Origin of the sequence: Paraburkholderia sp. SIMBA_027, assembly GCF_046535315.1 — a bacterium.
Classification (GTDB): domain Bacteria; phylum Pseudomonadota; class Gammaproteobacteria; order Burkholderiales; family Burkholderiaceae; genus Paraburkholderia; species Paraburkholderia tropica.
Genome location: NZ_JAWRWY010000016.1, coordinates 115,344 through 214,361, shown reverse-complemented (window position 1 = coordinate 214,361; position 99,018 = coordinate 115,344). Strand labels below are relative to the sequence as shown.

General features: G+C 65.3%; 86 protein-coding genes and 4 tRNA genes (1 of these 90 cut by a window edge). 22 read left to right on the top strand and 68 right to left on the bottom strand.

The annotated features are described in order from the left end of the window. Positions 1–2: 2 nt before the first annotated feature. The 4 genes from SB764_RS28570 to gltX all read right to left on the bottom strand — a co-directional run bounded on the left by SB764_RS28570 (position 3) and on the right by gltX (position 2,108). Positions 3–76 (bottom strand) — tRNA-Asp (locus tag SB764_RS28570). Between the two features lie 75 nt (positions 77–151). Next, a tRNA-Glu gene (locus tag SB764_RS28565) sits at positions 152–227 on the bottom strand. Positions 228–316: 89 nt separating this feature from the next. Continuing rightward, positions 317–392: transfer RNA gene (locus SB764_RS28560), tRNA-Ala, on the bottom strand. A 294-nt stretch (positions 393–686) separates the two neighbouring features. Then, positions 687–2,108 carry a glutamate--tRNA ligase gene (gltX, locus tag SB764_RS28555; protein ID WP_074984473.1) on the bottom strand — a complete coding sequence of 474 codons (1,422 nt, stop codon included), beginning with the start codon at positions 2,106–2,108 and terminating at the stop codon, positions 687–689. A 338-nt stretch (positions 2,109–2,446) separates the two neighbouring features. Between gltX and SB764_RS28550 the strand changes: the two genes are divergently transcribed. Further along, complete coding sequence (locus SB764_RS28550; RefSeq protein ID WP_375790413.1) at positions 2,447–3,577, top strand: patatin-like phospholipase family protein; 1,131 nt, start codon at positions 2,447–2,449, stop codon at positions 3,575–3,577. A 115-nt stretch (positions 3,578–3,692) separates the two neighbouring features. On the opposite strand, the gene SB764_RS28545 is transcribed toward SB764_RS28550, so the two are convergent. The 5 genes from SB764_RS28545 to SB764_RS28525 form a co-directional block, all read right to left on the bottom strand. Then, positions 3,693–4,391, bottom strand: a complete 699-nt coding sequence (locus SB764_RS28545) for a C40 family peptidase (RefSeq protein WP_074984471.1) — start codon at positions 4,389–4,391, stop codon at positions 3,693–3,695. Between the two features lie 160 nt (positions 4,392–4,551). Further along, positions 4,552–6,162, bottom strand: a complete 1,611-nt coding sequence (locus SB764_RS28540) for an ABC transporter ATP-binding protein (RefSeq protein WP_410865805.1) — start codon at positions 6,160–6,162, stop codon at positions 4,552–4,554. A 5-nt stretch (positions 6,163–6,167) separates the two neighbouring features. Continuing rightward, entirely contained in the window at positions 6,168–7,274 is a 1,107-nt protein-coding gene (locus SB764_RS28535; RefSeq protein ID WP_065060201.1) for an ABC transporter permease, read from the bottom strand. A 1-nt stretch (position 7,275) separates the two neighbouring features. Next, entirely contained in the window at positions 7,276–8,313 is a 1,038-nt protein-coding gene (locus SB764_RS28530; protein WP_065060202.1) for a microcin C ABC transporter permease YejB, read from the bottom strand. A gap of 25 nt (positions 8,314–8,338) precedes the next feature. Next, on the bottom strand, positions 8,339–10,282 hold the full coding sequence (locus tag SB764_RS28525; protein WP_410865803.1) for an extracellular solute-binding protein: 1,944 nt from the start codon (positions 10,280–10,282) through the stop codon (positions 8,339–8,341). 109 nt (positions 10,283–10,391) lie between these two features. Here SB764_RS28525 and fabI point away from each other — a divergent pair, with 109 nt between their 5' ends. Beyond that, positions 10,392–11,183, top strand: a complete 792-nt coding sequence (gene fabI, locus SB764_RS28520) for an enoyl-ACP reductase FabI (protein WP_176079187.1) — start codon at positions 10,392–10,394, stop codon at positions 11,181–11,183. 174 nt (positions 11,184–11,357) lie between these two features. Here the strand turns inward: fabI and SB764_RS28515 are convergent, their stop codons facing one another. The 7 genes from SB764_RS28515 to cysS all read right to left on the bottom strand — a co-directional run bounded on the left by SB764_RS28515 (position 11,358) and on the right by cysS (position 19,310). Continuing rightward, the gene (locus SB764_RS28515; RefSeq protein WP_074984466.1) at positions 11,358–11,705 is read right to left on the bottom strand and encodes a hypothetical protein; all 348 of its coding nucleotides are present in this window, start codon (positions 11,703–11,705) and stop codon (positions 11,358–11,360) included. A gap of 558 nt (positions 11,706–12,263) precedes the next feature. Next, a tRNA-Ser gene (locus SB764_RS28510) sits at positions 12,264–12,357 on the bottom strand. 194 nt (positions 12,358–12,551) lie between these two features. Continuing rightward, positions 12,552–13,802: an aspartate kinase gene (locus SB764_RS28505; RefSeq protein WP_065060205.1), complete on the bottom strand. Its 1,251-nt coding sequence runs from the start codon at positions 13,800–13,802 to the stop codon at positions 12,552–12,554. A gap of 471 nt (positions 13,803–14,273) precedes the next feature. Beyond that, positions 14,274–15,758: a tRNA lysidine(34) synthetase TilS gene (tilS, locus tag SB764_RS28500; RefSeq protein ID WP_410865801.1), complete on the bottom strand. Its 1,485-nt coding sequence runs from the start codon at positions 15,756–15,758 to the stop codon at positions 14,274–14,276. 44 nt (positions 15,759–15,802) lie between these two features. Then, entirely contained in the window at positions 15,803–16,774 is a 972-nt protein-coding gene (locus SB764_RS28495; protein WP_065060207.1) for an acetyl-CoA carboxylase carboxyltransferase subunit alpha, read from the bottom strand. Positions 16,775–16,956: 182 nt separating this feature from the next. Then, positions 16,957–17,865: a DNA-3-methyladenine glycosylase family protein gene (locus SB764_RS28490; protein WP_065060208.1), complete on the bottom strand. Its 909-nt coding sequence runs from the start codon at positions 17,863–17,865 to the stop codon at positions 16,957–16,959. 47 nt (positions 17,866–17,912) lie between these two features. Then, complete coding sequence (cysS, locus tag SB764_RS28485; RefSeq protein ID WP_065060209.1) at positions 17,913–19,310, bottom strand: cysteine--tRNA ligase; 1,398 nt, start codon at positions 19,308–19,310, stop codon at positions 17,913–17,915. 375 nt (positions 19,311–19,685) lie between these two features. On the opposite strand from cysS, the gene SB764_RS28480 reads away from it, so the two are divergent. The 4 genes from SB764_RS28480 (at position 19,686) to SB764_RS28465 (ending at position 22,519) form a co-directional block, all read left to right on the top strand. After that, entirely contained in the window at positions 19,686–20,393 is a 708-nt protein-coding gene (locus SB764_RS28480) for a tetratricopeptide repeat protein (RefSeq protein ID WP_410865799.1), read from the top strand. Positions 20,394–20,456: 63 nt separating this feature from the next. After that, entirely contained in the window at positions 20,457–21,038 is a 582-nt protein-coding gene (locus SB764_RS28475; RefSeq protein ID WP_065060211.1) for a peptidylprolyl isomerase, read from the top strand. Between the two features lie 164 nt (positions 21,039–21,202). Then, positions 21,203–21,697, top strand: coding sequence for a peptidylprolyl isomerase (locus SB764_RS28470; protein WP_065060212.1), 495 nt, complete (start codon positions 21,203–21,205; stop codon positions 21,695–21,697). Positions 21,698–21,721: 24 nt separating this feature from the next. Then, on the top strand, positions 21,722–22,519 hold the full coding sequence (locus SB764_RS28465; RefSeq protein WP_065060213.1) for a UDP-2,3-diacylglucosamine diphosphatase: 798 nt from the start codon (positions 21,722–21,724) through the stop codon (positions 22,517–22,519). 100 nt (positions 22,520–22,619) lie between these two features. On the opposite strand, the gene cysE is transcribed toward SB764_RS28465, so the two are convergent. Both cysE and SB764_RS28455 read right to left on the bottom strand, forming a co-directional pair. After that, positions 22,620–23,492, bottom strand: a complete 873-nt coding sequence (cysE, locus tag SB764_RS28460; protein WP_065060214.1) for a serine O-acetyltransferase — start codon at positions 23,490–23,492, stop codon at positions 22,620–22,622. A gap of 238 nt (positions 23,493–23,730) precedes the next feature. After that, entirely contained in the window at positions 23,731–24,546 is an 816-nt protein-coding gene (locus tag SB764_RS28455) for an RNA methyltransferase (protein ID WP_065060215.1), read from the bottom strand. Between the two features lie 407 nt (positions 24,547–24,953). Here SB764_RS28455 and SB764_RS28450 point away from each other — a divergent pair, with 407 nt between their 5' ends. The 4 genes from SB764_RS28450 (at position 24,954) to SB764_RS28435 (ending at position 31,684) form a co-directional block, all read left to right on the top strand. Continuing rightward, positions 24,954–25,754, top strand: a complete 801-nt coding sequence (locus SB764_RS28450; RefSeq protein ID WP_074984457.1) for an inositol monophosphatase family protein — start codon at positions 24,954–24,956, stop codon at positions 25,752–25,754. Positions 25,755–26,058: 304 nt separating this feature from the next. Further along, positions 26,059–27,396 carry a lysophospholipid transporter LplT gene (gene lplT, locus SB764_RS28445; RefSeq protein WP_260178284.1) on the top strand — a complete coding sequence of 446 codons (1,338 nt, stop codon included), beginning with the start codon at positions 26,059–26,061 and terminating at the stop codon, positions 27,394–27,396. 111 nt (positions 27,397–27,507) lie between these two features. After that, the gene (mutS, locus tag SB764_RS28440; protein ID WP_065060218.1) at positions 27,508–30,216 is read left to right on the top strand and encodes a DNA mismatch repair protein MutS; all 2,709 of its coding nucleotides are present in this window, start codon (positions 27,508–27,510) and stop codon (positions 30,214–30,216) included. A 73-nt stretch (positions 30,217–30,289) separates the two neighbouring features. After that, the gene (locus tag SB764_RS28435; RefSeq protein ID WP_321904583.1) at positions 30,290–31,684 is read left to right on the top strand and encodes a hypothetical protein; all 1,395 of its coding nucleotides are present in this window, start codon (positions 30,290–30,292) and stop codon (positions 31,682–31,684) included. An 83-nt stretch (positions 31,685–31,767) separates the two neighbouring features. On the opposite strand, the gene SB764_RS28430 is transcribed toward SB764_RS28435, so the two are convergent. Next, complete coding sequence (locus SB764_RS28430; protein ID WP_065060220.1) at positions 31,768–32,313, bottom strand: peptidylprolyl isomerase; 546 nt, start codon at positions 32,311–32,313, stop codon at positions 31,768–31,770. A gap of 32 nt (positions 32,314–32,345) precedes the next feature. Between SB764_RS28430 and SB764_RS28425 the strand changes: the two genes are divergently transcribed. Together SB764_RS28425 and SB764_RS28420 are read left to right on the top strand one after the other, a co-directional pair. Beyond that, positions 32,346–33,596 carry a JmjC domain-containing protein gene (locus SB764_RS28425; RefSeq protein ID WP_410865795.1) on the top strand — a complete coding sequence of 417 codons (1,251 nt, stop codon included), beginning with the start codon at positions 32,346–32,348 and terminating at the stop codon, positions 33,594–33,596. Between the two features lie 231 nt (positions 33,597–33,827). Further along, entirely contained in the window at positions 33,828–34,103 is a 276-nt protein-coding gene (locus SB764_RS28420) for a hypothetical protein (protein WP_074984450.1), read from the top strand. A 228-nt stretch (positions 34,104–34,331) separates the two neighbouring features. On the opposite strand, the gene SB764_RS28415 is transcribed toward SB764_RS28420, so the two are convergent. From SB764_RS28415 to SB764_RS28405, 3 genes are all read right to left on the bottom strand, one after another. Next, the gene (locus SB764_RS28415; protein ID WP_074984449.1) at positions 34,332–36,572 is read right to left on the bottom strand and encodes an ATP-dependent DNA helicase; all 2,241 of its coding nucleotides are present in this window, start codon (positions 36,570–36,572) and stop codon (positions 34,332–34,334) included. 75 nt (positions 36,573–36,647) lie between these two features. Further along, on the bottom strand, positions 36,648–36,881 hold the full coding sequence (locus SB764_RS28410) for a DUF465 domain-containing protein (protein ID WP_074984447.1): 234 nt from the start codon (positions 36,879–36,881) through the stop codon (positions 36,648–36,650). Between the two features lie 82 nt (positions 36,882–36,963). Continuing rightward, positions 36,964–37,878 carry a hypothetical protein gene (locus SB764_RS28405; RefSeq protein WP_410865792.1) on the bottom strand — a complete coding sequence of 305 codons (915 nt, stop codon included), beginning with the start codon at positions 37,876–37,878 and terminating at the stop codon, positions 36,964–36,966. A 285-nt stretch (positions 37,879–38,163) separates the two neighbouring features. Here SB764_RS28405 and SB764_RS28400 point away from each other — a divergent pair, with 285 nt between their 5' ends. Then, on the top strand, positions 38,164–40,509 hold the full coding sequence (locus SB764_RS28400) for a Tex family protein (protein ID WP_176079176.1): 2,346 nt from the start codon (positions 38,164–38,166) through the stop codon (positions 40,507–40,509). Positions 40,510–40,663: 154 nt separating this feature from the next. Here SB764_RS28400 and SB764_RS28395 read toward each other — a convergent pair whose 3' ends face one another. The 17 genes from SB764_RS28395 to ndk form a co-directional block, all read right to left on the bottom strand. Beyond that, a complete protein-coding gene (locus SB764_RS28395; RefSeq protein WP_065060226.1) occupies positions 40,664–42,550 on the bottom strand; it encodes a potassium transporter Kup in 1,887 nt (628 codons plus the stop codon). A gap of 315 nt (positions 42,551–42,865) precedes the next feature. After that, positions 42,866–43,441 carry a phosphoribosyltransferase gene (locus tag SB764_RS28390; protein WP_065060227.1) on the bottom strand — a complete coding sequence of 192 codons (576 nt, stop codon included), beginning with the start codon at positions 43,439–43,441 and terminating at the stop codon, positions 42,866–42,868. A 23-nt stretch (positions 43,442–43,464) separates the two neighbouring features. Next, positions 43,465–44,811, bottom strand: a complete 1,347-nt coding sequence (locus SB764_RS28385) for an adenylosuccinate synthase (RefSeq protein WP_065060228.1) — start codon at positions 44,809–44,811, stop codon at positions 43,465–43,467. A 189-nt stretch (positions 44,812–45,000) separates the two neighbouring features. After that, on the bottom strand, positions 45,001–46,152 hold the full coding sequence (locus SB764_RS28380; RefSeq protein WP_065060229.1) for an ATP phosphoribosyltransferase regulatory subunit: 1,152 nt from the start codon (positions 46,150–46,152) through the stop codon (positions 45,001–45,003). 123 nt (positions 46,153–46,275) lie between these two features. After that, complete coding sequence (locus SB764_RS28375) at positions 46,276–46,467, bottom strand: DUF2065 domain-containing protein (protein WP_065060230.1); 192 nt, start codon at positions 46,465–46,467, stop codon at positions 46,276–46,278. 44 nt (positions 46,468–46,511) lie between these two features. After that, positions 46,512–47,411, bottom strand: coding sequence for a protease modulator HflC (gene hflC, locus SB764_RS28370; protein WP_074984442.1), 900 nt, complete (start codon positions 47,409–47,411; stop codon positions 46,512–46,514). Positions 47,412–47,423: 12 nt separating this feature from the next. After that, a complete protein-coding gene (gene hflK, locus SB764_RS28365) occupies positions 47,424–48,896 on the bottom strand; it encodes an FtsH protease activity modulator HflK (RefSeq protein WP_065060232.1) in 1,473 nt (490 codons plus the stop codon). Positions 48,897–48,979: 83 nt separating this feature from the next. Continuing rightward, on the bottom strand, positions 48,980–50,152 hold the full coding sequence (hflX, locus tag SB764_RS28360; RefSeq protein ID WP_173816756.1) for a GTPase HflX: 1,173 nt from the start codon (positions 50,150–50,152) through the stop codon (positions 48,980–48,982). 73 nt (positions 50,153–50,225) lie between these two features. After that, the gene (hfq, locus tag SB764_RS28355) at positions 50,226–50,462 is read right to left on the bottom strand and encodes an RNA chaperone Hfq (RefSeq protein WP_027814901.1); all 237 of its coding nucleotides are present in this window, start codon (positions 50,460–50,462) and stop codon (positions 50,226–50,228) included. Positions 50,463–50,626: 164 nt separating this feature from the next. Then, a complete protein-coding gene (der, locus tag SB764_RS28350) occupies positions 50,627–51,964 on the bottom strand; it encodes a ribosome biogenesis GTPase Der (protein WP_065060365.1) in 1,338 nt (445 codons plus the stop codon). A gap of 499 nt (positions 51,965–52,463) precedes the next feature. After that, a complete protein-coding gene (gene bamB, locus SB764_RS28345) occupies positions 52,464–53,609 on the bottom strand; it encodes an outer membrane protein assembly factor BamB (RefSeq protein ID WP_065060234.1) in 1,146 nt (381 codons plus the stop codon). An 87-nt stretch (positions 53,610–53,696) separates the two neighbouring features. Beyond that, positions 53,697–54,326 (bottom strand): tetratricopeptide repeat protein, encoded by a 630-nt coding sequence (locus SB764_RS28340; RefSeq protein ID WP_321856548.1) that lies wholly within the window; start codon positions 54,324–54,326, stop codon positions 53,697–53,699. 133 nt (positions 54,327–54,459) lie between these two features. Next, a complete protein-coding gene (gene hisS, locus SB764_RS28335; RefSeq protein ID WP_065060236.1) occupies positions 54,460–55,797 on the bottom strand; it encodes a histidine--tRNA ligase in 1,338 nt (445 codons plus the stop codon). A gap of 131 nt (positions 55,798–55,928) precedes the next feature. After that, positions 55,929–57,251, bottom strand: coding sequence for a flavodoxin-dependent (E)-4-hydroxy-3-methylbut-2-enyl-diphosphate synthase (gene ispG / locus SB764_RS28330; protein ID WP_065060237.1), 1,323 nt, complete (start codon positions 57,249–57,251; stop codon positions 55,929–55,931). Positions 57,252–57,365: 114 nt separating this feature from the next. Continuing rightward, entirely contained in the window at positions 57,366–58,517 is a 1,152-nt protein-coding gene (locus tag SB764_RS28325; protein WP_410865787.1) for a helix-turn-helix domain-containing protein, read from the bottom strand. Between the two features lie 220 nt (positions 58,518–58,737). Continuing rightward, the gene (rlmN, locus tag SB764_RS28320; RefSeq protein ID WP_065060239.1) at positions 58,738–59,901 is read right to left on the bottom strand and encodes a 23S rRNA (adenine(2503)-C(2))-methyltransferase RlmN; all 1,164 of its coding nucleotides are present in this window, start codon (positions 59,899–59,901) and stop codon (positions 58,738–58,740) included. 122 nt (positions 59,902–60,023) lie between these two features. Beyond that, positions 60,024–60,449: a nucleoside-diphosphate kinase gene (gene ndk, locus SB764_RS28315; protein WP_027814909.1), complete on the bottom strand. Its 426-nt coding sequence runs from the start codon at positions 60,447–60,449 to the stop codon at positions 60,024–60,026. 325 nt (positions 60,450–60,774) lie between these two features. Here ndk and SB764_RS28310 point away from each other — a divergent pair, with 325 nt between their 5' ends. After that, the gene (locus tag SB764_RS28310; protein WP_065060240.1) at positions 60,775–61,470 is read left to right on the top strand and encodes a Bax inhibitor-1/YccA family protein; all 696 of its coding nucleotides are present in this window, start codon (positions 60,775–60,777) and stop codon (positions 61,468–61,470) included. Positions 61,471–61,593: 123 nt separating this feature from the next. Here the strand turns inward: SB764_RS28310 and SB764_RS28305 are convergent, their stop codons facing one another. The 10 genes from SB764_RS28305 to SB764_RS28260 all read right to left on the bottom strand — a co-directional run bounded on the left by SB764_RS28305 (position 61,594) and on the right by SB764_RS28260 (position 70,870). Beyond that, positions 61,594–62,367: an MBL fold metallo-hydrolase gene (locus SB764_RS28305; RefSeq protein ID WP_410865785.1), complete on the bottom strand. Its 774-nt coding sequence runs from the start codon at positions 62,365–62,367 to the stop codon at positions 61,594–61,596. 7 nt (positions 62,368–62,374) lie between these two features. Further along, the gene (gene bamC / locus SB764_RS28300) at positions 62,375–63,514 is read right to left on the bottom strand and encodes an outer membrane protein assembly factor BamC (protein ID WP_065060242.1); all 1,140 of its coding nucleotides are present in this window, start codon (positions 63,512–63,514) and stop codon (positions 62,375–62,377) included. Positions 63,515–63,619: 105 nt separating this feature from the next. Continuing rightward, positions 63,620–64,525: a 4-hydroxy-tetrahydrodipicolinate synthase gene (gene dapA / locus SB764_RS28295; protein ID WP_074984436.1), complete on the bottom strand. Its 906-nt coding sequence runs from the start codon at positions 64,523–64,525 to the stop codon at positions 63,620–63,622. Between the two features lie 45 nt (positions 64,526–64,570). Next, the gene (locus SB764_RS28290) at positions 64,571–65,242 is read right to left on the bottom strand and encodes a class I SAM-dependent methyltransferase (RefSeq protein ID WP_410865782.1); all 672 of its coding nucleotides are present in this window, start codon (positions 65,240–65,242) and stop codon (positions 64,571–64,573) included. Between the two features lie 8 nt (positions 65,243–65,250). Then, positions 65,251–66,453 carry a tryptophan--tRNA ligase gene (locus SB764_RS28285; RefSeq protein ID WP_065060244.1) on the bottom strand — a complete coding sequence of 401 codons (1,203 nt, stop codon included), beginning with the start codon at positions 66,451–66,453 and terminating at the stop codon, positions 65,251–65,253. A 4-nt stretch (positions 66,454–66,457) separates the two neighbouring features. Then, a complete protein-coding gene (locus SB764_RS28280) occupies positions 66,458–67,123 on the bottom strand; it encodes a site-2 protease family protein (RefSeq protein WP_065060245.1) in 666 nt (221 codons plus the stop codon). A gap of 126 nt (positions 67,124–67,249) precedes the next feature. Further along, positions 67,250–67,885 (bottom strand): L-threonylcarbamoyladenylate synthase, encoded by a 636-nt coding sequence (locus SB764_RS28275; protein ID WP_074984434.1) that lies wholly within the window; start codon positions 67,883–67,885, stop codon positions 67,250–67,252. 182 nt (positions 67,886–68,067) lie between these two features. After that, positions 68,068–68,898: a 3',5'-nucleoside bisphosphate phosphatase gene (locus SB764_RS28270; RefSeq protein WP_074984432.1), complete on the bottom strand. Its 831-nt coding sequence runs from the start codon at positions 68,896–68,898 to the stop codon at positions 68,068–68,070. 106 nt (positions 68,899–69,004) lie between these two features. Beyond that, positions 69,005–69,901, bottom strand: coding sequence for an alpha/beta fold hydrolase (locus SB764_RS28265; protein ID WP_183714042.1), 897 nt, complete (start codon positions 69,899–69,901; stop codon positions 69,005–69,007). Between the two features lie 69 nt (positions 69,902–69,970). Further along, a complete protein-coding gene (locus SB764_RS28260; protein WP_410865779.1) occupies positions 69,971–70,870 on the bottom strand; it encodes a ferritin-like domain-containing protein in 900 nt (299 codons plus the stop codon). Between the two features lie 237 nt (positions 70,871–71,107). Here SB764_RS28260 and SB764_RS28255 point away from each other — a divergent pair, with 237 nt between their 5' ends. From SB764_RS28255 to SB764_RS28245, 3 genes are all read left to right on the top strand, one after another. Next, positions 71,108–71,632: a gamma carbonic anhydrase family protein gene (locus SB764_RS28255; protein WP_065060248.1), complete on the top strand. Its 525-nt coding sequence runs from the start codon at positions 71,108–71,110 to the stop codon at positions 71,630–71,632. A 63-nt stretch (positions 71,633–71,695) separates the two neighbouring features. Next, the gene (gene hslO, locus SB764_RS28250) at positions 71,696–72,643 is read left to right on the top strand and encodes an Hsp33 family molecular chaperone HslO (RefSeq protein WP_410865777.1); all 948 of its coding nucleotides are present in this window, start codon (positions 71,696–71,698) and stop codon (positions 72,641–72,643) included. 165 nt (positions 72,644–72,808) lie between these two features. Next, entirely contained in the window at positions 72,809–73,252 is a 444-nt protein-coding gene (locus SB764_RS28245) for a hypothetical protein (RefSeq protein WP_408583289.1), read from the top strand. A gap of 143 nt (positions 73,253–73,395) precedes the next feature. Here SB764_RS28245 and ftsB read toward each other — a convergent pair whose 3' ends face one another. From ftsB to SB764_RS28200, 9 genes are all read right to left on the bottom strand, one after another. Continuing rightward, on the bottom strand, positions 73,396–73,821 hold the full coding sequence (ftsB, locus tag SB764_RS28240; protein WP_065060250.1) for a cell division protein FtsB: 426 nt from the start codon (positions 73,819–73,821) through the stop codon (positions 73,396–73,398). Positions 73,822–73,922: 101 nt separating this feature from the next. After that, positions 73,923–75,206, bottom strand: coding sequence for a phosphopyruvate hydratase (gene eno / locus SB764_RS28235; protein WP_065060251.1), 1,284 nt, complete (start codon positions 75,204–75,206; stop codon positions 73,923–73,925). Between the two features lie 413 nt (positions 75,207–75,619). Continuing rightward, positions 75,620–76,474 (bottom strand): 3-deoxy-8-phosphooctulonate synthase, encoded by an 855-nt coding sequence (gene kdsA / locus SB764_RS28230; RefSeq protein ID WP_027814924.1) that lies wholly within the window; start codon positions 76,472–76,474, stop codon positions 75,620–75,622. After that, positions 76,471–78,132, bottom strand: coding sequence for a CTP synthase (locus SB764_RS28225; protein ID WP_065060252.1), 1,662 nt, complete (start codon positions 78,130–78,132; stop codon positions 76,471–76,473). The genes kdsA and SB764_RS28225 overlap by 4 nt, the downstream gene beginning before the upstream one ends. 139 nt (positions 78,133–78,271) lie before the next feature. Further along, positions 78,272–79,087: an alpha/beta fold hydrolase gene (locus SB764_RS28220; protein WP_065060253.1), complete on the bottom strand. Its 816-nt coding sequence runs from the start codon at positions 79,085–79,087 to the stop codon at positions 78,272–78,274. After that, positions 79,084–81,801, bottom strand: a complete 2,718-nt coding sequence (locus tag SB764_RS28215) for a ComEC/Rec2 family competence protein (protein ID WP_410865774.1) — start codon at positions 81,799–81,801, stop codon at positions 79,084–79,086. The genes SB764_RS28220 and SB764_RS28215 overlap by 4 nt, the downstream gene beginning before the upstream one ends. 67 nt (positions 81,802–81,868) lie before the next feature. Then, on the bottom strand, positions 81,869–82,657 hold the full coding sequence (locus SB764_RS28210; RefSeq protein ID WP_065060255.1) for a TatD family hydrolase: 789 nt from the start codon (positions 82,655–82,657) through the stop codon (positions 81,869–81,871). Between the two features lie 135 nt (positions 82,658–82,792). Beyond that, positions 82,793–83,536, bottom strand: coding sequence for a lipoprotein-releasing ABC transporter ATP-binding protein LolD (gene lolD / locus SB764_RS28205; RefSeq protein WP_065060256.1), 744 nt, complete (start codon positions 83,534–83,536; stop codon positions 82,793–82,795). Beyond that, positions 83,529–84,782 (bottom strand): lipoprotein-releasing ABC transporter permease subunit, encoded by a 1,254-nt coding sequence (locus SB764_RS28200; protein WP_065060257.1) that lies wholly within the window; start codon positions 84,780–84,782, stop codon positions 83,529–83,531. Before SB764_RS28200 ends, lolD begins: the two co-directional genes overlap by 8 nt. 413 nt (positions 84,783–85,195) lie before the next feature. On the opposite strand from SB764_RS28200, the gene SB764_RS28195 reads away from it, so the two are divergent. The 5 genes from SB764_RS28195 to SB764_RS28175 all read left to right on the top strand — a co-directional run bounded on the left by SB764_RS28195 (position 85,196) and on the right by SB764_RS28175 (position 91,986). Beyond that, positions 85,196–86,308, top strand: coding sequence for a regulator (locus tag SB764_RS28195; RefSeq protein WP_410865771.1), 1,113 nt, complete (start codon positions 85,196–85,198; stop codon positions 86,306–86,308). 17 nt (positions 86,309–86,325) lie between these two features. After that, the gene (gene recJ, locus SB764_RS28190) at positions 86,326–88,032 is read left to right on the top strand and encodes a single-stranded-DNA-specific exonuclease RecJ (protein ID WP_110328272.1); all 1,707 of its coding nucleotides are present in this window, start codon (positions 86,326–86,328) and stop codon (positions 88,030–88,032) included. Between the two features lie 97 nt (positions 88,033–88,129). Further along, a protein-coding gene (prfB, locus tag SB764_RS28185; RefSeq protein ID WP_110328271.1) for a peptide chain release factor 2 occupies positions 88,130–89,234 on the top strand; the annotation gives its coding sequence in 2 pieces (ribosomal slippage) (positions 88,130–88,210 and positions 88,212–89,234; 1,104 coding nt in all). A 103-nt stretch (positions 89,235–89,337) separates the two neighbouring features. Further along, a complete protein-coding gene (gene lysS, locus SB764_RS28180) occupies positions 89,338–90,885 on the top strand; it encodes a lysine--tRNA ligase (protein WP_110328270.1) in 1,548 nt (515 codons plus the stop codon). Between the two features lie 348 nt (positions 90,886–91,233). After that, positions 91,234–91,986: a glycine zipper 2TM domain-containing protein gene (locus SB764_RS28175; RefSeq protein WP_321904576.1), complete on the top strand. Its 753-nt coding sequence runs from the start codon at positions 91,234–91,236 to the stop codon at positions 91,984–91,986. Positions 91,987–92,108: 122 nt separating this feature from the next. Here SB764_RS28175 and iscX read toward each other — a convergent pair whose 3' ends face one another. From iscX to SB764_RS28125, 10 genes are all read right to left on the bottom strand, one after another. Beyond that, a complete protein-coding gene (gene iscX / locus SB764_RS28170) occupies positions 92,109–92,306 on the bottom strand; it encodes a Fe-S cluster assembly protein IscX (protein ID WP_065060262.1) in 198 nt (65 codons plus the stop codon). 25 nt (positions 92,307–92,331) lie between these two features. Further along, positions 92,332–92,673, bottom strand: coding sequence for an ISC system 2Fe-2S type ferredoxin (fdx, locus tag SB764_RS28165; protein ID WP_065060263.1), 342 nt, complete (start codon positions 92,671–92,673; stop codon positions 92,332–92,334). Positions 92,674–92,828: 155 nt separating this feature from the next. Beyond that, complete coding sequence (hscA, locus tag SB764_RS28160; protein WP_110328269.1) at positions 92,829–94,700, bottom strand: Fe-S protein assembly chaperone HscA; 1,872 nt, start codon at positions 94,698–94,700, stop codon at positions 92,829–92,831. Between the two features lie 93 nt (positions 94,701–94,793). Next, a complete protein-coding gene (gene hscB, locus SB764_RS28155; RefSeq protein ID WP_065060265.1) occupies positions 94,794–95,330 on the bottom strand; it encodes a Fe-S protein assembly co-chaperone HscB in 537 nt (178 codons plus the stop codon). A 75-nt stretch (positions 95,331–95,405) separates the two neighbouring features. Then, positions 95,406–95,729 carry an iron-sulfur cluster assembly protein IscA gene (gene iscA, locus SB764_RS28150; RefSeq protein ID WP_065060266.1) on the bottom strand — a complete coding sequence of 108 codons (324 nt, stop codon included), beginning with the start codon at positions 95,727–95,729 and terminating at the stop codon, positions 95,406–95,408. Between the two features lie 171 nt (positions 95,730–95,900). Continuing rightward, positions 95,901–96,305: a Fe-S cluster assembly scaffold IscU gene (gene iscU / locus SB764_RS28145; protein ID WP_065060267.1), complete on the bottom strand. Its 405-nt coding sequence runs from the start codon at positions 96,303–96,305 to the stop codon at positions 95,901–95,903. An 85-nt stretch (positions 96,306–96,390) separates the two neighbouring features. Next, on the bottom strand, positions 96,391–97,614 hold the full coding sequence (locus SB764_RS28140; RefSeq protein ID WP_065060268.1) for an IscS subfamily cysteine desulfurase: 1,224 nt from the start codon (positions 97,612–97,614) through the stop codon (positions 96,391–96,393). Between the two features lie 67 nt (positions 97,615–97,681). After that, positions 97,682–98,215, bottom strand: a complete 534-nt coding sequence (gene iscR, locus SB764_RS28135; protein ID WP_110328268.1) for a Fe-S cluster assembly transcriptional regulator IscR — start codon at positions 98,213–98,215, stop codon at positions 97,682–97,684. A gap of 154 nt (positions 98,216–98,369) precedes the next feature. After that, positions 98,370–98,852 carry a low molecular weight protein-tyrosine-phosphatase gene (locus SB764_RS28130; protein WP_321856520.1) on the bottom strand — a complete coding sequence of 161 codons (483 nt, stop codon included), beginning with the start codon at positions 98,850–98,852 and terminating at the stop codon, positions 98,370–98,372. Positions 98,853–99,009: 157 nt separating this feature from the next. Beyond that, a protein-coding gene (locus SB764_RS28125) for a hypothetical protein (protein ID WP_065060271.1) crosses the window boundary here: on the bottom strand, positions 99,010–99,018 show its 3' portion. The gene runs 228 nt beyond the window's last position; the window shows 9 of its 237 coding nt (coding positions 229–237); its start codon lies beyond the right edge, outside the window — the gene reads right to left on this strand; it ends in the stop codon at positions 99,010–99,012.

Below are 99,018 nucleotides of genomic sequence, written 5' to 3'. Positions count from 1 at the left end.
GGCGGAGCGGACGGGACTCGAACCCGCGACCCCCGGCGTGACAGGCCGGTATTCTAACCAACTGAACTACCGCTCCAACGCGACAATCACAGATGGGCGTTGGTTGACTCCCACCTGCTGCCTCGCCAACCTCGTTGACGACGCTCATGCCTGGCGTCCCCTAGGGGATTCGAACCCCTGTACTCACCGTGAAAGGGTGATGTCCTAGGCCTCTAGACGAAGGGGACATGATCTTTTCAGATAATGCCTGACTACACTTTACAGCTATTCCTGCGAATCACCAGCTTTACTGCGACTGGGAAACTACCTGTTCTGATGGTGGAGGTAAGCGGGATCGAACCGCTGACCTCTTGCATGCCATGCAAGCGCTCTCCCAGCTGAGCTATACCCCCTTGCAGAACAGAAGCGAGATTTTAAACATCAATTTCGCTTTCGTCAAGAGCTTTTTGAATCTTTTTTTCATCGCTTCGGTGTTTCGGAGAAACATCGTTGCTCGATTCAAGCACTCTTTGCGTGAAACTTGCTGCTGTTTCGCGCTCCGTATTCAACGGAGCCCGAATACTACAAGAACTCTCGGCGTCGCGCTAGTGCCAGAGCGAAAATTCTTCAAAAAAAGTTCACGCCCCTGCTTTTTGCACGCCGCCGAGTGCATGCGCAATGCTCACAACAAGCCACGACAAGCCACTTCAGGCGCCCTTCGCAAGCCCTTGTTCGATACGGCTCACCACGACGTCACGGCCAAACTGCGTGAGTACGGCGTCGATTGCAGGCGTGTGCGTGGTGCCCGCAACGAACAGACGCACCGGCATCGCGAGTTGCGGCATCTTGAGCTTGTGCGTGGCGAGCGTGGCCTTGAACGCGGCCGAGATCGCTTCCTTGGTCCACTCGGCAGCCTTCAGCGCGACAGCGAGATCGGCGAGCGCCGGACGCACGGCGTCGGTCACGTGCTGCGCGAGCGCGTCCGCTTCCGGCTGCGGTTCGCGATAGAACATCATCGCGCTTTCAGCGATCTCCTTGATCGTGTTCGCGCGATCCTTGAAGAGCGCGACCACGCCGTCGAGCGCCGGGCCCTTCGCGAGCGCCGCTTCGTCGACACCGAGCGCCGCGAAGAACGGCTTCGACAGCTCCGCGAGGCGCGCGTTGTCGACTTCCTTCAGGTAGTGGTTGTTGAGCCAGTTGAGCTTGTTGTGGTCGTACTGCGCCGGCGACTTGCCCAGATGCTCCAGATCGAACCACTCGACGAACTGCTCGCGCGTGAACACTTCCGCGTCGCCGTGCGACCAGCCGAGGCGCGCGAGATAGTTGAGCACCGCTTCCGGCAGATAACCGGCGTCGCGATATCCCATCACGCTCATCGCGCCATGGCGCTTGCTCATCTTCTCGCCCTGCTCGTTCAGCACGGTCGGCAGATGCGCGTAGACCGGCGGCTCGGCGCCGAGTGCACGCAGGATGTTGATCTGGCGCGGCGTGTTGTTCACGTGGTCGTCGCCGCGAATCACGTGCGTGATCTTCATGTCGAGGTCGTCGACGACCACGCAGAAGTTGTAGGTCGGCGTGCCGTCCGGACGCGCGATCACGAGGTCGTCGAGTTCCTCGTTCGAGATTTCCACGCGGCCCTTCACGGCGTCGTCCCAGGCGACCACGCCCGTGAGCGGATTACGGAAGCGCAGCACGGGCTGCACGCCTTCGGGGGGCACCGGCAGGACCTTGCCCGGCTCCGGACGCCACGTGCCGTCGTAGCGCGGCTTCTCGCCTGCGGCACGTTGACGTTCGCGCAGCGCGTCGAGTTCTTCCGTCGACATGTAGCACGGGTACACGAGACCCTGCTGCTGCATTTGCGCGAGCACGTCGCGATAACGGTCCATGCGCTGCATCTGGTAGAACGGGCCTTCGTCGAAATCGAGGCCGAGCCACTGCATGCCTTCGAGGATCGCGTCGACCGATTCGGACGTCGAACGCTCGACGTCGGTGTCCTCGATCCGCAGCACGAAAACGCCCTCGTTGCGGCGCGCGAACGCCCACGGATAGAGCGCGGAGCGGATGTTGCCGAGGTGGATGAAGCCGGTCGGGCTCGGCGCGAAGCGGGTACGGACGGGAGTCGTGGTCATGGGCGAATACTCGAGGACGATGCCGGCCGGCGAGCGGAAGGCGCGGCGGCGTTGCGCGAAAGGCGGACAACGTCGCGCACGCGTTCTGTCGGCGGCGCTCGGCGAAGGTTCGCGGCGCGGGCCGTGGCGGCGCGGCGGGCTCGTGGAAAAGCCCGACGGCGCACGGCGCTCACGCGAACGAAAACCGGGAAAATTAGAGACGGGATTATACCCGCCGCCAGCGGCTTCGGCCTTGCCGGGAGTGGGCGCGGCCCGCAGCCGGCAAGAACCTGACGCGATGGCGCGCCACGTCACGCCGCGTTACACGTACGAAGCGTGATCGCGTATTGCTTTGCCTTATCATGTCGGCGCGCTGGCTTCCTCGCCAGTTTCGCCCGGTCCGCAGCCGCGGTCCGCGAGAAAAAATGCGGCGCGCCCGCCACACGCTCGACGTTCCTGCCCGCGCCGCCTGGAGAAATTGCTTGAAGTCCCGTTCGAAGCCTGACCAGCACAACGATCTCGATCAGCCGCAGTCTGCGGCGCCCGCCGCCTCGCTGTCACTGAGCCGCCGCCATTTCTCGCTCGCGTCGCTCACCTCGCTCGCGGCCGCCTCCTCGGTCCTCGCCGCCTGCACGACCACGGGCACGGAGACGCCGCAGAACAAGCCGCAGGTCGCTCCACCGCCCGTCGCGCGCAATCCGCGCCCGATCCGCGTGGGTCTCGCGCTCGGCGGCGGCGCTGCGCGCGGTTTCGCGCACATTGGCGTAATCAAGGCACTCGAGGCGCGCAACATCCAGGTCGATCTGATCACCGGCACGAGCGCGGGCTCAGTGGTCGCGGCGCTCTACGCGTCGGGCCTGAACGGTTTCGCGATCAACAAGCTCGCGCTGACGATGGACGAAGCCTCGATCAGCGACTGGGCCATGCCGTTCCGCACGCGCGGCATTCTGCAAGGCATTGCACTACAGAACTTCCTGAACACGACACTGCACGACCGCCCGATCGAGAAAATGGCCAAACCGCTCGGCGTGGTCTCCACCGATTTGCAAACCGGCCAGCCGATCCTGTTCCAGCGCGGCAACACCGGCATTGCGGTGCGCGCGTCGTGCAGCATTCCGTCGATTTTCGAGCCGGTGAAGATCGGCGGCCACGAATACGTCGACGGCGGCCTTGTGAGCCCCGTGCCGGCCTCGTTCGCGAAAAAGATGGGCGCGGACTTCGTGATCGCCGTGGACATCTCGTCGCGCCCGGAAACGGCCTCGACGCTGAGCCAGTTCGACGTGCTGATGCAGACCTTCACGATCATGGGTCAGTCGATCAAGACCTACGAGCTCGAAAAGTACGCCGACGTAGTGATTCGTCCGAGCCTCAACGCGATGTCGAGCAGCGACTTCACGCAGCGCAACGCCGCGATACTCGCGGGCGAGGAAGCCGGCGCGCGCGCGGCGGCGGAAATCGAGCGCAAGCTCGCGGCGGCACGCGCGGCCTGAGCGCCCAAACCGGGCGCCACATCAGCGCCCGAACGCAAAAAAGCCTGCTTCGTATGAAGCAGGCTTTTTTGCGCCGATGCCGCAGTAGCGGACCGGCAGACCCCAACGCAATACTTTAGTTGCCGCTGCCGTCGAACTGCGCGCTCACGCGCTGCTTGAGGCTTTGCGCCTGATCCGGCGTGAACGACGTTTCAACGCGGCGTGCGCCCGTGAAACGCTTTTCCCAATAGCCGTCGTCCAGATCGTCGACACGGATCGTGCTGCCGGTGGACGGCGAGTGCACGAACTTGTTGTCGCCGATATAGATGCCGACGTGCGAGAACGTGCGGCGCATCGTGTTGAAGAACACGAGGTCGCCCGGTTTGAGGTTGCTCATGCTCACCTTCTCGCCGACGCGGCTCATTTCCTCGGCGCGGCGCGGCAGGTTCAGGCCCAGCGTGTCCTGGAACACGTAGCGCACGAAACCGCTGCAATCGAGCCCCGAATCCGGCGTGTTGCCGCCCCAGCGGTAACGCACGCCGATCATGTTCAGCGCGCCCACCACGACGTCGCCCGCTTTGCCGGCCATGCCGGAAAGGAACGACTTCGCGCCGCCTTCGGACGGAGCCGGGGCAGCCGGCGATGCGGTCTGGGTAGCGTTTTGAACGGCGGGGAGCGACTGCGCATTCGCCGAATTGCTCGGCGAAAATGAGACATTCTGGTTGAAGCTGCTAGCTTCGTCGGCGAACGCGCCGGGAGCTGCTGCCATCAGGACGCCGATGAACATCCCGGCGACGACGCGCGTGCAAGCCTGGGTCAAGTATCGGTGCTGCATGGGTCGGTAGAAATTGCCCGTAAATCAGGGAGTTAGAAGAAAAGTTTGGACGATACTAGCCAGTAAGTATTTGTGTGTCAAAACTTATAGAAAAATACAATCGCGATGCGCACCTCATTGGTGAATTTCACCAAAATTCCCCCTAAAGTTCTTCGAACGTTCATCGATCGAAGGCAGCTTTCAGCAACTTTCGCGTGTAAGGATGAATGGGGTCGTCAAAGATTTTTGTTACATCTCCCGTCTCGACAATGGCCCCGTTTTGCATCACGGCGACGCGATGCGCCATCGCCCCGATCACTTCGAGGTCGTGGCTGATGAACACGTAGCCCAGGTTGTACTTGCGTTGCAGATCGGTCAACAAACGCAGCACCTGCTGCTGGATCGAGACGTCGAGCGCGCTGGTCGGTTCGTCGAGCACGATCACGCGCGGCTCCAGCACCAGCGTGCGCGCGATGGCGATTCGCTGGCGCTGGCCGCCGGAAAATTCGTGCGGATAGCGTTGCAGCGCCGTGCGGTCGAGCCCCACTTCGCGCAGTACGCCCACGATGCGCTTGCGGCGCTCCTCGGCGGAGAGATCGGCGCGATGCAGCGCGAGCCCCTCCCCCACGATGCGCTCCACGGTCTGGCGCGGCGAAAGCGAACTGAACGGGTCCTGAAAGACCACCTGCAGATGCGAGCGCAAACCGAGCTTGTCGCGGCCCTGATAACTCGCGAGCGCGCGCCCCTGGAACTCGACCGCGCCCGCCGCCGTGCGCTGCAATCCCAGCATCGCCAGCGCGAGCGTCGATTTACCGGACCCCGACTCGCCGACAATGCCCAGCGTCTCGCCCTGGCGCACCGACACGCTCGCATCGTTTACCGCGCGAAACCGCCCGCGCTCGAACCAGCCCTTGAACCCCGGCAATTTCGTGGCGAAATCGACGCTCACCTGCTTCGCTTCAAGCAGCACCGGCGCGATCGGCAAAACGGGCAGCACGTTGCGCTCGGGCCGGCTCGCGATCAGGCGCTGCGTGTACGGATGCTTCGGCGCCTCGAAAATCTGCTCGACCGCGCCCGTCTCCACAAGCTTGCCCTTCTCCATCACCGCCACGCGCTGCGCGAAGCGGCGCACGAGGTTCAGGTCGTGCGTGATCAGCAGCACCGACATGCCGCGCCGCGCCGCCTCCTCGCGCTGCAATTCGAGCAGCAACTCGACGATCTGACCGCGAATGGTCACGTCGAGCGCCGTGGTCGGTTCGTCGGCGAGCAGCAGACGCGGACGGCACGCGAGCGCCATCGCGATCATCACGCGCTGACGCTGACCGCCCGACAGTTGATGCGGATAGTTGAACAGGCGCCGGCGCGGCTCGGGAATGCCCGTGCGCTCCAGCAGCCCCACGGCCTGCTCGTAGGCTTCCTTCTTCGTCACGCCGTCGTGCAGCACGATGGTTTCCGCAATCTGCTCGCCGATCGTATAGAGCGGATTGAGCGCGGTCATCGGCTCCTGGAAGATCATCGCGATGTCGTTGCCGCGCAGGCCGCGCATCTCGCGTTCGCTCTTCGCAACGAGGTCTTCGCCGTCGAAGCGGATCGTGCCGTCGATCCGCGCGTCGCTCAGCAGACGCAGGATCGCGAGCGCCGTCACCGTCTTGCCCGAGCCCGATTCGCCGACGAGCGCCACACGCTCGCCGCGCCCGATCGCCAGCGCGATGTCGTCGACCGCCAGCGTGTCGCCGAAGCGCACGCTCAGATGCTCGATCGAGAGCAGCGGCGCGGGGATGTCTTGAGGCATGGCGCTCACTGATTGCCTCCGGCTTTCATCGCGTCGGCGATGCGCGTGTCGAGCGCGTTGCGCAGCGCGTCGCCCATGAAGGTGAGCAGCAGCAGCGTGACGACGAGCACGCCGAACGTCGACATCGAAATCCACCAGGCGTCGAGATTGCCCTTGCCCTGCGCGAGCAGCTCGCCGAGGCTCGGCGTGGGCGGCGGCACGCCGAGGCCCAGAAAGTCGAGACTGGTGAGCGCGAGAATCGAGCCGCTCATGCGAAACGGCAGGAACGTGATGACGGGCGTGAGACTGTTGGGCAGCACGTGACGCCAGATGATCTGCCAGTTCGACAAACCCATCGCACGCGCGGCGAGGACGTAGTCCTGATTGCGGTTGCGCAGGAATTCCGCGCGCACGTAATCGGACAAGCCGATCCAGCCGAACAGGGAGAGCAGCACGATCAGCAGGATGAAGCCCGGCTCGAAGATCGACGCGAAGATGATCAGCAGATACAGCTCGGGCATCGCGCTCCATATCTCGATCAGGCGCTGCCCGACGATATCCACGCGCCCGCCGAAATAGCCCTGTATCGCCCCCGCCAGCACACCGAGCACCGTGCCGATGGCCGTGAGCACGAGCCCGAATTCCACCGACACCTGGAAGCCGTACAGGAGCCGCGCGAACAGGTCGCGTCCGCTTGCGTCGGTGCCGAGCCAGTTCTGCCGCGACGGCGGCGCGGGGTTCGGCACCTTCGAGAAATAATTGAGCGTGTCGTAGTAGTACGGGTTCGGCGGATAGATCGCGAAGTTGCCCGGCGCATCGAAGCGATGACGCACGTACGGATCGAGATAGTCGGCGGGCGTCGGGAAGTCGCCGCCGAACGCGGTCTCCGGATAGTCCTTGAAAAGCGGGAAATACAGATGCCCTTCGTAGCGCACGACGATCGGCTTGTCGTTGCACCACAGCGGGCCCGCGAGGCTCGCCGCGAACGCCACGACGAAGATAATCAGGCTCCAGTAGCCGAGGCGCTGCTGCTTGAAGCGCAGCCATACGCGGCGTGCGGGCGTGGGCGACTTGAAGGCGCGCACGCTCTCGGTGCGCAGGTCGGATTCGGCGCCGGTGCGGACTCGGTTCAACTCAGCGCTCCAGTTGTTCGAATTGAATGCGGGGATCGACCCACACGTAGCAAAGATCGGAAATCAGCTTGGTGAGCAGACCGATCAGCGTGAAGAGGTACAGCGTGCCGAGCACGACCGGATAGTCGCGCCGCACCACCGACTCATACGACAGCAGGCCGAGGCCGTCGAGCGAAAACAGCGTTTCGATCAGCAGACTGCCCGTGAAGAACGCGCCGATGAACGCCGCCGGAAAGCCCACCACGAGCGGCAGCAATGCATTGCGGAACACGTGTTTCCAGAGCACCGTGCGCTCGGACAGCCCCTTGGCGCGCGCGGTCAGCACGTACTGGCGGCGAATCTCTTCGAGGAACGCATTCTTCGTGAGCATGGTGGTCACGGCGAAACTGCCGACCACCGAAGCCGTCACCGGCAGCGCGATATGCCAGAGGTAATCGAGAATCTTGCCGCCGAGCGAGAGCGTGTCCCAGTCGTCGGAGGTGAGATTGCGCAGCGGAAACAGTTGCAGGAAGGTGCCGCCGCCGAACAGCACGAGCAGCAGCACGCCCAGCACGAAACCTGGAATCGCATAACCGATCAGCACGACGAGGCTCGTGATCAGATCGAAACGCGAGCCGTTGCGCACCGCCTTCGCGATGCCCAGCGGCACCGATATCAGATAGGTCAGAAAGAAGGTCCACAAACCGATGCTGATCGACACCGGCAGCTTCGAAATGATCAGCTTCCACACGCTCTGATGATGGAAGTAGCTCTGCCCCAGATCGAAACGCGCGAAGCGCCCGAGCATCAGGAAATAGCGTTGCAGCGGCGGCTTGTCGAAACCGTAGAGCTGCTTGAGTTGCGCGATCTGTTGCGCGTCGACGCCCGAGTGCGCGCGCATGCCGAACGGCATGCCCTGCTCCGCGCCGCGGCGCAGATCGCGCACGGCCTGTTCGACGGGCCCGCCCGGCACGAACTGGATCACGGCGAAGGTCAGCGTGAGCACGCCGAGCAACGTCGGGATCATCAGCAGCAGGCGTTTGACGATGTAGCTCCACATGATTCTGTGCTCGCTTCGAAGAGGATCAGTGCTGCGGCTGCGGCGGCGTTGACGATGGCTGTGACGATGGCGCCGACGACTTGAGCCACCACGTCGAGATGATCCAGTCGGTCGCGCCATAGTACAGCGGCAGCTTCGACGGATACGCGAGCGTGTTCTTGTAGGCCACGCGATGCGTCGCGCTATACCACTGCGGGACCACATAGTAGCCGTGCATCAGCACCCGGTCGAGCGCGTGCGTGGCGTCGAGCAGTTGCTCGCGTGTCTGCGCCTGCATCATCGCCTTCAGGATCGCGTCGACGGCCGGCGACTTCAGGCCGATCAGATTGCCCGAACCCGGTTCGCCCGCTGCCTTGCTGCCGAAGCGGTCGAGCTGCTCCACGCCCGGCACCTGCACGTCGGGAAAGCGGATCGTCGTGATGTCGAAATCGAAATCGTCGAGACGCTTCTGATACAGCGCGAAATCCACCGAGCGATAGTTGATGCGAATGCCGAGCCGCGCGAGCGCCTGCGTGTACTGCGCCATGATCGGCGCCCATTGCGCGGAGGCGGCCGTATCGTCGATCACCTCGAACACGAAAGGCTGACCTTGCGCGTTGCGCAGCGCGCCGTTGCGATAGGTCCAGCCGGCCTGCGCGAGCAGTTCGCGCGCCTTGAGCAGATTCGCGCGCAGCGAGCCCGGCGGATCGGTATTCGGCTGCGCGGGCGGCGGCCCGAACACGGCCGGATCGAGCTGCTTGCGCCACGGTTCGAGCAACGCGAGTTCGCCCGGCGACGGCGCGCCCTTCGCCTGCAGATCGGTGTTCACGAACCAGCTGTCGATGCGCTTGTACTGGCTGTAGAACAGCATGCGGTTGAGCCACTGAAAATCGAGCGCGAGATCGAGCGCCTGGCGCACGCGCACGTCCTGGAACATCGGCTTGCGCAGGTTGATCACGTAGCCCTGCATGCCGGTGCCGTTATGCTGCGGAAACTCGCGCTTGATGAGTTCGCCGCTGTCGAACTTCTTGCCGACGTCGCGCCGCACCCAGTTGCGCGCGACGTATTCGACGAGCGCATCGTATTCGCCGGCCTTGAAGGCTTCGAGGCGCGCGACGTCGTCGGAATAAAGCTTGTAGACGATCTGATCGAAGTTGTTTTGCCCGATACGCACGGGCAGATCCTTGCCCCAGTAGTTCGGGTCGCGCCGATAGGTGATGGTGCGGCCGTTCGAATAGCGCTCGATCACGTACGGTCCGCTGCCGATCGGCTGCTCGAACGCAAGCTGGTCGAAGGCGATGCGGCTGCCGTCCGGGCGCAGCCCCCACTTGTGCGAGAACACCGGCAAGCCGCCCGCGATGAACGGCAGCTCGCGGTTGTTGCTGCGGAACTCGAAGCGGATGGTCGCCGGATCGACCACCACGGCGCGCGTGACGTCGCTGTAATACGCCTGCATCGACGGCGCGGCCTGGCGGCTTTTGAGCGTGTCGAGCGAGAACTTCACGTCGTCGGCGGTGACGGGGTCGCCGTTCGAGAAACGCGCGCGCGGATTCAGATGAAACGTGACCGAGAGACGATCGGGCGCGATGCGGATGTCGTCGGCGAGCAGACCGTACGCGGAGGCGACTTCGTCCATGCTGCCCGTCGTGAGGCTCTCGAACAGCATGCCGAGACCCGGCGCCGAATTACCGCGCAGCGTGAACGGATTGAATTTGTCGAAGCTCGTCAGTCGGTCGGGATTCGCGAGCACGAGCGTGCCGCCTCGCGGCGCGTCCGGGTTCACGTAATCGAAGTGCTTGAAGTCGGCCGGATACTTCGGCTCGCCATACTGCGCGATCGCATAGACCGCGTGCGCCTGCGGCATGGCCGCGAAGCACACGGTCAGCATCGCGGCGACGCCCGCCAGCGTGGATCGCCAGCCGTGCCGCCAGGCAGGATGATTTGCCCCACGCGCCACGCGCGTTTGCCTGCCTCGCGTACCTGTCGTCATAGAAAGGGATTTGTCCGGGGTGCCAAGTCAATTGTGAGAGAATTCTACCCAAACCGCGCGGCGCCGCCTCGTCCGGCGCCCGGCGCATTGACCTGATTTAGGAGAATTCATGGGCTTCCTCGCTGGCAAACGCATCCTGTTGACCGGCTTGCTGTCGAACCGATCGATCGCTTACGGCATCGCGCAGGCGTGCAAGCGCGAAGGCGCAGAACTCGCGTTCACGTATGTCGGCGATCGCTTCAAGGACCGCATCACGGAATTCGCTCAGGAATTCGGCAGCAACCTGGTGTTCCCCTGCGATGTCGCCGACGACGCGCAGATCGAGGCGCTGTTCACCGACCTCAAGCAGCACTGGGACACGCTCGACGGTCTCGTGCACTCGATCGGTTTCGCGCCGCGAGAAGCCATCGCGGGCAACTTCCTCGACGGCATGACGCGCGAGAACTTCCGCATCGCGCACGACATCTCGGCGTACAGCTTCCCCGCGCTCGCCAAAGCCGCGCAGCCGATGCTCGCCGACAACGCGTCGCTGCTCACCCTCACCTACCTGGGCGCCGAACGCGCGATCCCGAACTACAACACAATGGGTCTCGCGAAAGCGTCGCTCGAAGCGAGCGTGCGTTACCTCGCGGTGTCGCTGGGTGCAAAGGGCGTGCGCGTGAACGGCATCTCGGCCGGCCCGATCAAGACGCTCGCCGCTGCGGGCATCAAGAGCTTCGGCAAGATTCTCGACTTCGTCGAGCACAATGCGCCGCTGCAACGCAACGTGACGATCGAACAAGTCGGCAATACAGCCGCGTTCCTGCTCTCCGATCTGGCGGGCGGCGTGACGGCGGAAATCGTCCACGTCGATGCGGGCTTCAACGCCGTCGTTGGCGGAATGGCGAATCTCGGCGAGTAAGTCCGAGCTGCGTTGCTTCGTTGAGGACGCAACGGCGAAACGCTAGCAGCGTCACGCGTTACCGCATGAAAAAAGCCGCCCGAGGGCGGCTTTTTCTTTGGCCTGCGCGATGCGCATCTTCAGGCGCGAACGCCAGAGGCCACCGCGCGTGTCACGCACGCGCGCCTGAGTGGCTTAGTGCCAGTGTCCCGGAGGACCGCCACGATCGCCATGACCACGGCCCGGGCCACCAGGACCGTAACCGCCATGATGGCGATACCAGTCGTCGCGGCCCCAGTAGCGGCGACCATCCCAATAACGATCGCCGTGCCAGCCGATCACGATGGCCGGCGCGGCATAGACCGGCGCAGGCTGATAGACGACCGGCGGAGGCGGAGGCGGTGCATAGACCGGTGCGGGCGCGACATAAACCGGGGCCGGAATACCGATGTTGACACCGACGCTCACGCCAGCCATCGCCACGCTCGACGCACCGATAGCCAAGCCCCCGAGCAGCATTGCAACAACACGAGCGAACTTCATGGACTCACCTTTTGGGGTTGATGTTTTGTTGAAGCCAATATAGCGCAGGCTCCCCGGCCCGCGTATTTCAACTTTGTAATAACTGATGCACAAAAGCACGGCGCGTTCACCGGGGTAACGTCTGGTTACACAGCGACGATTTAAAGCAACAGCGAACGCGGCAACCGACACGACAGACGCAACAGCGACGCGAGAATAGCACCGACTGGCGCAGCGTATCGGCTCCACCTGCAGGCGGCCTGTCATCGCCGTGCCACCCGCATGCATCGACGTCACGCAGTGTCTAGAACGCACGAACGCAATAACGGCTGACAAGGAAAAAACTTTTGCGCCATTTACTTCGCCATCCTGATTATCTCGATTGTTGGGAAAAATCCGTTGAATCGAAACGTCGATCGAATTGAAAAAAGAATGGAAGCAGAAAGGCAGGAAGCCGCGAAATGTCTTTCAGAAAAATACGATCACGCAAACACCGCAAATTCGCGTATGACGATTTTCCGCGCGGAAAAAGAAAAACCCCGCAAGCCGAGACTTGCGGGGTTTCCACCGCCATTTTACTGGCGGAGACGGAGGGATTCGAACCCTCGATCCAGGTTTTGGCCCAGATGCTCCCTTAGCAGGGGAGTGCCTTCGACCTCTCGGCCACGTCTCCCGAAAACTTCGTTCGCGCCAGGGAGGCAGCGCAACGAAGCCAAGATCATAGCGGGTTAAAACGCTTCGGTCAATTCATAAGACGCTTTTTTCGCAAACTTTTTTCTGCTGCCCTGCAGACGAGGTGGAGGCGAAGGTTTGCAGTGGCATCTCAAAACAAACTGACCGTCACATTCGCGTCACGCCATGCGCGATTTACGCGTGCTCGAGCTCGAAAGCCTTGTGCAGCGCGCGAACCGCCAGCTCCATGTACTTCTCGTCGATCAGCACCGAGATCTTGATTTCCGACGTCGAAATCATCTGGATGTTGATGCCCTCTTCCGACAGCGTGCGGAACATCTTGCTCGCGACGCCAACGTGCGAACGCATGCCCACGCCAACCACGGAAACCTTCGAGACCTTCGCGTCGCCCAGCACCTGCTCCGCGCTCACGTGGCCCTTCACCTGGTTGTTGAGGACGTCGATGGCGCGCTGATAGTCGCCGCGCGGCACCGTGAACGTGAAGTCGGTTTTGCCGTCCACGCTCTGGTTCTGGATGATCATGTCGACGTCGATGTTCGCGTCGGCGACCGGGCCGAGAATCTGATACGCGATGCCCGGCTTGTCGGGCACGCCCATCACGATGATGCGGGCCTCGTCGCGCTGGAACGCGATACCCGAGATGACTGCTTTTTCCATGGTCTCGTCTTCTTCAAAGGTAATCAGGGTGCCCGACTTCATTTCCTCGTCGAGGTTCATCATCGGGTCGGTCAGGCTGGAGAGCACACGCGTCTTCACCTGATACTTACCCGCGAATTCCACCGAGCGGATCTGCAGCACCTTCGAGCCGAGGCTGGCCATTTCCAGCATCTCTTCGAACGTGATGCGGTCGAGGCGGCGCGCGTCGTCGACCACGCGCGGGTCCGTCGTGTAGACGCCGTCCACGTCCGTGTAGATGAGGCATTCGTCTGCCTTCAGCGCGGCGGCGACCGCCACAGCCGAGGTGTCCGAACCGCCGCGGCCGAGCGTGGTGATGTGGCCTTCCGGATCGATGCCCTGGAAGCCCGTGATCACGACCACCTTGCCGGCGTCGAGATCGGCCAGCACGCGTTCGCCGTCGATGTCGTTGATACGCGCCTTCGTGAAGGCGCTATCCGTTTTGACCGGCACTTGCCAGCCCGTGTAGCTGATGGCGTCCACGCCCGCTTCCTGCAGCGCGATCGAGAGCAGACCGACGCTCACCTGTTCGCCGGTCGACGCAATCATGTCGAGCTCGCGCGGATTCGGCTGCGGCGAAATTTCTTTCGCGAGACCGAGCAGACGATTGGTTTCGCCGGACATCGCCGAGGGCACCACGACCATCTTGTGGCCAGCCTTGTGCCATTTGGCGACGCGCTTGGCGACGTTCTTGATGCGCTCGACCGAGCCCATCGAGGTGCCGCCGTATTTGTGTACGATGAGTGCCATTGTCGTTCTGAACTGGAGATGTTACCGCGCTGGCGCGCCGGGATTCGGCACCGCCGGGGGAAGCCCGGGGGTGTCCCGGGATAGAGGCCGCGGCGGCGCTCCGGCGCGTGCAGCACACGCGGAGTTTGCCCTCGGAACCGCGTGGCCGTGCTGACCCGCGCGCTCCGCCCGCATACCGCTACGACGTCCTTGCAACCGTCGGATGGAAACCGCTCGAAGGAAAAATCGCGCCTTCACGGCGAGCGCCGCTTTTGACGGCGTCCGTGAACGCGAAAAAGCGGGCTGGACAAACGAGTTACCCTACCCGATCGAGGTCAAAATTACAAGACGAAAATGGTCTGCGGGAGGCAAAAAAGGCTTGTGCGGCAAGGATTTGCGGCGTTCGGTCCAGGGACTCGCGCACGAACTCCGGCGAAACGGCAAATTTGACCGCGACGCGCGGGCGCGTCACGCACGACGCGTTACACCTGATCACGCGATCGTCAGATCCTCGCGCCATTCGATGCGACGCCAACGCTGGCCTACCGCCGCAGCATCGCCCTCACCGCCTTCGCTTGCGCCGAACGCCGAGCGATTCACGCCGATGCGGGGCACGAACAACAGCGTCTCACCCGCGTAAAGCAGCGGCACGTCGCGCTCCCAGGCGGGCACGCCGTGCGATTGAAAAAGATTCTTGAGCGTGCGGCTCACGTTGGCCGCTTCGTCGCGCAGACGCTCGCCACCGGAACGCGCACGCGCAATCAGCGGCGTGCGCTGAAGCACGGTTTCGGGGACGGCGTCGGGATCGTCGGCGTGGGCGGGCGCGAATACGAAACTGCCGCGCCACGTCGGCAAACGCCACACTTCCTCGCCGCGCCAGTCCAGTTGCACGGGTGCGCGTACATTACCGTCGTCCATCGATTCCTCGCTGTCTGATGCGTTGCGTGATGAGCCAATTGATGAGATCGCGCCGCGCGCATCGCCCCAACTGACGAGTCCGCGATAACAGCGCAACGTGAAGCCCGCATGATCGACGCGCAACGCGTGATCGCCACCTTCGCCCTTGAGCGCGACCTCGCGCAGCTGACGCAAGGCATCGGCAATACGCGCTGTCGACGCCGCGGGCATGCCGCGCGTGCGCATCCAGTAGCGCAGCAGGTTGAGCGCGCGCGCGTCGTCGAGCGCGACGAGCGCTGCGTGCGACAGCGCGTCGCCGTCCGCCTGCGAGGCGTCGCGCAGATCGATGCGCGCGAGGTCGTCGAGTAGACGCTGCGCCGACGCCGCATGTGCCGCCGTGCGCGCGAGCGCCTCGCGAAAGCCGGGGAAATGCGCCGAGAGCGCGGGCGTTACGTCGTGACGCAGCGCGTTGCGCGCGTAACGCGTGTCTTCGTTTGATTCGTCCTCGATCCAGCGCAGATCGCAGGCGTGCGCGTAGCGCTCAAGTTGCGCGCGCAACAAATGCAGCAGCGGCCGCACGCGCGGCACCGCGCCCGACACGGCGCGCTCGGGCGCCATCGCGGCGAGGCCCGCCAGCCCGGCACCGCGCAGCAATTGCAGCAAAACGGTTTCGGCCTGATCGTCGGCGTGCTGGGCGAGCCAGAGCGACTGCGCGCCGTGCGCGGCGCACATCGCGTCCAGCGCACGATAACGCGCCTCGCGCGCGGCCGCTTCCACACCGGACGGATCGTCGTGCGCCACCTCCACGCGGCGCGCCTCGAACGCCACGCCATACGCGCGCGCCGTCGCCTCGCCGTGCGCGAGCCAGTGATCGGCATTCGGACTCAGGCCGTGGTGGACATGCAGCGCCACGAGACGCGCCGGCCCGACCGCGCGCACCGCCGCATCGAGCAGCACGGACGAGTCGAGCCCGCCGCTGTACGCAATCGCGATACGCGCGTCGTCGGGGAGCGTGGAAAGCACAACGCCGAGCGCATCGAGAACGATGCGCCCGGCGTCGGATGCGGGATGGTCGGTCAAGGCGTGACGGCGCGCGAGCGCCGGACGTTGATGACGGCGTGCGCTTACGCGCCCGGCGTCGTTTCCTTGAACTTGCCGTAGGCCATCAGGCGCTCGAAACGGCGGTCCTTCAGCTCGGCGATGCTCATGCCCTGGAACTGGCGCAGCGAGTCGGACAGCGCACGGCGCAGCAGCGCGGCCATGCCCTTCGGATCGCGATGCGCGCCGCCGAGCGGCTCGTTCACGATCTTGTCGATCAGACCGAGCGCCTTCAGGCGGTGCGCCGTGAGGCCCAGCGCTTCAGCCGCTTCGGGCGCCTTGGCGGCGCTCTTCCACAGGATCGACGCGCAGCCTTCCGGCGAGATCACCGAGTACGTCGAGAACTGCAGCATCATGACCGTGTCGGCGACTGCGATCGCGAGCGCACCGCCCGAACCGCCTTCGCCGATGATCGTCGTGATGATCGGCGTCTTGAGCTCGGCCATCACGTACAGATTGTGGCCGATGGCTTCCGACTGGCCGCGCTCTTCCGCGCCGATGCCCGGGTACGCGCCCGGCGTGTCGACGAACGTGAAGATGGGCAGGCCGAACTTCTCGGCCAGACGCATCAGGCGCTCGGCCTTGCGATAGCCTTCCGGACGCGGCATGCCGAAGTTGCGCGCAGCGCGCTCCTTCGTGTCGCGGCCTTTCTGGTGACCGATGATCATGCAGGCCTGGCCGTTGAAGCGCGCGAGGCCGCCGACCACCGAGAGATCGTCCGCGAACGAACGGTCGCCATGCAGTTCGTGGAAATCGGTGAACAGCTCATGCACGTAGTCGAGCGTGTACGGACGCTGCGGATGACGCGCGATCTGCGAAACCTGCCACGGACTCAGGTTCGCGTAGAGGTCCTTCGTGAGTTGCTGGCTCTTCTTCGACAGCCGGTCGATCTCTTCCGAAATATCGACAGCCGAGTCGTCCTGAACGAAGCGCAGTTCTTCGATCTTCGCTTCGAGTTCAGCGATCGGCTGCTCGAAATCCAGAAACGTGGTTTTCATGTGTTGGAATCCTTGCACTTTGCGGCAGCGCGTATTCTAACCGCGCCGGCCCGTGTCGAAATCGGCGCAGAACTATCGAATTGAGATAACGATAGGAAAATTCTGAAGGAACCAGGACAAATCAATCGGGGACGGAACTGCCACGCACCCCGCGCGCGGCGCTCCGCCCGATCGTCCCGGGCTTACGAAGGCTCGAGACTGCGCCACATATACCAGGTTGCGACGGTACGCCACGGCTCCCAGTTCGCGGCCACTTCACGCGCTTCGCTACGCGTAACGGGCTCGCCGCTGAAGTAATTGACGCTGATCGCCTGAATCAGGCCGAGGTCGTCGAGCGGCAGCACGTTCGGGCGCGCGAGATTGAAGATCAGGAACATCTCGGCGGTCCAGCGGCCAATGCCGCGGATAGCCGTGAGTTCGGCGATCACGTCCTCGTCGTCCATCGTGGTCCATTTGCCCACGTGCAGCGCGCCGGACACGAAATGCTGCGCGAGATCGAGGATGTACTCTGTCTTGCGCTTCGAGAGCCCGCAGGCCGCGAGCTTTTCGTGGCCGAGCTTGATGAACTGCTGCGGGACGAGCTTCGGACACGCGGCCTCGACCTTCTGCCACAACGCCTGCGCCGCGGCCGTCGAAATCTGCTGGCCGACCACCGAGCGCGCGAGCGTGACGAACGGATCGTCACTGCTCATCAGATGCACGGGGCCGAACTTCGGAATGAGCTTCTTGAGGATGCGGTCGCGCTTGACGAGGTCCGCGCAGGCCTTGTCCCAATAGTCGGGGCGCACCACCTCGGACTCGATGCCGCGCGCGGGCGCCGCCGCTGCATCCGCAGCGTCGCCATGCGCGCCTTCAGGCGACGCGGCCGGCATCGCGCCGACACCGTCGACGGCGCCATTGGCCTTCGCGCGCGTCTTGCCCGCGCCTTCCGGCGCCGTGCCGTTGAGCGCGCGCTTCTTGACGCCGTCCGTCTTCGCGACGTCGGCTTCCTGCTGTTTCTGAGCGCCGCGCGCGGCGCGTTTCGCCGCCTCGCCTGCCGCGCCAGTGAGCGACGCAGACCGCCTGGCCTGCGTCTTCGTGGCCGTTGCCATCCTGCCTCCTGCCTCGCGAATCGATCAGTGGAAACTGGACAGCCCGCTCATACGCGGCGCCACTCGGTCAATCCGCCCGGTTTGTCTTCGAGCGCGACACCGGCATCGAGCAGTTCGGCCCGGATCCGGTCCGCCTCCGCATACTGTTTCGCCTGCTTCGCGGCGACGCGTGCGGCAATCTTCGCTTCGATCGCGGCCACGTCGAGCGCGCCCGCGTCCTGCGCACCCGCGGCCTGCTGCAGGAACGCGCGCGGTTCGCGCACGAGCACGCCGAGCACGCGGCCCAGACGCTGCAGCTGACGCGCCAGCACCGTGTCGCGCGTGCGGTTCACTTCGCTTGCGAGTTCGAACAGCACCGCGATGGCGACCGGCGTATTGAAATCGTCGTTCATCGCGGTACGGAAACGCTGCGCGTACGCTTCGTTCCAGTCGAGCTCGCCGGCATCCGGCGTCACATCCTTGAGCGCCGTATACAGGCGCGTGAGCGCGTTGCGTGCGTCGTCGAGATGCACGTCGCTGTAATTCAGCGGCGAGCGGTAATGCGCGCGCGCCATGAAAAAGCGCACTACTTCGGCGTCGTACTTCGCCAGCACTTCGCGGATCGTGAAGAAGTTGCCGAGCGACTTCGACATCTTCTCGTTGTCGATCTGCACGAAGCCATTGTGCATCCAGTAATTGACGAACTTCTCGCCCGTCGCGCCTTCGCTTTGCGCGATCTCGTTTTCGTGGTGCGGAAACTGCAGATCCTGCCCGCCGCCATGAATGTCGAAATGATCGCCCAGCAGCGTGCAGCCCATCGCCGAACATTCGATGTGCCAGCCCGGGCGGCCACGACCGTATTTCGAGTCCCAGCTCGTGTCCGCCGGCTCTTCCGGTTTTGCCTGTTTCCACAGCACGAAGTCAAGCGGATCCTGCTTGGCATCGTTCGCCGCCACACGCTCGCCCGCGCGCAGGTCCTCGATGGACTTGCCCGAGAGCGCGCCGTAATGCGCGAACTTGCGCACCGCGTAGTTCACGTCACCGTCCGAACCTTGATACGCGTAGCCGTTCTTTTCCAGCATGCCGATCATGTCGAGCATCTGCGGAATGTACTGGGTCGCGCGCGGCTCGTGATCGGGACGCGCGACGCCGAGCGCGTCCGCGTCTTCGTGCAGCGCGTCGATGAAACGGTCGGTGAGCTGCTTGATGGTTTCGCCGTTTTCCACCGCACGGCGAATGATCTTGTCGTCGATGTCGGTGATGTTGCGCACATAGGTCACGTTGTAACCGAGCGTGCGCAGCCAGCGCTGCACGACGTCGAACACCACCATCACACGCGCGTGGCCAACGTGACAATAGTCGTACACCGTCATGCCGCAGACGTACATGCGTACGACGCCGGGCTCGAGTGGCACGAAATTTTGCTTGTCACGCGCGAGCGTGTTGTAGATGCGCAGTGATTCCATAAAGACGATGGATACGTGGGTCGAAAGAAATCCGCGGCGGCGCCGACAGCAGCCAGCGGGTGCGTGCGAAGCACCGCGCTCCTGGAGGCTGCGTACAGTCGCGCTCAATCAGTCATCAGGGCGGAGACGACCACGAGTGGCGAAAGAAAGCCTGGCGTTCAGCACAGCATCGCGCGCAATCTTGCGGGGCGACGACGCCTGCATGACGTTTGCGCGAAGTTTGCAATGTCGCTCGCGAAGCTGGCGCGCAACCGTTCCGGAACTTCCCGTAACCAGCCGGAACTGGCACCGAACCGGGCGCTGCGATTTCACGCGACGAAAACGCACAGACCTTTTGTTAGAATGGCTCGGAGTATAACACCGCGACCTCACCCTATGAAATCTTCCAGCGGCCGCGCGACACGCGCTGCGACCTTTGCGGCGGCGGCTCTCGCGAGCGTCGGTTTCGTTCTCGGCGGCCTGTCCGCTGCGCATGCGGCACCGCCCGCCACGGCCGACGGCACGCCCGGCGCGGACTCCGCCATCGCCCAGCACAACTGGGCTTCGGCGCTGAACGAACTCGACGCGCGCATCAAGACGAACCCGCGCGACGTGCAGGCGAAGTTCAAGCGCGCGACCATCCTCGCGCGTCTCGGCCGCGACGACGACGCGATCGAAGCCTTCACCGAACTCACGCAGAGCTACCCGGAACTGCCCGAGCCCTATAACAATCTCGCGGCGCTCTACGCGAAGCACGGCCGTTACGACGAAGCCCGCATCGCGCTGGAAACGGCCACGAAGGCGAACCCGTCGTACACGCTCGCGTGGGAAAATCTCGGCGACCTGTACCTGCGTCTGGCCGACGCGTCGTACCGCCGCGCCACCGCGCTCGGCCACACGAGCGGACCCACGCAGCAGCGTCTCACCGACATCGAGAAGATCGTCAATCCGCCGGCGGCGTCGAAGAAGGCGCGCGGCGAATCGGCGGCATCGGACGCAAGCACGACCAAACGCGTGGGGCCGATGCTCGACAATCCGGTGATCCAGTTCGGCGGCCCGACCGGGTCGCTCGCGATGCCGCCCTTCGTGGCGCCATCGAACTAAGCCGCAGCACGCCGCGCGCGGCGTGACTGCGACACGTTTTTCCCCGCACTTCCGAGGATACTCATGAAATGGTTGATGTTGGCGCTCGGTAGCGCCGCCCTGATCGCGAACGCACCCGCCTTTGCGCAGAACGGCCCGCAAGCCGCGCATCCGCAGGTGCTCTTCAAGACCAGTGATGGCGACATTCGCGTCGAACTCTATCCCGAGAAGGCGCCCAAGACCGTCGACAACTTCCTCCAGTACGTGAAGTCCGGCCAGTACAACGGCACGATCTTCCATCGCGTGATCCGCGGCTTCATGATCCAGGGCGGCGGCTACACCACGAGCTTCGTCGAGAAGCCCACGCGCGCGCCCATTCCGCTCGAAAGCAAGAACGGCCTGAAGAACACCACCGGCATGCTCGCGATGGCGCGCACGAGCGACCCGAATTCGGCGACGGCGCAGTTCTTCATCAACACCGTGGACAACGCCAACCTCGACTATCCGAATCCGGACGGCAACGGCTATGCCGTGTTCGGCAAGGTCACGCAGGGTCTCGACGTCGTGAAGAAGATCGAAGCCACGCCGACGACCTCGCGCGGCCCGATGTCCGACGTGCCGCAAACGAACGTCGTGATCCAGTCGGCCACCGTGATCGGCAAGTAAGCGCGCCAGCAGCGAGCAGGCAGCAAGCACCGCACACCCCACCATTCGTCGCGCGGCGCGGCGCCGGCACACGCGAAGGCAAACGCCCCGCCTCGTGCCGAAACCGCACCGCCCTCTCACCCCCGCCTCAGACACTCAGGCACCCACTGGCAAAGGATTCCATCATGGTCGAACTGCATACGAACCACGGCGTCATCAAGCTCGAACTGAACGCCGAAAAGGCGCCGAAGACGGTCGCTAACTTCCTCAACTACGTGAACAGCGGCCACTACAACGGCACGGTGTTCCACCGCGTCATCGACGGCTTCATGATCCAGGGCGGCGGTTTCGAAGCCGGCATGAAGCAGAAGCCGACCGAAGCGCCGATCGAAAACGAAGCCAACAACGGCCTGAAGAACGTGCGCGGCTCGATCGCGATGGCGCGCACCAACGACCCGCACTCGGCGTCGGCGCAGTTCTTCATCAACGTGGCCGACAACGACTTCCTGAACCACTCGTCGCCGACGCCGCAAGGCTGGGGCTACGCCGTGTTCGGCAAGGTCGTCGACGGCCTCGACGTGGTCGAGAAGATCAAGTCGGTCAAGACGGGCTCGAAGGGCTTCCATCAGGACGTGCCGGTCGACGACGTCGTGATCGAGAAGGCTGTCGTCGTCGAATAACGCAACAGGGCGCTCGCTTCATCGATGCTGCAGGACAAGGCACTCAGACACGCCGCCGCGGGCGTGCCCGGCGAGGGCAAGCGCCCTCACGCGGCGCGCCCGTTTCTCTTCATCTCGGACCTGCATCTGAATGAAGCGATTCCGCACACGGTCGCCGCGTTCGAACACTTCATCCATGTGACGGCCGATCAGGCCGACTCGGTGTTCATACTCGGCGACCTCTTCGAATACTGGATCGGCGACGACATGCTCGCCAATCCGTTTTTCGCGCGCATGGCCGCGTTGATGCACACGCTCTCCGAGCGCGGCATCGCGCTGTACATCATGCACGGCAATCGCGATTTCCTGATGGGCAAACGCTTCATGAAAGCGGCGGGCGCAATCTGGCTGCCCGACCCCATCGCGATCACCGCGTTCGGCACGCGCATCGCGCTCGCGCACGGCGACGCCCTGTGCACCGACGATCGTGGCTATCAGTTTTTCCGTAAATTCGCGCGCAACCGGCTGCCGCAACTGCTGTTTCTCGCGTGGCCGTATCGTTGGCGCATCGCGCTCGCGGAACGCGCGCGACGCGCGAGCGAGGAACGGCGCGACGGGCCGTCGCTGCCGAAATACGACGTGACGGCGAAAGGCGTCGCGGCGCTGTTCAAGCGCGCGCGCACGAACACGATGATTCACGGTCATACGCATCGGCCCGCGCGCCATCAGGAACCCGGCGGCACACGCTGGGTGCTGCCCGACTGGGATCTCGATCACGGCAAACCGCGTGGCGGTTTTCTGCGCGTGGACGCGGAAGGGTTCAGGATGTTGCCGCTCGATTGAGGGCGCGAGGCGCGAGAGATCGCACCGGATACGAAAACAGCCGCTTCAAGCGGCTGTTTTATTTGGTGACGCGAGCGATGATGGCGTCGATCGGAAACGCTCAAACGCGCGCGGTCGACTCGTCGCGCGACCGCGCCTGCTCCGCTTCGCGAGGCGCAGCGCCGCCCTCGAAACCCGCCGAAAGACGACGCAATTCGGCAAGCGCGGCATCGGCGCCATGCAGCGCTTCGAGGCGCGCGCCCAGACGTTCGAGCGCGACGACGATCGAATCGACGCGCTGCGTTTGCGTCGCCGCGTGATCGATCAAACCGTGAATAGCCAGCGACACCGGATCGTCGGCGTTCGGCGAAATGCCGTACGCGCAAAAGCCCTCGCGCGCGGCGGCCTTCGACGGCTGCGGCGACGCCTTCTCGTGCGCGGCCGCGGACCCGACTGCCGGCGCAACCGCGGGCACAACCGCCGGTACAACGATACGCGCCGGATTGCCCACCGCCGTCGCGCCTTCGGGCACCGGCTTCACGACCACGGCGTTCGAGCCGATCTTGGCCTGCGCGCCGACCGTGAATCCGCCGAGCACTTTCGCGCCCGCCCCCACGATCACGCCCGCGCCGAGCGTCGGATGGCGCTTCGCGCCGCGCGTGAGCGAGGTGCCGCCGAGCGTCACGCCCTGATAGATCGTGCAGTCGTCGCCGACTTCCGCCGTTTCGCCGATCACGACGCCCATGCCATGATCGATGAATACGCGTCGGCCGATGGTCGCGCCCGGATGAATTTCGATGCCGGTAAGAAAGCGCGCGAGTTGCGAGACATAACGCGCGAGCCAGCGGCGTTTCGCGCGCCAGCAGGCATGCGCGAAGCGATGCAGCACGAGCGCGTGCAGACCCGGGTAACAGGTGAGGACTTCCCAGGCGCTGCGAGCGGCGGGATCGCGCTCGCGGATCGTGGCGATATCTTCGCGAAGTCTCTTGAACATGGCTTTCACACGCTTCGAACGTGAGGAACAGGGGAACCGGCCGCGCGTCATCAGTGCGACGTCGCTGCGTGGCGCGCGCGGCTCGTGCGTGGTTTTAGGGAAAGTCGAATCCCTTAGCAGCCACGCTGATTTGCTTGTGATGTGCAGTCGATTGTAGGCGAAAGGCGCGCGCGGCCCCGGAAGTCCACGCGGCCATCAAGGTTGGACCCGCCAGCGCGCCGAAACCCGCCGCAGACGCCTACTTCGCGCCGTCCTTGCTCTTCAGGAGAATGTGCTTGGCGATGCCGCGCACGATGTTGACTTCCTCACGCTCGAGCCCCGAACGCGCAAACAGACGCCGCAAGCGCGACATCAGTTTCTTCGGATTGGCGGGATCGAGAAAATCGAGCGCGATCAGCGCGTTTTCCAGATGCACGTACATGCGCTCGATATCGTCGCTGGTGGCAAGCGGCGTCGCCGTTTCCTGCGCGCCGGCGGTCGGCAGCGCGACGCCCGGCGTCTCCGCGGACAGATACGCGAGCCGCAGTTCGTAGGCCAGCACCTGCACGGCCTGCGCGAGATTGAGCGAGCTATAGGCCGGATTGGCCGGAATGTGCGCGAGCGCGGTGCAGCGCTCGACGTCTTCATTCGACAGGCCGGTGCGCTCGTTGCCGAACACCAGCGCGATGTCGCCGTGCGCGACCTGGCGGCAGGCATCCTGCACCGCGAGACGCGGCGCGGCCGGCGGGGGTCCGTATTCGCGGGTGCGCGCGGTCAGCGCGAGCGACCAGGAGGAGCCGACGAGCGCGTCGGCGAGCGTCGGCACGATGTGGGCGGCGGCCAGCACGTCGTCGGCGCCGCTTGCCATGGCGACGGCCTCGGGATCGCAGTGCACCTGTGGTACGCGCGGCGCGACCAGCACGAGCCGCGAGAAGCCCATTGTCTTCAGCGCGCGCGCCGCGGCGCCGACGTTGCCCGGATGGCTGGGCTCGACCAGCACGAAGCGCGTGGACGTGAAACCGCCGCGCAGCGGCTCGTGAGCCGCTTCGGCGGCATGTGAATCGGGGTGCTCCAAGATGAATCTCGTACGGCGTGGTCAGTGAAGCGTGTATGTTAGCGCGGCTCGCGCGCCCGGCCTATTGGGGACGGCGCGGGGACGACGCAGCGACGACGCAGCGACGACGGCCGCGCGAGCCCCTGAGCCATTGCACCACCGCCCGCGCCGCGCCCATCCGAAGTCTCCCCGAAGCGGACCGGAAATCGGGTAAAATGCCAGATTCGCGCGCGTTTTCCGGTCAGTCGTGTGGCCGTAAAACCGGGTCCGCAAGACCGCCGCGCCCCGTTCTTATTCAATTCGTCTCCGTTGGCGGGACAGGTTCCGCGGCCGCTCGGCCCGCGCCCTGTCCAATCGTTAGACGCTTTATCTTTCGCACCACCGGTGCGCGTGCCGATGCGCGCGCCGGACAACAAGGATCCAGGCTCATGCATCCCATGCTCAACATCGCTGTCAAGGCCGCGCGCCGCGCCGGACAGATCATCAACCGCGCGTCGCTCGATCTCGACCTCGTGCAGGTCGCGAAGAAGCAGCACAACGATTTCGTCACGGAAGTCGACAAGGCGGCCGAAGCCGCCATCATCGAAACGCTCTCCACCGCCTACCCCGACCACGCGATCCTCGCCGAAGAATCGGGCGAATCGGCCCACGAGTCGGAATACCAGTGGATCATCGATCCGCTCGACGGCACCACGAACTTCATCCACGGTTTCCAGTACTACTGCGTCTCGATCGCGCTCGCACACAAGGGCATCGTCACGCAGGCCGTGGTCTATGACCCGACGCGCAACGACCTCTTCACCGCTTCGCGCGGCCGCGGCGCGTTCCTGAACGACCGCCGTATCCGCGTCGGCCGCCGCGACCGTCTCGCCGACGGCCTGATCGGCACGGGCTTCCCGTTCCGCGAAAAGGACGGCCTCGACAGCTACTGCGATCTGTTCGCCGCGATGACCAACGCCTGCGCCGGCCTGCGCCGCCCGGGCGCCGCCGCGCTCGATCTGGCGAACGTCGCCGCGGGCCGCATGGACGGCTTCTTCGAACAGGGCCTCAATCCGTGGGACGTCGCTGCGGGCGCGCTGCTCGTGACGGAAGCCGGCGGCCTGATCGGCAACTACACGGGCGACTCGGACTTCCTGCACGTCGGCGAAATCGTCGCGGGCAACCCGAAGATCTACGCGCAAATGGTGCCGATCCTCTCGAAGTACACGCGCATCAAGAAGGAAGCCTGAGCGCGCTGACGCCGTATCCGCGCTGCCGCCGCCTCGCATGAAGCCGTCAGGCGATTGCGAGGAACACTGCGGCGCGCAGCGGCCCGTGTCACAATCGGGCAAACTGGAAAAAGCAGGATCACGGCGACACAACCCGCGGGGAAAGCGGCGACACGGCAGCGCGAACACGCGCCGCACGACGCCCACCCGCCACATCAAGCGGCTTCGGCCGCTTTTTTCGTCGTGAATCCGAGGTTTTGGCGCGCCGGGTTCGCTCCTGTTGCGTCCCGGTTTCTTTCCATTGCGTTTCCCGCGCCGTGGTCGCCTGGGCCATCGAGCCGCCGTTCAACCGCTCCAACCCGCGATGAAAAAAGGCTTCTTCACGATCATCGCCGCGCAGTTCGTTTCGTCGCTCGCCGACAACGCACTGCTGATCGCGGCAATCGCGTTGCTCACGGTGATTTCGTCGCCGGCCTGGGTCACGCCGCTCCTCCAGATATTCTTCACGGTCTCGTACGTGCTGCTCGCGCCCTTCGTTGGCGCGTTCGCCGACGCGCTGCAAAAGCGCCACGTGATGTTCGTCTCGAACGCGCTCAAGGCCGCCGGCTGCATGCTGATGATCGCGGGCGTGCACCCGATGATCGCGTACGGCGTGGTCGGTTTCGGCGCGGCGGCCTACTCGCCCGCAAAGTACGGAATCCTCACTGAATTGCTGCCCGCCGAGAAACTCGTCGCGGCCAACGCGTGGCTCGAATCGGCGACCGTGCTCTCGACCATCGTCGGCACCATGCTCGGCGGCGCGCTAGTGTCGACCTACGCGCAGCGTTTCGTCCAGCACCATCCGATGCCGCTGATCCACTCGGCCGCCGATCTCGCGATGCTCGCAGTCATGATCACTTATGCGATCGCGGCGCTCATCAACGTCGGCATTCCCGATACGGGCGCGCGCTACGAGAACCGCCTCAAGGAACCGGCGCGGCTGGTGGGCGACTTCGTGCACTGCTTCAACGTGCTCTGGGCCGACAAGCTCGCGCAGATCGCGCTGTGGGTCACGACCCTGATGTGGGGCGCGGCCGTCACGCTGCAACTGCTGGTGCTCAAATGGGCCGACGCGAACCTCGGCCTCACGCTCTCGAAGGCCGCCGTGATGCAGGGCGTGACGGGCCTCGGGATCGCGCTCGGCGCGGGCGCGGCGGCGGCCTGGGTGTCGTTGCGCGCGTCGCTGCGCGTGCTGCCCGTGGGCGTGCTCTGCGGCGTCGTGGCCATGGCGATGGCGTTCTACAGCAAGAATCTGTTTCCGGCCGGCGAAGGCCTGCGCTTCGGCACCTTCGTGCTGCCCTTTTATCTGCTGTTCGCGTATCCGCTGATGATCGCGCTCGGCGCGCTCGCGGGCTTTTTCATCGTGCCGATGAACGCCCTGCTCCAGCATCGCGGCGCGACGCTGCTGTCGGCGGGCCACTCGATCGCCGTGCAGAATTTCAACCAGAACCTCGCCGTGCTGATGATGCTCGGCGCCTATGCGCTGCTGCTCACGGCGAAAATGCCGGTGCAATGGATCATCGTCGTATTCGGCGTGTTCGTGTCCGGCATGATCTGGCTCGCCATGCGACGCAGTGCCGCGAACGCCCGCACCGTGGACCTGCAGGCGCTCGTCGACGAATGAGCGCGCACCGCCTGACGGGATGACGCGCGCATGCGCTGGCCATCCGGCCAGGTTCACGCGCCTCCCGCGCGGGTTACACTCACGCCCTGAACCTTAAGCAAGACACCGAGGATGGCTACACACACCGCAGGCGCAGCCGACATCGCGCAACACACTCCCATGATGCAGCAATATCTGCGCATCAAGGCCGATCATCCGGGCACGCTGGTGTTCTACCGGATGGGCGACTTCTACGAGCTGTTCTTCGAAGACGCGGAGAAGGCCGCGCGCCTGCTCGACCTCACGCTCACGCAGCGCGGCGCATCGGCGGGCAATCCCATCAAGATGGCGGGCGTGCCGCATCACGCCTGCGAGCAATATCTCGCCAAGCTCGTGAAGCTCGGCGAGTCGGTGGCGATCTGCGAACAGATCGGCGACCCGGCCACGTCCAAAGGGCCGGTCGAGCGCAAGGTCGTTCGCGTGGTCACGCCCGGCACGCTGACTGACGCCGCCCTGCTTTCCGACAAGAACGACGTCTATCTGATGGCGGTCTGCCCCGGTCACAACCGGCGCGGCGCGACCGTCAACGTCGGTCTCGCGTGGCTCAATCTGGCAAGCGGCGCGCTGCGCCTCGCGGAAGTCGCCCCCGAACAGGTCGCGGCGGCCTTCGAGCGCATCCGTCCCGCGGAAATTCTGGTCGCGGAAATGCCGGCGGAGTCGTCGGGCTGGGCGCCGCCTTCCGCAGGATCGGGCACCACGCCGGGCGCGCTGACGCGCGTGCCCGCCTGGCACTTCGACGTCGCGTCGGGCCGCCAGCGTCTGTGCGATCAACTCGACGTCGCGAGCCTCGACGGCTTCGGCGCGCAGACGCTCACGAGCGCCTGCGGCGCGGCCGGCGCGCTGCTGCTTTATGCAGCGGCCACGCAAGGCCAGCAGTTGCGTCACGTGCGCAGCCTGAAAGTCGAAGCGGAGTCGGAATATATCGGCCTCGATCCGGCCACGCGGCGCAATCTCGAACTCACCGAAACATTGCGCGGCACCGAGTCGCCCACGCTGTGTTCGCTGCTCGATACCTGCAGCACGACCATGGGCAGCCGTTTGCTGCGCCACTGGCTGCATCATCCGCCGCGCGACGCGGGCATCGCGCAAACTCGCCAGCAAGCCATCGGCGCGCTGCTCGACGCCCCGCCGCCCGCCAGCGTGGATGCGCTGCGCAGCGCACTGCGCCAGATCGCCGACGTCGAACGCATCACCGGTCGCCTCGCGCTGCTGTCGGCGCGTCCGCGCGACCTGTCGAGCCTGCGCGACACCTTCGCCGCCCTGCCCGCGCTGCGCGAGCAAGTCGCGGCGGCCGGCGGCGCATCGTCGTCGCTCGCCCGCATCGTCGATCTGCTCGATCCGCCGCCCGAATGCGCCGAACTGCTGCATCGCGCGGTCGCGCCGGAACCGGCGGCCATGATCCGCGACGGCGGCGTGATCGCGCGCGGCTACGATGCGGAACTCGACGAACTGCGCGACATGTCCGAGAACTGCGGCCAGTTCCTGATCGATCTCGAAGCACGCGAACGCACGCGCACGGGCATCGGCAATCTGCGCGTCGAATACAACAAGGTACACGGCTTCTATATCGAAGTCACGCGCGGCCAGACCGACAAAGTCCCCGACGACTATCGCCGCCGCCAGACGCTGAAGAACGCCGAGCGCTACATCACGCCCGAACTGAAAACGTTCGAGGACAAGGCGCTCTCCGCGCAGGAACGCGCGCTCGCACGCGAGAAGGCGCTCTACGACGCGCTGCTGCAATCGCTGCTGCCGTATCTGCTCGATTGCCAGCGCGTGGCCGCCGCGCTCGCCGAACTCGACCTGCTGGCCGCGTTCGCGGAACGCGCGCGCGCGCTCGACTGGGCCGCGCCGTCGTTTTCCGACGCGCCCGGTATCGAGATCGAGCAAGGCCGGCATCCGGTGGTCGAGGCGCAGGTCGAGCAGTTCATCGCGAACGACTGCGTGCTCAACGCGGACCGCAAGCTGCTGCTGATCACCGGCCCGAACATGGGCGGTAAGTCGACGTTCATGCGCCAGACCGCGCTGATCGCGCTGCTCGCCTACGTCGGCAGTTACGTGCCCGCGAAGCGCGCGCGCTTCGGTCCGATCGACCGCATCTTCACGCGGATCGGCGCGGCGGACGACCTCGCGGGCGGCCGCTCGACCTTCATGGTCGAAATGACCGAAGCCGCGGCGATCCTCAACGACGCCACGCCGCAAAGCCTCGTGCTGATGGACGAAATCGGCCGCGGCACCTCGACGTTCGACGGCCTCGCGCTCGCATGGGCGATCGCGCGCCATCTGCTGTCGGGCAACGGCTGCCACACGCTGTTCGCCACGCACTACTTCGAACTCACGCAACTGCCCGCTGAATTCGCGCAGGCGGCGAACGTGCATCTCTCGGCGGTCGAGCACGGTCACGGCATCGTGTTCCTGCACGCCGTCAGCGAAGGTCCGGCGAACCAGAGTTACGGCTTGCAGGTCGCCCAACTCGCGGGCGTGCCCAATTCGGTGATACGCGCGGCGCGCAAGCATCTCGTGCATCTCGAGCAGATGTCGGCGGGCCAGCCCACGCCGCAACTCGATCTGTTCGCCGCGCCCGCCGCCGCGAGCGACGACGAATTCGACGCCCCGAAACACTATGTCGAAGATGCGCCGCAAGCCGAGGAAGATCCGGCGGCGGCGCGCGTGGCGGAGCGGTTGCGTGCCATCGATCCCAACGAGCTGCGTCCGCGCGACGCACTCGATCTGCTGTACGAACTGCATGAGCTGGCCACAGCGCCGGACGCCAAACGCTGAGCGTCGCCCTGCGACGCCGCCGCGGCCTGCCCTACGAGGCCGCGGGCGGCTGCATTCGCGCTATCTGAAAAATATGCACGGCAGGTGGCGCGCTTCGGTGCGGGCGTGGCGTCTGAGCGCACTGCGGTTCGCGGTCGGTGCGGTCGGCGCATTCACTGCACTCGCCGCGCTCATCGCGCTCGCGCTGCCGGGCCTGGCCTGGGCGCAGCCGCAATCGGCCGCGTCCTCGCAGCGCTATTCGTTCGCCGTGCTCGCGAACGTCGTGACCGAGCCCGGCGACGAAGGCACGCTGCAACGTCTCGTCGATGCCATCGGGCGCGATCCGCAAATTGCCTTCGTGGTCTACGACGGCAATCTCAAAGGCCCGCGCGAATCGTGCGCGGACAACCTGTACGAGCGCCGCCACGCCTTGCTCTCGGCATCGCGGCCGCCGCTCGTGTTCGTGCCCGGCCAGCGCGACTGGGCGAACTGCGGCATGAACGGCAGCGGCGCCTGGGACCCGGTCGAGCGTCTCGATTTTCTGCGTCAGAATTTTTTCGGCGACAGCAATTCGCTCGGCGAAAATCCACTGACGCTCACGCGCGAAAGCGAAGTGTCGCGCTTCCGGCCGTATCGGGAAAATGCGCGCTGGCAAACCGGCGACACCGTGTTCATCGCGCTGAACGTGCCCGGCGACAACAACCATTATCTGAACGCAGGCGGGCGCAACGGCGAATTCGAAGACCGCGTCATCGCCAACGGGTTCTGGCTCGAACACGCGGCCGAATACGCACGGCGGCGCAACGCGCGGGCCATCGTCATCTTCATGCAGGGCAACGCGATGCCGGAGCACTACGAGCGACCCGAGCGCTTCGCGTGGCTGCGTTTCCGCCGCGCGCAACGCGACGGCTATACCGAATTGCGGCGCAGCCTCATCAAGGCCGCCGAGACCTTCCGTGGGCCGATCGTGATCGTCAACCCGGACGAAACGCGCCTCGCGCGCGGCTTCGCGATCGATCAACCCTTGCGCACCGAAAAGGGCGTCAGGATTGCAAACGTGACGCGCATCAGCCTCGCGCTGCGCGATCCGCTCACGCAATGGCTACAGATCGACGCAGACATGACGCGCCGCACGCCGCTACGCATCAGCGTGCGCGACGTACCGAAACATCTGCCGCTCCTGCCGCCGCAGGAACCGCCGCCGATGCCGGGCAGCAACGCGTCGCCTGCCGTGCCGGACATGCCCGAGGTGTCGTCGATGCCCGACGTCACCGAAATCCCCGGTATGCAGCAAGCGCCGGACGTCAACAACGCCTACGGTGTGAATGGCATGCCCGCCACCCCGGCCAGCGGCGCATCGATGCCGCCGGACTGGCAAGGCGCGCCGTCCACGAACGCGCCGGGCGCCCACACCGCGCCGCTCCAGCTTGCACCGCCGTGGGTCGGTCACGGCGCCTCACCTGCCAGCAGCGCGGCGCCCGGGTATTGAACGAGCGAACCGCCGCGTCGCCGAATCCGCGCGTAAACGAAAAACGCCGGCCCTGAGGCCGGCGCGTCGACTGATCGGCGAGATCAGTGCAGGGTAGGTTTCGACTCGGCTTCGTCGCCGTCGTCTTCCTCGTCTTCGTCGATGACTTCGAGACCATCGGCGCCGTGCGCGTGCTCGTGCTCGATTTCGTCTTCCGTCGCCTGACGCACTTCCTTCACGCTCAGCGAAAAACGCAGGGCCATGCCGGCCAGCGGATGATTGCCGTCGAGCACGACCTTGTCTTCTGCGACGTCGGTGACCGTGTAGATGAGCGCGTCGAGATCCTCATCGCCTTCTTCCGGCGTGCCTTCGAACTGCATGCCGACTTCGAGCGGTTCAGGGAAACGGGTGCGCGGCTCGATCTTCACGAGTTCCGGATCGTACTCGCCAAACGCATCCTGCGGCTCAAGCTGGATCTGGGTCTCGAAGCCCGGCTCCTTGCCGTCCAGCACTTCCTCGATCTTGGGGAACGTGCCATCATAGCCGCCGTGCAGATAGACCATCGGCTCGTCGCTTTCCTCAATCAGATTGCCCTGCGCATCCGATAGCTTGTAAGCGACCGACACGACGGTGTCCTTTGCAATTTTCATTCGATCCTCCAGATTACAGACCACATTATACGATGCCCAAGCGGTCCCCTGACCACGTGGAGGACGCGCGCAAGCAGCGCGCCCCCTCCTCCGCGGCACGCCCCGCGCCCGACGCACCCACATCGTTGCTGGGCGGCCTGAGTCCGGCGCAGTTCATGAAGCAATACTGGCAGAAAAAGCCGCTCTTGATCCGCCAGGCGATACCCGGCATCGAGGCGCCGCTTTCGCGCGACGAGTTGTTCGCGCTTGCCGACAGCGACGACGTCGAATCGCGCCTCATCACGCATTTCCGCAAGCGCTGGTCGCTCGAACACGGCCCGTTCGGCGCCGACGAACTGCCCACGCCGAAAACGCGTCAATGGACGCTGCTCGTGCAAGGCGCCGATCTTCACGACGATCGCGCCCGCGCGCTGCTCGAACGCTTCCGTTTCGCGCCCGACGCCCGTCTCGACGATCTGATGATCTCGTATGCGACCGATGGCGGCGGTGTCGGCCCGCATTTCGATTCCTACGATGTGTTTCTCCTGCAGGTGCACGGCAAGCGCCGCTGGCGTATCGGCGCGCAGCGCGACCTGTCGCTGCAGGAAGGCATGCCCCTGAAAATTCTCGCGAATTTCGAACCCGAGGAAGAATGGGTGCTGGAGCCTGGCGACATGCTCTATCTGCCGCCGCACATCGCGCACGACGGCGTGGCCGAAGGCGAGTGCATGACCTGCTCGATCGGCTTTCGCTCGCCTTCCACGTCGGAGCTCACGAATCAGTTTCTTTACTGGCTCGCCGAACGTGGCGCCGACGACGCCGCGCAGCCCGGAGCGAAGGGCGGCAAAAGCGCGCTTTACCGCGACCCGGATCAGCCCGCCGTGGCGCATCCCGCGCAATTGCCCCCGGCACTTGTGGAGCGCGTTGCGGCCGTGCTTGCTAAAGTGCGTTGGAGCGATGGCGATGTGTCGTCGTTCGTGGGCTCGTACCTTTCGGAACCGAAGGCCAATGTGGTCTTCGAAGCCCCCGAAAAACCCCTCGACGAGGCCCGTTTTGTTGCGCGCGCCGCGAAAAGCGGGATAAGACTCGACCGCAGGACGATCCTGCTTTACGATGCGCGGTCGTACTACCTGAACGGGGAACAGTACTTGCTCAGAGAAGCCCGAAAGTGGCTGCCGGCCTTGGCCGACAACCGCTTTCTGGATGGGAAACGCTTTGTAACACTCTCACACGATTCGTGTGTGACAGCGTTACTACACGAATGGTATTGTGCGGGCTGGATACGGACCGGGGAGCTTGCGTAAGCGCTTCGGACTGTTATACCGTACTAATATAGTGCTTGTATGAGAAAGACAACGTATTGTCCCCGGATTTGTCGACGGTCGATACGAAAGTGCCTATAATTTCCGCCCAGGCCGTAGGGAAGATTCACGCTCTTGCAGTGCATCTCCACCAGCGGCTCAGGTCGGTGTTGGGGCACATTACCGGTATTATTTTGCGCTGTTGCTTACCTTTAACCATAAAAGGACGTGATCATGAAGAAATCCCTCCTCGTAGCATCCCTGCTGGCAGCTGTTGCACTCGCTGCGTGCAACAAGAGCAGCGACCAAGCCGCTGCGCCGGCTAGCGACGCAACGGCTGCTTCGGCACCGGCTGCTGCCGCTTCGGACGCTGCTGCTGCTGCTTCGGGCGCTGCTGCTGCTGCGAGCGACGCTGCTGCTTCGGCTACGGCTGCTGCTTCGGACGCTGGCGCTGCTGCTTCGGACGCAGGCGCTTCGGCTGCTGCTCCGGCATCGGGCGCAAGCCAGTAAGCTGCATTCGCACGAGGCCCGTGCCGAGCTTCGGCTCCAGCGGGCATCGCTGCGAACCGCGGTGCAGCCTGACGACATCGCCAGTCGCACAGCGGGCAAGCAAAAAAGCCACGAACGCAAGTTCGTGGCTTTTTTGTTTCCCCTATCGAGATATCGAGACTTTCTTCATGCGCCGCGCATGTAACAAGCGCGACGCATCTGCAAGCGCGTATTACGCGCACAGCCTGTTCAGCTCGCTTGCGCGCCCTCTTCTTCGCCATCGAAGAACGCCTTGACGACTTCGATTTCGCGCGTGCGCTTGAACGGCGGCAGACTTTGCCAGATGCGACGCCCATAGGGCTTATCGACAAGACGCGTATCGCAGATCATCAGCACGCCGCGATCGGTCTCCGCGCGAATCAGGCGGCCCGCGCCCTGCTTGAGCGTGATCACCGCTTGCGGAAGTTGATGTACCGCAAAAGGACTCAAGCCTTTCTTGGTCAGCGCATCGAGTCGCGCGGCCAGCACGGGATCGTCGGGCGGCGCGAACGGCAGCTTGTCGATGACGACGAGCGAGAGCGCATCGCCGCGCACGTCCACACCTTCCCAGAAGCTCTGGCTACCCACCAGAATCGCGTTACCGTAAGCGCGGAAGCGTTCGAGCAATTCGGTGCGGCTCGCGTCGCCCTGCACGAGCAAGGGCGTGTTCCAGCCGCGCGCCTCGATCGTGTCGCGCAGCTTCGCGGCGATGCGATCGACCGCGCGCAGCGTCGTGCACAGCATGAACACACCGCCACCCGATGCCTCGATCGCCGGCAAGGCCGCATCGAACACGGCGTCGGTGAATTGCGGCGACGACGGCTGCGGCATATTGCGCGGCACGTACAGCAAGCCCTGCTCGGGATAATCGAACGGACTCGGCAAGGTCATCGAACGGCGCGAGCTCAAGCCCATTTGCGCCGCGTAGTGCGTGAAGTCGCCGCGCACCGACAAGGTCGCCGACGTGAAAATCCATGTGCGCGGCACGCCCGCGCGCTGCTTCGCGAAGATCGGCGCAACCGAGAGCGGCGTCTCGTGCAACTGCACCGTGTGCGAGAACACTTCGACCCAGCGGACCTTTTCGTCGTCGCTCGGGTATTCTTTGGCGGCTTCGCCCTCGCCTTCGGGCTTGCGCGCCGGCTCGGCCACTGCGGCGCCGGTCCAGCCCGCGAGAATGCCCTGCAACTCGCGTGCGCGACGCAGGCACGTACCCAGCGATTCCGCACGCTCAGCCTGACCGGCAAGCGCCGTCGCGAGCGTGCCCAGTTCGGTCTGCAACGCGTCGAGTGCGTCGAAAAGCGGATGGTCTTCCGGCAACTGCGTGATCGACAGCCGCAGCGAATCTTCCTTGAACGCGAGCCGAACGTCGCGCGCGGCGCGTTCGACACCGGCGGCCAGTTTCACCCACTCCACCGCATCGCGCGCATGCGCCAGGCCTTCGGCGACGCAATCGCGCGCAAGTTCGAGGAACTGCGCCGTCGAGAGCGTCTCGCCGAAGAACAGCGTGGCGGTTTCAGGCAGTTGATGCGCTTCGTCGAAGATGATCGTGTTCGCGCTCGGCAGCAATTCGGCCATGCCGGTGTCGCGCAGCATGATGTCGGCGAAGAACAGATGGTGATTCACCACCACGATGTCGGCCTGCTGCGCTTCGCGGCGCGCGTGCATCACGAAGCAATCCTTGTAATGCGGACACTCCTGGCCGAGGCAGTTGTCGCGCGTCGAAGTGACCATCGACCACACGGCCGCCGTCTCCGGCACGCTCGCGAGTTCGGCCTTGTCGCCCGATCGCGTGATCTTCGCGAAGCGGATGATCTCTTGCAGATACGAGGTTTCCTGGCGCGACGGCAAACGGCCGTTGTCGGCCGTGCGTTGCAGGTAGTAGTGGCACAGGTAGTTCGAGCGGCCCTTGAGCATCGCGACGCTCACGGGCACCGCGAGCGCGTCGCGCACGGTGGGAATGTCGCGGGCGAAGAGCTGATCCTGCAAGTGCTTCGTGCCCGTGGAGACGATCACCTTGCCGCCCCACAACATGGCCGGCACGAGATACGCGTAGGTCTTGCCCGTGCCCGTACCCGCTTCGACGATCAGCGTGTTGTCGCCCGAATCGGCACGCGACGCTTCGTCGCCATTCGCGGCAGCCGGCGCGGGTGCGCCGCGTTCCAGACGGCGCGCCGGACGCGATTGCAACTCGAACGCGGCGGGATCGGGCTGCGCCTGAGCGGCGGCTTCCATCGCCGCGGCCACGGCACTCGCCATCTCGATCTGCGCGGCACGCGGACGATAGCCGTCGATCTCGCGCGCGAGCAAGCCGTCGGCGGCAAAGAGTTCCTGGAGTTCGGCGGCGCGACGCGTGCTCAGCGCGGGCGATGCGGCTTGCGCGGCGCGAGCGTCACCAGCCTGCGCGCCGCCATCGCGTGCAGGCTGGGTTCGGGAAACGGTCGTTGAATTCAAGGCAAGCGGTTCCTGCTCGGTCCTCGAGGCACAGCCCGACTGCGGCCGCGCCCCGGCGCCTGCCGGGACCCGGAATCAGGCGTGCCCGTTCGAGGTCTTCGTTGAATCGGGGTCCAGCTGCAGTTGCAGCAGGATGATGTTGTCCTTGAGCTTGAGCTTGCGCCTCTTCAGCTTCTGCAATTCGAGATCGTCGAAGTCCGACGTCTCGCAGAGCCTCTCGATCTGACGATTGAGATCGCCGTGTTCCGATTCCAGTTGCAGAATGCGGTCACGAAGGACCTCGCCTTTGACTTCACGATGCTCGCGCATGCTCGCCTCCTCGTCATGATCGGCGCGCGCCGTGCGAAGGGTCGCGCGCCTGAGGTTGCTGACCGGCTGAAAAAGCGTGGTGCTACTGGCCCTGCGATTGCTGTTTTTGTTGCTGTTGCTGCTTTTGATCCTGTTGCTGCTTCTGTTGCGCCTGCTGCTGCGCCTTCTCGGCCGCCTGTTTCTGACGCGCTTCGACGTCGGCCTTGTGCTTCGCCGCTTCGTCCTGCTTCTGCTGGAAGCGTTCAGCCTTCTGGTTGCGCTCCTGCGCCTTCTGCTGACCTTCGGCGCGCGCCTGGTCGAGCTGCTTCTGGAAATCCGATTGCTTCTTGTCGTACGCAGCCTGGTTGGCCGCGCGTTGCGACTGGGCCTGTTCGCCCTGACGCTGCGCCTGATCCAGCGCGTGCTGGCGCAGCTTGTCCTGATACGCCTGCTCGTTCGCGGCGCGCTGCGGCGCTTCGGCCTGGCGCTGCGCCTGATCGAGCTCGTGCTGACGCTGCTTGTCCTCGAACGCCTGCGCGCTCTTCGCCTCGTTCGCGGCGCGCTGCGGTGCGTCCGCCTCGTCGCGCGCGCGTTGCAGGGCGGTCTGCTCATCGCGGCGGCGCGCGTTGTCGGCGCGCTGCTCTTCGTCGAGCTGCAACTGTTTCTGGCGGATGTCCGCCTGCACCACGCGCATCGCGTCGCGCGCCTTGCCCAGACAGTGATTCACGAAGAACGTGTCGTAGCAGTCGTGCTGCGCCACGCCATAGCGATAGTTGTTCTCCGCCGTGCGCCGGTCGAGCACCTTCTGACGCGCGGCAAAATCGTTCTGCACATCGGCGTTCGTTGCACCCGATGCCGCGATCGCAGCCGAAGCCGGCAAGCCCGCAGCCGCCGCGCCCGAACCGATCGGACCGCCCACTTCCACCGGGCTCGCGATTTGCGCGCCGCTAGCCGCGGGAGCGCCCGACACCGCCTGCTGGGCGCCCTCGTCTTCCGCGAGGGCCGGAACGTTCGCCATCGCCAGCAACGCGACGGCACAAACCGCCGCGCGGGCGGAGGTCCGCCATGCAGCGCCTTCGCGCGCAACGGACCGGACAGGTGACAAACGGGATGGGATCAACGTCTTCTGAGGGCAGCGGAACATGGGGGAAATTCTAACACCCCCCGACTCGAGCGCTCCGCCATTTATGGCAAAATGCCCCGCTCCACCGGCCAGCGGGCGTTCCCTCGCGGGTGCGCTCCGCCCGGTCGTCGGACCGAAAACCGGACTGCAAACCGATCCTCGCAGGAATATCCAGACCCTATGACGGAAACCGTAGCACTCAAGATCGTCCAGCGTATCGCCACCGAATTGAACGTTCAACCGCGTCAGGTGGCGGCCGCCGTCCAGCTTCTCGACGAAGGAGCGACCGTTCCGTTCATCGCCCGCTACCGCAAGGAAGTCACGGACAATCTCGACGATACCCAGTTGCGCACGCTCGAAGAGCGTCTGCTGTATCTGCGTGAACTCGAAGAGCGCCGTGCCGCGATCCTCGCGAGCATCGAAGAGCAAGGCAAGCTCACCGACGAACTGCGCACCGCCATCGAGACCGCCGACAGCAAGCAGGTTCTCGAAGACCTCTATCTGCCGTACAAGCCCAAGCGCCGCACGCGCGCGCAGATCGCACGCGAAGCCGGTCTGCAGCCGCTCGCCGACGCACTGCTCGCCAATCCGCTGCTCGATCCGCAGACGGAAGCCGCGCAATACGTGGACGCGGAGAAAGGCGTCGCCGACGTGAAGGCCGCGCTCGACGGCGCGCGCGACATCCTCTCCGAACAATTCGGCGAAACGGCCGAACTGCTCGGCAAGCTGCGCGACTGGCTGCAAAACCAGGGCGTGGTGACGTCGACCGTGATCGAAGGCAAGGAGAAAGAGGAAGGCGAGAAGTTCCGCGACTACTACGACTACTCCGAGACCATCAAGACCGTGCCGTCGCACCGCGCGCTCGCGCTGTTCCGCGGCCGTAACGCGGGCGTGCTGATGGTCAAGCTGGGCCTCGGCGGCGAGCTCGACACGCAGACGCCGCATCCGGGCGAAGGTCATATCGCGCGCCACTTCAACATTTCGAATCTGGGCCGCCCCGCCGACAAGTGGCTCTCCGACGTGTGCCGCTGGTGCTGGCGCGTGAAGGTGCAGCCGCACCTCGAAAACGAACTGCTGACGAACCTGCGCGAACTGGCCGAGACCGAGGCGATCCGCGTGTTCGCGCGCAACCTCAAGGATCTGCTGCTGGCCGCGCCGGCCGGCCCGAAGGCCGTGATCGGCCTCGATCCGGGTCTGCGCACGGGCGTCAAGGTGGCCGTGGTCGATCGCACCGGCAAGCTGCTCGCGACCGACACGATCTACCCGCACGAGCCGCGCCGCGACTGGGACGGCTCGCTCGCGAAGCTCGCGCGCATCGCCGCGCAGACGCAGGCCGAACTCGTCAGCATCGGCAACGGCACCGCTTCGCGCGAGACCGACAAGCTCGCGAGCGAACTGATCGCGAAGCATCCCGAGTTGAAGCTGCAGAAGATCGTCGTGTCCGAAGCCGGCGCGTCGGTTTATTCGGCGTCCGAACTGGCGGCGAAGGAATTCCCCGAGCTGGACGTGTCGCTGCGCGGCGCCGTGTCGATCGCGCGTCGTCTGCAAGACCCGCTCGCCGAACTCGTGAAGATCGAGCCGAAGGCGATCGGCGTCGGCCAGTATCAGCACGACGTGAACCAGCGCGAACTCGCGCGCTCGCTCGACGCCGTGGTCGAAGACTGTGTGAATGCCGTGGGCGTCGATGCGAATACGGCTTCGGTCGCACTGCTCGCCCGCGTGTCGGGCCTGAACTCGACGCTCGCGCGCAATATCGTCGATTACCGCGATGCGAACGGTCCGTTCCCGTCGCGCGAACATCTGAAGAAGGTGCCGCGCCTCGGCGACAAGACCTTCGAACAGGCCGCGGGCTTCCTGCGCATCAACAGCGGCGAGAATCCGCTCGATCGCTCGTCGGTGCACCCGGAAGCGTATCCGGTCGTCGAGCGCATGCTCGCGAAGATCCAGCGCACGATCGGCGACGTGCTCGGTAGCCGCGAGGCGCTCTCGGGCCTCTCGCCCGCTGAATTCGTCGATGAGCGTTTTGGTTTGCCGACCGTGCGCGACATCCTCTCCGAACTCGAAAAGCCGGGTCGCGATCCGCGTCCCGAATTCAAGACGGCCACGTTCCGCGACGGCGTCGAGAAAGTCTCCGATCTCGTGCCGGGCATGGTGCTCGAAGGCGTCGTGACCAACGTGGCGGCGTTCGGCGCGTTCATCGACATCGGCGTGCATCAGGACGGTCTCGTGCACGTCTCGGCGATGTCGACGAAGTTCATCAAGGACCCGCACGAAGTCGTGAAGGCCGGTCAGGTCGTGAAGGTGAAGGTGCTCGACGTCGACGTGAAGCGTCAGCGCATCGCGCTCACGATGCGTATGGACGACGATCCCGCGAGCGCGGCGCAGCGCGCCGGTGGCGGCGCGGCGAATGGCGGCGGCCGTGATCGCAACGACCGTGGCGGCAACGCCAATCGCGGTGGTCAACGTTCGCGCGGCGAAGAGCCGGTGAACGCGATGGCGGCGGCGTTCGCGAAGCTCAAGCGCTGAGATCGGCCACACGCGGCGCGGGCCGCGGGGCGCGCGAAATGCAAGCCCGCGCCGTGCCTGAAGCGCTTGAAGTCCATGAAGCGCTGAGCCGCGCGAAAATCGCGCAATAAAAAAGCCGCCCGCGGGCGGCTTTTTTGCGTCATCGAGCAGACGATCAGATCTCGATCTTCGTCCCCAGCTCGACCACGCGATTCGCGGGAATGCTGAAGAAGTCGGTCGGCTTGGCGGCGTTCTGATGCATCCACGCGAACACGCGCTCGCGGAAGATCGACATGCCCGGCAATTGCGTCGGCACCACCGTTTCGCGCGCGAGGAAGAACGACGTGTCCATCATCTCGAACGACATGCCTTCGATGCGGCCGATCTCCTCCAGCACCGCCTTCACGTCCGGCGTTTCGTTGAAGCCGTAGTCGGCCTTCACGAGATAGAGACCGCCGCCGATATCCTTCACGCTCACGCGCTCCGCGTTCGACACGTACGGAATATCGCGAATCTTGAACGTGAGAAAAATCGTGCGCTCGTGCAGCACCTTGTTGTGCTTGAGGTTGTGCAGCAGGCTCACCGGCACGAGCGTGTCGCTGCCCGTGAGATAGATGGCGGTGCCCGACACGCGATGCGGCGGATGCGCGAGCAGACCTTGCAGGAAGGGCATCAGCGGAATGCCGTCGGCAGCCGTGCGTTCCTTCACGATCATGCGGCCTTTGAACCACGTCATCAGCAGGAAGAACAGCAGCGCGCCGATACCGAGCGGCAGCCAGCCGCCTTCCTCGACCTTGAGCAGATTCGCGCCGAAGAAGCCGAGGTCGATGATCAGCAGGCCCGCGATGATGAGCCCGACCAGCCACTTGTTCCACTTCCACAGCTTCGTCATCACGACGCTCACGAGGATCGTGGTCATCACCATGGTCGCGGTCACGGCGATACCGTACGCGGCGGCCAGATTATCGGAACTCTTGAAGCCGACCACGATGCACAGGATGATGAACAGCAGCATCCAGTTCACGACCGGCACATAGATCTGGCCGATCGCGAGATCGGACGTGTGCAGCACCTTCATGCGCGGCACGTAGCCGAGCAGGATCGCCTGGCTCGTCAGCGAGTACGCGCCTGAAATGACGGCTTGCGACGCGATCACCGTGGCGACCGTCGACAGCACGACGAGTGGCAGGAGCGCCCAGTCCGGCGCGAGCAGGAAGAACGGATTTTCGATCGCGCGATGGTCCTGCATCAGCAGCGCGCCCTGACCGAAGTAGTTGAGGACCAGCGAGGGCATCACGAGGCCGTACCACGCGCAGCGGATGGGCTTCGCGCCGAAGTGCCCCATGTCGGCGTAGAGCGCCTCCGCGCCGGTCAGCACCAGCACGACCGAGCCGAGCACCACATAGGCCTGCAGCAGATGCGCGCTCATGAACGAGAAGGCGTAGTACGGATTGAGCGCCGCGATCACGCCCGGCTGCTGCACGATGCGCGAGACGCCGAGCACGGCGATGGTGATGAACCAGATCACCATGATCGGCCCGAACAGGCGGCCGACGAGCGCGGTGCCGTGACGCTGGATCCAGAACAACGCGATCAGGATCACCATCGTGAGCGGCAGCACCAGATGCGTGAGCTTGGGCGCGGCGATCTCCAGACCTTCGACGGCCGACATCACCGAGATGGCCGGCGTGATCACCGCATCGCCGTAGAACATGCAGGCGCCGAAGATGCCCAGCGCGGTGAGCACGACGACCGAGCGGCTCTTGCGGTCGAGCGAGCGCAGCGCGAGCGCCATGAGCGCGAGCACGCCGCCTTCGCCGTTGTTGTCGGCGCGCATCACGATGAGCACGTATTTGACGCTGACGACGATCATGATCGCCCAGAACAGCAGCGAGATGACGCCAAGGATGGACGTATTGGTAAGCGGAATGCCGTGAGAAGGGCTGAACGCCTCTTTCAGGGAGTACAGCGGGCTCGTGCCGATATCGCCGAACACCACGCCGATGGCCGCTACGGCCAGGGAAGGTAGCGGCTGTTTTGCCACGTGCGTGCTAGTTGTCATATACGCAGAGATCCGTTTGAGGCGGAAAAATTCGAGCGCTATTCTAAACCGGCTACGGGCGGAACCAGAGTGGCCGTTGTGACCCCGCGACGTACCCTTGTCCCCGCGCAGTTTAGCATTGGCGCTTTACCGCGGTCAGCCGTCTGTGCCCCGAGCGGCGACCTTGCGCGTAAAAACGCGCCGAAACCCGCCGAAATGCACCGAAATGCACCGACGCGCGCCTCGGCGGCAAAAAAAACGGAGCCTCGAAAGGCTCCGTTCATCGACTGGCCGCGCCGCGCAGGCCCGAAGGCCGCGGCGGCACGCCAGCGTGCATCAACCCTGCGAATTCTGCTGCTGGGCTTGTTGCAGACCGCGCTTGATCCACGCGCCGAGATTATGCGGACGCACCGTGTCCCACTCCTCGAACGGCTGATGAATCCAGGGGTTCGTCGGCAGATGCTGGACGAAATAGTCCGGCTTCACCTTCGAGCAGCCCTTGTACCAGAGCACGGCCGAGCGCACGCCGGTCACGGCCGGGTAACGCTCTTTCAGGTGATCCTGCACGCGCGCGAGCGTGACGCCCGAATCGACGAGATCGTCGACGAGCAGCACGTTGCCTTCGAGGTGACCGCGCGTCATCGTGATGTACTGCGCGATGTCGAGATCGCCCTGCTCCGTGCCCGCCGCTTCGCGGTACGAGCTGGTCGCAAGAATCGCCAGCGGCAGATCATAGATGCGCGAGAGCTGGTCGCCCACGCGCAGGCCGCCGCGCGCGAGACACAGGATCTGATCGAATTTCCAGCGCGACTCGTGCACCTGAAGCGCGAGCATTTCGATCAGCCGGTGGTATTCGTCCCAGCCGACCCACAGGTTCTTATCGTCGTTGCGCGGGTCCATCATTTGAATCATCTTTGCTTCTACCTTCTTGCTACTTAGACCTTGAACGGATGACGCAGCAGGATCGTTTCGTCGCGATCCGGGCCGGTCGAAACCATGTCGATCGGCACGCCGGCGACTTCCTGCACGCGCTTCAGGTATGCCTGCGCGCTCTGCGGCAGCGCGTCGAACTGCGTGATGCCGATGGTGCTTTCCTTCCAGCCCGCAAAGGTCTCGTAGACCGGCTCGCAGGCCGCAACTTGCGAGGCGCCGCGCGGCAGGATATCCACGTCCTGGCCGTCGACCTTGTAGCCGACGCAGAGCTTCACTTCTTCGAGGCCGTCGAGCACGTCGAGCTTGGTGATGCACAGGCCCGTCACGCCGTTGATCTGGATCGAGCGGCGCAGCGCGGCGGCGTCGAGCCAGCCGGTGCGGCGCGGACGGCCCGTGACCGAACCGAATTCCTTGCCGACCTTCGCGAGCGTGAGGCCCACTTCTTCCTGGCGATCAGCGTTGTCGGCGTCGTACAGTTCGCTCGGGAACGGGCCCGAACCGACGCGCGTGCAGTACGCCTTGGTGATGCCGAGCACGTAGTTGAGCTTTTGCGGACCGACGCCCGCGCCCGCCGACGCCGCACCTGCGACGCAGTTGCTCGACGTGACGAACGGATAGGTGCCGTGGTCGATGTCGAGCAGCGTGCCTTGCGCGCCTTCGAACAGCAGGTTGCCGCCTTCGTGATTCACGTCGTACAGGCGACGCGACACGTCCGTGACCATCGGCTTCAGGCGTTCGGCGTACGACAGCATCGTGTCGAGCGTCTGCTGATAGTCCACGGCCGGCGCGCCCAGGTACTGGGTCAGCACGAAGTTGTGGTAGTCGAGGTTCTCGCGCAGACGCGCGGCGAACGTTTCCGGCTCGAACAGATCCTGCACGCGCAGACCGCGACGCGCGACCTTGTCCTCGTACGCCGGGCCGATGCCACGGCCGGTCGTGCCGATCTTCGCGGCGCCGCGCTTGGCTTCGCGCGCCTGGTCGATGGCGATGTGGTACGGGAGGATGAGCGTGGTGGCTTCGGAGATGAAGAGGCGTTTCTGAACGTCGATGCCCGCTTCTTCCAGCTCGCCGATTTCCTTGAACAGGGCTTCAGGCGAGAGCACCACGCCGTTGCCGATGTAGCAGGCGACGCCGGCGCGCATGATGCCCGACGGGATCAGTCGGAGAATGGTCTTCTTGCCGCCGATGATGAGTGTGTGGCCGGCGTTATGACCGCCCTGGAAACGCACCACGCCTTGCGCGTGGTCCGTCAGCCAGTCGACGATCTTGCCCTTGCCTTCATCGCCCCATTGGGTGCCCACGACGACGACGTTGCGTCCCGGGGTTACATTCACTGCGCTGGCAGACATGGTGTTTCGTTAGCTGGTTAAAAACGTATTCTACCTGGGTTCGGCGACAAGACCGCCTTTTTTTCCCGAATTTCCAGGAATTTCCTTTTGCGCTCAACAGCCTGCGCAGCGAGACGCCCTACCCGGCAAGTACGCCGGGCGTCGCATTATGTCCGCTTTGTGGCTGCTTTGTGACGGCTTTGCGGTCGTTTAAGCGCGCGCTTCGACGACCCAGACGCCATTGCGCTCGACCAGCGTGCGGTCGCAGGCAAACTCGTCCATGTCGTGATCGTGACCCGGCAGCGCCTGGATGACGACTTCACCCGAATCGCGCAGGGCCGCAACGGCCGCGCGCAGCGCCTCGTCGTGCTTCCACGGCGCGAGAATCGCGCTGCTGCGCGCTTCGACCGGCGAAATACGCGCCACTTCGCGCAGATCGAGCGAGAAACCGGTTGCCGCGCGCGCGCGGCCGTAGGCCTCGCCCACCTTGTCGTAACGGCCGCCGCGCGCGACGGCGTTCGGCACGCCGTCCACGTAAGCCGAGAACATCACGCCGCTGTGATACGCGTAGCCGCCCAGATCGGCGAGATCGAGCGCCAGTTCCGCGCCTTCGATTTCGCCGACGAGGAACGCCAGGTCGTCGAGCGCGCGCGCGATGCCGGGCAGCGCCGGCAGACGCTTGCGGGCTTCGTCGATCACGCTCGCGTCGCCGTACAGCGTCGGCAGCGCGCGCAGCGCGTCGCGCGTGACCGGCGCGAGCTTCGCAGTAAGTTCTGCCAGGCGCGGCACGTCCTTTCCGGCGAGCGCTTCATACAATGCGTCGCCGAGCGCGGCAGCCGCCGGATCGGCTTCGAAGATCGCCGCGAGCACGCCCGCGTGCGACAGATCGAGGCGCACCTGCGTGAGGCCCGCGAGACGCAGCGCGTCGAGCATCAGCTGCTGGATTTCGAGGTCGGCTTCGAGGCCGGCATGGCCATAGATTTCCGCCCCGATCTGGATCTGCTCGCGCGTGGCGTGCAGGCCGCGCGGCAGCGTATGCAGCACGTTGCCCGCGTAGCACAGGCGCGTCACGCCTTGACGGTTCAGCAGATGCGCGTCGATGCGCGCGACCTGCGGCGTCATGTCGGCGCGCAGCCCGAGCGTGCGGCCCGAGAGTTGATCGACGAGCTTGAAGGTGCGCAGGTTCAGATCGCGCCCGCTGCCCACCAGCAGCGACTCGAGGTACTCGAGCAGCGGCGGCATGACCATTTCGTAGCCATAGGCGCGGAAGCGGTCCAGCAGGCGGCGGCGCAGTTCTTCGATCTTGCGCGCCTCGGAAGGCAGCACGTCGGCGATATTCTCGGGAAGTAACCAGGTCGACATCGGTGAGTCCTACGACAAAAAGGGCCACGCAGGCCGGCGGCGCGCGCGAAGGCGCGCCTCACTCGGGCCATGAACGGACCGGACGATAGAAACGGCGCGCCCCTCGCGGCGCGCGCCTTGAATTCAGGTGGCGAGCATGAGCAGCACGAGGCCGAGCGCCATCACGATCAACCCGCCAATCCGGATGTGATGCGGCGGCCGTTCCGCAATTCTACGGAAAGTGTCGCGCCACGCCGTCGGAAAGACGAACGGGAACATGCCCTCGATAATCAGCATCAGTGCGATCGCGAGCAACAGGGAGCCGGCTATGTCCATGCGAAGAAATGCGCCGCGCACACGCGCGGCGCCTGTGTCTCAATTTAGTGTTTGCGCGACGCGGCGGGAGCCTGCGGCGCGTCTCCGTTCGGACTGCGCATGAAGCGGAAGAAGTCGCTCGACGAATCGACCACGACGACGTCGCCCGGCTTGAAGCTCTCGCGATACGCCTGCATGCTCTGATAGAAGCGATAGAAGTCCGGATCGCGGCCGAATGCCTGCGCGGCGATTGCAGCGGCCTTGCCGTCGCCTTCGCCCTTGATGGCCTGCGCCTGGCTGTATGCGTCGGCGACCACGTCCTGCTGCTTGCGCTCCGCGTCGTCCTTGATCTGCTGCGCTTCGGCGGCGCCCTTCGCACGCTCGTCGGCGGCGGCCTGCTCGCGCGCCGCGCTCATGCGCTTGTAGACCACGTTGGCGACTTCCGCCGGGTAGTCGATGCGAGTGAGTTCGATGGCGATCACGTCGATGCCGAGCGGCGCGGCGGCCGTCTTGAGCGCGTCGCGCGCGGCATTGGCGATGGCTTCCTGCTGTTGAAGCGCGTCGGACAGCGTGACCTTCGAGAAGGCATCGGCGAGTGCGTCGCGCGACAGCGACGCGAGCCGGTCGGCGAGCGTCTGCGTATCGCCCTTGGTCGCGCCAAAGAGCTTGAGCGGATCGGCAACGCGATAGCGCACCACTGGATTCACGAGCAGTTCCGACTTGTCCGAGGTCGTGTAACGATCGGCGTCGGGCGCGTCGAATGCCTGAATGCGCGTGTCGATAAACGTCGCGACCTGGAACGGCGGCGGCAGCTTCACGTGCAGGCCGGGCTCCGCGAGCGAAGCCTTCGAGCCGCCCGAGGACGACACGACCGCCACATGACGCGGATCGACGACGAAGACCGACGACGAAGCCAGCAACACCACCACCACGAAGGCGACGACGAACGCAATGATCTTGTTCATATCGGCGCTCCGTTATTGCACGTCGTCTTCGCGACCGCGCGAACGCAGTGCGTCGCGCGAACGGAAAGCGTCGCTGGCCGCCTGCGCGGCGTCGCTAGCCGAGGGCGCGGGCGCCGCGCCTTGCTGCTGGGCGCCCTGCTGCGTATTTTGCGGCTGGGCGCTCTGCGGCTGCGTGTCGCTGTTCGCGGACGGCGCGGCAGCATTCGCGTCGGGCGCCGACGCAGCGTTGGCGGCTGCGTTGGGCGCGACATTCTGCGCCGCGGCTCCGGTCGCGGCCGCGGCTCCCGCCGCTGCTGCGGCGCGTTGACGCGTTGCCTCGACGAGCTTGTCGAGCGGCAGATAGATCACGTTATTGCCGGACTTGCTGTCGACGAACACCTTCGTCGTATTCGAGTAGATGTGTTGCATCGTGTCCAGATACATGCGCTCGCGAATCACGGCCGGCGCCTTCGCGTATTGCTCGTAGACGCTGTTGAAACGCTGGGCGTCGCCCTGCGCCTGCGCGACCACGCGGTCGCTGTACGCCTTGGCGTCGTCGATCAGACGCGCGCCGTCGGCTTGCGCGCGCGGCAGCAGCTGGTCGGCGTACGCCTGCGCGTCGCGCTTCGCACGCTCGCGGTCCTGATGCGCCTTCGCTTCGTCGTCGAACGCGGCCTGCACCTGGTCGGGCGCGGTGACGCTCTGGATCGTCACGCCCGTCACGCCGAGGCCGGTCCTGTATTCGTCGAGCGCGTGCTGAATGGTGTCAGCCAGTTGCGCGCGGATCGGTTCGCGGTCGGCGTATAGCAGATCGTTGGTGCTGTGCGCACCCACGACCGTGCGCACCGCCGCCTGCGCGGCCTGGCTCACGGTGAGATCGGGATCGACGCTGCGGAACAGATAGTCGGTCGGCTGCTTGACCTGGTATTGGACGGTGAAGCGCACGTCGAGAATGTCGCCGTCGTGCGTGAGCACCGAGGCGTCCTTCACGTTGGACGGACGCACGAGATTGTTGCGGCCGATCTCGACGCTGCGGATCTGGCCGATGTTGACGATTTCATGCGTCTGGAACGGGAACGGCAGGCGCCAGTGCACGCCCTGACCGACCGTATGGCGATACTGGCCGAATTGCAGCACCACGCCAGCCTGGCCGTCCTGCACCACGAACACGCCGCTGCCCACGTAGATGGCGATCAGCACGCCGAGCACGAGGCCCACGCCGATGCGCGCGCCGTGACCGTTGTCCTGGCGCGGGCCGATGCCGCCGGGGCCCTTGCCTTTCTTGCCGAACAACGACGACAGACGGCGATTGAAGTCGCGCCACATTTCGTCGAGGTCGGGCGGGCCGTCGCCCTTGCCGCCGCCGTTGTTGCCGTTATTGCCCGACGGGCGACGGGTGTCTTCCGTGCGCTGGCCATTGCCCTCGCCACGGCCCCAACGCGGGTCGTTCAACGAGAAAATGGCGCGGGGGCGCTGCCAGCCAGTCCGCTTGTTGTAATCGTTCACCTGAGTTCGTTCACCAGAGTAGACAGCGGGTCATGTGCGTGGGAGAAACCGCCGGGACGCCGCATGGGCGCCCCACGGACCGCTCAGCGGCCGTGCTCGGCTTCCCTGCTGGGTTCGTGCGGCACCGCATTCCAGTCGGTTGCGGCCTGGGGCTGCGACGCCCCGGCAAGCGGTTCGGCGGTCGCGATTTCGGCGATGGCGGCGCGCAGCGCATCCAGTCCGACGCCCGTGCGCGCGCTCAAAAAGACGCGCGAAATATTACCATATTCGTCCCGCTCGACCGTCCCGCCTCGCGCCGCCAGTTCGGGCACGGCGTCGATCTTGTTGAACACCAGCACCTGGCGGATCGTGTCGGCGCCGATCTCGTGCAGCACGTCGTTGACCTGATCGATCTGATCGAGTCGCACGGCGCTCGAGGCGTCCACCACGTGCAGCAGCAGGTCGGCCTGCACGGTTTCCTGCAACGTTGCGCGGAACGCGGCCACCAGTTGGTGAGGCAGTTCGCGGATGAAACCCACGGTGTCGGACAGCACGATCTGGCCCACTTCGTCGCCGAGCCAGACGCGCCGCGACGTCGTATCGAGCGTCGCGAACAGCTGGTCGGCCGCGTAGGCCTGCGCTTTCGTGAGCGCGTTGAAGAGCGTGGACTTGCCCGCGTTCGTATAGCCGACGAGCGACACGCTCATCGTGCGCGTACGTTCGCGCTGACGACGCTGCGTGCCGTGCTGACGGCGCAGCTTGGCGAGCTTGCCCTGCAGCATCTTGATGCGCTCGCCGATCAGCCGGCGGTCGGTTTCGAGCTGCGTTTCGCCCGGCCCGCGCAGACCGATACCGCCCTTCTGACGCTCCAGGTGAGTCCAGGCGCGCACGAGGCGCGTGGCGAGGTACTGGAGCTGGGCGAGTTCGACCTGCAGCTTGCCTTCGTGGCTGCGGGCGCGCTGGGCGAAGATGTCGAGAATGAGGCTCGTGCGATCCACCACGCGGCGGCCGAGTGCGCGCTCCAGATTACGTTGCTGGGCGGGCGACAGCGCGTGATTGAAGATGACGATTTCGATGTCGTTCGCTTCACAGGCGAGACGGAGTTCCTCGGCCTTGCCGCTGCCGATGAACATGGCGGCGTCGGGGCTGGAACGACGCCCGGTGAGCGTGACAGCAGGATGGGCGCCCGCGCTTTTGGCGAGCAGGCTGAGTTCTTCGAGGCTGGCTTCGAAGTCGGTCTTGCCGAAGTCGATGCCGACAAGTGCGGCGTTGATCAAATTAGCTGATGTCAAAATGGAAACGGCCGGCCCGGATCGCCAGCGAGGCGCCCCGGACCGGCCGCGTCATGGGTCAGGACGCTTCCGAATCCGGGTGGAAGTTCACCGGACGGGCCGGGACCACCGTGGAAATGGCGTGCTTGTAAACCATTTGCGTAACCGTATTACGGAGCAACACGACGTACTGGTCGAACGATTCAATGTTCCCTTGAAGCTTGATGCCGTTGACCAGATAGATCGAAACAGGCACGTGCTCCTTGCGCAGCGCGTTCAGAAACGGGTCTTGTAACAGTTGCCCTTTGTTGCTCATAGCAAACTCCGTATTTTTTTGCAGGTTTAACTTAAATTGGCGACGAAGAAAAAGAAATCCGCCGCCAATCGCTACACTATAGCTGATTCTCGCTCCCCCGCGCCTGTACTGGCCGTCCGGCCAGGGCGGTGAACGACCAGGTTAAGCGCGGTAGCGAACGAAGCTCAACTCTTGTCAGTGTAGGGATTCGTCGAGGAACGAAACTCTATGCGCAATGGAGTCCCCGTCAGCGAGAAAGTTTCCCGGAAACGGTTCTCCAGATAGCGTTTGTAAGTATCGGTAATCGCATCGAGCGCATTGCCGTGGATCACGATGATCGGCGGGTTCTGTCCCCCCTGGTGCGCGTAGCGCAGTTTCGGGCGAACCGGACCGCGGCGGCGCGGCTGCTGGAATTCCACCGCTTCGATCAGCGCGCGCGTGAGACGCGGCGTCGGCAGCTTGGCCATGGCGGCGGCGTAGGCGTCGTCCACCGAGCGCATGAGCGCGCCGATGCCGAACTTTTCCGTCGCCGAAATGAAGTGCATCTTGGCGAAATCGAGGAATTTCAGCTTGCGTTGCAGGTGGTGCTTGGTGCGGTCGCGTGCGTGGTCGTCCATGCCGTCCCACTTGTTCACGCCCACCACCAGCGCACGGCCCTGCTCGACCACGAAGCCCGCGATATGCGCGTCCTGGTCGGAGATTTCCTGGTGCGCATCGAGCAGCAGAATCACCACGTTAGCGTCGGCGATCGACTGCAGCGTCTTCACGACCGAGAACTTCTCGATGGCTTCGAACACCTTGCCGCGACGGCGCAGGCCGGCCGTGTCGATCAGCGTGTACTTCTTGCCGTTGCGCTCGAAATCCACATAGATCGAATCGCGCGTCGTGCCGGGCATGTCGAACGCGATCACGCGATCTTCGCCGATCAGCGTGTTCACGAGCGTCGACTTGCCGACGTTCGGGCGACCGACGATCGCGATTTTCACGCCGTGCTTGCTGGCGTCGTCTTCGTCCTCTTCCGGACGATCGGTGTAGGCCTGGTCGAGCGCCTCGTTGATCATTTCGGTCACGCCGTCGCCGTGCGCAGCCGAAATCGCGCGCGGGTCGCCGAGGCCGAGTTCGTAAAAGTCGGCGGCCACGGCACTGTATTTCATGCCTTCGGCCTTGTTGACCACGAGGAAGATCGGACGGCCGGTCTTGCGCAGGTAATCGGCGATGTGCTTGTCCTGCGGCGCGAGGCCATTGCGGCCGTCGCAGATGAAGACGACGATATCGGCTTCTTCCACGGCCTGACGCGTCTGGCGCGCCATTTCATGCAGGATGCCGTCCTTCGCGACGGGTTCGAAACCGCCCGTGTCGACGACCAGATACGCGCGATCGCCCACGCGCCCTTCGCCGTAGTGGCGGTCGCGCGTGAGACCGGGCAAATCGGCCACCAGCGCATCGCGCGAACGCGTGAGCCGGTTGAAGAGCGTGGATTTCCCCACATTGGGGCGCCCGACGAGGGCGATAACGGGTTTCATCTGATCTTTTCTACAGTAAGGCGCGGCGCCGGAACGTCCGGCGCGATGCGCGGCAAGCGCCTGCATGGTAGCCCGCAGGGCTGCATCAGTTGCAAATTATCACGAAATGGACACCGGACCCGACGCTCGCGGCCATTGAGCAGCCATTGAACGGTGATCGGGACCCGGCAGGTGCCGGATAAAGCCTCGGGCGGACCAGATCGACTTTCTTCTTCGGCCTCGCAGTCCGGCCCGGCGCACTGGCCCGGCAGTCAGAAGCATTCGCCTGGTACAGTGGCCGGTCCCGGAATGCGCGCGACGCGCGTGGCGTCATGCGGGGCCGTGCCGACATGTGCGCGGCCGGCGTGCGCCGGCCCGCTCGACGGCGCGCCGCATCATGCCCGGACGCCGTCCTGATTTCCGCATGTGGCGCTATGACGCACCAAATGCAAGAGGCCGCACCCCGCAGGGGCGGCCCCTTCAGTGCGACCGGCAAGGTGCGCCGGACGCCTTGATTTACTTAACGCGGACGCAGACCGTACAGGTCGCCGTCCTTCGTCTGCACGACGAGCGTGTTGCCCGCGAGCACCGGAGCGGCAACGATCGGGCTGCCGTCGGTCTTCACGCGCGAGACGAAGCTGCCGTCGTCGAGCGAGAGGAAGTGCACGTAGCCTTGATAGTCGCCCACCACGACTGCGTGACCCAGCAGGGCCGGCACGCTGACGTCGCGATTCTTGAGCTTGTCGGTGGTCCACGTTGGCGCGCCGGTCGACACGCTGTAGGCCTTCACGACCGACCAGTCGTCGCCGCCGACCACGGTGGCATCGTCCTGAGCGATACCGCTCGTGCTCGAGAACGCTTTCTCCCACATCGCACGGCCCGAGTTGGCGTCGAAGCAACCAATCTGGCCCTGGAACGTCACCGCGCAGGTCGTGGCGCCGACGAGCGTGGGCGGACCGCTCACGTCGTTGATACGCTCGACTTCGGTCACGCCCTTCGGATACGACACCGGCGTTTCCCAGAATGCGTCGCCGCTTTGCAGGTTGATCGCCGCGAACGCGCCGCCCGGGAAGCCCGCGAGCACCGCCTGATCACCCGCGAAGGTCATGCCGGCCGAGACGCGCAGGTTCAGCGGCACGGCGCGATTGCGATAGAGCCACTTCTGCTCGCCCGTCTGCGCATTGAACGCGACGATCTGGCCGTCGATCGTACGCACGATCACGAGACCGTTGCCGACCAGCGGCGGCGAAATGATTTCGCCGGGCGCCTTGGCTTGCCACGAGAGCTTGCCGTTCGCGTCGAGCACGTAGACTTCGCCCTTCAGGCCGCCGACGGCCGTCAGGTTGCCGTCGCTGCCGACGCCTGCCGAAATGTCGTCCTTGAGCTTCGTGCTCCAGACTTCCTTGCCGGAAGCGGCGTCGATCTTCTTGACCGAACCGTTCGCGCCGGCGGCATAGACCGAGTCGCCGACGGCGACCGGCGAGAACAGGTAGCGGCCGGCCTTGCCGACGCTCGCCTTCCACACCTGCTGGACGTCCAGCACCGGCTTGAACTCGGTCAGCGGCACCGGCACGCGGCGCTCGTCCTTCGTCGATGAGCAGGCCGCCAGAGCAAGGACGGTCATCGCGCAGGCGACGGGCACAACGGTTCGTTTCAGCAGATTCATCGGTGAACGAAGCATCAAAGGAGTTGAGTTGAATTGTTTGATTCGATTCGCGGACGACGCGCGCACGGCGCCACGCCCGCCGCTTGCTTAGCCGCCCAGCGCGTCGAGCTTGAACTGGATCAGTTGACGCTCGGAGGCGTCGGTCTTCGGCAGGCTGTCGAGCGCGAGCTTGTACGAAGCGCGCGCGTCGTCGCGCTTGCCGGCCGCTGCCAGCAGGTCGCCACGGCCGTCGGCAACGACGCCCTTGAACGAACCGGCGTCCGGCTGCGGAATCAGGGCGAGGCCCTGATCGTAGGCTTTTTCGTCGAGCAGCAGCGAAGCGAGACGCAGCTTCGCGACCTGGCGGAATTCTTCATCCTTCGCGTGATCGGCGGCCCACTGCAACTGCGCCTTCGCGCCAGCCGTGTCGCCCGCCATGTAGAGCGCCTTCGCGACCGCGAGCGCCGACATCTGCGCGTACGCGGTACCGCCGAAGCGGTCTTCCATATCGCTCGCGACGCGCGTGATGAGCGCCTTGTCGCTGCCGTTCACGGCTTGCTGGACCTGGTCGTACAGCACGGCGGCCTCGGCCGCCTGGCGGCGCTGCCAGAAGTTCCAGCCGTTCCACGCGGCGAGCGCGAGCAGTACGATCAGCACGAGCCACGTAGTGGCATTACCCCACTGCGTCCACCATGCCTTGAAACTCTCGATCGATTCCTGTTCGTCGTGGTAACTCATCGCGTCGCGATTCCTCGTTTATTCTGAAGCCTGTGATGAGGCGCGCCGCCGCACTTCATGCCGATATTTCAGGCGATTCGTGCCGTCCGGGCGCGCCGCAAATCTTGATCCAATCTTGATTCGAGCGTCGCGATCAGTCGTCGCCGTCTTCGGCGGATGCAACCATCGCATTGATCAGATATTCGGTCAAGTCCTCAAGCGCTACCGTTTGTTGCTCGTTGCGGGCGTCGGCGGCCACACCGCGCAGCGGTTTCACACCCGCCACGCCCTTCGCCACTTCATCCTCGCCGAGCACCACGGCGAACGCTGCGCCGCTCGCGTCGGCACGCTTCATCTGCGACTTGAAGCTCGCCGCCTGACCGTCCGCGCTGCAATGCAGGATCACATCGAGGCCGGTGTCGCGCAGTCGTTCCGCGACGATGAAAGCCTGATCGCGCGCGGCTTCGCCCTGATGTACGACGTAGACGTCGCAACCTTCGGCTTCCGGCACGAGGTCCTCTTCCTTGAGCAGTTCGAGAATGCGCTCGATGCCCATCGCCCAGCCGCAGGCCGCCGTGGGCTTGCCGCCAAGTTGCTCGATCAGCGGGTCGTAACGACCGCCGGCAGCGACCGTGCCCTGCGCGCCGAGCTTGTCGGTGATCCACTCGAACACGGTCAGATTGTAATAATCGAGACCGCGCACGAGACGCGGATTGATCGTGAACGGAATGTTGTTCGACTTGAGGATGCGTTGCAGCCCCTCGAAGTGCGCACGCGAATGCTCGCCGAGGAAGTCGATCAGCTTCGGCGCGTTGTTCGCCACTTCCTGCAGCGCGGGATTCTTCGTGTCGAGCACGCGCAGCGGGTTCGTATACAGGCGGCGCTTGCCGTCTTCGTCGAGCAGGTCGACGTGCTGTTCCAGATACTTGATGAGTTCGACGCGATGCGCCGCGCGCTCTTCCGCGAGACCCAGCGAGTTGATTTCAAGCTTGATACCGGTCAAGCCGAGATCGTCCCAGAGACGCTGGCACATCAGGATGATTTCCGCGTCCGCGTCCGGGCCCGAGAAGCCGAGCGCTTCCACGCCGACCTGGTGGAACTGACGATAACGGCCGCGCTGCGGACGCTCGTGACGGAACATGGGACCGACGTACCAGAGACGCTTCGGGCCGTCGTAGAGCATGTTGTGCTCGATCGACGCACGCACGACCGCCGCCGTATTTTCGGGGCGCAGCGTGAGATGTTCGCCGTTCAGCGAGTCGGTGAAGCTGTACATCTCTTTTTCGACGATGTCGGTCACTTCACCGATACCGCGCGTGAAGAGCTGCGTGTGCTCGACGATCGGCGTACGGATATTTTGATAGCCGTACGAACGAAGCATGGACTTCACGGTGGTTTCGAAGAAGTCCCACAGCGCGGCGTCCTGCGGCAGGATGTCGTTCATGCCCTTCACGCCGGTCAGCTTTTCAGGCTTTCTTTTCTGTTCGCTCATGGTGTTGCGATTGACGATGTTCGGTTGTGCGTGGCGGTCGATCTGCCCGATGGCGCGGCTATGTCAGAAGTCAGAAGCGAGGCCCCCGGGCGCGTGGTCGCAAGCGCGCCGATCAGGCGCGCCGCAACCCCTTAATGAGCCGCGACTTCGGCCTTGCCGTACTTGCGCGCGACGTAGTCGCTGACGATCTGCTGGAACTCTTCGGCGATGCGCTCGCCGCGCAGCGTCTTGACCTTTTCGCCGTCGATGAAAACCGGCGCGGCCGGGTTTTCGCCCGAGCCCGGCAGGCTGATGCCGATGTTCGCGTGCTTCGACTCGCCCGGACCGTTGACGATACAACCCATGACCGCAACGTTCATGGTTTCGACGCCCGGGAACTCGTCGCGCCAGAGCGGCATCTGCGCGCGCAGATAACCCTGGATCTGCGACGCCAGTTCCTGGAACAGCGTGCTGGTCGTGCGGCCGCAACCCGGGCACGCGATGACCATCGGCGTGAACGAGCGCAGACCCATCGTCTGCAGGATTTCCTGGCCGACCACGACTTCGCCCGTGCGCGATGCGCCCGGTTCCGGCGTGAGCGAGATACGGATAGTGTCGCCGATACCCTGTTGCAGCAGCACCGAGAGCGCTGCCGTCGACGCGACGATGCCCTTCGAGCCCATGCCCGCTTCCGTGAGGCCCAGGTGCAGCGCGAAGTCGCATCGTTTCGCGAGTTGCTGGTACACGGCGATCAGATCCTGCACGCCGCTGACCTTGCACGACAGGATGATCTTGTCGCGGCCGAGGCCGAGTTCGACCGCGCGTTCCGCCGAACCGATCGCCGACTGGATGAGCGCTTCGTACATCACGCTCTGCGATTCCCACGGCACCGAACGCGCTGCGTTTTCGTCCATCATGCGCGCGAGCAGGTCCTGATCCAGGCTGCCCCAGTTCACGCCGATACGCACCGGCTTGTCGTACTTGATGGCCGCTTCGATCATCTGCGCGTACTGCGTGTCGCGCTTGGCGCCCTGACCCACATTGCCCGGGTTGATCCGGTACTTCGAGAGCGCTTCCGCGCAGGCCGGATGGTCGCGCAGCAGCAGGTGGCCGTTGTAGTGGAAGTCGCCGACGAGCGGCACCATCACGCCCATGCGGTCGAGCTGGTCGCGCACGTGCGGCACGGCAGCCGCCGCTTCCGGCGTGTTGACCGTGATGCGCACGAGTTCCGAACCGGCTTGCGCCAGTTCCTTGATCTGGATTGCCGTACCGATCGCGTCAGCGGTGTCGGTATTGGTCATCGATTGCACGCGCACAGGCGCGTCGCCACCGATCGTCACCAGCTGGCCGCCCCAGCGCACGTGCACGGCGTGCGACTTGCGGCGCAGCGCGTGGCCGCCGAGGATCGGTTCGTTCGACACGATCTGACTGTTGCTGGACGGGGATTGCGTTTCGCTCTGCATCGAAAAACCCATTTACACCTCGCGCGCACCGCCGCTGCTCATGCAGCTGCTGCGCCGCGCGAATTGAAAAAGCGTCGCGGCCGGCTTTTGAATACTTCGCCGGCCGCGACGCATGCCATGTCTCTATCAGGGCAGCACGAAGCGCGCGACATTGCCGCGCGACGACGCGTACTTCGCCGCGTCGACCGGCTGACCGTCGATGGTCATCGACTCGATACCGGCCTTGTTGCCCACTGTAATCTTCATCGGCGCGGCGGCGCTGATCTCACGCGAGTCGGCGCCGTGGACGAGGCCGGAGAAAACCTCCTTGCCATCCTTGCCGCGCACGCTGACCCAGGTGTCCTGCGTCACGCGAATCGCGAACGTCGAGGTGTCGCCGGCCGCAGCAGCAGCCGATGCGCCCTGCGCGGTCGTTGCGACTGCCGGTGTACTGGCCGCCGCGGCTTGCGCTGCGCTCGCCGCCGCAACCGTTGCCACGGTGGCATTCGTCGCCTTCGCCGCGGGTGCGGCGCTTGCCGCTTGCGGCGCGCTGGCAGTCGCTTGCGCCGCGGCCTGCGCCGGTGCCTGGTCGCCTGCCTGCGCACCTGCCGGAGCACCGAGCTGATCGCCGCTCTGCGCCGCCTGATCGGCCTGCGCACCCGACGCCGCGTCGTCGCCGTTCGCCGTCGCGCCTTCGGCCACCGTTGCCGACGATGCACCCGACTCCGCCGTCGCGCCGTTGGCCATCGACTTGATCCGCGCGAACCATGCCGACGACTCACCACTATTCGTATGCAGCATCGAGAGCGCGATCACCGCGATCACGATGATGCCGAGACCCCACAGCCACGACGCACGCCGACGCGGCGCACGCGCCCCGCCGCCGCCGAGCGACAGCGACACGCGCCCGCGCGGCAGGTCGGCGCCCGCCGAAGCCGGCATCGACAGATCCTGCTCCGGCACGCCGCGCTCGCGGCGCAGCGCCTGGGTGAGCGGCGCGGGGTCCGCGCCGAGCAGCTTCGCGTAGGCACGCACGACGCCCACCGCGAACGTGGTGTCCGGCAGATGGCTGATGTCGCCCGCTTCCAGCTCGCGCAGCTTCGACACCGCCACCTTCAGGCGCGCCGAGACGTCCTCGACCGACCAGCCCTTCGCCTCGCGCAGTTGCGCGAGACGCGCACCCACTGCGCCCAGCGTGTCCGGCACGGCCTGCACCGGCGACGGCGCGCCCTCCTGCGCCGTACGGCCTGCGTGGGTCTCTGTCCCGTCTGTCCCGAAGGGGTGCTGCGGCTCGCTCATCCCAAAGTCCTTGCGTCGATTCTTTTCAATCCCGGAACCGGCGGGCGCAGCGCGCCCGGCCCCGATTCGCAGACCGTTTTATAACAAAATGCGCGGCCTCTGTGCCGCTTCCGATCGCTTCTGCAACGTTTCTTGTCAAACTCGCCGATGCCGCCGCGTACCCCCGCGCGCCCGCACCCGCGTTGCATCCGGCCCGGGCCCCTCGCCCGCGCCGCCGCCCTCAATGCTGCACGGGACGGACTTCGATGACCTTCTGCCCGGCGCGCTGGGTGCGCTCGGCAAGACGCGTGCGGTCCTTCACCTCGCCGGCGAGCTGACCGCAGGCCGCGTCGATGTCGTCGCCGCGCGTCTTGCGCACGGTGGTGACGACGCCCGCATCCATCAGAATCTGCGCGAAACGTTTGATCTGCTCGTTCTTCGAGCGCAGCAGACCCGACTCCGGGAACGGGTTGAACGGGATCAGATTGAACTTGCACGGCACGTCGCGCGTCACGGCGAGCAACTGGCGTGCGTGCTCCTCCGTATCGTTCACGCCGTCGAGCATGCAGTACTCGAACGTGATGAAGTCGCGCGGCGCCACCTTCAGATAGCGCTGGCACGCAGCCATCAGCTCGCGCAGCGGATACTTGCGATTGAGCGGCACGAGTTCGTCGCGCAGCGCGTCGTTCGGAGCGTGCAGCGACACCGCGAGCGCCACCGGCAGGTCGGCGCCCAGGCGGTCCATCATCGGCACGACGCCGGACGTGGAGAGCGTGACGCGACGGCGCGACAGGCCGTAGGCGTTGTCGTCGAGCATCAGGCGCATGGCCGGCACGACCGCGTCGTAATTGAGCAGCGGCTCGCCCATCCCCATCATCACCACGTTCGTGATGACGCGTTCGCCCTTGCCTTCACCGCCGTTGGCACGGCCGCCGGCCTCGCCGAGCAGCGACGCGCGCAGGGCGAACTCCGCCATGCGCAGCTGACCGATGATCTCTGCGGTGCTCAGATTGCGTGAAAAACCTTGCTTGCCGGTCGAACAAAACCGGCAATTGACCGCACACCCCGCCTGCGAAGACACACACAGCGTGCCGCGCGTTTCTTCGGGGATGAACACGGTTTCGACCGCGTTGCCATTGCCGACGTCCACGAGCCACTTGCGCGTGCCGTCGGAGGAAACGTTGTCGGAAATGATGTCGGGCATGCCGATACATGCGCGCCCTTTCAGCTTCTCGCGCAGCGATTTGGCCAGATCCGTCATGCCGTCGAAGTCGGCGGCATTGTATTGATGGATCCAGCGCTGAAGCTGTTTGGCGCGAAACGGCTTCTCGCCCAGGCTTTCGCAATAAGCGACAAGCCCTTGGGCGTCGAGATCGAGAAGGTTGACGGTGGAACTGCTCGTCATGTCGAATCCTGCCATTTCAGTGCGAGAGCGCGTGCACCGCCGGTTTCGAGAGAACCCGGCACCGGACGGTGGACGTCATCGCCGTTCGCGACCCTATGCTACTTTGAACTGCCGCTTACCGCTTAGCGCGAGTAAACGTTGACTTCCGGGAAGAAGAACGCGATTTCAACGCGTGCCGTTTCCGCTGCGTCCGAACCGTGGACTGCGTTTGCGTCGATGCTGTCTGCGAAGTCGGCGCGGATCGTGCCCTTTTCCGCCTTCTTCGGGTCCGTCGCGCCCATCAGGTCGCGGTGCTTCAGGATTGCGTTTTCGCCTTCCAGCGCCTGGATGACGACCGGACCCGAGATCATGAACTCGACCAGGTCCTTGAAGAACGGACGCTCAGCGTGAACAGCATAGAACTTCTCTGCGTCGGCGCGCGAGAGTTGGACCATGCGCGATGCCACGATCTTCAGGCCAGCGTTTTCGAAGCGGCTGTAGATCTGGCCGATCACGTTCTTTGCCACTGCGTCCGGCTTGATAATCGACAGGGTGCGTTCGATCGCCATAAAAACTCCAGAAAATTAAGAGGTTACAAGTTCAAATGAATCCGCAATTGTAGCATGTTCCCATGTATGATTGCGATTGAACCCTGATTGGCGTGCAAACCGCGCCAATCAGGTGAGCGCAAGGTACAAACACCGTACAAACGCCGCATGGTCGGGCCTTTCAGCGAGGCTTAAGAATGGCGGCTTACGCTGGTGAAACATAACGGAAACTGTGTGGCATCCCGTTGAAACTCTGGGCGGTCGCACCTATCTTACGGGGGAGCGCGCCACGCATTTGCGCGTGCCCTCAATTACGTGAACCACGCGTCTCACGCAAGGAGAAAGCATGAACGAGTCCTACAACTTCGGCCGTGGTGGCAGCGTCACCAGCGCCGAGACCCGCAACCGCGTACTGCGCAACACCTACTGGCTGCTCGCGCTCTCGATGGTCCCGACCGTCATCGGTGCGTGGGTGGGCGTGGCCACGGGCTTCTCGCTTTTCGCCGCCACCAGCCCGGCCATGAGCCTGCTGGCGTTCTTCGCCATCGCTTTCGGCTTCATGTTCGCTATCGAGCGCACCAAGAACAGCTCGGCCGGCGTCTTCGTCCTGCTCGGCTTCACGTTCTTCATGGGCCTGATGCTCTCGCGCCTGCTGTCGTTCATCCTCGGTTTCTCGAACGGCCCGTCGCTCATCATGCTCGCTTTTGGTGGCACCGGCGTGATTTTCGCGGCCATGGCCACGATCGCCACGGTCAGCAAGCGTGATTTTTCGGGCCTCGGCAAGTGGCTGTTCATGGGCGTGGTCGTGATCCTGCTCGCCAGCGTCGCGAACATCTTCCTGCACCTGCCCGCGCTGATGCTCACCGTGTCCGTGCTGGCCATCGTGATCTTCTCGGCGTACATGCTGTTCGACGTGCAGCGCGTCGTGAACGGCGGCGAGACCAACTACATCTCGGCCACGCTCGCGATCTACCTGGACCTGTACAACGTGTTCACGAACCTGCTCGCAATCCTCGGCATCTTCGGCGGCAACCGCAACTAAGCGGCGCCAAGCGGGCCGGACCTGATCCGGCCCCGGTCGCCGCCCGCGCAACGAAAGCGGCGGCCAACAAAAAAAGCCCATGACCTTCGTCATGGGCTTTTTTTCGTCCGTAACCCGGCTCGCTCAGAGCGCCAGCCAGTCGAATCCTTCGTCTTGCGATGCCACCCCGATTTCAGTGGCCGCATTCCCGAGCACGGCGGCCATCGCCGCGCGCGCCAGTTCCGGCGTGTTGTTCTGCTGGCTCAGGTGCGCCGCGATCAGATGGCGCAGCTTCGAACGGTCGAGCGCGGCGAGAATGTCGTTTGCCGCCTCGTTGTTCAAATGCCCGTGCGACCCGCTGATGCGCGCTTTGAGCGACGCCGGATAGCGGCTGCCCGCGAGCATGTCGAGGTCGTGGTTGTATTCGAGCACGAGCGCGTCGCAGCCGCTCAGCACGGTGTTGATATGCGACGTCGATTCGCCGACGTCGGTCAGCACGCCGAGACGGCTCGCGCCGTCGTTGAAGACAAATTGCAGCGGCTCGCGGGCATCGTGCGGCACCGTGTAAGGCAGCACACCCAGCTCGCCGATTTCGACCGTCTCGTCGCCCCAGAGAATGTTGAGCTCGACATTGGCGTCGTCGGCACCGACGGCTTGCGCCGTCCCCCAGCTCATATAGAGCGGGATCGACCAGCGGCGCGCCAGCGTGAGCGCGCTGCCGATGTGGTCGCTGTGTTCGTGCGTGATGAGAATGCCGCTGAGCGTATCGGCGGCGAGGCCCGCGCGTGCGAGCCGCCGCTCGACTTCTTTCGCCGAAAATCCGCAGTCCAGCAGCACGCGCGTGGGCGTCGCGCCGCTGCCTGCTTCTACGACGAGCGCGTTGCCCTCGCTGCCGCTGCCGAGGCTTGCAAAGCGCACGGCGGGATCAGTTCAGCTGGGCGTGCAGCGCGGACACGATGCGCTGGGCGTCCGACGAGGTATCGACCTGACCGCTTTCGTTGAGCACCGCCACCTGGGTGGAGCTGCCGTTCGGGCGCACCGCGATCTGGAACTCCGGACCCTGGTTCTTGTTCGCTTTCTTCGGGTTGTAGAAGAGCTTGCCGAACAGGCCGTCGCCCTTCAGTTCCTGCATCGAATCGGCGTAACGCACGTAGTAGATGCCCTTTTCGCGGTCGCGATTGTCGACCGTGAAGTTGGTGCGATCGAGTGCGAGGCCCACACGCAGCCAGGCCGTGTCGAACGCTTCAGGCAGGTTCAGCGTGGTGCCGTCCGGACCCGCCGCGACCTTGACCGCGGCCACCGACGGACGCGCGTCGGTCAGCAGCTGCTTCGACTGCGCGTCGGTCAAGCCGAACTTCTGCATGATCTTGGCGAGGAATTCGGCTTCGAGCGCCGGATCGCGCGGACGCTCGACCCACTTCGAACCCGTCTTGTCCTGGCCCGTGAGCATTTCTTCCATCGCGCTATGCGTGACCGAAATGTCGGTCTGGCCATCCGGACCGCGCGACACCAGCGTGCGGAAGCGGTCGCGCGTGCCCGACGAGTACGCGAAATCGATCACGCGGCCAATCGTGCGACGGAACCAGTCGTCCGGAATGTTGGCGCGGTTTTCCGCCCAGTCCGTGGTCATGATGCCGGTGTTGGGCGAATCGGTCGTCAGCGTGAAACCGTTATCGCTCCAGAATTCCTGCAGTTGCGGCCAGACGTCGTCGGGCGTGCGGCCGTCGACCACCAGCCAGCGGCGGTCGCCGTCGCGTTCGACGTGCATGCCGAGCGGGTCTTGCGCGCTGGGCACGCCGAGCACGGCGTTGCCCTGCTGCGTGACGGTGCGCTGCGCGGCGCCGCCGAGCGCCACCGTCGCGGGCGGCGCGACATATTTCTGATCGCCCGGCGCCGAGGACAGATCCTTCGGCACGGCCAGCGGCGGCGCGCTCGACGTGTCCTTGTAGTTGACGCGATCGGACGCGAACATGTCGTTCAGCGACTCGCAGCCTGCGAGCGAGCCGAGTGCGAGCGCCAGCACCGCCATGCGGGTTGCGTGGAGGGAAAAAGCGGAACGTTTCATGTGGACCTTCGTGATACCAGGAACGCTAAGCCTCGGTCTGCCAGAAAACTGTCAGCGCTTGGGCGATGGCGACGTCGATTGAAAATTCGGCGGCTTGGCTGACGATCAGCCCAGCAAACCGGCTTCGCGCAATGCCGTGCGCACCACGTCGTGGTAGCGCGCGTCGAGCGGCGTGAGCGGCAGTCGGATGCCGCTTTCGATGCGGCCGAGTTCCTGCAGCGCCCACTTCACCGGAATCGGATTCGATTCGATGAACAGGTTCTTGTGCAGCGACAACAGCTTCAGATGGATCTCGCGCGCGGTCTTCACGTCGCCGGCGATGGCGGCCTTGCACAGGTCGCTCATCTGACGCGGCGCGACATTGGCCGTCACCGAGATATTGCCGTGACCGCCCAGCAGCATCAGGGCGATCGCGGTGGGATCGTCGCCGCTGAAAATCTTGAAGCCGTCCGGCGCGTGCTTGATCAGGTGCGCCGCGCGGTCGATGTTGCCCGTGGCTTCCTTCACGCCGACGATGCCCGGCACCTGCGCGAGGCGCAGGATGGTCTCGTTCGTCATGTCGGCGACGGTGCGGCCCGGCACGTTGTACAGGACGACCGGCAGATCGACCGTCTCCGCGATCTTCGCGAAGTGGCGATACATGCCTTCCTGGGTCGGCTTGTTGTAGTACGGCACGACCTGGAGCGTCGCCTGCGCGCCCACGTCCTTCGCGTGCTTCGAGAGTTCGATGGCTTCGGCGGTCGAATTGCCGCCCGCGCCGGCGATGATCGGCATGCGGCCCGCGGCATGTTCGACGGCCGTCTTGACCATCAGGATGTGCTCTTCGACGTCCAGCGTGGCGGACTCGCCGCTCGTGCCGACCACGACGAGACCATCGGTCCCCTCTTCCACGTGCCAGTCGACCAGTTTGCGGAATGCCGGCAGGTCGAGACTGCCGTCTTCGTGCATGGGAGTGACGATCGCGGGAATGCTGCCGCCGAGCGTAATGCCGTCCTGAGTGCCGTTAGCCATTGAAACGTCAGAAAAATGAGTACGTTAAACCGCGATTGTAGCGGATTAGCCGGTCAGATCGTAACGCGGTACGGGTAGTACCTGAGTCACAGGCCCGTTACCGGAATTTTCGGCCTGATTTGCGTCCGACCCCGAGCGCGGTGCAGCGGAAAATTTTTCCGCCTCGCGCACCGCGCAGATCCGCTGAACGAACGCCTCACGCGGTTGTGAGAGGAATCCGTCTTCGTAGGCGACGACGCGCAGCGTCGGCGCGCAGATCGCCAACAGCTCTCCCGCCGCCAGCAGGAACGCGGGATTCGACGGTTTTCCGACCGTCTCGTTCCCTTGCGCGAAAGTTTCGTAAATAAGTACGCCGCCCGGCGCGAGCGCGTCGATAAGGCGCGCCATCAGCGGACGATGCAGGTAATTCGTGACGACGATGCCGGCGAAACGCACATCGGCGGGCAGCGGCCAGGGCGCGCCTTCGAGGTCGCACTCTAATGTGCCGATGCCGGGAATCTCGCGCATCGTGGCGAGCGCCGCGCCGTCGCGATCGAGCGCGGCCACCGGATGGCCGCGCTGCGCGAACCAGCGCGCGTGCCGCCCCGCGCCGCAGGCCAGATCGAGCACCGTGCCGCCGGGCGAGACCAGATGCGCCCAGCGGCACACCCAGGGCGACGGCTCGCCGAGCCCGTGCATGCCCGCGGCAACGGGCGTGGACCCCGAGATGAGCGTCATCGCGCGCCTTAGCTGTACGAGAGGCCCATCGCCTCGCGCACGTCGCGCATCGTTTCCGTGGCGTACTTGCGCGCGCGGTCGCAGCCGTCGGCGACGATGGCGCGCAGCAGTGACGGATCGTCCATGTACTTCTGCGCGCGTTCGAGCATCGGCTGCTGCTCGCGCAGGATGCCTTCGATCACCGGCTGCTTGCACTCCAGACAGCCGATGCCCGCCGAACGGCAACCCTTCTCCACCCACGCGTGCGTCGCCTCGTCCGTGTAGACCTGATGCAACTGCCACACCGGGCACTTGTCCGGATCGCCCGGATCGGTACGGCGCACGCGCGCCGGATCGGTCGGCATGGTGCGCACTTTCTTTTCGATCGACTGGGCGTCTTCGCGCAGCGCGATGGTGTTGCCGTACGACTTCGACATTTTCTGACCATCGAGGCCCGGCATGCGCGACGCCTCGGTCAACAGCACCTGCGGCTCCGGCAGGATGATCTTGCGCGAGCCTTCGAGATAGCCGAACAGACGCTCGCGGTCGTTCATCGACAGGCTCTGCGACTCGGACAACATCGCGCGCGCCTGTTCGAGCGCCTCTTCGTTGCCTTCCTGCTGATAGGCGTTGCGCAGTTCGTGATAGAGCTTCGAGCGCTTGCCGCCGAGCTTCTTCGCGGCCTCGTTGGCCTTCTCCTCGAAGCCCGGCTCGCGGCCGTACATGTAGTTGAAGCGACGCGCCATTTCGCGCGCCATCTCGACGTGCGGCACCTGATCTTCGCCGACCGGCACGAGCGAGGCGCGGTACAGCAGGATGTCGGCGGCCATCAGCACCGGATAGCCGAGGAAGCCGTAGGTGCCGAGATCCTTGTCGCGCAGCTTCTCGATCTGTTCCTTGTAGGTCGGCACGCGTTCGAGCCAGCTCAGCGGCGTGCTCATGCCGAGCAGCAGCGCCAGTTCGGCGTGCTCGGGCACACGGCTCTGGATGAACAGCGTGGCCTGATTCGGATCGATGCCCGACGCGAGCCAGTCGATCAGCACGTCCCAAACGTTTTTCTCGATGACATCCGGCGTCTCGTAGTGCGTGGTGAGCGCGTGCCAGTCGACCACACAGAAGAAGCACGGGTACTCGGACTGAAGCCGGACCCAGTTTTTCAGCACGCCGTGGTAGTGGCCGAGGTGCAGCGACCCGGTCGGCCGCATGCCGGAGAAAATACGGTCTGGGAACATGATGTTATGAGAATAGCGATACGAGGGGACTGAGGATGACGTTCAGGGCCAGTTGACCGACTTGAACCAACGGATACATCCAGAAACGCGAAAAGATGCCGGTCACCAGCAGCGCCATGACGATGAAGAAACCATACGGTTCAATCCGCATGAGCGCAATGCTCGCGCGCGGCGGCAGCAGCGCGGCCAGCACGCGCCCGCCGTCGAACGGCGGCAAGGGGAAGAAGTTGAGCACGCAGAGCACGATGTTCACGGTCATGCCCGCTCGCGCCATCAGCAGGAAAAACGGCTCGTCGACGCCCGCCGCGCTCAGCGCGATGAGGAAGACGCCCCACAGGATCGCCTGCACGAAATTGCAGAGCGGCCCCGCCGCCGACACCCACAGGCTGCCCCAGCGCGGATTGCGCAGATTGCCGAACGCGATCGGCACCGGCTTGGCGTAACCGAACACGAAGGCGCCGCTCGTCAGCACATACAGAATGAGCGGCATCGCGATCGTGCCGACCGGGTCGATGTGGCGCATCGGGTTGAGCGAGACGCGCCCGAGGACGTAGGCCGTGTTGTCGCCGAGCAGGCGCGCGACGTAGCCGTGAGCGGCTTCGTGCAGCGTGATCGCGAAAATAACGGGCAAGGCGTAGACGGCGAGCGTCTGAATGATCGTGGATTCCATGGCGGCGTATTGTAACAACGCGCTAGCGGCGCGCCGCGGTGCGCGCGGCCACACGCGCAGCGAATGGCCGGATTGCGCGGTTCGTCGACATCATCGGCGCCGTCGGGATCGCCGCCCGCGCCGCCATCACGCCTCCTCTTCCAGCCCGAATGGCGCGAGCGAACCGCGCCCTGCACGCACGAGCACCGGCTCCGCGCCGGTCAGATCGATGATGCTCGACGGCTCCCACGGACACGCCCCGCCGTCGATCACCAGATCGAGCTGCTTTTCCAGCCGTTCGCGGATCTCGTCGGGGTCGTTGAGCGGTTCCGTGTCGGGCGGCAGGATCAGCGTGGACGCCAACAGCGGCTCGCCCAGTTCTTCGAGGATCGCGAGCGGAATCGGATGCCCCGGCACGCGCAGACCAATTGTCTTGCGCGACGGATGCGAAAGCCGCCGCGGCACCTCTTTGGTCGCTTCGAGCACGAACACGTACGGCCCCGGCGTCACCGATTTGATCAGCCGGTACTGGCGGTTGTCCACCATTGCAAAATTCGCCAGCTCGGACAGATCGCGCACCATCAGCGAGAGCAGCGCCTTTTCGTCGAGATGACGGATGCGGCGCAGGCGCTCGGCCGCGTGTTTGTCGTCGATGCGGGCGGCCAGCGCGTAGCTCGAATCGGTGGGCAGCGCGATCACGCCGCCATCGCGGATGATCTGCACGGCCTGTTTGACGAGGCGCGGCTGCGGATTCTCAGGGTGAAGCCGAAAAAACTGTGACATGGCAGTAATCAGCTGACGAATTCGGAACGGACGGAACAGTCGATACGGCAGTCGCGCGGCACGAAGGCGACGCGCGACGCGCACGCGCTATCGTAAAGCGTAGCGAACGGATAAAGCGGACGTCGCGCAGCGGTGCAAGGCGCAGGCCGCGCGGCGGGAACGGAAGCGTTGGGCCACGCGGCTTACAGCCATCGCTCCCAGACGGGCTTGAGGTCGGAGGGAAGCGGCGGCAGCGTGCCGGGCTCGATGGCGTCCGGACCTTTGGCGTGGAAATCGGAGCCGCGCGAGGCCTCGAAGCCGAAACGGCGCGCGACGGCGGCATATTCGCCGTACTGGTCGGGCGTGTGGCTGCCCGTGACGACTTCGATCGCTTTGCCGCCCAGATCGATGAATTCGCCGAAGAACGTGTCGAATTCGAGCTGCGTGTAGTTGTAGCGCCCCGGGTGCGCAACGACGGCCTCGCCGCCCGCAGCCTTGATCCACGAAACGGCATCGGCCAGCTTCGCCCAGCGATGCGCCACATAGCCCGGTTTGCCGTCGCCGAGCCAGCGCGAGAACGCGTCCTGGGTGTTCTGCGCGCGGCCGGATTCGACGAGAAAGCGCGCGAAGTGCGTGCGCGAGATCAGGTCGGGATTGGAGACGTACTGGAGCGCGCCCGCATAGGCGTCGGGAATGCCGAGTTCCTCAAGCCGTTCACCGATGGCTTCGGCGCGCGCCGCGCGGCCGTCGCGCGTGCGGGCCAGCCCTTCGACGAGCGCCGGAGCGGTCGGATCGACATGCAGACCGACGATATGCACCGTGCGCGACGCCCACGTGACCGAAATCTCGACGCCCGAGAGATAACGCATGCCGAGCGATTCGGCGGCTTCGCGCGCCTCGCGCTGGCCGCCCAGCTCGTCGTGATCGGTGAGCGCCCACAGCGTCACGCCGCCCGCCTTCGCCAGCTGCGCGACGGCAGCCGGGGCCATCTGGCCGTCGGAAACAGTGGAGTGACAGTGGAGATCGGCGTTCATTGCGGGCGTCTGGAAAATGAAGCCTTATTTTACTGCAACGCGGCGAAGCCGTCCGGGGCCGCTCCGACCGCGTTTAGCAGGCATTCGGCCCACATTCGGCGGGCATTCAGGCCGTGCAGAATGCCTCGATGAGACGCGCAATGGCCTCCGGCTGATCGTGATGAACCATATGGCCCGCGTCGTCGATAAAGCGCTCGCGCCAGTCGGGAAACGCCTCGAATCGGCGCTTGAATTCGCCGATCGGCACCTTGCCCGCGATGCGCGCGAGCGTTTCCGAATCGGTGGCCTCGACGTGCAGCACCTTGGCGCGCACCTGCGCCCAGATCGCCATGATTTCCTCGAGCCGGTAGAGCACGGGATTGACCATTTTGTGCGCCGGATCGCCGAGCAGCATGTGGCCCTCGCCCTGCTCGCCGCTGACCGGCTTCGACCAGTGCTGCGCGAGAAAACGCGCCCGCGCGGGCAGCAGGCGCGGATTCGTCTTCGTGAGGCGCGCCGCCACGTCGTCGAGCGTCTTGTAGGGACGCAGTTGCGGCGGCGAGCGCATTTCGTCGAGCCAGTCGCGCAAACGGCCGGGCGCCTGTGCCGGCGTCGTGGCGGGCATGCCGAAGCCTTCGAGATCGACCACGCGCCGCACGCGTTCGGGCCGCACGCCCGCATACAGACAGACGACATTCGCGCCGAGGCTGTGCCCGACGAGGTTCACTTCTCCTTCGGGCGCGTAGTGATCGAGCAGCGCGTCGAGATCGGCGACATAGTCGTGGAACCAGTAGTTGCCGGCACCGCGTTGCGCCACGGGCCAGTCCGAGAGGCCGAAGCCGCGCATGTCCGGCGCGATCACCTGCCAGTCGCCGCCCAGCGCGTCGACGACGAACTGGAACGACGCGGCCACATCCATCCAGCCGTGCAGCATGAACAGCGTGGGCGCGTCCTCGGCGCCCCAGCGGCGCACATGCAGACGGATGCCGTTCACGTCGATGAATTCGGATCGGGAAAGATTCATTGCGCTCGCGCAAAAAACGAATGGTCGTTCTATTATATCGACAGGTTCTGACAGATGGGCGGCGCGCGTTTATTTTTCGGCGTCGCCGTCGCCACCCTGGGCTTTCAGCGTTTCGAGTTCGGCATCGTCGAAACCCGCCGAACGGCGCGCCTCGAAGTTGAACGGCCCACGCATTTTCGGCGCATGGTATTGCGCGGCGAGTTCGAGCCACGCCGCATGCGGATCGAGTCCGCGCTGCGCGCACAGATGGCGAAACCAGTGATTGCCGATGCGCACGTGCCCCACTTCGTCATGCAGGATGATGTCGAGGATCGCGGCGGATTCGTCGTCGCCGGCCTGTTTCAGACGCGCGCGGATCGGCGGCGAGGCGTCGAGCCCGCGCGCTTCCAGCACGCGCGGCACCAGCGCCATGCGCGCGAGCACGTCGCCGCTGGTGCGCTCGCACATTTCCCAGAGGCCGTTGTGCGCCGGGAAGTCGCCGTAGGCGTGGCCGTAGTCCGCCAGCCGCTTGACCAGCAGCGAGAAGTGATACGCCTCCTCCGCCGCCACCTTCAGCCAGTCGGCGTAGAAGTCAGCGGGCATGTCCGGAAAGCGCCAGACCGCGTCGAGCGCGAGATTGATCGCGTTGAACTCGATGTGCGTGAGCGCATGCAGCAGCACCACGCGCCCTTGCGGCGTGCTCATGCTGCGGCGCTGGAGGCTGCGCGGCTCGACCAGATCCGGGCGCGCGGGACGGCCCGGCAGGTCCCCGGGCGCGCTGAGCGTCTGTTCGGCGTGCCAGTGCGTGTCGCCGCGCGCCGCGCCGCCCTGGGCGAGCGCGTAGAGCGCGCTCACCGCGCCGGACTTGGCGAGCGGATCGGCTTCGTACAGCGCCGCAAGCGCGGCGGCGCGCCAGCCTGGCTGCGACGTGGCGGCATCGACGGATAATTCGGCGCCGGTGCGCGCGGAGTCGGGAAATACGGAATTCATCGTCAAGCAGGCAGAAAAGCGGGAAGAAAACAGGCGGTCGAACGGCGTAGTACGAACGCACGGCACGGCGGCGCGGCGGCCCGCGTGAGACCTGCCGCACGCGGCACGCAAGCCGGGCCAGGCGGACTCGGGGCGCAACCGTTTACAATACGCGATTCACCCGCTCTGCGCCGCCCGCGCCCGCTCTCACCCGCCCGCGCGCCGCAGCCTCGCAAGACAAAAAGGAGACGCAACACCGTGGCCATCTACAAGCTTGGCGAAGCCGCACCCACCATTCACGAAAGCGTGTTTGTCGCGGACAACGCGACCATCGTCGGCAAGGTCGAACTCGCCGAAGACTCGAGCGTCTGGTTTGGCGCGACGCTGCGCGGCGACAACGAGCTGATTTCGGTCGGCGCGCGCAGCAACGTGCAGGAAGGCGCTGTGCTGCATACCGACCCCGGTTTCCCGCTCACGCTCGAAGCCAACGTGACGATCGGCCATCAGGCCATGCTGCACGGCTGCACGGTGAAGGAAGGCGCGCTCATCGGGATTCAGGCGGTGGTCTTGAATGGCGCGGTAATCGGCCGCAACTGTCTGGTTGGCGCGGGCGCGGTGGTCACCGAAGGCAAGGTGTTCCCCGACAACTCGCTCATTCTCGGCGCGCCGGCCAAGGTCGTGCGCGAGCTGACCGAGGCCGACATCGCCGGCCTCAAGCGTAACGCGGACGGTTACGCGCAACGCCGCGAGTATTTCAAGGCGCAACTCGTACGCATTGGCTGACGGCTGCTCGCCGCCGTCATGCCGCGCGAGCGCGCCGCACGCATCGAAACGAAGGAAAAGATTGTGAACGACCAGTTGCAAAAATTCATGTTCAGCGCCGCTCCGGTGCGGGGCGAGATCGTCTCGCTGCGCAACACGTGGCAAGAGGTGCTGACGCGCCGGCAGTACCCGGCGCCGGTGCGCACCGTGCTCGGCGAAATGATGGCCGCCTGCGCGCTGCTCTCCGCGAACCTCAAGTTCGACGGCACGCTGATCATGCAGATCCTCGGCGAAGGCCCGGTCCGCATGCTGGTCGTGCAGTGCAGCTCCGACCTCTCCATGCGCGCCACGGCGCGTCTGGCCGAAGGCGTGGAAACCGTCGCCGACGACCTCTCGCTCGCCGAACTCGTCAACGTGAACGGCCGCGGCCGTTGCGTGATCACGCTCGATCCGGCCAACAAGCAGCCCGGCCAGCAGCCCTACCAGGGCATCGTGCCGCTGAACGGCGAAGACGGCGCGCTGAAGTCGATCTCGGAAGTGCTCGAGCATTACATGCACCACTCCGAGCAGCTCGACACGCGCCTGTGGCTCGGCGCGAACGAAAATCGCGCGGTCGGCATGCTGCTCCAGAAGCTGCCCGGCGATGGTGGCATCGTGCCGCACCCGCACGAACTCGACGCCGACACGTGGGAACGCGTCTGCACGCTCGGCGGCACGCTCACGCGCGAAGAACTGCTCGAACAGGAGCCGGAAACGCTGTTCCGCCGCCTCTTCTGGCAAGAGAACGTGCAGCACTTCGAGCCCGCCACCACGCGCTTCCTGTGCAGCTGCTCGCGTGAAAAAGTCGGCTCGATGCTGAAGATGCTGGGCCGCGAGGAAGTGGACAGCGTGATCGAAGAACGCGGCCACGTCGAAGTTCACTGCGACTATTGCAACCAGCGCTACGAGTTCGATCCCGTCGATGTGGCGCAACTTTTCGCCACGCCGGGGCTCTCAGAAGGAGTCTCTCCCGCAGCGGACCAGCGCCACTAAGCCAGCAAAGCAGTGATTGCTTCCCCGGCTCATGGCACGCCGTCTTCCGCCACGCGGACGGCGCCGCCGCGCGGCACCATGAGCCGATTCACGGAACCGGCTGTCCAGGCGGCCGCGCGCGTGGCCCAGAGATCCGGAATCCGACCGATAAAGGGAAGCAAGAACATGAAGACGAACCTCGGGGCTGCATCACCTCACCTGCCCGCGCGCACCGTGCGCCGCGCCAGAACGCTCATCTACCTGACCGCGCTGACGGCCGCCGCAGCAGGCGTCGTGCTGATGAGCGGCTGCACGCTCGATCCGCCTGGTCCTTCGCCGATCTACAGCCGCCTGCCCGCCGATCACGCTGGCGCGACCGCCACGGTCGCGCCGCAGCAGCAGGCCGCCCCTGCCCTCACGCCCGAGCAGCTTCAGCGCTACGACGCGATCGACCAGCAGGCGCTGGCCGAATCCAATCGCGCCGCGAACGCCGAAGCGGCCGCGCAGGCGTGGTCGCGCGCGTACACGCCGCCCGTGAACGTCTACGGCAGCTACTACAGCGGCGGTTGGGGCGGCGGCTGGGGCACCGGGATCGGCTACGGCTATCCGGGTTGGGGTTGGGGCTGGTGAAATCGTAGCGTGCGCAACGATCGGGGCGACGATCGTATAAGGCTCGCCCCGCAAAATCACGCGGCAATAAAAAAGCGCGGCATCCGCTGGATGGCCGCGCTTTTTATTTCGACGCTATCGAACCGCATCGTTGGCTGTGACGCTCAGCCCGCCTTCTTCTTCGTTTCCTTGCCGTGTCCGTGATGTTTCTCGGGCACGCGCGACACCGGATTCGGCACCACCTTGACGGGCGCCGCCGACATCTCGCCACGCGTCGACGTATTCGACGACCCCGCGGGCGTAGCCGGCAACGGCTGATTCGGCGAGACGAACTGCACGAACACCTCGCCGTCCTTCACCATACCCATCTCGTAGCGCGCACGCTCCTCGACGGCCGCGGTGCCGTTTTGCAAATCCTGCACTTCGCCCGCGATGCGTTCGTTGCGCAGTTTTTCGTCGTCGTTCAGCTTTTGCTGCTGTGCGAGCTGCCCTTGCAGTTCGTGCACGCGCAGCCACCCGCCGTGGCCCCACCAGAGCGGATACTGGATCAGCGCGAGCAGGATGATCAGGACGACAGTGACAAGCCGCATGGATGGTGCCGGATAAACATACGCCGCCCTGCGCTGAACGCAGGGCGGCGAAGAGGGATGACGAAGAGTGACAGCAAGGCGGCTGTCGCGTTCAGGTCCGCTTAGCGGAGGTTATAGAACGCCGACTTGCCCGGGTAGCTGGCGATATCACCGAGATCTTCCTCGATGCGCAGCAGCTGGTTGTACTTCGAGATGCGGTCGCTGCGCGAGAGCGAACCGGTCTTGATCTGACCGGCGTTCAGGCCGACGGCGATGTCCGCGATGGTCGAATCTTCGGTTTCGCCCGAACGGTGCGAGATCACGGCCGTGTAGCCCGCGCGCTTCGCCATTTCGATCGCTGCGAAGGTTTCCGTCAGCGTGCCGATCTGGTTGATCTTGATCAGGATCGAGTTGGCGATGCCCTTCTCGATGCCTTCCTTCAGGATGCGCGTGTTGGTGACGAACAGGTCGTCGCCCACCAGCTGAACCTTCTTGCCGAGCTTTTCGGTCAGGAGCTTCCAGCCGGCCCAGTCGCTTTCATGCATGCCGTCTTCGATCGAGACGATCGGGAACTTGTCGGCGAGCGTCGCGAGGTAGTCGGCGAATTCCGACGACGACAGTTGCAGGCCTTCGCCCGCGAGCTGGTACTTGCCGTCGTGGTAGAACTCGCTGGCTGCGCAGTCGAGCGCGAGCAGCACGTCTTCACCGGCGCGGTAGCCTGCCTTCTCGATGGCTTGCAGGATGGTCGACAGGCATTCGTCGTTGCTGCCGAAGTTCGGTGCGAAACCGCCTTCGTCGCCGACTGCCGTGCTCATGCCGCGATCCGAAAGGATCTTCTTGAGTGCGTGGAAGATTTCCGCGCCGCAACGCAGCGCTTCGCGGAAGGTCGGCTGGCTCACCGGCACGATCATGAATTCCTGGATGTCCAGGCTGTTGTTCGCGTGCGCGCCGCCGTTGACGATGTTCATCATCGGGACCGGCAGTTGCATCGCGCCCGAACCGCCGAAGTAGCGGTACAGCGGCAGGCCGGCTTCTTCGGCAGCGGCCTTCGCGACGGCCATCGAAACGGCCAGCATCGCGTTCGCGCCCAGACGCGACTTGTTGTCGGTGCCGTCGAGCTCGAGCAGGGTCTTGTCGAGGAAGGCTTGTTCCGACGCGTCGAGGCCCATGATCGCCTCGGAGATTTCGGTGTTGATGTGCTCGACGGCCTTCAGCACGCCCTTGCCGTTGTAGCGGCCGGCTTCGCCGTCGCGCAGTTCGATCGCTTCACGCGAGCCGGTCGACGCGCCCGACGGCACAGCCGCGCGGCCCATCGTGCCCGATTCGAGCAGCACGTCGCATTCGACGGTGGGATTGCCGCGCGAATCCAGAATCTCGCGACCGATGATATCTACGATTGCACTCATGGTTTCCTCAGGAAATGACAGTAATTCTTGCGAGACACGCACCATCTGCGAGTCCGGCGAAGCGCGGTCTACGCGCTCGCGCGGGACACACCGTCACATGGGACAGGCGGCGCGGTCGTCGGGTTCAACTTGTTGCGTCGCGAGGATTACACACTGCGTAATCGCTGCGCCGCCACGCTGCCTTGTACATCTGGCGCGGCGCGGCTGCCGTCTGGCACAGCATGGCATCGCTTCATGACACCTGCTGCGCCGGCGGGCCGCTCGCCGCGGCTCCTCCATCGCGCCGCTCATGCAATCGAAGCGGCGCGCGATGCTTCAGCACTGCGGTAGAACTCCGCGATCCAATCTTGCGGTGAAGCCATACGACAAAGCACACGACGCGCATGAAGCGCGCCGGTGCCTGACTACGTGAATCAGTTGAAGTCGTTCTCGAGGAACGGCGTGCGCTTGACCGCCTGGTCGAGCGTGACGAGCGTTTCGAGCAGGTCGGCCATGCGGTTCAGCGGCACGGCGTTGGGACCGTCGGACTTCGCTTGCGCCGGGTTCGGGTGCGTCTCCATGAAGAGACCCGCCACGCCCGTTGCGACGGCCGCGCGCGCGAGCACCGGCACGAATTCGCGCTGACCGCCCGAGCTGGTGCCCTGGCCGCCCGGCAGTTGCACCGAGTGCGTGACGTCCATCACGACCGGCGCCGCCGTCTCGCGCATGATCGCGAGCGAGCGCATGTCCGACACGAGGTTGTTGTAACCGAACGAGACACCGCGTTCGCAAGCCATGAAGCGGTCTTCGGAAAGACCCGCTTCACGCGCCGCGTCGCGCGCCTTGTCGATCACGTTCTTCATGTCGTGCGGCGCGAGGAACTGGCCTTTCTTGATGTTGACCGGCTTGCCCGAACGCGCGCACGCGTGGATGAAGTCGGTCTGGCGGCACAGGAACGCCGGCGTCTGCAGCACGTCGACGACCGAAGCCACCGGGCCCACTTCCTCTTCCGTGTGCACGTCGGTCAGCACGGGCAGGCCGAGCTGGCGCTTCACTTCGGAGAGGATGCGCAGGCCTTCGTCCATGCCCAGGCCGCGGAACGACTTGCCGCTCGAGCGATTGGCCTTGTCGAACGACGACTTGTAGATGAACGGAATGCCGAGCTTCGCCGTGATTTCCTTCAGGCGGCCCGCCGTGTCGATCGTCATCTGTTCGGATTCGACGACACAGGTGCCTGCAATCAGAAAGAACGGCTTGTCGAGGCCGACCTCGAAACCGCACAGATTCATGCTTTCTCCTGAGCGCGCGACTGCTGGTGCGCGAGCGACGCTTCGACAAACGCCTTGAAGAGCGGATGGCCGTCACGCGGCGTGGACGTGAATTCCGGGTGGAACTGAACGCCGACGAACCACGGGTGCATGTCGCGCGGCAGTTCCATCATTTCCGGCAGGTCTTCAGTCGGCGTACGGGCGCTGATGATAAGGCCGCCGGCTTCGAGCTTGGGCACGTAGCCGTTATTGACTTCATAACGGTGGCGGTGACGTTCGTTCACGTCCTTGCCATAGATTTCCGAAGCGAGCGTGCCGGGCTTGATCGGGCAGCGCTGCGAGCCGAGGCGCATGGTGCCGCCCAGGTCCGAATCTTCCGTGCGCTTCTCGACCTTGCCTTCGCGGTCGGCCCATTCGGTGATGAGCGCGACGACGCGGTCCGGCGTGTCGGCGTCGAATTCCGTGCTGTTCGCGTGCTTCAGGCCCACCACGTCGCGCGCGAATTCGATCACGGCGAGCTGCATGCCGAGGCAGATGCCGAGGTACGGCACCTTCGATTCACGAGCGTACTGAATGGCCTTGATCTTGCCTTCGGTGCCGCGACGGCCGAAACCACCCGGCACGAGAATCGCGTCGAGATGCTTGAGGCTGTCCACGCCCTGTTCGTCGATCTCTTCCGAGTCGATGTACTCGATGTTGACCTTGGTCGAGGTCTTGATCGATGCGTGACGCAGCGCTTCGATGAGCGACTTGTACGACTCGGTCAGGTCGACGTACTTGCCGACCATGCCGATCGTGACTTCGTGCTGCGGATGCTCGAGCTTCTCGACCATTTCGGCCCACATCGACAGGTCGGCGGGCTTGGCGGACAGCTTGAGTTCGTCGCAGACGATCGAGTCGAGACCCTGGTCGTGCAGCATCTGCGGAATCTTGTAGATGCTGTCGGCGTCCCACACCGAAATGACGGCGTCTTCGGGCACGTTCGAGAACATCGAGATCTTCGAGCGCTCGTCGTCGGGAATGCGGCGGTCTGCACGGCACAGCAGCACGTTCGGATAGATACCGATTTCGCGCAGCTTCTGCACGCTGTGCTGCGTGGGCTTGGTCTTGAGTTCGCCGGCCGTGGCGATGAACGGCACCAGCGTGAGGTGCACGAAGCACGCGCTGTTGCGGCCAAGGCGCAGGCTCATCTGACGCGCGGCTTCGAGGAACGGCAGCGACTCGATGTCGCCGACCGTGCCGCCCACTTCAACGATCGCCACGTCGGGCTCACCGCACGTCGCGGATGCCGCGCCGCGCTCGATGAACGCCTGGATTTCGTTGGTGATGTGCGGAATGACCTGCACCGTCTTGCCGAGATAGTCGCCGCGGCGTTCCTTGCGGATCACCGATTCGTAAATCTGGCCCGTGGTGAAGTTGTTGGCCTTGCGCATCTTCGTGCTGATGAAGCGCTCATAGTGGCCGAGGTCGAGGTCGGTCTCCGCTCCGTCTTCCGTCACGAACACTTCGCCGTGTTGAAACGGGCTCATCGTGCCGGGGTCGACGTTGATGTAGGGATCAAGCTTGAGGAGGGTGACTTTCAGACCGCGCGATTCGAGGATCGCGGCGAGGGAGGCGGCGGCAATACCCTTGCCAAGGGAAGAAACTACGCCGCCGGTGACGAAAACATATTTGGTCATCGCTGGATGCTCGCGGGAAAAACGGATTATACCGTAAAGCAAGGGCTAACCCTGAATTTTGAAAGAGCATCTTGCGTGACGGGGCGCGGCGCGAATGAAGCATGTGCCGAATTGATCGTGCCCCGCCAGACGGCGGCCATCAGGCGCGCGTCCAGCCGCCGTTACCCATCGCGTAGAGCATGCGCTGCACCGCGCGCGCGGTCTCGATGGGCCGCTCCATCGGATACAGATGACTGCCTTCGATCCACTCGAAGCGCTCGCCCGCGATGCGCCGCGTCGCGCCGAGACCGACCTGCCGCACCTCCTTCGAATGCGTGCCGCCGACGAAGCTCACCGGCACCGGCGAGCCATGCGCGAGCCGCGTGCCGAAGGTGTGCGGCAGTGTGCGGTAAATGAGGTATTCGGTGCGGCGGTCGAAGGCGAGCGTGCGTGCGCCGTCGGGCGAAGTCTGAGGAATGCCGAAGTCGATGTAGTCCGACAACACGCGCTCGTCCCAGCGCGCGAACGCGGGCTTCGAGTGGAAATGACGCCAGGCTTCGTCGCGACTTGCCCAACTGGTGCGGCGCGTACGCGTGGCGGCGGCGGGCGACAGGCGCTCGTCGAGCCCGGTCCACTGCGAAACGCGCAGCATGCCGCTGCGCCAGCCGGCGATCACGGGCGAATCGAGCATCACCACGCCCCTCACCCACTGCGGCTTCCTGAGCGCCGCCATCAGCGAAAGATAGCCGCCGAGCGAGTGGCCGACGAGCCAGACCGGCTGCTCATAGCGGCTGCCGATGTCCTCGATCAGTTGCTCGACGAGGTGCGGCCAGTCGCGCGTGACGGGATAGCGCGCGTCGTGGCCGATGCGCTCGATATAGCGCAGCTCGTAGGTGTCGCCGAGTTCGGCGAAGAAGGTGCGATAGGTCGAGGCCGGGAAGCCGTTCGCATGGGAAAAATGGATGACGTTCTTCAATCTGGGCCTGTCTCCGTTCCGTTCGTTCTTGTCGGATTGTCGTTGTCGTCGTTGTCTTGCGTGCCGGGCAGGCGGACCGCAGCCGCCCCTTGCATCGCGCCCACCGCCGCCTCTTCGGTCCGATCCGGCCGGTCCAACCGGTCCATCCAGTAACGCCGCCGCGTATCGCGAAAGCGCTCGACCGTCAGCGCGCCGGGGGCGGCTTCGATGCGCGCCGCGCCGTCCCAATCGCTGCGCGCCAGCACGATGTGGCGCGACGCGTAACGCGCATAGACACCCGGATAAGGATGATGAAAGCGATTGATGAAGCCTACCTGAAATATCGCGACGAGCGGCCAGACAGAATCGAGGAACGGTTCAGTCGACGACGTGCGGCTGCCGTGGTGCGGCACGACGAGAATCTGGGCGCGCAGCTTGTCGGGGTCGCGTGCCATCAGCGTGCGCTCGGTGGCGGCTTCGATATCGGCGGCAAGCAAGGCGGTGACGGCGCCATCCGGCGCCGACGCGGCCCCGGATATGCCCGCCGTGCTCACGCGCAGCACGCAGCAATGCGCATTGGGTTTGCCCGCGAGCGGCCCCGCATCGGGCCAGAGCACCTCGAAGGTCACGCCGTCCCACTGCCAGCGCTGCCCTGCCGCGCACTGCACGCGCTCCGCCCCGCGCGACTGCGCTGTCGCCCACAACGGATGCGCGGGCAGAATGCCCGCCACGAACTGCCGCACCCGCAGCGCTTCGAGCACGGCCTGAGCGCCGCCCGAGTGGTCGGAGTCGTCGTGGCTCACCATCAGCATGTCGAGTTGCGTCACGGCGTGGGTCTGCAGATAGGGAACGACGATCCGCTCGCCCGCGTGGGTGGATTCCGGGCCTGGCCCGGCGTCGAACAGCAAGGTGTGGCGCGCGGTCTCGATCAGCACGGAGGTGCCCTGCCCGATGTCCAGCGCGGTGAGGCGGAACGCGCCTTCCGGCGGGCCGCCCGGCGACGGCGCAAGCAGCGGCAGCCACGTGAACGGCGCGAGCCAGCGCAACGGCCACCCGCGCGGCGCGAGCAACCACGCGACGCCCACCGCCGCACAGGCCAACGCCCAGCCGGACGGCTGCGGCAGACGCAGCAGCGCCCACGGCAGACCGTCGAGCGCGCCGAGCGCCATCGCGAGGCGGTCGAGCAAAGCGTGCGCGGCACGCAGCGCGAAGGCGTCGAGCGGCGCGGGCAAGACCGCGCCCGCCAGCACGGTCGGCGTGACCAGCATGCTGACCCACGGAATCGCGAAGGCGTTCGCCAGCGGCCCGATCAGCGGAATCTGCAGGAACCAGTACGCGGTGAGCGGCGCCAGCGCCAGCGTGACCGCCCATTGCACGCGCGCGCCGTCATGCAGACGGGCCGCGAAACGCCTGGCGGCGCGGCGCCAGCGCTGCCAATCGACGAGCGAGGCAAAGCGTTCGCGCCAAGGCCCACGCGGCACCTCGGCCGCCACCGGCTCCTTCTCGCGCATCGGATCGACTTCATCGGGTGTGAGTTCGGCATCCTCTTCGCGGCGCATGCGCGGCACGCTGCTGGCCGCATACAGAATCGCCGCGACGGCGCAGAACGACAACCAGAATCCCGGCGCGGTCACCGCCCACGGATCGCGCAGCAATACGAGCCCGAGCGCCCACGCCAGCACATGCGAACGCGACACCTCGCGCGAACCCAGCAGCGCCACCGCCGCCACCGCCAGCATCCAGAGCGCGCGCTGCACCGGCACGTTGAATCCGGCCAGCGCGGCATACGCCGCTCCCGCGCACACCGCGCCCGCGAGCGCCACTTTCTGGGCGGGCAGGACGAGCGGCGCTTCCATGCCGCGCCAGCGCGCTCGCCGCCAGAGCGCGCCCGACAGCCAGCCCGCAAGCCCGGCGACGAAGGCGAGATGCAGCCCGGAGATCGCAACGAGATGACTCGTGCCGGTGTTGCGCATCAGTTGCCAGTCGGCATCGCTGACATCGTCCTGTGCACCGGTCGCAAGCGCGACGACGATGCCGCGATGCGGCGCGTCCGCCAGCACCTCGCCGATGCGCGCACGCACCGCCGCCCGCCTGCGCTCGATGGCGATGCCGATGCCCTGCGCGTCGCGAACCAGACGTTGCGCGTGCGCGGCGTCGCTGACGTAACCGGTCGCGCGCACGCCGCGCGCGAGCAAGGCGGCCTCTGTATCGCGCAGATCGAAATTGCCTTCGCCGTGCGCCGGTTTGAGCCGCACCGTCAGCCGCCAGCGCGCGCCGGGCACGAGCGGCGGCACGGGCGCGTCGCGCGCGATCCAGTTCAATTGCAGCAGACGCGGCGTACGCGAGAAACGCAAAGCGCTCGCCGTCAGCTCGCGCCCCGGCCAGGATTCCACTGCGAAGAGAAAGCGCGCCGATCCTTCACCGAAAGCAGGCATGCGCGCGATATACCCGGTCACGTCGACGTCGCGCGCCTGCCAGGCTTCGGGCAGCGATTCGGCCAGCCGGATTTCCGCACGCCACGCCGCGTAACCGAACCCGACACACGTTGAAGCAAGCGCAAGCGCTGACCAGCCCACGATGCGCCCTCGCGCACCCCGCCGCACCATCGGCGCGCCGCCGATCGCCGCGCCCAACATCAACGCGATCAGACCGCACCACGCGACGCGCCCCGGCAACGCCGCCTGCTGTTGCAGCGCGATCACGCCCAGCGCGAAGCAGCACCACATCGCCCGCATAGCGCCTCCGCGAAACGGCGGCGCAAGCCCTCACACCCTGCCGTTTCGCGCGCCACCCATGCGGAAATTATGCCGACGAAAGCGCGAGCCGCGGCAGCGCGGCCGTCGCGTTAGCCGTCGTGCCAAGGGCGACATCCTCGGGCGTCACGCCCCGCAAAGCGGCGAGCACGGCGCCGATGCGCGGCACCTGATCCGGCGTGTTGCGCTGCTTGTAGAGCCAGGACGGCGAGATGTCGGGCGCGTCGGTTTCCATCACGATGGCGTCGAGTGGCAACTGCTCCGCGAGCCGGCGAATCTGCAACGCGCGCTCGAAGGTCAGATTGCCGCCGAAACCCAGATGCATGCCCTGCTCGATGAACGCCTGCGCCTGCTGAAAACTGCCGTTGAACGCATGCGCGATGCCGCAGCGCACGCCGTTGCGGCGCAAGCCCTTGAGCACCTGATCCTGCGACTTGCGCACATGGCAGATCGCGGGCAGCTCGAATTCGCGCGCGAGCTTCAACTGCGCGTCGTAGATGAATTGCTGACGCTCGGCGTCGAGCCCCGGCACGAAAAAGTCGAGACCGATTTCGCCGATACCCACGAACTTCGGATCGTCGAGACTCGCCTCGATTTCGGCGCGCAATGCGGCGATGTCCTCGTCGCGCGCCTGCGGCGTATAGAGCGGATGAATCCCGAGCGCGTAGACCGCGCCCGGCGTGCGCCGCGCGAGCGCGCGCACGGTCGCGAAGTTCTCGCGCGCCACCGCGGGAATCACGATGCGCGCCACCCCCGACGCCCGCGCCGCCGACGCCACCGCGTCGCGATCCGCGTCGAATTCGCCGGCATCGAGATGACAATGCGTGTCGATCCACATGGTTACGCGCTCCTGCCGCAAACGGCGAACGTCATCGAAATAGACCCAAAAACAAGGCCCGCGAATCACGCGGCAGAACTGCGGCGCAACTCGCGGGCCCGAGGCGTGGCGCAAGGCGACGCCGTTGCTGCGCGCCTAGACCGGCAGAACCGGCTCCTCGTGCAACATGCCTTCGCGCAGACGCACGATGCGGTCGCAACGCGCCGCGAGATCGGGATCGTGCGTGACGATCACGAAGCTCGTCTGGAACTGGTCCGAGAGTTCGAGCATCAGGTTGAACACCGTGTCCGCCGTGCTGCCGTCGAGATTGCCGGTCGGTTCGTCGGCGAGCACGCAGGCGGGCCGCGTGACCAGCGCACGCGCAATTGCCACGCGCTGACGCTCGCCGCCCGAGAGTTCGCCCGGACGATGACGCGCGCGATGCGCGAGGCCCACGCGGTCGAGAATCGCCATCGCCTCGCGGCGCGCGTCCTCTTGCGGCATGCGGCGGATGCGCAGCGGCATCGCCACATTGTCGAGCGCCGAGAATTCCGGCAGCAGATGATGGAACTGATAGACGAAACCGAGCGCGCGGTTGCGCAGATCGTTGCGGTCGCGTTCGGACAGTTCGGTGAACGGCTTGCCGAGCAGCTTCACGTTGCCGGTGCCCGGTTCGTCGAGACCGCCGAGCACGTGCAGCAGCGTGCTCTTGCCCGAACCCGACGCGCCCACGATCGCGAGCTTTTCGCCGCGCTTCACGGAGATTTCGGTGTCGTGCAGCACCTGCACCGAGAGCGCGCCCTGGCCGAACACCTTCGAAATGCCGTGCGCCTCGATCACATACGGATAGTCGCTTGCCACGCCGCTCATGATGGTGTTTTTCGCTTGACGATCATTCATAGCGCAGTGCCTCCGCCGGTCGAACCCTGGCCGCGCGCCAGCTGGGATAAAGCGTCGCGAGCGCGGACAGCACGAACGCAATCAAACCGATACGGATCACGTCGCCGGCGACGAGTTCCGAAGGCAGTTCACTGATGAAATAGACCGAGGGCGGCAGGAACTGCACGCCGAGCAGATGCTCGATCATCGGGACGAGCCACGGAATGCTCCACGCAATCAGGCAGCCGAGCGCGACGCCGATGGCCGTCCCCACGAAGCCGATCGTCACGCCCTGCACCACGAAGATCTTCATGATCGAGCCGGGCTGCGCGCCGAGCGTGCGCAGAATGGCGATATCGGCCTGCTTGTTGGTCACCGTCATCACCAGCGACGACACCAGATTGAACGCCGCCACCGCGATAATCAGCGTGAGGATGATGAACATCATGCGCTTCTCGATCTGCACGGCCGAGAACCACGTCTTGTTCTGCTGCGTCCAGTCGCGAATATAAAGGTCGCCCGAGAGCGTGTGCACGAGCTGCCGCGCGACGGCGGGCGCGCGCTGCATGTCCTTCAGGCGCAGGCGCACGCCGCTGGGTGCGGCCAGGCGGTAGAGCACTTCGGCGTCGCGGATGTTCACGAGCGCGAGCGTGCTGTCGTACTCGTAATGCCCCGATTCGAACACGCCCACCACGGTGAACTGCTTCAGGCGCGGCAGCATGCCCGCCGGCGTGATCGTGCCTTCGGGCGCGACGAGCGTGACCTTGTCGCCCTTCGTCACGCCGAGATTCACGGCCAGATCGGAGCCGAGCACGATGTTGAAGCTGCCCGGCGTCAGATCGTTCATGGTGCCGATCTTCATTTCCTTGCCGATGTCCGAGACCTGCGGTTCTTCCGAGGGCTCGACGCCGCGCAGCGCCACGCCGTTCACGCTGTCGCCGCGCGTGAGCAGCGCCTGGGCGTCCACGTAGGGCGCCGCGCCGATCACCTCGGGATTGGTCTTGGCCTCTTTCGCGGTCAGTTGCCAGTCGGGCATCGAACCGGTGGGCGAGAAGATTTCGACGTGCGCGAGCACGGAGAGCATGCGGTCGCGCACGTCGCGCTGGAAGCCGTTCATCACGGAGAGCACGACGATCAGCGCCGCCACGCCGAGCGCGATGCCCGACATCGAGATCAGCGCGATGAACGAGATGAAGCCATTGCCGGTCGTGCGCTTGCCGGCGCGGGTGTAGCGCCAGCCTATCTGCCATTCGTAGGGAAGTTTCAAGCGAATCCTTTAAAGCGTCTTCGTTGCGCGGGCATGGGCGCGCGGGCTGCGTCGCGGGTTACGTCGCATCGTGCTGGTTACGTCGCATATTTGCGTCGCGATCACGTCGATGCAGGACCACCGGTCCGCGCGCCGCCCGATTTCCGTGCCGGAACATGTCCGCGATCAAGCGCGAAGTTTGCCACACTACGGGAGTGTCACGGACTTTGCGCCGTCTCGGGCCGCGAACGCCAAGTCTGTCCCCGGCCCTGTCCCTTGGATGCGGATTCGGCGCGCAGGTGCCCGCCTGCCGCGCCGATCGTCGGTAAGTTACTGATTCGTATGGCGCGGCACGCCAACGCGGCGCACTCGACGCGCCGGATGCGCCGCCCGCCGCGCCCAGCAGCCGCGAGCGCCGAAGTACAATGCGCACCATGCCTGCCGACCGCCTCCATCTCCTCGTGCCTTTCGCGCTGCCGTCCGCGGCTGTTGCGCCGACCGCCCTCGCCGGCCTGCAGTTTCCCGCGCTCTCGAAGCTGATCGCGCGCGCGACGCTCGGCGAGCAGGTCATCGGCGAAGATTTCCAGCGCACGCTGCCGCATGAGCGCTGGGTCGCGCGTCAGTTCGGCGCGCTCGGCGACGGCGCTGCGAACGCCAACGCCAAAAGCGCCAGCGCCGACGACGAAGCGCCGCTCGCGCCCTGGATGCTGCTCGCCGACGGCGGCACGCCCGGCGACGCCACGTGGGCCTGCATCCAGCCCGTGCACGTGCGCATCGCGCACGATCACCTGGTGCTGATCGATCCCGCCTCGCTCGAACTCACCGACGCCGACGCCGCCACGCTGTACGCCGTCGCCCGACCGCTGATCGAAGAACTCGGCGTGCGCATCGAAGCGCCCACGCCGCAACGCTGGTATCTGTCGAGCGACCAGTTCGGCACGCTCGCGGGCGCGTCGCCGCTGCGCGCGAGCGGCCGCAATATCGAAATCTGGCTGCCGCACGAGGCCCATTCGGGCCAGCGTTCGCGCGCGTGGATGAAGGTGCAGAACGAGGTGCAGATGGCCTGGTTCGAGCATCCCGTCAACGAAGCGCGCGAGGCGCGCGGCCTGCCCGCCGTCAATTCGATCTGGTTCCACGCGCAAGGCGCGCTGCGTCCGGTGCGCAAGCCGTTTGCGCGCGTGCAGTCCGACGCCGCCGCCACGCGCGGCCTCGCCATGGCGTCGGGCGCGGCGCTGGCCAGGGCGCCGGCCGATTTCGCCACGCTGAAAACCACGCTCGACGCCGCCGCGAGCGGCATCACGCTGGTCGAGCTCGATCCGTTCTCGGCGGCGTATATCCAGCAGGACTGGGGCCGCTGGAACGCGGCCTTCGCGCAGATCGAACGCGACTGGTTCGCGCCCGCGCTCGATGCACTGCAAGCCGGCGAGCTGAACCAGCTCGACGTCACGCTCTGCGGCGATACCGGCTCGGTCACGCTCGCGCTCACGCGCGGCGACCTGCGCAAATTCTGGCGACGCCGCGAGTTCGCGTCGCTCTTCATCGAATAATTTCCGAAGTCGTCCGCATGACCCGAATCGTCACCCGCGCCTGCTCTCCCGCCGATACCGAAGTGCTGATCCGTCACGGCCTGCACCCGGTGCTCGCGCGCCTCTACGCGTCGCGCGGCGTCAGCCAGCCCGACGACATCGAAACCGGCCTCGGCCGCCTGATTCCGCCCGCCGGCATGAAAGGCCTCGACGAGGCCGCCGCGCTGCTCGCCGACGCGCTCGAACAGAAACGCCGCATGCTGGTGGTCGCCGACTACGACTGCGACGGCGCGACCGCCTGCGCGGTGGCCGTGCGCGGCCTGCGCATGTTCGGCGCGCAGATCGACTATCTGGTGCCGAATCGCTTCGAGTACGGCTATGGCCTCACGCCCGAGATTGTCGCGCTCGCCGCGCAGCGCAAGGGCGGACCGCCCGACCTGCTGATCACCGTCGACAACGGCATCGCCAGCGTGGAAGGCGTGGAAGCCGCGAACACGCTCGGCATCGACGTGCTCGTGACCGACCACCACCTGCCCGGCGACGTGCTGCCGGCCGCGCGCGCGATCGTCAATCCGAATCAGCCGGGTTGCGAGTTTCCGAGCAAGTGCATCGCGGGCGTCGGCGTGATGTTCTACACGCTGCTTGCGCTGCGCGCCGAACTGCGCCGCCGCGGCGCGTTCGCCGGCGGCAAGCCCGAGCCGCGTCTGGACGGTCTGCTCGATCTGGTCGCGCTCGGCACGGTCGCCGACGTCGTCAAGCTCGACGGCAACAACCGCGTGCTGGTCGCGCAAGGTCTGCAACGCATCCGCAACGGCCGCATGCAGCCGGGCATCGCCGCCCTGTTCCGCGCCTCGGGCCGCGACGCGAAAAGCGCCTCGGGCTTCGATATGGGCTTCGCGCTCGGACCGCGCCTGAACGCGGCGGGCCGCCTCTCCGACATGTCGCTCGGCATCGAGTGCCTGACCACCGACGACGTGGGCCGCGCCTGGGATCTCGCCCAGCAGCTCGACGCGATGAACCGCGAGCGCCGCGAGATCGAGGCCGGCATGCAACAACAGGCGCTCGCCGATCTCGCCGACATCGATCCGCAGGACGGCGCCACGCTCACGCTGTTCAACGAAGGCTGGCACCAGGGCGTGATCGGCATCGTCGCGGGACGGCTCAAAGAGAAGTTCCACCGCCCGTCCTTCACTTTCGCGCTCGCCGACGACGACGGCGCGCTCGTCAAGGGCTCGGGCCGTTCGATCCCCGGTTTCCATCTGCGCGACGCCGTCGACCTGATTTCCAAGCGCGAGCCGGGCCTGATCCACAAGTTCGGCGGCCACGCGATGGCGGCGGGCCTGACGATCGCCGCCGCCGACGTGCCGCGCTTCGCCGCCGCCTTCGAGCGCGTGGGCCGCGAATGGCTGACCGCCGAGGCGCTCGCACGCACCGTGGAAACCGACGGCGACCTCGAAGACGCCTATTTCACGCCCGATTTCGTCGAGATGATCGACGCCGCCGTGTGGGGCCAGGGCTTCCCGGCGCCCGTGTTCGCGGGCGAATTCGAGGTGGCGTCGCAGGCGCTCGTGAAGGACAAGCACCTGAAGCTGCAACTGCTGCGCGGCCGCCAGCGCTTCAACGCGATCTGGTTCAACCACACCGAGCCGCTGCCGCAGCACACGACCGTCGCCTATCGCCTCGTGCGCGACACGTGGAACGGCGTTTCGCGCGTGCAACTGGTGGTGGAGCACGCGGCGCTCTGACCGGCGTGGACGAGAGGCCACGCATGGGGTCGCCGCGCCCTTGATGCATGGCCAATCGGCTATAATTGCGTGTTTTACACGCCGGATCACGACACAAATGGAAGCGGAACGTCTCAACGCGATCGAAGCCCTCTTGGCGGACCTGCGCGCACGCGCGGGCGAGCTCCGGGGGTATCTTTGACTACGACGTAAAAGCCCGACGGCTCGTCGAAGTCAATAGCGAACTCGAAGACCCCAACGTCTGGAACGACTCCAAGCACGCACAGGGTCTCGGCAAGGAAAAGAAACTGCTCGAAGGCGTCGTGCATGTGCTCGACGGTATCGAGAATGACGCGCGCGACGCGCAGGACCTCTTCGAGATGGCGCGCGAGGAAGGCGACGAGGACACGCTCGTGGCCTGCGAAAGCGACGCCGCTGAAATCGAAAAGCGTATCGCCGACGTCGAGTTCCGACGCATGTTCGCGAACCCGGCCGACCCGAACAACGCCTTTATCGACATTCAGGCGGGCGCGGGCGGCACGGAAGCCTGCGACTGGGCGTCGATGCTGCTGCGCCAGTACGTGCGCTACTGCGAGCGCAAGGGCTTCAAGACCGAAGTGCTCGAAGAGTCCGAAGGCGACGTGGCCGGCATCAAGAGCGCGACCATCAAGGTCGAAGGCGAATACGCCTACGGCTTCCTGCGCACCGAAACCGGCATTCACCGCCTCGTGCGCAAGTCGCCGTTCGACTCGTCGGGCGGCCGTCACACGTCGTTCTCGTCGGTGTTCGTGTATCCGGAAATCGACGAATCGTTCGAAATCGACGTCAATCCGGCCGACCTGCGCATCGACACGTATCGCGCTTCGGGCGCGGGCGGTCAGCACATCAACAAGACCGACTCCGCCGTGCGTATCACGCACATCCCGTCGGGCATCGTCGTGCAGTGCCAGAACGACCGCTCGCAGCACCGCAACCGCGCCGAAGCCATGGCCATGCTCAAATCGCGCCTGTACGAAGCCGAAATGCGCAAGCGCCAGTCGGAGCAGGACAAGCTCGAAGCGGGCAAGTCGGACGTGGGCTGGGGTCACCAGATCCGCTCCTACGTGCTCGACAACAGCCGCATCAAGGATCTGCGCACGAACGTCGAAATCAGCAACACCAAAGCCGTGCTCGACGGCGATCTCGACGCGTTCATCAGCGCAAGCCTGAAACAGGGCGTGTAAGCGGCGCCAACGTCCGCCGCCCTCTCCCGCCGTGCCGCCGCCCGCGTCTTTTGAGACGCGTGGCGCGCGCGGCGGAACCGAATTTCCCGAACCCCGAGCCATCATGACCGAACCGACCCAGCCGAATACGGCCGCCGCAGCGCCTGCCGCGTCGCCCGACCTGGACGACAACCAGATCATCGCCGAGCGCCGCGAGAAGCTGCGCACGCTGCGCGAAGCGGGCGTCGCCTATCCCAACGACTTCCGCCCGACTCACCACGCCGCCGACTTGCAGCGCGACTACGCCGACACCGACAAGGAAGCGCTCGAAGCGAATCCGCTCGAAGTCGCGATCGCCGGCCGCATGATGCTCAAACGCGTGATGGGCAAGGCAAGCTTCGCCACGGTGCGCGACGGCTCGGGCCAGATCCAGTTCTTCATCACGCCCGCCGACGTGGGCGAAACGACCTACGACGCGTTCAAGAAGTGGGACCTCGGTGACATCGTCGCCGCGAAGGGCGTCCTGTTCCGCACCAACAAGGGCGAACTCTCGGTGCGCGTGACCGAACTGCGTCTGCTCTCGAAGTCGCTGCGTCCGCTGCCGGACAAGTTCCACGGTCTGTCGGACCAGGAAATGCGCTACCGCCAGCGCTACGTCGACCTGATCGTCACGCCGGAAGCCCGCGACACGTTCGTGGCGCGCGCGAAGGCGATCGCGTCGGTGCGTCAGTTCATGGCCGGCTCGAACTTCATGGAAGTCGAAACGCCGATGCTGCACCCGATCCCGGGCGGCGCGGCGGCCAAGCCGTTCGTCACGCACCACAACGCGCTCGACATGCAGATGTATCTGCGTATCGCGCCCGAGCTGTATCTGAAGCGCCTGATCGTCGGCGGCTTCGAGCGCGTGTTCGAAATCAACCGGAATTTCCGTAACGAGGGCGTTTCGCCGCGTCACAATCCGGAATTCACGATGATGGAGTTCTACGCCGCGTACACCGACTACACGTGGCTGATGGACTTCACCGAACAGCTGATCCGCCAGGCCGCGATCGACGCGTCGGGCACCGCCGTGCTCACGTATCAGGGCCGCGAACTCGATCTGTCGAAGCCGTTCCATCGTCTGACGATCGTGCAGGCAATCCAGAAGTACGCGCCGCAATACACGACCGAACAGCTCGCCGATGCCGCGTTCCTGCGCACGGAACTGAAGAAGTTCGGCGTCGACGCGAACCAGCCGCAGTTCCTGAACGCCGGCGTCGGCGCGCTGCAACTCGCGCTGTTCGAGGAAACGGCCGAGTCGCAATTGTGGGAACCGACCTACATCATCGACTACCCGGTCGAAGTCTCGCCGCTCGCGCGCGCCTCGGACACCACGCCGGGCATCACCGAGCGTTTCGAACTGTTCATCACGGGCCGCGAAATCGCCAACGGCTTCTCGGAGCTGAACGATCCGGAAGACCAGGCCGCGCGCTTCAAGAAGCAGGTCGAGCAGAAGGACGCGGGCGACGAAGAAGCGATGTTCTACGACGCCGACTACATCCGCGCGCTCGAGTACGGCATGCCCCCGACGGGCGGCTGCGGCATCGGCATCGACCGTCTGGTGATGCTGCTCACCGATAGCCCGAGCATCCGCGACGTGCTGCTGTTCCCGCACCTGCGCCGCGAAGACTAAGCGACGCCTGCAAGACAGATGCGCCAGACGGGGCGCATGCGGTTCACGCCGCATGCGCCCCGTTTCTTTTGTCGGCGGCGTGGCGCGCGCGTCGGGTGTTTGTAACTATCGGTAAAAGCTGCCGCCCTGCTTCGCGCAAATTTCGCGCGGCAAATGGGCATGCGGATTGCGTCAGGACGGAAAACCGCGCCGGGCAAAGCCGTGCGGCGATAGGGATCTGATGGATGCGTTACCGGTTCGTCGCGCACGCAGGATGGGTTACAAAATGAAACGCCTGTGCCACGGCTTTGGCTCACACTGGTTTTGACCCAAGCTTTTGAGCCAACTCTGCAAAAGACGGAGCCTGTCATGAACGAACTCGATCCTAAAACCACGACCACCACTACGCCCGACACGTCCGGCAAACGCCGTCTGCATCCGCTTGTCGCGACTGCGGCGGGTGCGGTGATCGTCGCGAGCCTGGCAGCCACGGCGGCGATTACCGGCGTATTTCCCAAGGCTTCCAGCACGGCCGAACAGAACGCCCAGTCGCAAACCGGCCAGACGACGCTGATGGCGACGCCGCCCGCGACGCAGGATTCCACGCGGCCCGCGACCGGCGCGCAATACGCGCAAAACGGTGCGCAAAACAGCGCGCCAGGCACCGCGCCCGCCGAGCCGCAACCCGCTCCGGCGGCGGCTCAGCCGACGCAACCGGTCGCGCCCGCGCCGCAGTACGCGCAACAACCGCAACAAGCCGCGCAGGAAGCGCCGCCGCAACCGGCGGCCTGCGCCTCGTGCGGCGTCGTCGAAGCGATTTCGGCGGTCAAACAGGAAGGTCACGGCACCGGTATCGGTGCGGTGGGCGGCGCGGTGGCGGGTGGCGTCGTCGGCAATCAGTTCGGCCGCGGCGGCGGCCGCACCGCGATGACGCTGCTCGGCGCGCTCGGCGGCGGCCTCGCGGGCAACTCGGTCGAAAAGCATATCCGCAGCACGACGGCCTATTCGGTGCGCGTGCGCATGGATAGCGGCAAAATGCGCTACTTCACCTATCACGAAGCGCCGCCGTTCCAGCAAGGCCAACGCGTGCGGATCGAACGCGGGGCGCTCGAAGCGGCCTGACGTCGCCTGAACCCGGCCGCATCTGCAAACACAGGCAAACAAAAAGGCGATTCGCCATCACAGCGAATCGCCTTTTTTATTCAGACCGCGCCGCAGCGCGGAGCCTTCATCGACCGGAGCAATCAGTAATCGGCGTCTTCAATCCACGCCGCCTGGATCGCTTCGAGGATCCGCTCGTTCGAGCTTTGCGGATCGTCGTCGAAACCTTCGAGTTCCGTGATCCAGCGATGCAGATCGGTAAAGCGCACATACTGCGGATCGACTTCGGGATGCGTGTCCGTCAAGGCCATTGCGATGTCCTGCGTATCGGTCCATTTCATGGCTGTGCGCTCCTCTTCGGGTGGATCAGTGGTTTTCCTTGGCGTGGTTGATCGAGTAACGCGGAATCTCGATCACCAGGTCGTCTTCCGCCGGCACGAGCGCCTGGCACGACAGTCGCGAAGTGGGCTCCAGACCCCATGCCTTGTCGAGCAGGTCGTCTTCGGCTTCTTCAGACGGTTCGAGCGCGTTGAAACCTTCGCGCACGATCACGTGACAGGTCGTGCACGCGCACGACTTCTCGCAGGCGTGTTCGATCTCGATGCCGTGTTCCAGCAGCGCGTCGCACACGCTTTCACCCGGCTTGGCGTCGATGACCGCGCCCTCGGGGCACAGTTCGACATGGGGCAGCACCACGATTTGAGGCATTGTGATTTCCGTATCCAATAACTTTCAATTCGGGCGCGCCCCGCCTGACGGCGGCGGCATCGCCCATTCTACTGACCTCGCGCGCTTCGCCACATCGGGAAAGCACGCACCCGGCGCGCGATGCGCGCACAGGTCGTTTTCTCTGCGTTCGCTACTTAGCCGATCTCGTCGAGCCGCTTGCCCGCCAGCGCGCGCTTGATGCCCTTGTCCATGCGGCGCGCGGCGAATTCGTCGGTGCCTTCGGCCAGCGCCTTGGTGGCGGTTTCGATTGCGTCGGTGTCGTCGCTCTGCACGATCTGCGCAAGTGCGGCGATGAGCGTGTCGAGCGCGGCGCGCTCGTCGGCGTCGAGCAGTTCGCCGTCGGCGGCCAGCGCCGATTGCGTCGCTTCGATCACGCGTTGCGCCTCGACCTGCGCTTCACGCAGCGCACGTGCGCGCATGTCGATGTCGGCGGTCTTGAAGCTCTCTTCGAGCATCTTGGCGATGTCGTTGTCTTCGAGGCCGTACGACGGCTTGACCACCACCGACGCCTCCACGCCCGAGAGCTGCTCGCGTGCGAACACCGACAGCAGCCCGTCCGCGTCCACCTGATAGGTCACGCGAATGCGCGCCGCGCCCGCCGCCATCGGCGGAATGCCGCGCAGCTCGAAGCGCGCAAGCGAACGGCAGTCGGCCACGAGCTCGCGCTCGCCCTGGACCACGTGGATCGCCATCGCGGTCTGGCCGTCCTTGAAGGTCGTGAAGTCCTGCGCACGCGCGACCGGAATGGTCGAGTTGCGCGGGATGATCTTCTCGACGAGCCCGCCCATCGTTTCCACGCCCAGCGAGAGCGGGATCACGTCGAGCAGCAGCCAGTCGTCGTCGCCGCCACGGTTGCCCGCCAGCAGATCGGCCTGAACCGCCGCGCCGAGCGCGACGACCTGATCGGGATCGAGATTGGTGAGCGGCGCCTGGCCGAAATACTGTTCCACCGCGCGGCGGATCACCGGCATGCGCGTCGCGCCGCCGACCAGCACCACGCCCTTCACGTCCTTCGCGCCGACCTTCGCGTCGCGCAGCGCCTTCTTCGTGGGCGTGAGCGTGCGCTGCACGAGCGTCTGCGTGAGCGCCTCGAAACGCGCTTCGTCGAGGGCGACCGAGAGGGTCTTGCCATTCGACAATGTCACGTCGATGCGCGCTTCCGGCGCCGACGAAAGCGCTTCCTTCGCGTCGCGCGCGTGGTCGAGCAGCAGACGCACGTCTTCGGGCGCGAGCGACGCGCGCTCGATGCCGCTTTGCTCCAGCACGTAATCGAACACGACGTGGTCGAAATCGTCGCCGCCGAGCGCCGAATCGCCGCCCGCCGCCAGCACTTCGAACACACCCTTGGTGAGCTTCAGGATCGACAGGTCGAAGGTGCCGCCGCCGAGGTCGTAGACCGCGTAGAGGCCTTCGGCGCCGTTGTCGAGACCGTAGGCGATGGCGGCCGCGGTCGGTTCGTTCAGCAGGCGCAGCACGTTCAGGCCCGCGAGGCGCGCGGCGTCCTTGGTCGCCTGGCGCTGCGCTTCGTCGAAGTACGCCGGCACCGTGATGACCGCGCCGACGAGATCGTCGCCGAGCGTGTCTTCGGCGCGCTGACGCAGCGTCGCGAGAATTTCCGCCGACACTTCCACCGGGCTCTTCACGCCGTCCACGGTCTCGATCTGCACCATGCCGGGCGCGTCGACGAAGACGTAAGGCGCGTTCGCCGCGCCTTCGACGTCGGCCTTGCCGCGGCCCATGAAGCGCTTGACCGAGACGATCGTGTTGCGCGGATCGCTGGCCGCTTCGGCTTTCGCCGTGCGACCGATGCGGCGGCCGCCGTTGGCCAGATAGCGCACGACGGAAGGCAGCAGCACGTGGCCGTCCGCGTCGGGCAGCACGTCGGGCACGCCGCTGCGCACGGCGGCGACGAGCGAGTTCGTCGTGCCGAGGTCGATGCCGACGGCGAGTCGCCGCTGGTGCGGCGCCGGCGCCATGCCGGGTTCGGAGATTTGCAGTAATGCCATCTGTGTGATCTGTTGCGGGCCGCCACGGGCAGCCCTGTCCTATGTTCTACGCTTTTTTCCGTGCAGTCGGGCGCGTGGCGCCCGGCAACGGTCTCAGCCTTCCAGCCGTTCGATCTGCGTCTCGATCTCGGCTGCGACGCGCTCGATGAACATGAGCTGGCGCACCGCTTCCGCCGCCGGCTGGTTCGAGCCGCTGTCGATCAGCGCCGCGAGCTTGGCGAGGCGCGCGCGCTCGTCGTCGCGCAGTTCGCCCGAGAGCGCGTCGAGCGCGTCGACGTTCTTCGCGTGGACGGCGTCCTCGATCGCCTCGCGCCATTCCATCTGCTGCATCAGGAACGCCGGCTCCATGGCCGTATTGTCCTCTGCGCCGACGTCGACGCCGCGCAGATGCAACAGGTATTTGGCGCGCTTGAGCGGATCGCGCAGCGTCTGATACGCCTCGTTCGCGCGCGTGGCCCATTGCATCGCCACGCGTTTTTGCGCGTCGCCGGCCGCGGCGAAGCGGTCCGGGTGAACCTGCGCCTGCACGGTGCGATATGCGTGGTCGAGCGAATCGGCGTCGATCGCGAACTGCTCGGGCAGGCCGAACAGCACGAAGTGGCTATCGGAAAGCGATGAAAGCGAGGTCATCGGATAAAGCGTTCTTGTGGGGCCATCAAAATCAAAAAGGCGGCACAGGCCGCCTTTTCACCGCAACACACGGGCTCAAACGCGGAAGGACTCGCCGCAACCGCACTCGTCCTTCACGTTCGGGTTGTTGAACTTGAAGCCCTCGTTGAGGCCTTCGCGCACGAAATCGAGCTGCGTGCCGTCGATATAGGACAGGCTTTTCGGATCGACGATCACCTTCACGCCGAAGCTCTCGAACACGTTGTCCTCGGGCGCCAGGTCGTCGACATACTCGAGCTTGTACGCCAGTCCCGAGCAACCCGTCGTGCGCACGCCGAGGCGCAGGCCCACGCCCTTGCCGCGCCGGGTCAGGTACTTCTGCACGTGCTGTGCCGCTTTTTCCGTCAACGTAATAGCCATAGCGTTTTCGCCGCGCCCCGCCCCGCGTGTCTCAGGCTCGTGCCTGTTTCACCACGGTGCGGCGCAACCTGCCTGCATCCAAAATCGTTAATCCCGCGGCGGCGCACCCGAAGGTTCGCCGCCGTTCTGCCCGCGCCGCGTTGCCGCTCGCCGCGCGACCTGCCGTGCGCCTTAAACGGCGTCGGCCTTCGCTTCGGTCGTGTGACGCGTGCGGTAGTCGGCGACCGCTGCCTTGATCGCGTCTTCCGCGAGGATCGAGCAGTGGATCTTCACCGGCGGCAGCGCCAGTTCTTCAGCGATCTGCGTGTTCTTGATCGAGAGCGCTTCGTCAAGCGTCTTGCCCTTGACCCATTCCGTGACGAGCGAGCTCGAGGCGATTGCCGAGCCGCAGCCGTAGGTCTTGAACTTCGCGTCTTCGATCACGCCGTCCGCGCCCACGCGGATCTGCAGCTTCATCACGTCGCCGCAAGCCGGCGCGCCGACCATGCCCGTGCCGACCGTGTCGTCGTCTTTCGAGAACGAACCGACGTTACGCGGGTTTTCGTAGTGGTCCAGAACCTTGTCGCTATATGCCATGATCACACTCCTTCAATTCGTTGGCCGCGCGGCATGTTCGTGTGCGCTGCGGCCGGGTCGATATTCGCTTTGCGTCGCGTGAAACTTAGTGCGCTGCCCACTGGATGGTCGACAGATCGATGCCGTCCTTGTGCATTTCCCACAGCGGCGACAGTTCGCGCAGCTTGGCGATCTTCGTCTTCAGCAGGTTGATCACGTAGTCGACGTCCTGCTCCGTCGTGAAGCGGCCCACCGTGAAACGGATCGAGCTGTGCGCCAGTTCGTCGTTGCGGCCGAGCGCGCGCAGCACGTACGACGGCTCCAGCGAAGCCGACGTGCACGCCGAACCCGACGACACCGCCACGTCCTTCACCGCCATGATCAGCGACTCGCCTTCGACGAAGTTGAAGCTGATGTTCAGGTTGTGCGGGACGCGCTGCTCCATGTCGCCGTTCACGTAGGTTTCTTCGATTTCCGAGAGGCCCTTGAGCAGACGGTCGCGCAGCATGCGCACGCGCTCGTTTTCCGTAGCCATCTCTTCACGCGCGATGCGGAACGCTTCGCCCATGCCGACGATCTGGTGCGTGGCCAGCGTGCCCGAGCGCATGCCGCGCTCGTGACCGCCGCCGTGCATCTGCGCTTCGATACGCACGCGCGGCTTGCGACGCACGTACAGCGCGCCAATGCCCTTCGGGCCATAGGTCTTGTGCGCCGAGAACGACATCAGGTCGACCTTGAGCTTTTGCAGGTCGATCGGCGCCTTGCCCGTCGATTGCGCGGCGTCGACGTGAAACACGATGCCCTTTTCACGGCAGATTTCGCCGATCGTCTCGATGTCCTGGATCACGCCGATCTCGTTGTTCACGTGCATCACGGAAACGAGGATCGTGTCCGGGCGAATCGCCGCCTTGAACGCTTCGAGGTCGATCAGGCCGTTTTCCAGCACCGGCAGATACGTGACTTCATAGCCTTCGCGCTCGAGTTCGCGGCAGGTGTCGAGCACAGCCTTGTGCTCGGTCTTCACCGTGATGATGTGCTTGCCCTTGCTCTTGTAGAAGTGCGCGGCACCCTTGATCGCGAGGTTGTCCGATTCGGTCGCGCCGGAGGTCCAGATGATTTCGCGCGGGTCGGCGTTGACGAGCGCGGCGACCTGCTCGCGCGCTTCCTCGACCGCACGTTCCGCGTCCCAGCCGTAGGCGTGGCTGCGCGAAGCCGGATTGCCGAACTGCTCGCGCAGGTACGGAATCATCTTGTCCACCACGCGCGGGTCGACCGGCGTCGTCGCGCTGTAATCCATGTAAATGGGCAGGTGGGGAATATCGTTATTCATCTATCGCTCCGGGGAATCTTTGTGCTGCGCTGTACTGTGTAGTGCGTCCTGACGGCTCGGATCAAGCTCACGAACTCGCCATGTTGAAAATCGAGTTCGGCCCTAGCGGCACGGCCCTCACCGGCTCGACCGCGGGGGCTTCCGCGCGGCGGTCGCGCAGGACCGTGGGCGCGGCGCCTTCGCGGGCGCGCTGCTTGTCCACCAGATCCTTGAGCGACACGGAATCGAGGTACTCGACCATCTTCTGGTTCAGCGTGGACCAGAGTTCGTGCGTCATGCAGTGGCCGTCGTGCTGCTTGGTACCCTCGCACGCGCCCTTGCCGCCGCATTGCGTGGCATCGAGCGGCTCGTCCACGGCGATGATGATGTCCGCGACCGTGACGTCCTCCGCGCGACGCGCGAGGTTGTACCCGCCGCCCGGCCCGCGGACCGATTCGACGATTTCATGGCGGCGGAGCTTGCCGAACAGCTGTTCGAGGTACGACAGCGAAATGTGCTGGCGCTGGCTGATACCCGCAAGCGTCACCGGGCCCTGCTCCTGGCGCAGGGCCAGGTCGATCATCGCCGTGACGGCGAAACGGCCTTTCGTGGTGAGTCTCATGATGGTAGGGGAACCGCAATTCTCGACAATTTTCGTCAAGTATAAATACATGACTAGTTTAGTCAAGTATCCGTGCCGCCATTCGGGTTATTAGGCACATGACGAAAAGGTAAAACGGCGCACTTCCTGCAACGCGTGCACCGCACCGTTCACTTCAATCCACCAGTTGCGGACGCAGCGCCGCCAGCAAACCCGCGCAGGCGGCCTCGCACTGGTCGAGCACCGACTCGAAGCCCGCCGCGCCGCCGAAATAAGGGTCGGTTACCACACGATCCTCCGCGTTCGGCGCGAATTCCATCAGCAAGCGGATCTTGTCTCGCTCGCCGGCCGGCGCGACCTGATGCAGCGCGGTCACGTTGGCGTCGTCCATCGCGACGATCAGATCGAACGCCGCAAAATCTTCCTGCCCGATCTGGCGCGCGCGCAGCGGCGCGAGATCGTAGCCGCGCTGCTTGCCCGCGCGCTGGGCGCGCTCGTCGGGCGCCTCGCCGATGTGCCAGTTGCCCGTGCCCGCGGAATCGACCACCACGCGGCCATTCAGGCCCGCCTCGTCGACCATGCGCAGCATCACCGCTTCAGCCGTGGGCGAGCGGCAGATGTTGCCGAGGCAAACGAAACAAACGGAAACCTTGTTCATCGTGTCGGGGTGCGGGCTGGGCGAGGTGTGACCGGATCTGCCGAATCCGCCAGGAAGCCCGTACTATCGGGCTCGAACCGGACTGGCGACAGCCGAATCCGCAATTATACAAAGTGCGGCAAATGCGCGCTTGGCACGCCTGCGGCGCACCGGTTGCTCAGATCGT

Coding starts and splice junctions, on each gene's coding strand:
- gltX (WP_074984473.1), bottom strand. CDS start 2,108: ATGACCACGACTCCCGTCCGTACCCGCTTCGCGCCGAGCCCGACCGGC.
- SB764_RS28545 (WP_074984471.1), bottom strand. CDS start 4,391: ATGCAGCACCGATACTTGACCCAGGCTTGCACGCGCGTCGTCGCCGGG.
- SB764_RS28540 (WP_410865805.1), bottom strand. CDS start 6,162: ATGCCTCAAGACATCCCCGCGCCGCTGCTCTCGATCGAGCATCTGAGC.
- SB764_RS28530 (WP_065060202.1), bottom strand. CDS start 8,313: ATGTGGAGCTACATCGTCAAACGCCTGCTGCTGATGATCCCGACGTTG.
- SB764_RS28525 (WP_410865803.1), bottom strand. CDS start 10,282: ATGACGACAGGTACGCGAGGCAGGCAAACGCGCGTGGCGCGTGGGGCA.
- fabI (WP_176079187.1), top strand. CDS start 10,392: ATGGGCTTCCTCGCTGGCAAACGCATCCTGTTGACCGGCTTGCTGTCG.
- SB764_RS28515 (WP_074984466.1), bottom strand. CDS start 11,705: ATGAAGTTCGCTCGTGTTGTTGCAATGCTGCTCGGGGGCTTGGCTATC.
- SB764_RS28505 (WP_065060205.1), bottom strand. CDS start 13,802: ATGGCACTCATCGTACACAAATACGGCGGCACCTCGATGGGCTCGGTC.
- SB764_RS28495 (WP_065060207.1), bottom strand. CDS start 16,774: ATGAAAACCACGTTTCTGGATTTCGAGCAGCCGATCGCTGAACTCGAA.
- SB764_RS28490 (WP_065060208.1), bottom strand. CDS start 17,865: ATGGCAACGGCCACGAAGACGCAGGCCAGGCGGTCTGCGTCGCTCACT.
- cysS (WP_065060209.1), bottom strand. CDS start 19,310: ATGGAATCACTGCGCATCTACAACACGCTCGCGCGTGACAAGCAAAAT.
- SB764_RS28480 (WP_410865799.1), top strand. CDS start 19,686: ATGAAATCTTCCAGCGGCCGCGCGACACGCGCTGCGACCTTTGCGGCG.
- SB764_RS28475 (WP_065060211.1), top strand. CDS start 20,457: ATGAAATGGTTGATGTTGGCGCTCGGTAGCGCCGCCCTGATCGCGAAC.
- SB764_RS28470 (WP_065060212.1), top strand. CDS start 21,203: ATGGTCGAACTGCATACGAACCACGGCGTCATCAAGCTCGAACTGAAC.
- SB764_RS28465 (WP_065060213.1), top strand. CDS start 21,722: ATGCTGCAGGACAAGGCACTCAGACACGCCGCCGCGGGCGTGCCCGGC.
- cysE (WP_065060214.1), bottom strand. CDS start 23,492: ATGTTCAAGAGACTTCGCGAAGATATCGCCACGATCCGCGAGCGCGAT.
- SB764_RS28450 (WP_074984457.1), top strand. CDS start 24,954: ATGCATCCCATGCTCAACATCGCTGTCAAGGCCGCGCGCCGCGCCGGA.
- mutS (WP_065060218.1), top strand. CDS start 27,508: ATGGCTACACACACCGCAGGCGCAGCCGACATCGCGCAACACACTCCC.
- SB764_RS28435 (WP_321904583.1), top strand. CDS start 30,290: ATGCACGGCAGGTGGCGCGCTTCGGTGCGGGCGTGGCGTCTGAGCGCA.
- SB764_RS28430 (WP_065060220.1), bottom strand. CDS start 32,313: ATGAAAATTGCAAAGGACACCGTCGTGTCGGTCGCTTACAAGCTATCG.
- SB764_RS28425 (WP_410865795.1), top strand. CDS start 32,346: ATGCCCAAGCGGTCCCCTGACCACGTGGAGGACGCGCGCAAGCAGCGC.
- SB764_RS28420 (WP_074984450.1), top strand. CDS start 33,828: ATGAAGAAATCCCTCCTCGTAGCATCCCTGCTGGCAGCTGTTGCACTC.
- SB764_RS28410 (WP_074984447.1), bottom strand. CDS start 36,881: ATGCGCGAGCATCGTGAAGTCAAAGGCGAGGTCCTTCGTGACCGCATT.
- SB764_RS28405 (WP_410865792.1), bottom strand. CDS start 37,878: ATGGCGAACGTTCCGGCCCTCGCGGAAGACGAGGGCGCCCAGCAGGCG.
- SB764_RS28400 (WP_176079176.1), top strand. CDS start 38,164: ATGACGGAAACCGTAGCACTCAAGATCGTCCAGCGTATCGCCACCGAA.
- SB764_RS28395 (WP_065060226.1), bottom strand. CDS start 42,550: ATGACAACTAGCACGCACGTGGCAAAACAGCCGCTACCTTCCCTGGCC.
- SB764_RS28390 (WP_065060227.1), bottom strand. CDS start 43,441: ATGATTCAAATGATGGACCCGCGCAACGACGATAAGAACCTGTGGGTC.
- SB764_RS28385 (WP_065060228.1), bottom strand. CDS start 44,811: ATGTCTGCCAGCGCAGTGAATGTAACCCCGGGACGCAACGTCGTCGTC.
- SB764_RS28380 (WP_065060229.1), bottom strand. CDS start 46,152: ATGTCGACCTGGTTACTTCCCGAGAATATCGCCGACGTGCTGCCTTCC.
- SB764_RS28375 (WP_065060230.1), bottom strand. CDS start 46,467: ATGGACATAGCCGGCTCCCTGTTGCTCGCGATCGCACTGATGCTGATT.
- hflC (WP_074984442.1), bottom strand. CDS start 47,411: ATGAACAAGATCATTGCGTTCGTCGTCGCCTTCGTGGTGGTGGTGTTG.
- hfq (WP_027814901.1), bottom strand. CDS start 50,462: ATGAGCAACAAAGGGCAACTGTTACAAGACCCGTTTCTGAACGCGCTG.
- der (WP_065060365.1), bottom strand. CDS start 51,964: ATGAAACCCGTTATCGCCCTCGTCGGGCGCCCCAATGTGGGGAAATCC.
- bamB (WP_065060234.1), bottom strand. CDS start 53,609: ATGAATCTGCTGAAACGAACCGTTGTGCCCGTCGCCTGCGCGATGACC.
- SB764_RS28340 (WP_321856548.1), bottom strand. CDS start 54,326: ATGAGTTACCACGACGAACAGGAATCGATCGAGAGTTTCAAGGCATGG.
- hisS (WP_065060236.1), bottom strand. CDS start 55,797: ATGAGCGAACAGAAAAGAAAGCCTGAAAAGCTGACCGGCGTGAAGGGC.
- ispG (WP_065060237.1), bottom strand. CDS start 57,251: ATGGGTTTTTCGATGCAGAGCGAAACGCAATCCCCGTCCAGCAACAGT.
- SB764_RS28325 (WP_410865787.1), bottom strand. CDS start 58,517: ATGAGCGAGCCGCAGCACCCCTTCGGGACAGACGGGACAGAGACCCAC.
- rlmN (WP_065060239.1), bottom strand. CDS start 59,901: ATGACGAGCAGTTCCACCGTCAACCTTCTCGATCTCGACGCCCAAGGG.
- ndk (WP_027814909.1), bottom strand. CDS start 60,449: ATGGCGATCGAACGCACCCTGTCGATTATCAAGCCGGACGCAGTGGCA.
- SB764_RS28310 (WP_065060240.1), top strand. CDS start 60,775: ATGAACGAGTCCTACAACTTCGGCCGTGGTGGCAGCGTCACCAGCGCC.
- bamC (WP_065060242.1), bottom strand. CDS start 63,514: ATGAAACGTTCCGCTTTTTCCCTCCACGCAACCCGCATGGCGGTGCTG.
- dapA (WP_074984436.1), bottom strand. CDS start 64,525: ATGGCTAACGGCACTCAGGACGGCATTACGCTCGGCGGCAGCATTCCC.
- SB764_RS28290 (WP_410865782.1), bottom strand. CDS start 65,242: ATGACGCTCATCTCGGGGTCCACGCCCGTTGCCGCGGGCATGCACGGG.
- SB764_RS28285 (WP_065060244.1), bottom strand. CDS start 66,453: ATGTTCCCAGACCGTATTTTCTCCGGCATGCGGCCGACCGGGTCGCTG.
- SB764_RS28280 (WP_065060245.1), bottom strand. CDS start 67,123: ATGGAATCCACGATCATTCAGACGCTCGCCGTCTACGCCTTGCCCGTT.
- SB764_RS28275 (WP_074984434.1), bottom strand. CDS start 67,885: ATGTCACAGTTTTTTCGGCTTCACCCTGAGAATCCGCAGCCGCGCCTC.
- SB764_RS28270 (WP_074984432.1), bottom strand. CDS start 68,898: ATGAACGCCGATCTCCACTGTCACTCCACTGTTTCCGACGGCCAGATG.
- SB764_RS28265 (WP_183714042.1), bottom strand. CDS start 69,901: ATGAATCTTTCCCGATCCGAATTCATCGACGTGAACGGCATCCGTCTG.
- SB764_RS28260 (WP_410865779.1), bottom strand. CDS start 70,870: ATGAATTCCGTATTTCCCGACTCCGCGCGCACCGGCGCCGAATTATCC.
- SB764_RS28245 (WP_408583289.1), top strand. CDS start 72,809: ATGAAGACGAACCTCGGGGCTGCATCACCTCACCTGCCCGCGCGCACC.
- ftsB (WP_065060250.1), bottom strand. CDS start 73,821: ATGCGGCTTGTCACTGTCGTCCTGATCATCCTGCTCGCGCTGATCCAG.
- eno (WP_065060251.1), bottom strand. CDS start 75,206: ATGAGTGCAATCGTAGATATCATCGGTCGCGAGATTCTGGATTCGCGC.
- kdsA (WP_027814924.1), bottom strand. CDS start 76,474: ATGAATCTGTGCGGTTTCGAGGTCGGCCTCGACAAGCCGTTCTTTCTG.
- SB764_RS28225 (WP_065060252.1), bottom strand. CDS start 78,132: ATGACCAAATATGTTTTCGTCACCGGCGGCGTAGTTTCTTCCCTTGGC.
- SB764_RS28215 (WP_410865774.1), bottom strand. CDS start 81,801: ATGCGGGCGATGTGGTGCTGCTTCGCGCTGGGCGTGATCGCGCTGCAA.
- SB764_RS28210 (WP_065060255.1), bottom strand. CDS start 82,657: ATGTGGATCGACACGCATTGTCATCTCGATGCCGGCGAATTCGACGCG.
- lolD (WP_065060256.1), bottom strand. CDS start 83,536: ATGAATGATCGTCAAGCGAAAAACACCATCATGAGCGGCGTGGCAAGC.
- SB764_RS28195 (WP_410865771.1), top strand. CDS start 85,196: ATGCCTGCCGACCGCCTCCATCTCCTCGTGCCTTTCGCGCTGCCGTCC.
- recJ (WP_110328272.1), top strand. CDS start 86,326: ATGACCCGAATCGTCACCCGCGCCTGCTCTCCCGCCGATACCGAAGTG.
- lysS (WP_110328270.1), top strand. CDS start 89,338: ATGACCGAACCGACCCAGCCGAATACGGCCGCCGCAGCGCCTGCCGCG.
- SB764_RS28175 (WP_321904576.1), top strand. CDS start 91,234: ATGAACGAACTCGATCCTAAAACCACGACCACCACTACGCCCGACACG.
- iscX (WP_065060262.1), bottom strand. CDS start 92,306: ATGAAATGGACCGATACGCAGGACATCGCAATGGCCTTGACGGACACG.
- fdx (WP_065060263.1), bottom strand. CDS start 92,673: ATGCCTCAAATCGTGGTGCTGCCCCATGTCGAACTGTGCCCCGAGGGC.
- hscA (WP_110328269.1), bottom strand. CDS start 94,700: ATGGCATTACTGCAAATCTCCGAACCCGGCATGGCGCCGGCGCCGCAC.
- hscB (WP_065060265.1), bottom strand. CDS start 95,330: ATGACCTCGCTTTCATCGCTTTCCGATAGCCACTTCGTGCTGTTCGGC.
- iscA (WP_065060266.1), bottom strand. CDS start 95,729: ATGGCTATTACGTTGACGGAAAAAGCGGCACAGCACGTGCAGAAGTAC.
- iscU (WP_065060267.1), bottom strand. CDS start 96,305: ATGGCATATAGCGACAAGGTTCTGGACCACTACGAAAACCCGCGTAAC.
- SB764_RS28140 (WP_065060268.1), bottom strand. CDS start 97,614: ATGAATAACGATATTCCCCACCTGCCCATTTACATGGATTACAGCGCG.
- iscR (WP_110328268.1), bottom strand. CDS start 98,215: ATGAGACTCACCACGAAAGGCCGTTTCGCCGTCACGGCGATGATCGAC.
- SB764_RS28130 (WP_321856520.1), bottom strand. CDS start 98,852: ATGAACAAGGTTTCCGTTTGTTTCGTTTGCCTCGGCAACATCTGCCGC.